Origin of the sequence: Streptomyces sp. NPDC087428, assembly GCF_044744085.1 — a bacterium.
Lineage (GTDB): Bacteria > Actinomycetota > Actinomycetes > Streptomycetales > Streptomycetaceae > Streptomyces.
Window position 1 is genome coordinate 204231 of record NZ_JBIUXR010000011.1, and the last position, 113180, is coordinate 317410.

Below are 113180 nucleotides of genomic sequence, written 5' to 3' on the forward strand. Positions count from 1 at the left end.
GGGGCGGGGGGCCCCCGCGGGCCCGGGGGGGGGGGGGGCCCCCCCCCGGGGGGGGGGGGGGGCGGGGGGGGGGGGGGCGCCGGGGGGGGGGGGGGGGCCCCGGGCCCCCCCCCCCCGCCGCGGCGGGTGTCGACAGTCCCACCCGGGTACAGCCGTCCCGCGGGCGGCTGTGTGTTCGACGTTCCCGCGGACCGTACGATGTCCGCCATGCGAAACCGCCCGATCCCCGGCAGTTCCGGACGTGTCCGGGCCATGAGTCTGCTCGGCGACCCCGTGCTGCACGGCACCTGCGAACCGGTCACGGACTTCGGGCCCTCGCTCGCCCGGCTGGTCGAGGACATGTACGCCACGATGTACGCGGCGCAGGGCGTCGGGCTGGCGGCCAATCAGATCGGCGTACCGCTGCGGGTTTTCGTCTACGACTGCCCCGACGACGAGGACGTCCGGCACCTGGGACACCTCGTCAACCCGACGCTCGTCGAGGCCGACGGCATCACCGTGCGGGGCCCGGAGGGCTGTCTCTCGCTGCCGGGCATCGAGGCCGGAACACCCCGCTTCGACCACGCGGTCGTCGAGGGGGTCACGGTGGAGGGGGAGCCGCTCCGGGTCAGCGGCACCGGCTTCTTCGCCCGCTGCCTCCAGCACGAGTGCGACCACCTCGACGGCACCGTCTACACCGACCGGCTGACCGGGCTGCGCCGGACACGCGCCCTGCGCGCGGCCCGCCGGGCGCCCTGGGGGCGTACCGGCTGACCGGGCGGCGGCGTCGGGGGGATCAGAACCCGGGGCCGCCGGGGCGGTCGCCCGCCGCGGACAGCCTGCCCCACAGCAGATCGGCCAGGCTGCTCACCAACTGGGCCCGTGTGCAGGGGCGTTCGCCCAGCCACCAGTCGCCCGCGGCGTGCATCATGCCGACGATGCCGTGGCCCCATATCCGGGCCATGACCTGACTGTCCGGCCCGAGGTCCACCCGCTCGGCGATGACCGCGGCGAGCTCCTCGCCGAGCCGGCGCAGCAGCGGGGCCGAGTGGCGTCCCACGTCGAAGCCCTGCTCGGGCGAGGGTGCCGCGTCGTCGGACGGATGCATCAGGAACCGGTAGACCTGCGGCCGGGCCTCGATCGCGGCGAGGTAGGTGTCGAGTGTCGCCTCGACCCGGGCGCGGCGTTCGGCGGGGGCGTCGAGCGCCGCCCGCAGTGCGCTGAGCAGTGCGTCGGTGTGCCGCTTGGCCAGGGCGCGGTAGAGGCCGCCCTTGTCGCCGAAGTGCCGGTAGAGGATGGGCTTGGTGATCCCGGCCTCCGCCGCGATGGCGTTCATCGAGGCCCCGGGGCCGTCCCTGAGCACCACGCGGTCGGCGGCCTCGAGCAGCTCGCGGCGGCGGCGCTCGGCCGCGGTCCGCTGGCGCTCGGCCTGTCGTGTGGTCTCCATGCTGTTTCTCCCACCCCTGGCCGTGCTTGTCCGTCCTGCCTGCGCAACGTAACACCCTGCCCAGCGGTGCGCGGATCTGTGGCTGACCGGTTGACAGAGGCTACTTGCCGGTAACAGACTGTTGTTACCGCAAGTAACGAAAAGTTGTTCACGGCAGTACGTGGAGGGGAACATGGCCGAGTTCACGCTCGAGCTCAACGACGACCAGAAGCAGGTCCGTGACTGGCTTCACGGCTTCGCCGCGGATGTGATCCGTCCGGCCGCTTCGGAGTGGGACGAGCGTGAGGAAACGCCCTGGCCCGTCATTCAGGAGGCGGCCAAGGTCGGCATCTACTCCCTGGACTTCTACGCCCAGCAGTTCTTCGACCCGACCGGCCTCGGCATCCCGGTGGCGATGGAGGAGCTGTTCTGGGGTGACGCGGGCATCGCCCTGTCGATCGTCGGCACGGGCCTGGCGGCCGTCGGTGTCCTCGCCAACGGTACCGAGGAGCAGATCGGCACCTGGATACCGCAGATGTACGGCGACGCCAACGATGTGAAGGTCGCCGCCTTCTGCTCCTCCGAGCCCGACGCCGGCTCCGACGTCGCCTCGATGCGCACCCGCGCGGTGTACGACCAGGCCAAGGACGAGTGGGTGCTCAACGGCACCAAGACCTGGGCGACCAATGGCGGCATCGCCAACGTCCACGTCGTGGTCGCGGTCGTTGACGCGGAGCTCGGCTCGAAGGGGCACGCCTCCTTCATCGTGCCGCCGGACACCCCCGGGCTCTCCCAGGGCCAGAAGTTCAAGAAGCACGGCATCCGGGCCTCGCACACCGCCGAGGTCGTCCTGGAGGACGTACGCGTCCCGGGTCACTGCCTGCTCGGCGGCAAGGAGAAGCTCGACCAGCGCCTCGCGCGGGCCCGTGAGCGCGCGGCCTCCGGCGGTGGCGAGCGGGTGAAGAACGCCGCGATGGCCACGTTCGAGGCGTCCCGCCCGGCCGTCGGCGCGATGGCGGTCGGCACCGCCCGTGCCGCGTACGAGGTCGCACTCGACTACGCGAAGACCCGGACCCAGTTCGGCCGCCCGATCATCGACAACCAGGGCATCGCCTTCCAGCTCGCCGACATGCGCACCCGGATCGACGCGGCCCGGCTGCTGGTCTGGCGCGCGTCCTGGATGGCGGCCGCCGGCAAGCCGTTCGAGTCCGCGGAGGGCTCCATGTCCAAGCTGTACGCGAGCGAGACCGCCAAGGAGGTCACCGCGCAGGCCATCCAGATCCTCGGTGGCAACGGCTTCACCCGTGAGTACCCGGTGGAGCGGATGCACCGGGACGCCGCGATCTACACGATCTTCGAGGGTACGAGCGAGATCCAGCGCCTGGTGATCGCCCGCACGCTGTCCGGGATGCCCATCCGCTGACACCCGGTCCCGGCCCGCACGCCCCGGCCCCCGCTCCCGTCGCACCGGCAGGAGCGGGGGCCGGGGCGCTGTCGTGGCAGATGGTGTGCACCTGCCATCCCCCTGTAGATTCCCGGTGAAGATCGTGCCCGGCTGATGGAGGGGACCCACCCATGCCGAAGTTCACCGCGGGGCGTGTCGTGGCCGCTGTCGTCGCCGCGTTCGGGCTCGTCGTCGCGGCGCAGGGCACGGCGTCCGCCGCGCCGAAGACGATCGAGGCGACCTTCGGCGGATACGGCGGTTGGAACCCCGACCCCTACAGCGGCATCCCCGGCGACGCGATCCGCGCCTGCGACACGACCGCGGACGGCTGGGGCATAGAGGTCAAGCTCGACATCGGCCGCGACGGGACCTGGGACCGGACCGTGAGCACGCGCGGTCACAACTCCCCCTACTGCAGCCCGTGGAAGAGCGGCAACATCAAGGAAGGCACGCCTGTGAGCATTCAGGTGGCCAATGTGGACGGCGGGGTCACCTACCCCAAGGGCTCGCTCCTGCTCAGCCACGCCTGAGTGCCGTCGGGCGACCGGCGACGGTTCGGCCGCGGGTCACCCGACAGCTTCCGCTCAGCCGGGGAGCTGGGCCTCGATCGCGGCGACGAGCTCCGGGGACTCCGGCTCGGTGGCGGGACGGAGCCGGGCGACGGGCTCGCCCGCCGGGGAGACCAGGAACTTCTCGAAGTTCCACTTGACGTCACCGGCTTCGCCGTCCGCGTCCGCGAGCTGGGTCAGTTCCGCGTAGAGCGGATGCCGGCCCGCACCGTTGACGTCGGTCTTCTCCAGCAGCGGGAAACTGACCCCGTACGTCGCCGAGCAGAACGCCTGGATCTCCTCCGAACTCCCGGGCTCCTGGCCGGCGAACTGGTTGCACGGCACGCCGAGCACGGTGAACCCCCGGTCCCCGTAAGTCTTCTGGAGCCGCTCCAGGCCGGCGTACTGCGGGGTCAGTCCGCACTTGGAGGCAACGTTCACCAGCAGGACGGCCTGGCCCCGGTAGGCGCCCAGAGTGGTCGGCTCACCGGTCAGGGTGTGCAGCGGGATGTCGTACAGCGTCATGAGGGTCTCCTCGTCAGTGGCTTGCACAACCATTCTTACGCCCGCAGGTCCCCACTTATGCCCACAGGTTCATCGGGACGAAGCCGATCGCACGGCCGTCCGGATCCAGCAGCCTGCCCATCAGCTTGACCGCGCGCAGCGCGACCGCCCGGTCGGCGATCCGCAGATGGGGGAGGGCGGCGGCCAGACGTACCTCCAGGTCCTGGGCATCCACCAGCGACGACACCCAGACCGTCGCGATCAGATTCTGCGGACCGGCCAGGCCGAGGCACTGCCGGATCTCCGGAAGCTTCGCCAACTCCCTTGCCGTGGAGTCCAGATGTTCCGGCGAGACAGTGCCGAAGAAGGTCACGGCGACCGGTGAGCCGGACAGCGAGCGGGCCAGGTCGCAGCGCAGCACCAGCCGGCCCGATTCCAGCAGCCGGTTCAGCCGGCGGCTCGCGGTGTTCACCGAGACGCCCAGGATCTCCGCGAGTTCGCTCAGTGACATCCGCCCGTTCTCGCCGATCGCCGTGACCAGCTCCGCGTATTCGGGCGACTGCTGGGAGCCGCCCAGGGCCGACCGCCGGGACGCGGCCAGTGTCTCCTGCTGGGACCGGTTCAGGCTCGTCAGCCGCCAGACGCTTCCCTCCGTGTAACTGCGGGTGACCAGATGGGCCCGGGTCGCCGTGATGCCGGGGATCGTGCCGAGCCGGTCCACGATGTAGCGCGAGAGCGCGCCGAAGCCGGTGGCCATGGCCGTGATCAGCAGGTCGCGGCCGCCCGCCGCGTGCTCCACGGTCACCGCGTGCGGGTCCGCCGACAGCAGTTCGGCCACCGCGCCCGCCTGTCCCGGCGCGCAGTCGATCTCGATCAGCGCGCCGGCTCCCGAGCCGCCGAACGGATAGGCGGTGACCCAGGCGTGGCCCGTCGCCCGCAGCCGCTCCCAGCGCCGGGCGACGGTCGCGGCGTCGATGTCGAGGGCCTTCGCCAGCTCGGTCCAGGGCGCGCGGGGACTGATCTGCAGCGCGTTGACCAGGGCCAGATCGAGCTCGCTGAGCGAGGGCAGGTTTTCGGTCATCTGAGATCCACATCGGGAAGCGTTATGGGAAAAAGCTGCATTGGATCGTGATTCATGACAGGGAAAAGCGATTGAGGGTCACCTCATGATCGGAGATTAGCATCGCCCTACCTCATCAGATCCAGCCAGTTTCCCGCCCCCGGAGGCGCCCCGTGCAGCAGCCTTTCGCCACCCTCACCGAGGCCGCCTCGGCCCTCCGGTCGGGCGCCGTCGGCAGCCGTGAGCTCGTCGCCGCCGCGCTCGCCGACGCCGACACACTCGATCCGCTGCTCGGCGTGTACGTGACCCGCTTCCCGGAGCAGGCGCTCGCCGCGGCCCGCGCGGCCGACTCCCGCCCGGCCGCGGAACGCGGCCCGCTGCACGGGCTGCCGATCGCCGTGAAGGACAACCTCGCCACCGTCGAGGGCCCGGCCACCGCGCAGAGCCCCGCCCATGACCCGCACTGGTGGCGCGGGCTCGACGCGCCCGCCGTCGCCCGGCTGCGCCGAGCCGGGGCCGTCGTCCTCGGCAAGACGACCATGGCCGAGTACGCCATGGGCCGCCCCGACCCCGACCACCCCTTTCCGGTGCCGCGCAACCCCTGGGACCCCGAGCGGTGGACCGGCGGATCGAGCACCGGCAACGGCGCGGGCATCGCCTCCGGGCTCTTCCTAGGCGCCCTCGGCAGCGACACCTCAGGCAGCGTCCGGCTGCCCGCCGCCCTGTGCGGCACCACCGGCCTGAAGACCACCTTCGGCCTGGTGCCCACCGACGGCTGTCTGCCGCTCAGCCCCTCCCAGGACGTCCTGGGACCGATGGCAGTCAGCGCCCGTGACTGCGGGCTCCTCCTCGGCGCGCTCACCGGGCAGCCCGGCCGTGCGCCCGATCCCACGGGCCTCCGCGGACTGCGTATCGGCGTCCCGTACGGACTCCTCGACACGCCGGGCGTCACCGGTCCGTGCCGCACGGCCTTCCAGGAAGCGCTGCGAACCCTGCGTGAACTCGGTTGCGAGACAAGGGAGTTCGAACTCCCGGAATTCGGTGCACTGCTCGCGGCCAACGCCGTCACCATGCTCGCAGAGGCCTTCTCCGAGCACGGCGAACGCCTCGCCGCCGACTGGGACGGCCACGGGCGGGGCTTTCGCCGGCTGGCCGCGGCGGGCGGACTGATTCCCGCGCACCTCTACCTCCGCGCCCAGCGGACCCGCGACCGGCTCACCGCCGCGCTGCTGGAGCGGATGGACGGCCCCGCCGGGGCCGACCTGATCGCCACCCCGACCTGGCCCGCACCCGCGCGCCCGTACGCCCGGGAGACCGCACCCGGCGACGAGCTCAACCTCACCGCCGTCTGGAACCCCACCGGCTTCCCGGCCCTGGCGCTGCCCATGGGCGCCGACCCGGCCGGACTGCCGCTCTCCCTCCAACTGGCCGGCCGGCCCCGCAGCGAGCACACCCTGCTCCGTGCGGGCGAGGCCTTCCAGTCCGTCACCACCTGGCATCTGCGCCGGGCCGCGCCCGACCCCCGGCACCGGCCCGCCCCGCTCCGCGACCCGGACCGCAACGCGCCGGCCCCCTCCATACCCGGCCCGAGCCACGCCCCGGCCGGCATCGAGGAGGCCCTCGCGGCCGTCGGCATCACCCCGGGCCCGGCCGATCTGGCCGCCGTCGGGGCCGTGGCCCGCGCGCTCCTCGCGGCCGGCCGCCGGCCGGCCGCCTGATCCGCGGGGACCCGCTCGCCTTACCCGCTCCCGCTCTCCGAAGTGCCCTTGCCACGAACCCTTCCTGCCCCACCACCATCCGCCGCGCCCGTGCGCGCGGCCGTGCCCAAGTGGAGATCCCCATGTCGCGTATCCAGCCCACCGCGGGCGCCGGCGCGCCTGGCCTCGGCGGCGCCCGCGTCGCCGCGGTCGTCGGATTCCTGGTCTTCGTCGAACTGACCAGCGGAATCATCCAGGGGATGATGCCGACCCTGCTGCCCGAACTCGGCGCCGTTCTCCACGTCGGAGCGGGCGACCTCAACTGGGTCAACGCCGCACAGCTCCTCGCCGCCGCCGTCTCCGTACCGCTGTTCGGCCGGCTCGGGGACATGTACGGCCACCGGCGGCTGCTGCGCATCGCGGTCCTCTGCCTCGTGGCCGGCTCCGTGCTGGTCGCCTGGTCGCCCTCCTTCGAGGTGCTGCTGGTCGGGCGCGTCCTCCAGGGGCCGCTCGCCGCGCTCCTGCCCCTGGAGATCGGTCTGGTCCGCGACCGCCTCGACGCGGCGGGCGCCCGCAGCGCCATCGCCCTGCTCGTCGGCGCCCTCACCTTCGGTGCCAGCGCCGGAATGGTCATCGCCGGTCTGCTCCGCGAAGTCATCTCCTCGGTGCACGGCGTGCTCTGGATCCCGGCCGTCACGACCGTCCTGTGCGCCGGAGTCGTCTTCTTCCTGGTACCCGAATCGAAGACCCGCGCCCCGGGCCGGGTCGACTGGGCCGGCGCCGGGCTCCTCAGCGTCGGACTCGCCACGCTGCTGCTCGCCATCTCCCAGGGGCCCAAGTGGGGCTGGACCGACGCCTGGACCCTGACGCTGTTCGCGGTCGCCGCCTGCACCCTCGTCCTCTGGGTCCTGGTCGAACTCCGGGTCGCCGAGCCCATCGTCGACATCCGCCTCACCGTGCGACGCACCCTGCTCCCCGTCTACGCGGCCAGCTTCCTGCTCGGCACCGCGCTCTTCGGTGCCCAGACCGCCGCAGTCCTCTTCGTCTCCTCGCCCGCCGACAAGCTCGGCTACGGATTCGGTTACGACGCCCTCGGGATCGCCTGGCTGATGCTGCCCTCCGGTGTGATGGCCTTCGTCGCCTCGCTGTTCGCCTCCCGCCTCTTCCGGCTGATCGGCGGACGCGGCGCCCTCGCGCTCAGCGGGGTCCTCATGGCGGCCGGCTATCTGGTCCTGATCATGGCGCACGACGAACCCTGGCAGTTCGTGCTCGTCAACGCCGTCGTCGGCACGGGCGTCGGCCTTGCCCTCAGCGCCATGCCCGTCCTCATCGTCGACGCCAGCCCGAGCGAGCGCACCGCCATCGCCACCGGCATCTACAACACCGCCAAGACCGTGGGCGGTTCGGTCGCCGGAGCCGTCTTCGCGGCCATCCTCACCGCCATCACCTTCAAGGGGACGAAGATCCCCACGATCGACGCCTACACCACCGTGTGGTGGTGCTGCGCGGGCGTGTCCGTCCTGGTCGCCGTCGCGGCAGCCGTCGTGGCCAGGCCGCGTGCCGCCCTCAACTGACCCGCCACCCGACCGAATCCGCACCCTCCAGGGAAGGAACAGCGCCATGCCCGCGCCCACCACCCCCGTACTCCTGCACAACGGCCTGCTCATCGACGGCACCGGCGCCGAACCCGTCCGCGACGGCGCGGTGCTCATCGAGGACGGACGCGTCCGCTGGGCGGGCCCGTCCGCGGACTGCCCGGAACCCGCGGCGGGGACCCGGCGCGTCGACGTCCGCGGCGGCACGATCCTGCCGGGCTTCATCGACTGCCACGTCCACATGGCCGCGCCCGGCACCGCACTGAGCCATGCCGAGATCGCCACCATGCCGCGCACCCTGCTCACGTTCCTGGCCGCACCCCGGATGCGCGCCACGCTCGAAGCCGGGGTCACCACGGCCCGGGACCTCGGCGGGGCGGACGCCGGACACCGCCGGGCCGTCGAGTCCGGACTGCTCGTCGGCCCCCGGCTCCTGGTGGCTGTCGCCATGCTCAGCCCGACCGGCGGACACGGCGACTTCCGGTCCGGGAACGACGACCGCGCCAACGACAACACCATGGGGCGGCTGGCCGACGGCACCGCCGAGTGCCGCACCGCTGTGCGCGGCGTGCTGCGCCAGGGCGCCGACTGCGTCAAGATCGCCGCGACCGGCGGTGTGTGGAGCCCCACCGACCAGCCCGACGACGACGGATTCCTGGAGGACGAGATCCGCACGATCACGGAGATCGCCGCCGGGCACCGGGGCAAGAAGGTCGCCGCCCACGCCCAGGGCAGGGGCGGCATCCTCAACGCCGTACGGGGCGGGGTCGCCAGCATCGAGCACGGCTACGAGATCGATGACGAGGCCATCGACCTGATGCTGGAGCGCGGCACGTTCCTCGTACCGACGCTCACCACCGCCCACACCGACCCGGACCCGAAGAAGGCGGCGCCCTGGGCGTACGCGAAGAAGAAGCACTGGCAGGAGGTCGCCCGCACGCACATCCCGCACGCCATCGAGCGCGGGGTGCGGATCGCCATGGGCACCGACTGCGGCATCGCCGAGCACGGCACCAACCTGCGCGAGCTGGGCCACCTCGTGGACTGCGGCATGACGCCGATGGGCGCGCTGCGCGCCGGAACGGCGGAGGCCGCCGAGCTCCTCGGCATCGCCCACGAGACCGGAACCCTGGAGCCCGGCAAGCGCGCCGATGTCGTCATAGCCCGCGGCAACCCGCTCGACGACATCCGCGCCCTCGGCGATCCCGCGAACGTCCTCGTGGTGATGAAGGACGGCGTCGTCCACAAGGACCTCGACGGACTCGCCGCCTGAGCCCGCGCCGGCTCAGGCGGAGCCGACCGCCTTGTAGTACAAGGTGGTCGGCTTGAGGACCCCCGCAGGATCGCCGGCGTACTCCGGAATGGAGCCGCACTCGGTCCAGCCCGCGGAGCGGTACAGCCGCTCCGCGGGGCTGCCGCTCTCGGTGTCCAGGACGAGCAGCGTGACGCCGTCCCCGGCCGCCGACCGCTCGACCGCGTCCAGCAGCGACCGGCCCAGGCCCCGGCCCTGCGCCGACGGACGGACCATCAGCTTGGCGACCTCCGCGCGATGGCGGGCGTTCGGCAGCGGCGCCCGGACCAGAGCGATGGTCCCGGCGATCCGCTCACCGTCCCGGGCGATCCAGATCTGCTGGTGGCCGGCCGCCACGGACGCGGCGCGCTCCCGCCACCAGCAGGCGGCCGCACCCCGGTCCATCGGCGCGAGGAACCCCACGGAAGCTCCCGCGTCCACGGTCTCCACCAGGAGTGCGGCCAGCTCATCGGCGTACGTGACCAGTTCGGGTCCGGACACCGGGACGATCTCGGTCATGCGACAGGTCCTTTCACGGCAGAACGATCATCAGTGCGTAACGGACCCTCGCCGGGCCCGGACAGTGGAAACGCGAAGGGCCGCGGAGCCGGAACCGCAGACAGTCGCCGGTGCGGACGGTGTGCACGCTGTCCTCCACGGTGATCTCGACCGTTCCCTCCAGGACCCAGATGTGCTGCTCCAGGCCGGGGACGGGCGGATTCTCGTACGCGATCGAGGCGCCCGCGTCGAGCACCCCCTCGACGACCTCCGCGCGCAGTCCGGCATGAGGCGGCGAGACCGAACGGCGCACGAAGCCGGACTCCTCGTCCCGCCACACCGTCTGGCGCCCGGCGGGCACCAGCTGCGGTGGCTCCGCCTCCACCTCCAGCAGCAGCCGCGACATGGTCCGCCCGTGCACGGTGCACAGTCGGCCGAGCAGGGCGGCGGTCGGGCTCAGCTCGCCGCGCTCCAGCCGCGAGAGCGTGGAGCGGCTCACCCCCGTACGGTGCGCCAGCTCCTCCAGCGACCAGCCGCGCTCGGCGCGGAGTCCGCCCAGCCGTGCCGCGAGCCTGGCATCGACGGTGTCCGGTTCGGCGTTCTCCATCTCTCTCACAAGAGAGATGATATCTCTGTTCCGAGAGGATCCGGTGCGGAGTCCTGTCCGCCCACCTGTCGCGATGCCGGTCCGGTGCTGTCGTGCGACGCTGGGTCCCGGGGGAGGTCCGGCCGGGCCAGTGGGGCCCCGCCGGGTGGTTCTGCTACCCGAGGAGGCCGATATGGCCGGCACCGGAAGCCAACCGCGAGCGGCACACAGCACCGCCGCGGAACCACGACACCCCTTCCTGGCGGGCTGGACCGTCTTCGCCGCGGTTCTGATGATCTTCGGCGGGATCATGGCGATCTTCCAGGGGATCTCGGGCATCGCCAAGGACGACGTCTTCGTCGCCACCCGCAACTACGTCTTCGAGTTCGACCTGACCAGCTGGGGCTGGATCCACCTCGGCCTGGGCATCGTCATCGTCCTCGCCGGCCTCGCGCTGTTCACCGGCGCCGCCTGGGCGCGAGCCGTCGGCATCGTCCTGGCCGGGCTCGGGGCGCTCGCCAACTTCATGTGGCTGCCGCACTATCCGCTGTGGTCCATCGTGCTCATCGCGATCGACGTCTTCATCATCTGGGCGCTCTGCGCGGGACCCCGGAGGGCGGAGGACTTCTGACCGCGCGGCAGGGCGCCCTCGGGGCGCTGCGAACCGGCCGCGGGTCGCCGCACGGGCGCCGGGATCCTGAGAGGATCGGGGGGTGGAGTCCTTCGAAGCGCTGCCCGCGACCGACGCCGAACCGCTGCCCGGTACCACCGCGGCCACCGGCCGCCGTCAGGTGCGCTGCCGGCTGTGCGGGCGTCCGCTGACCGGTACGGCCTCGCGCCGCACCGGTCTCGGGCCCGCCTGCGACGCCAAGCTGCACCCGGCGCCGCCCGACATCCGCACCCGCCGACGCGTGGCCGAGCAGGACCCGCTGCCCGGCACCTGAGCCGTCAGGAGGGCTGCTCGCCCAGCCGCCGGAACAGCCCCTCCTGCACCACGGACACCAGCAGATTCCCGGCGCGGTCGTAGATCCGGCCGCGTGCCAGACCGCGCCCGCCCGTCGCCACCGGCGACTCCTGGTCGTACAGGAACCACTCGTCGGCCCGGAACGGACGGTGAAACCACATCGCGTGGTCCAGCGATGCCATGTCGAAGCCCCGCGGCCCCCACAGCGGCTCCACCGGGATCCGTACCGCGTCCAGCAGGGTCATGTCGCTCGCGTACGTCAGCGCACAGGTGTGGATGAGCGGGTCGTCGCCGAGCGGGCCGACCGCTCGCATCCAGACCGCGCTGCGCGGGTCCGCGTCCCTGATCTCCTCCTGCGTCCAGCGCAGCCGGTCGACGTAGCGGATGTCGAACGGCTGGCGCCGCGCCATCCGCTCCAGCGCCTCGGGAAGCGCGCCGAGATGGTCGCGGACCTCCTCCGCGACCGTCGGCAGCTCCTCCGGGTCCGGGACCACCCGCGCCGGCGGCAGCTGGTGCTCGATGCCCGCCGGCTCCGGCCGGTGGAAGGACGCCGTCAGGTTGAAGATGGTGCGCCCCTGCTGCACGGCCGTCACCCGGCGGGTGGTGAAGGACCTGCCGTCCCTGATCCGCTCGACGTCGTAGACGATCGGCACCCCGGGACGGCCCGGACGCAGGAAGTAGGCGTGCAGCGAATGGACCGGCCGGTCCCCGTCGGTGGTGCGGCCGGCCGCCACCAGCGCCTGCCCGGCCACCTGCCCGCCGAAGACCCGCTGCAGGGACTCCTGCGGGCTGCGGCCGCGGAAGATGTTGACCTCGATCCGCTCCAGGTCGAGCAGGTCGACCAGGCGCTCGGCGGGGTTCGTCATGCTGTTCGTCTCCACTCTCGCGGCGGCGGCGCCGTCGGTACGGACGCCCTCACAACTGGCCCACGGAGGTGACGCGGACCACCGCACGGCCCTCCTCGTCGGACGCGGCGAGATCGACCTCGGCACTGATGCCCCAGTCGTGGTCGCCGTTCGGGTCGGCGAACGTCTGCCGGACCCGCCACAGACCGTGCTCGGCGTCCTCGTCGATCTTCAGCAGCTTCGGCCCGCGGGCGTCCGGACCGGTGCCCAGCTCCTCGTACTCGTCCCAGTACGCGTCCATCGCCTCGCCCCACGCGTCCTCGTCCCAGCCCGAGCCGCCGTCCAGCTCACCGAGGTCGTGGACCCGGTCCAGCGCGGCCAGCTCGACCCGGCGGAACATCGCGTTGCGGACCAGCACCCGGAAGGCGCGGGCGTTGGCCGTGACCGGCTTGACCTCGTCGGCCCGCTCCTGCGCCTGCTCGGCCGTCTCCACCTCGGGATTGGCGAGCTGCTCCCACTCGTCGAGCAGACTGGAGTCGACCTGGCGGACCATCTCGCCGAGCCAGGCGATGAGGTCCTCCAGGTCCTCGGACTTGATGTCGTCCGGGATGGTGTGCTCCAGCGCCTTGTACGCGCCCGCGAGGTACCGCAGCACGATGCCCTCGGTCCGGGCCAGCTCGTAGTTCGAGGTGAACTCGGTGAAGGTCATGGCGCGTTCGTACATGTCGCGGACCACCGTCTTGGGCGACACCGGGTGGTCACCCACCCACGGGTGGCTCTGGCGGTAGACGTCGTACGCGTGCCACAGCAGCTCGCTCAGCGGCTTCGGGTACGTGACGTCCTGGAGGAGCTCCATCCGCTCCTCGTACTCGATGCCGTCGGCCTTCATCTGCCCGACCGCCTCACCGCGCGCCTTGTTCTGCTGGGCGGCGAGGATCTGACGCGGGTCGTCGAGCGTCGACTCCACCACCGAGACCATGTCCAGCGCGTACGAGGGCGAGTCGGCGTCCAGCAGCTCGAACGCGGCGAGCGCGAACGTGGACAGCGGCTGGTTCAGCGCGAAGTTCTGCTGGAGGTCGACGGTGAGCCGTACGATGCGGCCCTCCGCGTCCGGGGTGTCGAGCCGCTCCACCACGCCGCCGTCCAGCAGCGAGCGGTAGATGGCGATCGCCTGGCGGATGTGGCGCAGCTGCGCCCGGCGCGGCTCGTGGTTGTCCTCCAGCAGGTGCCGCATCGCCTCGAAGGCGTTGCCGGGACGTGCGATGACGGACAGCAGCATGGTGTGCGTGACCCGGAAACGGGAGGTCAGCGGCTCCGGGTCGGACTGGATCAGCTTGTCGAACGTGCTCTCCGACCAGGACACGAAGCCCTCGGGTGCCTTCTTGCGGACGACCTTGCGCTTCTTCTTCGGGTCGTCGCCGGCCTTCTTGACCGCCTTCTCGTTCTCGACGACGTGCTCGGGCGCCTGGGCGACGACGAAGCCCGCCGTGTCGAAGCCCGCCCGCCCGGCCCGGCCCGCGATCTGGTGGAACTCACGGGCGCGCAGCGTACGCACCCGGGTGCCGTCGTACTTGGTGAGCGCGGTGAACAGCACCGTGCGGATGGGGACGTTGACGCCGACGCCGAGCGTGTCCGTACCGCAGATCACCTTCAGCAGGCCCGCCTGCGCGAGCTTCTCCACGAGCCGGCGGTACTTCGGCAGCATGCCCGCGTGGTGCACCCCGATGCCGTGCCGCACATAACGGGAGAGGTTCTGGCCGAACTTGGTGGTGAAGCGGAAGTTGCCGATGAGATCGGCGATCTTCTCCTTCTCCTCCTTGGTGCACATGTTGATGCTCATCAGCGACTGCGCCCGCTCGACGGCCGACGCCTGCGTGAAGTGCACGATGTAGACGGGCGACTGCCGGGTGTCCAGGAGCTCGGTGATCGTCTCGGTGATCGGCGTCAGCCGGTACTCGTAGCTGAGCGGGACCGGACGCGTCGCCGAGCGCACCACGGAGGTGGGCCGGCCGGTGCGGCGGGTCAGGTCCTCCTCGAACATCCTGACGTCGCCGAGGGTGGCCGACATCAGGACGAACTGGGCCTGCGGCAGCTCCAGGATCGGGATCTGCCAGGCCCAGCCGCGGTCCTGCTCCGCGTAGAAGTGGAACTCGTCCATCACGACCTGGCCGATGTCCGCGTACTTCCCGTCACGCAGCGCGATGGAGGCCAGCACCTCGGCGGTGCAGCAGATCACCGGGGCGTCGGCGTTGACGGAGGCGTCGCCGGTGAGCATGCCGACGTTCTCCGTGCCGAACATCTTGCACAGGTCGAAGAACTTCTCCGAGACCAGCGCCTTGATCGGCGCGGTGTAGAAGGTGACCTTGTCCTGGGCCAGAGCCGTGAAGTGCGCACCGGCCGCGACCAGGCTCTTTCCGGAGCCGGTGGGGGTGGAAAGGATCACGTTGGCCCCGGAGACCACCTCGATCAGCGCCTCTTCCTGAGCGGGATAGAGGGTGATGCCCTGCGTCTCGGTCCATGACGAGAATGCCTCGAAGAGGGCGTCGGGGTCGTCGGTCGGGGGCAGCTGATCGATTAGGGTCACGCCCCCATCTTGCCTGCCTTCCGCCCGGATGAGGGAACCGGAGGATCGCACGAAGATCACGGACGATACGCTGCCCTCTCAACTCGGCCACACCGCAACGGCGGTGGCCCGAGCCCGGACGCGGCAACACCTGTCAACTCTTTGTCAATAACTGGTCAATACCTACGGGGGCGGAAACAGTCATGATGGGACCGGCACACTCTCTGTCAGGGGCGGCGGCCTGGCTGGGGGTGGGCGCGGCTGCGGCAGCCGCGGGCCACGCCATGCCGTGGCCCGTCCTGGTCGTCGGCGCGCTGATCACCGCGGGCGCCGCGCTGGCACCGGATCTCGACCACAAGTCGGCGACCATCTCGCGCGCCTTCGGGCCGATCTCCCGAGGCCTCTGCGAGATAGTCGACACGCTCTCGCACGCCGTCTACAAGGCCACCAAGATGCGGGGCGACTCGAACCGCAACGGCGGCCACCGGACCCTGACCCACACCTGGCTGTGGGCGGTCCTGATCGGTGCCGGGGCCTCCGCCGCGGCGATCACCGGCGGCCGGTGGGCGGTGCTGGGCATCCTCTTCGTCCACCTGGTGCTGGCTGTCGAGGGGCTGCTGTGGCGGGCCGCCCGGGTGTCCAGTGACGTCCTGGTGTGGCTGCTCGGCGCGACCAGCGCGTGGATCCTCGCGGGCGTCCTGGACAAGCCGGGCAACGGTTCGGACTGGTTCTTCGACGCCCCCGGTCAGGAGTACCTCTGGCTCGGGCTGCCGATCGTGCTGGGCGCTCTCGTCCACGACATCGGCGATGCGCTGACCGTCTCCGGCTGCCCGATCCTCTGGCCGATCCCGGTGGGCCGCAAGCGCTGGTACCCCATCGGCCCGCCGAAGGCGATGCGCTTCCGGGCCGGCAGCTGGGTGGAACTCAAGGTGCTGATGCCGGTGTTCATGGTGCTCGGGGGAGTGGGCGGCGCGGCCGCGATGAACCTCATCTGACGCGCCCGGCACCCGGTTCTACCCGGGTGCCGGGTGCACCAGGCGGCCGTGGGAGATCAGGGAGGCGGCCTGCTTGAGGCGGCGGACCCGGATGCTGACCCCGTAGGAGTCGACGCCGGGCACGGCCGCGAGGCGGGTGGTCAGATAGCGGTAGAAGTCCTCGCTGTCGCGGCAGGTGACGATGGCCATCACGTTGTGGTCGCCGCTCGTGGCACCGGCGAACGCGACCTCCTCGTGCCGGGCGATCTCGTGCCCGGCACGTTCCAGGTGGGCGGGGGCGACGCGCAGCCGGAGCGTCGCGTTGAGGTGGTAGCCGAGGCGCTCGGGCAGCAGGTCGATGTCGTACGAGAGCGTGCCGGACGACTCCAGGGCCTCCAGACGGCGGGCGACCCGGCCCTTGGACCAGCCGGTGAGCCCGGCGAGCTGTGTGTGCGAGGTACGGCCGTCCTCGGCGAGGGCGTCGAGGAGCGGGACGTCCTCGGCGGTCGGGGGGACCAGCGGGCCGGCCGCGGCGGGGGCCGGGCCGCCGGTCAGCCGCTGTTCCTGTTCCGGGGTGAGATGTCCGCCGTAGCCGGTCCACCCGGGCGCGCCGGGGCTGTCGAAGGGGTGAATGAGCAGATCGATGCTCATGTCGAGCACGGCGGCGGACCTGGGCAGCTGCTGGAGCAGCATGTCCTCCCGCTGGGCGGCGAGCGGTGAACGGATGACGCAGATGATCTCCGAGCCGCCGGAGGCGATGCTCGCGTAGGCGATGTCGGGGCGCCGGGTGAGGGCGTCGGCGAGCGGGCCGACCCGGTCGGGGCGGCACCGGATGCGCGCGACCCACTGCGCCTCCCCGTGCACGGCGGGACCGACCAGGCCCACCACGCGCATCACACCGCTGCGGCGCAGCGCGTGATAGCGGCGGGCCGCGGTCTGCTCCGACACCCCGTTCACTTCGCCGATGAGCCGGAACGGAGCGCGCGGCGCGCACTGGAGCGTGCGGAGGATCTGCGTGTCCAGGGCATCGATCACGGGGGAAGTGTGCCATGGAGCACGAGTCCGCAGAGGTTTCCGATCAATTGAAGCAGTCGCTTCGTTGATTCCGCCCGGTGTCACTGATGCTGGCGTGCGGGTCCGTCCGACGAAGGCCCGACATCCCCCGGCCCCGCCTCCCACCCGCGGACCGGTGCTCGGGGCCGTACGGGACACCGACGCGGCCGGGAACCGGCGCTCGGAGCGGACGGAACCCCTGCTGGACATCAATCGCGGCGCGCTGCGCCGCAAAGGAGTGCATCCGTGAACGTCACATCCTCGGCGAGCGGGCCGACCGACCGGCGGGCCGCCACGCTCGCCATGGCCTGCCTGGGCGTATTCGTCGCCTACTTGCCGGTGACCACCGTCTCCGTGAGCCTGCCGGCCATCCAGGCGGCACTGGGCGCGTCGACGGCCCAGCTGTCCTGGGTCCAGGACGCGTTCGTCCTGCCCATGGCCGCGTTCATCCTGACCGCCGGTGTGTTCGGCGAGGTCCACGGGCGCAAGAAGGTGTTCCTGGCGGGCCTGCTGTTCTCCGCCGTCGGCGCCGCCGTCGCGCTGAGCGCCCAGTCGATCCAGATGCTGTGGGCCGGCCAGGCCGTCGCCGGGCTCGGTGCGGCCGCGCTGCTGCCCACCACACTGGCCCTGATCAGCCACGCCGTGCCCGATCACCGGGAGCGCGGCAAGTTCATCGGCCTCTGGGCCACCTCGCTCCTGCTGGCGCTGGCCGTCGGTCCGCTGATCGCCGGGGTCATCCTGGAACACGCCGCCTGGCGGTGGATCTATCTCCTGGTCATTCCCGTCTCGCTGCTCGCGGCGGGGGTCGCCGCGCGGCTGCTGACCGACTCGCGGGCCCCGCACGGGCGGCGGCTGGACTGGCCGGGCCAGATCACCGCCGCGTCGGCGATCACCGCGCTGGTGTACGGCGTGATCGAGGGCGGCGCAGGTTCGTTCACCGACACCCCGGTTCTGGTGGCGCTGCTCATCGCTGTGGCCGGCGCCGTCGCCTTCGTCGTGGCCGAGCGGCGCAGCGACAGCCCGATGCTGGACCTGACGCTGTTCCGCAGCGCGGCGTTCACCGCCACCACGCTCGTCGCGATGATCACCTTCCTGGCGCTGATCGGTTTCTTCTTCCTCCTGAGCCTCTACTTCGGCCTGGTGCAGCAGCTCGACACCCTCCAGGCGGGCTGGCGTCTCCTCATGGTCACCGGGGCCGCCATCGTCGCCGGCGCCCCGGTCGGGCGGCTGATGCACCGCGTGTCCGCCCGCGTCCTGATCACCGCCGGACTGCTCGTCGTCTCCGGTTCACTGCTCTTGCTGACCACCGTCGACGCGGACACGTCCTTCGCCTCCATCGCCTGGCGGCTGGCGCTGCTGGGCCTGGGGATGGGCGGAGTCCTGACCCCGATGACGGCCACCGCGGTCGCCGCCGTGCCTCCCCACCTGGCCGGCATGGCCGCGGCCGGCAACAACACCTTCCGGCAGGTCGGCGGGGCACTCGGCCCGGCCGTCCTGGGGGCCCTCCTCACCGCCCGAGCCCTGGACACCTTCCCCGCGCATCTCGCTGACGCCGGGATCACCGGAGCGGCCGGGCAGAGCATCACCGAGGCCGCCCGAGCGGGTGGTCTCGGCGCGGTCGCCCGGATGAACCTGGGCGCCGGCACCGGTCAGGCCCTCGGAGCGGTGGGCGACGCCTTCCTCGACGGCCTCCGTCTCTGCCTGATCGTCGCCGCCGCCCTCACGCTGCTCGCCGCCCTGGTCTCCGCGACACTCCTGCGCCGCCCGCGCGAGGCGTCCACCGTCGCGGCGGCCTCCTCCAGCGGTGCGCCGGCCCCCGAGCGGGTCCACGCGGGCTGACGGACGGCTGTGGTCCCCCGGCAGCGCACCCGCGCGCCGCCGGGGGACCCCCGCGCCCCGGCCCCGCCCCCCTACCGGCAAACTGTGGTCGAGGGAGAACCACACGGACAAGGAGCACCATGGACGCGCTCTCCACGGCCGCTGCCCCGGCCACCGCCGCGCTGCTGGAGGACTTCTCCCTGGAGATGACGGGCAAGGACGTCCCCCGGCTCGAAGAGGCCCGCGACCGCATCCCGGCCGGCACCCGGATCAACATCACCTTCCTCGGCAACGAGGACCTGGACACGCGGCTCGCCGCGGCCCGCGCCGTCCGTCGGCTCGGATACACCCCGGTCCCGCACATCTCGGCCCGCCGGCTGCGCTCCCGCTCCGAACTGGAAGAACTCCTCGCCGCGCTCCGCTCCGACGGCACCGCCGACAACGTCCTCGTCATCGGTGGGGACCCCGCCACACCCCACGGCCCCTACGACGACGCCCTCGCGCTCATCCGGTCCGGGCTGCTCCAGTCATACGGCGTCCGGCACGTCGGCATCGGCGGCTACCCCGAGGGGCACCCCGCCATCACCGGCCCGGCGCTCTGGTCGGCGATCGAGTACAAGACCGCCGCCCTCGCCCGGCGCGGACTGTCCGGCGATGTCATCACCCAGTTCGGCTTCGACGCGGACCCGGTCCTCGCCTGGGTCGAGGCGCTACGGAAACGGGGCATCGACGCACCGGTGCGCGTCGGGGTCCCCGGCCCCGCCGGGATCAAGCGGCTGATGACGTACGCCGCGCGCTTCGGCGTCGGCACGAGCACGTCCATCGCGAAGAAGTACGGTTTCTCGCTCACCAACCTGATGGGCACGGCGGGCCCCGACCGCTTCATCCGTGCCCTGGCCGACGGCTACGACACCCGCCGCCACGGCGTCCTCAAGCTGCACTTCTACACCTTCGGCGGCATCGGGGCCACGTCGCGGTGGCTCGCCGACTTCCGTACCGGGGCGGGGAACTGACGCGTCGCCCGCCCCCGGCTGCGCCGGTTCAGGGGGAAGGCGGCCGCTCGCCGTGCCACGAGCGCCAGAGCATGGCGTACGCGCCGTCGGCCGCCACCAGATCGTCGTGGGAGCCGAGTTCGGTGATCCGGCCGTCCTCCATCACGGCCACCCGGTCGGCATCGTGCGCCGCGTGCAGACGGTGCGCGATGGCGATGACGGTCCGGCCTTCGAGGACGGCGGCCAGCGCGCGCTCCGTGTGCCGGGCGGTCCTCGGGTCCAGGAGTGCGGTGGCCTCGTCGAGTATCAGGGTGTGCGGATCGGCCAATACCACACGTGCCAGGGCGAGTTGCTGCGCCCTGGCCCCGTCCGGCCGGTGCTCGCCCTGGCCCAGATCGGTGTCCAGGCCGTCCGGCAGCTCATCGGCCCACTCGGCGCCGACGGCGGCGAGTGCCGCGTGCAGTTCGGCGTCGGTGGCGCCGGCCGAGGCGATCCGCAGGTTCTCCCTCACGGTGCCGAGGAACACGTGGTGCTCCTGGGTGACGAGGACGACGTGCCGGCGCAGCACGTCGGGGTCCAGTCCGGCGACCGGGACCCGGCCCACCGTCACCGAGCCGGCCCGCGGCGTGTCCATGCCCGCCAGAAGTCTGCCCAGCGTGGTCTTTCCGGCGCCCGAGGGGCCGACGATCACCAGTCGCTCGCCGGGCCTGACCGTCAGGTCGACACCGTGCAGGACATCGGCCCCGTCGTCGTAGGCGTAGTGGACACCGGCCACGTCGATCCGGTCGCCGTCAGGAGTGACGGAGCCGGGCGAAGGGGACCGCACCTCCGGGCCGAGGCCCTCCACCCTCGCGAAGGAGGCCCTGCTGCTCTGGAGTTCCTCCATCCGCTGGAGGACGGTGTCCAGGGGCTGGGACAGCTGCCGCAGGTACAGGGCCGAGGCGACGACCGCGCCGAGGCTCATCGCGCCGTGGTCGTGCAGCGCGAAGCCGATCAGCAGGACGCCGGCCACCGGGATGACGTAGGAGATGTCCACGGCGGGGAAGAGCACACTGCGCAGGAGGAGGGTCCGGTTCCGGGTGCTCCGGCATCGCTCGATCGCTTCCTGGGACGCGGCGACGCGGCGCTGCCCCAGCCCCAGGGCCTCGACGGTACGGGCGCCGGCGGCGGTGGCCGCGAGCTGTTCGGCGAGGGCCGAGTTGGCGGCTCCCTCGTCGAGGTACGCGGAGAGCGCCCGGCGCAGATACCAGCGGGCGGCGAACCAGATGCCGAGCAGACCCAGCACACCGCACGCGCCGAGCAGCGGATCGAGCACGAAGACCGCTCCGAGGATGAACAGCGCCTGGACCCCGGCGATGAGGACGTCCGGCCCGGCATCCCGGAGGGTGGCGCCGACCGCGGCGACATCGGTGGTGCCCCGGGCCATCAGGTCGCCCGTGCCGGCCCGCTCGACGACCGCGGCGGGCAGCGCGAGTGCCCGCTCCGCGAACTGCTCCCGGATACGCGCCAGAGTCCGCTCGCCGAAGCGGTGCCCGACGTATCCGGCGTACCGGGCCAGCAGCAGCTGAGCCAGTGCGAAGGCGAGGAGTGTGAGCGCCAGGCGGTCCACCGCGGCCACCCCTCCGCCGGCCCTGACCTCGTCGACGATGCGGCCGAGCAGCCACGGGCCGGCGAGTCCGGCCCCGGCGGCGAGCGCGTTGAGGGCGATCATGGCGGCGAAGGCACGGCCGTCCAGGCGGATCAGCCGCAGCGCCGCCCGGCGTACCCGTGACGGGTCGGCGACGGGCAGGGCCCGGTCGGACGCCTGGGGGCCGGCGGTCATCGCATGGCCTCCCGGGCCGGCGGGACGGTGCCTTCGTCCGGGCGGACGGGGCCGTCCCCGTCCGTCCCGCGTGACACCAGGCGGCGGTACCCGGGCAGCCCGGCCAGGAGTTCACGGTGGCTGCCGACGGCCGCGACGGAGCCGTCGACCAGGTAGTACACGGTGTCCGCCCGGTCCAGCAGGAGCGGTGAGGTACTGGTGACGACCGTGGTGCGGCCGGACCGCGCGGCGTGCAGCCGGGCCGCGACGGCCGCCTCTGTGTGTGCGTCGACCGCCGAGGTGGGCTCGACGGCCAGGAGCACCTCGGGATCGGCCAGCAGGGCGCGGACCAGCCGGACGCGCTGCCGTTGCCCGCCGGAGAGGTTGCGGCCCTGCGCGTCGATCCGCGAGTCGAGCCCGTCCGGCAGACCGCGGACGATGTCCTGCGCCACGGCCGTGTGGACGCCGCGCCCGATGGTCTCCTCGTCCCGGTCCAGCGCTCCGGAGACCACCTCGCGCAACGGTCCGGCGAACAGGTCGGCCTCGTTGTCCGCGACCAGGATCCGCCGCCGGATCCGCGTCAGGTCGATCTCGTCGAGGCGTATCCCGTCCCAGGTCGCGGCCGACTCCACGAACCGGCCGAGACGGTCGACCACCGCCGCGGAGTCCGACGGCCGGGCGCTGACGAGTGCGGTCATCCCGCCGGGCACCACCTCGACGCCGGACTCCGGATCATGGAGCGTGGACGGCGCGCCGGGCGCGTCCGAAGTCGCCTCCCCGCCCGCGGAGTCGGGCTCCAGGACCAGGAACCGGATGACCCGGCGGGCGGCGACGAGGCCGCGGCTGAGGTCGTAGCCGCCCTCGATGAAGAACGTGACCGGCACCACCAGCACCGCCGCGTACCCGTAGACCGCGACCAGTTCGCCGACGGTGATGGTCCCCTGAGCCGCCATCCGGGCCGCCAGCCAGGTCACGGCGCCGAGGAACAGGGTGGGCAGGCCGACACCGAGGGCCTGGATCCAGCTGGTCACCGCACCGACGCGGTACCCCTCCGCCCGCAGGGCGCGCGAACCGAGCCGGTAGCGCTCGGCGTACACCTCCTTGCCGCCGATGCCGTTGAGGACGCGCAGGCCCTTGGCCATGTCCTCGAAACGGGCGGCGAGCCCGCCCTGCTGATCCCGGTACGCCGCCTCGACACCCTGCAACCGCCACAGCAGAGGGCCGACCAGCACCACGAGCAGCGGCACCCCCAGCAGCACCACCACGGCGAGCAGCGGTGAGACGGTCAGCAGCAGCACGGCCACGACGACATACGCGAGGACCGCGCCGACCCCGGGACCGGTGATGGTCAAGGTGCCGGCGATCACGGCGACATCGCGGAACCCGATCGTGACGACCTCCCCGGCCGTGACCCGGCGCGGCAGCGCCCCGCCCAGTCGGGTCGCCTGCCTGACCACGACCGCCACGGAACGGAAGACGGCGTCCAGCCGCACCCTGGTCATCGTCCGGTGCCGCATGATGGCCAGCCACGCGTTCAGCACCCCCACACCCAGCAGCGCCGCGACCCAGCCGGCCAGCGCCGGCCACCGCCCCGGCTCCAGCCCGTCGTCGATGGCGCGCGACAGCAGGTACGGCGGCAGCGTCAGACAGACCATCCAGGCACTGCCGAGCAGCGCGCCGGCGGCGATCCGGCGGCCCTGGCTGGTGACCAGCCACCACAGGTACCGCAGCGCGCTGCGACAGTCAGGGGTCCCGGGATCCACATAGGAATCTGCCATGTACCCGACCCTAACGACCCCCGGAGAGCCGGTGGATCCGGGGACCGCCCCACTCCGGTCAGCCGTGCCAGGACCGCCACAGCGCCGCGTACGCGCCGTCCGCCGCCACCAGTTCGTCATGGCTGCCCAGCTCGCTGATCCGGCCCTCCTCGACGACCGCGATCACATCCGCGTCGTGCGCCGTGTGCAGCCGGTGCGCGATGGCCACGACCGTACGGCCGTCCAGCACCCGGGCCAGCGAGCGTTCCAGATGGCGGGCCGCGCGCGGGTCCAGCAGCGAGGTCGCCTCGTCCAGCACCAGCGTGTGCGGATCGGCCAGCACCAGCCGGGCCAGCGCGATCTGCTGCGCCTGCGCGGGCGTGAGCACCACACCGCCCGAGCCGACCTCGCAGTCCAGCCCCTCGTCCAGCGCGGTGGCCCAGCCGTCCGCGTCGACCGCGGCCAGCGACGCCCACAGCTCCGCGTCCCCGGCACCGGCACGGGCCAGCAACAGGTTGTCCCGCAGCGAACCCACGAACACATGGTGCTCCTGGTTGACCAGCGCCACATGCGTACGCACCCGCTCCGCGGTCATCTCCGACAACTGCGCGCCTCCCAAAGACACTTCACCGGTACGTGGGGCGTAGATCCCGGCCAGCAGCCGTCCCAGCGTGGACTTGCCCGCACCGGACGGGCCGACCAGCGCCAGCCTGGTGCCCGGAGCGACGTCGAGCGACACCTTGTGCAGCACGTCCAGACCGGCCCGGTAGCCGAAGTGCACCTCGTCGGCGCGCACATCACGCCCGTCCGGCGCCACCGTCGCGTCGCCCGCGTCCGGCTCGATCTCGCGGACCCCCACGAGACGCGCCAGCGACACCTGGGCGACCTGCAACTCGTCGTACCAGCGCAGGATCAGACCGATCGGGTCGACCATCATCTGCGCGAGCAGCGCACCCGTCGTCAGCTGCCCGACGGTGAGCCACCCCTCGATCACGAACCAGCCCCCGAGCATCAGGACCGCGCCCAGGATCGTCACGTACGTGGCGTTGATGACGGGGAACAGCACGGACCGCAGGAAGAGCGTGTACCGCTCCCAGGCCGTCCACTCCTTGACCCGCTGGTCCGACAGCGCGACCCGGCGCGCACCCAGCCGGTGTGCCTCCACGGTCCGCCCGGCGTCCACCGTCTCCGCGAGCACGGCCGCGACCGCCGCGTAACCGGCGGCCTCCGAGCGGTACGCGGACGGCGCCCGGCGGAAGTACCAGCGGCAGCCGACGATCAGCACCGGCAGCGCGATGAGCACCGAGAGCGCCAGCGGGGGAGCGGTGACGGTGAGCGCGGCCAGGAGCAGCCCCGCCCACACCACACCGATGGCCAGCTGCGGCACGGCCTCGCGCATCGCGTTGGCGAGGCGGTCGATGTCCGTGGTGATCCGGGAGAGCAGATCTCCTGTCCCGGCCCGCTCCAGCACACCCGGCGGCAGCCGGACCGACCGCACGAGGAAGTCCTCGCGCAGATCGGCCAGCATCTCCTCACCGAGCATCGCGCTGCGCAGCCGCATCATCCGGGTGACCACGGTCTGCACGATCAGCGCGACGGCGAACACCGCGGCGGTGCGCTCCAGATGGAGGTTTGTCACCCCGTCGGACAGGTCCTCGACGAGCCCTCCCAGCAGGTACGGTCCGGCGATCGAGGAGACCACCGCGACCGTGTTGAGCAGGGTGACCACGGTGAACGGCCACCGGTGGCGCCGGATCAGTTCCCTGGCGTACGTCCGTACGGTCGTGGGGGTGCCGACCGGCAGGGTGGTGGCCGACTCGGGCGCGGCCGGGTCGTAGGCCGGTGGTGCGACGCCGGTCATGCGCGCTCCTCGATTTCCTCGATGGTGTCGATCGCGTGGATCGCTTCGTCGTTGCGCGGCCGGTCCGGGATCTCGTCATCGGTCTCGCGGGTGACGACGGCCCGGTAACGCGGTTCGCCGCGCAGCAGTTCACGGTGGGTGCCGACGGCCACCACCGTGCCCCGGTGGACCAGCGCCACCCGGTCCGCCAGGTCGAGCAGCAGCGGGGACGAGGCGAAGGCCACCGTCGTACGGTCCTTGCGCAGCGCCTTGATACCCGCGGCGACCCGGGCCTCGGTGTGCGAGTCGACGGCGGACGTCGGCTCGTCGAGCACCAGCGCCTCCGGGTCGGTCACCAGCGACCGGGCCAGGGCCAGGCGTTGGCGCTGGCCACCGGAGAGCGACCGGCCGCGTTCGGTGATCCGGGTGTTCATCGGATCGCCGTCCGCGTCCACGGACGCCTGTGCCAGCGCGTTCAGGACGTCGTCGCACTGCGCGGCGGACAGCGCGTCCCCGGCGGTCACCCGGCCGGACGACGGCACGTCCAGCAGTTCGCGCAGGGTGCCGGAGAGCAGCACCGGGTCCTTGTCCTGGACCAGAACGGCGGTCCGGGCCGCGTCCAGGTCCAGTTCGTCCAGGGGGACACCGCCGAGCAGCACGGACGGCACCTCGTGGTCCGCCGTCCCGTCCTCGGCGGCACCGTCCTTCGTCACCTCCGGCTGGGCGTGGCCGCCGAGCCGGTCCGCGAGCCGCCCGGCCTCGTCCGGATCGCCGCAGACCACCGCGGTGAACAGGCCCTCGGGCGCCATCAGTCCGCTGACCGGGTCGTACAGATCCCCGGTGGGTGAGGCGTCGACCGTCGACGGCCGGGCCACCCGGCTCAGCGAGAGCACCCGGACCGCGCGCTGCGCGGACGGCCGCGAGAAGGAGTACGCCATGGCGATCTCCTCGAAGTGACGCAGCGGGAACAGCAGCAGCGTCGCCGCGCTGTACACCGTCACCAGCTGCCCGACGTCGATCTTCCCGTCGCGGGCCAGCGCGGCCCCGTACGTGACCAGGGAGATCAGCAGGATGCCCGGCAGCAGGACCTGGATCGCGGAGATCAGCGACCACATCCGCGCACTGCGCACGGCTGCCTTGCGGACCTCCTGCGAGGCACGCCGGTAGCGGCCCAGGAACAGTTCCTCGCCGCCGATGCCGCGCAGGACGCGCAGCCCGGCCACGGTGTCCGAGGCCAGTTCGGTGGCCTTGCCCGCCTTCTCGCGCTGGAAGTCGGCGCGGCGGGTGGCGCGCGGGAGCAGCGGCAGGACGCCCAGGGCGAGCAGCGGCATGGCGAGCGCCACGAGCACGCCCAGCGACGGCAGATAGAGGACGAGCCCGGCACAGACGATGACGAGGGCCGCGGCGGCGGCGGCGAAACGGGAGAGCGCCTCGACGAACCAGCCGATCTTCTCCACATCGCCTGTCGACACCGCGACGACCTCGCCCGCGGCGACCCGGCGGGTCAGCGCCGAGCCGAGCTCCGCGGTCTTGCGGGCCAGCAGTTGCTGGATCCGGGCGGCGGCGGTGATCCAGTTGGTGACGGCGGTCCGGTGCAGCATGGTGTCGCCCACGGAGATCAGTACGCCGAGAACCGCGATCAGTCCACCGGCCAGCGCGAGCCGCCCGCCGGACCGGTCGACGACCGCCTGGACGGCGAACCCGACGCCGAGCGGCAGCCCGGCGATGGAGCACTGGTGCAGCAGGCCCCATGACATGGCCTTGAGCTGTCCGCGGATCTGACTGCGGCCGAGCCAGATCAGGAAGCGGGGGCCCGACCGGACGTCGGGATCGCCGGGATCCGAGTACGGAAGATCGCGAATTTGCATGACGTCCCAAAAGGTCGGAAGGAGCTGAGGTCCGCGAGGAACCTCCAGAAGCACGTGGGGAGAAGCGTGTGGGGGACCAAACCGTCCAATCCTCGCGTCCCGCCGGGGGCGCGGCAAACCCTTTTACCTGCCGGGAGAGCGGACGGGGAACGGACCCCGGCCGGCCGAGCGGCAGGCACCGGCGGGTGCGGGAGTAAAGATTCGGCACGCATTCGCCGCGGCCCGCACGGGCTGGCGGGGCCGCACGCCAGGGAGTGCGACCATGGGCGAATGCATATAGCCGGTGCGGTACGAGTGGTGGTCTCGGCGGCCGCCTGCGGTGTCCTGCTCACGACCTTGACGTCGTGCGGCGGTGGATCCGACGCGGAGAAGGGCGACGCGCGGTCGGCCGATGCCGGAAAGCCGAAGGACAAGGACAAGGCGCGGACAACCGACCTGAAGCGCATTCCGGATGTCGGCGACCGGTTGCAGTCGCAGATCCCGGACAACTCCCGTCAGGTCGTCGCCGTCTACGGCGAGGGCAGGAACTCCGCGGACTCCACGGTCGTGCTCTACACCAGAACCGGATCGACCTGGGACAAGGCCGCCGGATGGAAGGCCCACAACGGCAAGAAGGGCTGGGCCACCGACCACCACGAGGACGACAAGCGCAGCCCGGTCGGTGTCTTCAGCCTCACCGACGCGGGCGGTGTGCTGCCCGACCCGGGCGCCCTGCTCCCGTACACGGAGACCGCGTCCATCCAGGCCCCGCACTACTGGGCCAAGTCCCACTGGCACGACTTCGACTACGTCATCGCCATCGACTACAACCGCGTCAAGGGCACCGCTCCCAACGACCCCACACGTCCCGAGGGACAGTCCAAGGGCGGCAGCATCTGGCTGCACATGGACCACGGCAGCGGCACATCGGCCTGTGTGAGCCTGCCGAAGGCCGCCATGGAGAAACTGCTGCGCACCCTCGACCCGAAGCAGCACCCGGTCGTCGTCATGGGCGACCGCGCCGGCCTTCAGACCTGACCGGGACCGGGCCGGGTCGCCCGCTCCAGTTCCATCAGCACCGAGTAGTACGAACGGCCCGTCGCCCGGTCCATGCCGATCTCGCACATCCGGTTGGCGGAGAGATACCTGTCGTACTCCCGGGTGTTCACCTCGGCGGCCTCCTTCGCGGTCGCCGAGGCCGTCAGCTCCTCGTGCAGCATCCCGCGGTCGCCCGCGAACCCGCAGCACGCGGCGTCGTCCGGGATCACCACCTCCCGCGCGCAGGCCTCGGCGACCGCGCGCAGGTGCTCCACATCGCCCAGGTGCTCCATCGAGCAGGTCGGGTGCAGGACCGCGGAACCGGCGCGGCGCAGCACCGTCAGCTCCGGCAGGAGTTCGTCGGCGGCCCAGACGAGGGAGTCGACGACGGTCAGCTCGCGGTGCAACGCCCGGTTGTCCTCGGTCAGATACGGCACCACCTCATGGGCGATGCCCAGCGTGCACGAGGAGGCGTCCACGACGAGCGGCAGCTTTCCGCCCGCTGTCCAGCCCCAGGCCGCCGCCACGATCCGGTTGGCCATCACGGCGTTCGCCGTGTCGTACCCCTTGGAGTGCCAGATCGTCGCGCAGCAGGTCCCGGCGGTGTCCGGCGGGATCCAGACCGGCTTTCCGGCGCGCGCCGACACGGCGACCACGGCCTGCGGCAGGGACGGCGCGTGCTGCCCCTCGGGGCCGGCGAAGATGCGGTTGACGCAGGCTGGGTAGTAGACGGCGCTCGCTCCCGCCCTGGAGGTGCGCGGCAGCTCACGGGCGGCGGCCCCGGGGATCTCCGGCAGCCAGGCGGGCATCAGATCGGGGCGCACGGCCCGGCGGGCGAGACCGGTGACGCCTTCCAGTAGCCGGTCGTCGATCCGGCTCGCCGCCGCGACCGCGAGCCGGGCCGCCGCCTCCACGGCGCGGAAGTTCTTCGCCGTGAGCGCGGCGATCCGTTCCTCGCGCGGGGAGTGCCGCTGATGGCGGAAGTCCTTCATCATGGCGCCGGTGTCGATCCCGACCGGACAGGCGAGTTTGCAGGTGGAGTCGCCCGCGCAGGTGTCGACGGCGTCGTAGCCGTAGGCGTCGAGCAGTCCGGTCTCCACCGGTGATCCGTCCGGCTGCCGCATCATCTCCCGTCGCAGCACGATGCGTTGGCGCGGTGACGTGGTCAGGTCGTGGCTGGGGCAGGTCGGTTCGCAGAACCCGCACTCGATGCACGGGTCGGCCACCGCTTCGACCCGGGGGATGGTCTTGAGGCCGCGCAGGTGGGCCCTGGGGTCGCGGTCCAGGACGATCCGGGGGGCCAGTACCCCGTCGGGGTCGATGATCTGCTTGAGGCGCCACATCAGTTCGGTCGCGCGGGGGCCCCATTCCAGTTCCAGGAAGGGGGCGATGTTGCGGCCGGTGGCGTGTTCCGCCTTGAGGGAGCCGTCGAAGCGTTCCACGGTCATCTTGCAGAAGTCGTCCATGAACGCGGCGTACCGGTCGATGTCGGAGGGCTTCGCCGCGTCGAAGGCGAGCAGGAAGTGCAGGTTGCCGTGGGCGGCGTGGCCCGCGACGGCGGCGTCGAACCCGTGCTCGGCCTGGAGGGTCAGGAGCGCGTCGCAGGCGTCGGCCAGCCGGGAGGGCGGGACGGCGAAATCCTCTGTGATCAGTGTTGTACCGGACGGCCGGGAGCCGCCGACCGCGGTGACGAAGGCCTTGCGGGCCTTCCAGTAGCCGGAGATAGTCCCGGAGTCCCGGGTGAACTCATTGGTCACCGAGGTGACGGGCCGGACCAGCTCCAGCCGGCGGACGACATCGGCCGCCGCCCGCTCGTACGCATCCCGGCCGGCCTCGTCGGGGGCCCGGAACTCCACCAGCAGCGCGGCGGTCGTCTTCGGCAGCCCGGCCCAGTCGGCGGGCACGCCCTGGACGCTGACGGAGGCGCGCAGGGTGTTGCCGTCCATCAGCTCGACGGCGATGGCGCCCGCCTCGTTGAACAGTGGGACGGCGGCCGCCGCCGCGGTGAGGGAGGGGAAGAAGAGCAGTGCGGTGGAGAGGTGGCGGTCCAGCGGCAGGGTGTCGAAGACGACCTCCGAGATGAAGCCGAAGGTGCCCTCCGAGCCGACCATCAGCCCGCGCAGGATCTCCACGGGGGTGGCGCCGTCCAGGAACGCGTCGAGCCGGTAGCCGTTGGTGTTCTTGATCTCGTACTTGGCCCTGATCCGGGCGGTGAGCGCGGCATCGGCCTCGATCTCCGCCTTCAGCGCGAGGAGCCCCGCGCACAGTTCCGGTTCCGCCCGTGCCAGGTCGGCGTCCGCGCCGGGGGCGGCGGTGTCCACCACGGTCCCGCCGGGCAGCACGAAGGTCAGGGAGGACAGGGTGCGGTAGGAGTTGCGCGTGGTGCCCGCGGTCATGCCCGAGGCGTTGTTGGCGACGACTCCGCCGACCGTGCAGGCGATGGCGCTGGCCGGGTCGGGGCCGAGCAGCCTCCCGTACCGGGCGAGCGTGGCGTTGGCCCGCATGACGGTGGTGCCGGGCGAGATGCGGGCCCGCGCGCCGCCGTCCAGGACCTCGATGCCGGCCCAGTGGTGCCGTACGTCGACGAGGATGTCCTCGCCCTGTGCCTGGCCGTTGAGGCTGGTGCCCGCGGCCCGGAAGACGACATCGCGGCCCTTGCCGCGCGCGTACGACAGGATCGCCGAGACGTCGTCGATGTCCTCGGGCACGACGACGACCTGGGGCACGAACCGGTAGGGGCTGGCATCGGAGGCGTACCTCACCAGGTCGGAGATCTTCCACAGCACCTTCCGCGGCCCCAGCAGCGCGGTCAGCTCGCTCCGCAGCGGCTCAGGTGTGCCCGGCGCCCGCTCGTCGGTCACCCGGTCGTGGGTGGGGCTGCGCATCGCGCCGGGGCTCAGGGCTTCCGGCTTCGGCTCCAGCAGCGGCATTCGAGATCCCCTCGGCGGCTCGGCGCGGTGCTTCGCGCCCGGTCAGCAGCGGCGCTCCGGCATTCCGTTGACCAGAGCGGTGAGCAGCCCGCCGAGCACCTCGCGCTGATCGGCGGTCAATGGAGCCAGGATCTCCTCTGCGGCAGCGCGGCGCCCGTTGCGCAGCGACCGGAGGGTGGCGATGCCCTCGTCGGTGATCTCGATCCGGACCACCCGGCGGCTGTCCGGATCGGGGGTCCGGCGCACCCGGCCGCTGGCCTCCAGACCGTCCACCAGCGTGGTCACGGCGCGGGGGACCACGTCGAGGCGCTGCGCGAGATCCGCCATCCGCGGCGGACCGTCGTAGTGGGCGACGGTGCGCAGCAGCCGGAACTGCGCGGGGGTGATGCCGGCCGGCTCCAGCTGACGGCTCTGAATGCGCTGGAGCCTGCGGGTCAGCCGCAGCAGCTGTTCGGCGAGCAGGCCGTCGGGGTCGGGGGAATCCATACGGGGAACAATATCAGGACGTGGTTCATTGTGAGTATAGGTAACAATGAGCTATGCTCCTATCTGCTCGACTGTCACGGACCGAAATCCCGACAGGCCGTCGATCCGGACCGTCGCGGACCGCTGACGCGCATACCGTCGCAGGCGGTCGCAGCCTTCCCTCCCTGTTGCCGCACGCCTGACGAAGGAGCCCATGAAACCCGACGAACCCACGTGGACGCCCCCGCCCAAGGATGCCGAGCAGCCGCCCGCCGAGCTGCGCCGCATCTTCCGCCTCTTCCATCCGTACCGCGGCCGCCTCGCGGTGGTCGGACTGCTCGTCGGCGCCTCGTCGCTGGTGTCGGTCGCCTCCCCGTTCCTGCTCCGCGAAATCCTCGACACCGCCATCCCCCAGGGGCGGACCGGGCTGCTCTCGCTGCTCGCCCTCGGCATGATCCTCACCGCCGTGATGAACAGCGTCTTCGGCGTGCTGCAGACCCTCATCTCCACCACCGTCGGCCAGCGCGTGATGCATGACCTGCGCACCGCGGTCTACACCCAGCTCCAGCGGATGCCGCTGGCCTTCTTCACCAGAACCCGTACGGGCGAGGTCCAGTCCCGGATCGCCAACGACATCGGAGGCATGCAGGCCACCGTCACCTCGACGGCGACCTCGCTGGTCTCCAACCTCACGGCGGTCATCGCCACCGTCGTCGCCATGCTCGCGCTCGACTGGCGGCTCACCGTCGTCTCGCTGCTCCTGCTGCCGGTCTTCGTCTGGATCAGCCGCCGGGTCGGCCGGGAGCGCAAGAAGATCACCACCCAGCGGCAGAAGCAGATGGCCGCCATGGCGGCCACCGTCACCGAATCGCTCTCCGTCAGCGGCATCCTGCTCGGCCGCACCATGGGCCGGTCGGACTCGCTCACCAAGGGCTTCACCGAGGAGTCCGAACGGCTGGTCGACCTCGAAGTGCGCTCCAGCATGGCCGGACGCTGGCGGATGTCGACGATCGGTATCGTCATGGCCGCCATGCCGGCCGTCATCTACTGGGCCGCGGGCATCACCCTGCAGTCCAGCGGACCCGCCGTCTCCATCGGTACGCTCGTCGCTTTCGTCTCGCTCCAGCAGGGCCTGTTCCGGCCCGCCGTGAGCCTGCTCTCCACCGGGGTGCAGATGCAGACGTCCCTCGCGCTCTTCCAGCGGATCTTCGAATACCTCGACCTCACGGTGGACATCACCGAGCCGGAGAACCCGGTCCGGCTGGAGAAGATCCGCGGCGAGATCCGCTTCGAGAACGTCGACTTCAGCTACGACGAGAAGAGCGGCCCCGTCCTCAGCGGCGTCGACGTGGCCGTGCCCGCCGGCGGCAGCCTGGCCGTCGTGGGTCCCACCGGCTCCGGAAAGTCCACCCTCAGCTACCTGGTGCCACGCCTGTACGACGTCTCCGGCGGCCGCGTCACGCTCGACGGCGTCGACGTGCGCGACCTGGACTTCGACACCCTCGCCAGGGCCATCGGGGTGGTCTCCCAGGAGACGTACCTCTTCCACGCCTCCGTCGCCGAGAACCTGCGCTTCGCCAAGCCGGAGGCCACCGACGAGGAGATCGAGGCGGCTGCCCGCGCGGCACAGATCCACGATCACATCGCCTCGCTGCCCGACGGCTACGACACCCTGGTCGGTGAGCGCGGCTACCGCTTCTCGGGCGGGGAGAAGCAGCGCCTGGCCATCGCCCGCACGATCCTGCGCGACCCGCCGGTGCTGATCCTGGACGAGGCGACGAGCGCCCTCGACACCCGTACCGAATTCGCCGTGCAGGAAGCGATCGACGCGCTCTCCGCCGGACGCACCACGCTCACCATCGCCCACCGGCTCTCCACCGTGCGCGACGCGGACCAGATCGTCGTCCTGGACGGCGGTCGGACCGCGGAGCGCGGCAGCCACGAGGAGCTGCTCGACCAGGACGGGCGCTATGCCGCCCTGGTCCGCAGGGACACCCAGCTGGCCCCCGCGACAGGCTGAGCAGCGGGACCGGACGTACTCCATACACGGGAACGAACTTGTTCGCTACGAACGTGTTCGTTATGGTGGGAGTGTGCCCCTCGCCCTTCTGTTGCCGTCGAGGGGGACCGGCTCGCAGTGCACCAGACGTCGCGGCCGGTATTCCCGCACGAGCTGGAGGTACCACCATGAGCACCACGCACCACTACCCCGTCGCGATCATCGGCGCCGGTCTCGGCGGCCTCACGCTCGCCCGCGTCCTGCACGTCAACGGGATCGAGGCGGCCGTCTTCGATCTGGAGGCCGACCGGAACGCCCGCACCCAGGGCGGCATGCTCGACATCCACGAGGACACCGGCCAGGCCGCCCTGCGCGCCGCCGAGTTGCACGAGCGCTTCCGGGAGAGGGTCCACCCCGGCGGCGAGGCCATGCGGGTCCTGGACAAGAGGGCCCGCGTACTGCTCGATCAAGCGGACGACGGTGCGGGCGACCGGCCCGAGATCGACCGCGGAGACCTGCGCGACCTGCTGCTCGACTCACTGCCCGAACACACCGTGCGCTGGGGCAGCAGGATCACCGGTGCCGGGCCGGCCGGCGCCGGACAGCACCGGGTCACGCTCGCCGACGGCACCGCCTTCACGGCGGGACTGCTCGTCGGAGCCGATGGCGCCTGGTCCCGTATCCGTCCGCTGCTCTCCGACGCCGTCCCCTCCTACACCGGCATCTCCTTCGTGGAACTGGACCTCTTCGACGCCGACACCCGGCACCCCGAATGCGCCGAACTCATCGGCGGCGGCATGTTCTTCGCGCTCGGCGACAACCGGGGATTCCTCGGGCACCGCGAATCCGACGGCAGCCTCCACGTCTACGCCGCGCTGCGCGCGGCCGAGGACTGGCTGTCGACGATCGACTTCACCGACGCAGAGGCCTCCAGGGCCGCGCTGACCGGGCACTTCGAGGACTGGGCGCCCGGCCTCCGCCGGCTGATCGCCGACTGCGACGGCCTGCCGGTGCCGCGCCTCATCCACGCACTGCCCGTCGGGCACGAGTGGAAGCGCACCCCGGGCGTCACTCTGCTCGGCGATGCCGCCCACCTGATGTCCCCCTTCGCGGGCGAAGGCGCCAACCTCGCCATGATCGACGGCGCGGACCTGGGCCGGGCGCTGGCCTCTCACCCGGGTGACACCGAAGCCGCCCTGGCCGCCTACGAGGCACCCCTCTTCGAGCGGAGCCGGAAGAGCGCAGAGGAGTCCGCCGAGGGCCTGGAGACGATTTTCAACGACCGCGCGCCGCAGCCGCTCATCGAAATGTTCTCCTCCTTCGTTGCGCAGTGAACGCGGGAAAGCGGTGACCCATGCGCGGGCGGCACACACGACGGCGCCTGATCGAACAACGGTCGGATGAGTCAATCCACGAAGCGACCCCCCGATCTCCTGTTCGCGTGTTCGGCCTCTGTGGTGCGGCGAGGTGGGGCCCCGCACGCGGGGCGCGTGTCGCCGGAGGCGGGGTGCCGGACGGAAGGATCGGTGCGGGATAGCGTGCCCGCATGGTGAACGAGTCCCCGGACACCCCGCCCCGTCGCAAGCTCCGACCGACCCGGCGCGGCCGGCTGGCGCTGCTCGTCGGCGCCGTCCTCGTCCTCGTGGTGGCCGCCGCCGTACTCGTACCGCTGCTGACAAGGGAGAAGACGACCGAGCGGACCCGGTCCCTCGTGATCCCCGAGGGGTGGCGGGCCTCCCAGGTGTACGAGGCCGTGGACAAGGTTCTCGACCAGCCCTCCGGCACCGCGGAGAAGGCCGTCGCCACGGCGGACCTGCCCCTGCCGGCCGCCGCGAAGGGCAACCCCGAGGGCTACCTCTTCCCGGCGACGTACCCCGTCACCTCCGGTACGACCCCGGAGAGCCTGCTGCGCTACATGGTGGACACGGCGGTCAAACGGTTCGGCGCGGACCACATCACGGCCGGCGCGCGGCGCAACGGCGTCACCGTCTACCAGACGGTGACGATTGCCGCCATCGTGCAGGCCGAGGCGGACACCGCACCGGACATGGGCAAGGTGTCCCGGGTCGTCCACAACCGGCTCGCGCGTGACATGCCGCTTCAGATGGACTCCACGCTCAACTACGCGATGAACCGCAGCACCCTGGACACCACCACGGGCGACACGAAGATCGACAGCCCGTACAACAGCTATGAGCGCAAGGGGCTGCCGCCCACACCCATCGGCAATCCGGGAGAGCAGGCGATGGTGGCCGCGATCAGCCCCACCCCGGGCCCCTGGCTCTACTTCGTCACCGTCGCGCCGGGCGACACCCGATTCACCGCCGACTACGCGGAGCAGCAGCGCAACGTCGCGGAGTTCAACCGCAACCGCCGCAGCGCCGGCAACGGCTGAGCACCCGGGCGGCGCCCGACTTCGGCGTGCCACGGCCGCCGCATCCAAACCTCCGGCAGCCTGCCCGCCCCGACCTGCTCAGGCCGCGGCGGCCGTATGTTCCGCAGCCGGCTCCGCCCGGTCCAGCAGCCGTCCGATCGCCCGTGCGGCGGCCCGCCCCGCCCGGTTGGCGCCGATCGTGCTGGCGGACGGTCCGTAGCCGACGAGTTGGACGCGCTCGTCGCGTACCGCCTGTGTCCCCTCCACCCGGATGCCGCCACCGGCTTCGCGCAGTCTCAGCGGGGCGAGGTGGTCGACGGCGGGCCGGAAGCCGGTCGCCCAGAGGATGACATCGGCCTCGACGGTGCGACCGTCGTCCCAGGCGACTCCGGCCGGTGTTATCCGGTCGAACATCGGCAGACGGTCGAGCACCCCCGACGCCCGGGCGCGCCGGACGGCGTCGGTGACCGGCAGCCCGGTCACGCTCACCACGCTCTGCGGCGGCAGCCCGCGCCGCACCCGGTCCGCCACCATCGCGACGGCCGCGCGTCCCTCGTCCGCGCCGAACGGGCCCTCCCGGAAGACCGGCGGCCGGCGCGTCACCCAGTGGGTGTCCGCGGCCACCTCGGCGATCTCCATCAGATGCTGGGTACTGGAGGCCCCGCCGCCCACCACGACCACCCGCTGTCCGGCGAACCCGGCGGGCCCCGGATAGTTCGCCGTGTGCAGCTGACGGCCCCGGAAGGTGTCCTGGCCCGGGTAGCGCGGCCAGAACGGCCGGTCCCAGGTCCCCGTCGCGTTGATCAGGGCCCGCGTCCCGTACGTACCTTCGGAGGTCTCCACGAGCAGCCGCCCGCCGTCTCCCTCGCGCACCGCGCTCACCTCGACCGGCCGGTGCACCCGCAGGCCGAAGGCGCGCTCGTACGCGTCGAAGTACGCGCCGATCACCTCGGAGGAGGGCCTGCTGTCATCGGCACCGGTCAGCTCCATGCCGGGCAGCGCATGCATACCGTGCACCTTGCCGTAGGTCAGTGACGGCCAGCGGAACTGCCAGGCGCCACCGGGGCGCGGGGCGTGGTCGAGCACCACGAAGTCGCGGTCCGGCTCCAGGCCCGTACGGCGCAGATGGTAGGCGCCGGACAGACCCGCCTGTCCGGCGCCGATCACCACGACATCCACTGAGTGCACCCCGGTATTGTTCACGCTTCTACCAACTGTGGCGGGGCCGCGGATCTTCCCGCTGTCCGGCGGAGGGCTCAGCGTCCCCCGGCGAACAGCAGCGGCGCCCCGCCCGGCGCGGAGGCCGGACGGCCGTTCGCCGCGGGCACCGCCGACAGCGGGGACGCCGGGACCGTCGACAGCAGCCCCCGGGCCGCGAGCTCCGGAGTGACTCCCTCACCGAACCAGTACGCCTCCTCCAGATGCGGGTACCCGGAGAGCACGAAGTGCTCCACACCCAGGGAGTGGTACTCCTCGATCCGGTCCGCGACCTCCGCGTGGCTGCCCACCAGCGCGGTGCCCGCACCACCCCGGACCAGGCCGACGCCCGCCCACAGGTTCGGCGCGATCTCCAGCTTGTCGCGGGAGCCTCCGTGCAGCGCCAGCATCCGCTGCTGCCCCACCGACTCGCTCCGTCCCAGCGCCTGCTGGGCCGCGGCGATCGTGTCGGCGTCGAGGTCGCCGAGCAGCCGGTCGGCGGTCGCCCACGCCTCGCGGGACGAGTCGCGCGAGATGGTGTGCAGCCGGATGCCGAAGCGGACGGTACGCCCCTGCTCCTCGGCGAGCCCCCGGATCCAGTCGATCTTCTTCTTCACATCGGCCGGCGGCTCGCCCCAGGTCAGATAGACGTCGGCGTGCTGCGCCGCGACCGGCCCTGCCGCCGCCGACGAGCCGCCGAAGAACACCTCAGGCAACGGGTCAGGCGGCAGCGCCGTCAGCCCGCCCTCCACCTGGTAGTGCTCACCGTCGAAGTCGAACGGCTGACCGCTCCACGCACCCCGCACCACCGACAGGAACTCCGCGGTCCTGGCATAGCGCCGGTCGTGGTCCAGATGGTCGCCGAACCTCCGCTGCTCCGTGGAGTCACCGCCCGTCACGACGTTGAGCAGCAGCCGCCCCCGGGTGATCCGCTGGTACGTCGCGGCCATCTGCGCGGCGAGCACCGGCGAGATCACGCCCGGCCGGAACGCCACCAGGAACTTCAGCCGCTCGGTGTGCTGGGCCAGCGCCACCGTCGTCAGCCAGGCGTCCTCGCACCAGGTCCCGGTCGGCGTCAGTACAGCCTCGAACCCCAGCTGCTCGGCAGCCTTGGCGATCTGCGCCAGGTACTCGATGTCGGGGGCGCGCACCCCGCTGACCGGAGTGATCCGGTCCCGTTTGATCCCGCCGTCGGTGTACGCGTGCCGGTCGACGAGCGTGCGCCCGTCGCCGCCCGTGGGCAGGAACCAGTGCAGGTGGACATTCATGAGGAGGCCTTTCCGTACGAGCGGGGAGTCGTCGAGGACGCGGGGAGGTCGCGGTTGAAGCGGGTGTCGACGTAGTCCTTGAAGACGAAGCGGTGCGGGATGAGCTTCAGATCGGCGAAGGTGTCCGCGATCTCCTGCTCGGAGGCAATAGCGGCCGGATCGATGGCGACGGGGACCCGGGTGCCGTACGTCAGCTTCACCGCGTCCAGCGCCACCTCGTAGGGCAGCCCGGTCTCCTTCGCCCAGACCTTCGCCCACGCCTCGGGGTGCTTGAACACCCAGTTCTGCGCCCGGTCGAGCCGGACCAGCAGATCGCCGATGGCCTTGGCCTTCCCGGGCTCCTTGAGCGCGGCGGGCGAGGCGACCTGGAACCCGAGACCGTTGACGACTCCTTCGCCCGTGGTCAGCACCCGCGCCTTGCCGCCGCGCAGCACCTGCGAGGTGTACGGGTCCCAGATCGCCCAGGCATCGACCTTGCCGCGGCTGAACGCGGCGAGCGCGTCGGCCGGCTGAAGGTATTTCAGCTTCACGTCGGAGACGCTGAGCCCCGCCTTCCTCAGCGAACTGATCAGCTGGAAATGGGCGGAGCTGCCCTGGGCGACAGCGATCGACGCGCCCTTGAGCCGGGCCGGGTCCCGCAGCGGCGAGTCCTTGGGGACCACGATCGCCTCACCTGCCGACGAACCGTGGGTGGCGCCCACCACCACGACCTTGGAGCCGGCGCCGGCGGCGAACACCGGCGGGGTGTTGCCGACCCCGCCGATGTCCACGGCCCCGGCGTTGACCGCCTCGAGAAGAGGTGGGCCGGAGGTGAAGGTGGACCATTTGATGCGGTAGTCGAGGTCGTCCAGCTCACCGGAGGCGCGCAGGATGGCTTCGTAACCGCCCTTCTGGTCACCGATGTCGAGCGTGACGCTGCCCTTGCCGTCGGTGCTGCTCGCCGTGGAGGCGGAGGTCGCGCCGTCGCAGGCGGTGAGCAGCAGGGCGAAGGGCAGCAGCAGCGCGGGCAGGGTACGGCGATTCATGTCGTCTCTCTCCGGTCCGGACGGGGGATGTGCGGGAGCCTCAGGAGGTTGAGGTGGTTTCGGCGGGCGCGGGAGCCGTGTCCACGCCGAGTTCGGTGAGCAGCCGGGTGCGCAGCGCGGCGAACTCCGGGGTGCCGGGATTACGGGGGCGGTCCAGAGCCACCGGGGTCTCGTACGCGATGGCGCCGTCCCGCATCACCAGCGCACGGTCGGCGAGGAGCAGCGCCTCGTCCACGTCGTGCGTGACGAGCAGTACGGCGCAGCCGCGCCGCTGCCAGAGCTCGGCCACCAGTTGCTGGGCCTTGATCCTGGTGAGCGCGTCGAGTGCGCCGAACGGCTCGTCGAGCAGCAGCAGATCGGGCTCGCGGACCAGCGCTCGGGCCAGCGAGGCACGCTGCGCCTCACCGCCCGAGAGCGTCCGGGGCCAGGCGCCGGACCGTTCGGCGAGCCCCACTTCCGCCAACGCCTTCTCGGCCACGGCGCGTTCGGGCTTCCCGGGCAGTCCGAGCAGTACGTTGCGCCAGACCCGCTTCCACGGCATCAGCCGCGGCGCCTGGAACGCGACCGCCCGGTGCCGGGGAACCAGTACCGTCCCCCGGATCTCCCGGTCGAGGCCGGCGAGCACCCGCAGCAGGGTCGACTTCCCGCATCCGCTGCGTCCGAGCAGCACGGTGAACTCCCCGGCACGCAGGGTCAGATCGAGCCCGTCGACGACGGCCCGGCCGTCGAAGGAGCGGGTCAGCCCCTCGACACGTACGGCGGCCTCCGGCAGTGCGTCGGCCGGGGCGGGGGAGCGGGTGATCACTGGCCCGTGAACGTCGGTCGCCATTGCAGCAGCAGCCTTTCCAGAATGCGGACGATGACATCGGCGGCGAGGCCGAGGAAGGCGTAGACCACCAGGCAGACGACGATGACGTCGGTGCGGAAGAACTCCCGGGCCTGGTTCATCAGGAAGCCGATACCGGCATCGGCATTGACCGATTCGCCGAACACCAGCGCCAGCCAGGCGGTCGCCAGCGAGTAGCGCAGCCCCGTCATGGCCCCGGGTAGCGCTCCCGGCAGCACCACATGCCGCACGAGACCCCAGCGTCCGAGCCCCAACGACTGTCCTGCTTCGATGAGTTGGGGATCCACGCCGCGAATGCCCGCGTAGACGTTGAGATACAGATGAAAGGCCACCCCGAGCGCGATCAGCGCCACCTTCGGGGCCTCACCGATTCCCAGCCAGATGATGAACAGGGGGATCAGTCCGACCCAGGGAACGGTGCGCAGCATCTGGACGCTCGCGTCGACCAGATCCTCGCCCAGCCGGGAGAGCCCCGAGACCAGTGCGAGCGCGGTCCCGACGGCGCCCCCGAGCGCCAGCCCCACGGCCACCCGCTGGAGCGAGATGGCCATCGCCGAGGTCAGGGTCCCGTCGGCGATCAGGTCCGATCCCGCGCGGGCGATGGTGCCGGGCGAGGCCAGTACGTCCGGATGCAGCACACCGGTGGCGCTGAACACCTGCCACAGGGCGAGCAGCAGCAGCGGCCCGACGGTGCGCCGGAGCCACCGCGGCACGTTCCGCAGCCGCGCACCGCGGGCGGCGGCCGGAATCACGGGCTCCAGGTCGAGCGGGCGGCGGCCGGCCGAACCCTCCGACGGGCCGGATTTCGGTTTTTGAAGAGATATTCCGGGTGGGGCGAGAGCATGGTCGAGAGTCATGAGGGCTCCACGAGCGGTTCATGGGGAGGGGCGTGCCCCTCCACCCGGGCACGCGACAGCCGCGTCGCACCGGCGGAGGTCGCGGAGGACCCGGCGCGGGCGTCGGACGGGGCCGAGCATGACGGGAGAGGTGGGGCAGGACGCGTACGTCGTCAGGAGCGTGCGGGCGTCCCGCGCCCGGTCACTGACGGGAAATGCGCTGAGAGAACGTCAGCAGCCGCGACAACACGCGGCGGAGGCCACCCGCAGCAGGTCGATGTGACCGCGCGAAGTGAGCAGAGCTGATCGGAACATGGCGCTGAAGGTAGCGATCCCTCAAGGAAACGGTCAATGGTGTCTCGGCACGTGGACGCGCGATCCTGCCGTACGGGCAGGAGAATGAAGCCATGCCCAACGCCTTCACCACCAGCGTCCTGCACATCACCACGGGAACCACGGAGACGGTCACCGATCTGACGGCCGACTGCGAACAGTTCCTCACCCGGGCCGCCGCGGGCCGGGACGGCCTGCTCAACATCTTCGTACCGCACGCGACAGCCGGGATCGCGGTCCTGGAGACCGGCGCGGGCAGCGACGACGACCTCCTCTCCGCCCTGCACACACTGCTCCCCGCCGACGATCGCTGGCAGCACCGCCACGGCAGCCCCGGCCACGGCCGCGACCACGTACTCCCGGCCTTCGTACCGCCGCACGCAACGCTGCCGGTGATCGCGGGGAGGCTGGAGCTGGGGACGTGGCAGTCGGTGTGCCTGGTCGACACGAACGTGGACAACGCGGACCGGCAGGTGCGGCTGAGCTTCCTCGGCTAGTGGGTCGCGTCGGCGGACTGGGCGACGGGACCAGAACTGCCGTCACGGGTGCGCCAGGCCTGTGTGTGATGTGCGCACGGAGATGCCGTCCGAGGAACTGCGGCGGGCGGTGGTCGCGGCCGCAGTTCCTCCGGGCGGGCACCGCGTGACGCGATGCGGTGGACGGGCTTCGGCCAGTCCATGGGACAGGGAACGCCCCCCGCCGCGTCGCGGCCCGACAGGCGATCATAGGTGTCCTGAGCATGACCCTATTGGTCGCGGGGCGGGCTCTCGCGTCGCCGACCTCGTGCTGCCCTCACTGACAGAGGACATCCTGTGTGAGGTAGAGCGGCATCGAGTCCTCCCACTGGCTGTCCGTCAACATCCTGTTGTCCGAGCCGTCGGACTTCATGCTGAAGATCTGGCCGTAGGGCTGGAAGGTGTCGTCGTAGAGTGCGGCTTCCTCGCGGAAGCCGTACATGCCGCTGTTGTAGAGAATGCGGCCGTCGTAGTTCCAGACAGCGTGGCCGTCGTTCGCCCCACTGCTGGTGAGGATCTTCAGGTTGCTTCCGTCGGGCTTGATGGTGCACACGTCGAAGTTGGTGGGGCTGGTCTTGCGGGTGAAGAGGATGAGCTTGCCGTCCGGGGACCAGTCGGGCAAGTTGTCGGACTCGGTGGTCAGGACGGTCGTCGTGCCCGTCTTGAGGTCGAGGACGCGCAGCCCCTTTTCCTCGCCCCATACGCGGTAGACGAGACGGTTGCCGTCCTCCGAGTAGCTCGGGAATCCGGCGTTGGTCGAACCGTCCGTGAGCACCTGGTGCGAGGAGCCGTCACTTGGTACCCGTACCAGGACGGCGTTGCTGGTCGCGCGTGTCTGGAACCATCCGCCCAGCCCGAACGCGATCCATTTGCCGTCGTGCGACCAGGTGGGCCGGAACGCGCCGGCCAGCCCGTGCTGGACCATCACCTGGTCGAGACCCGAGGTGGCGGTGTCGAAGACGACCTTCTGGTCCGACCCGTCCGGGCGCATGGTGACGATCGAGGAGTTGCCGAGCTGCTTGCTGGTGATCGCGAGGCGCCCGTCCTTGGACAGTGCCGGAAACACGTCGCAGAAGCGGTAGTCCCAGTCCGGGTCCCAGCTGTGCAGCGGCTCGTCGAGGGTGCGCGTCGTGTGGTCGAGCTTTTCGTAGATCACCGTCGTTCCGTCGGGCGACCAGACCGGTGACCGCAGGGCCCTCTTGACCGGCAGCTGTGTGCCGCCGGTGTACGCCAGTCCTTCGTCGGCTCCTCCCTTGACGAGATAGCCGATCCCGTTCGCGCTCACGTACTGGGGCGCGACCTTCAGGCTGGGGCCGGTGGTGTGCTCGACGCGTGCGCCGCTTGCGACATCGACAGACACGATCTGGGATTCGACGGTGCCGATGGCCTCCGGCCGGTGCGCGCCCCAGGTTCCCTCGACGGTGATCTCGTAGAAGACGATTCGGGAGCCGTCGGGAGACCACTTCGGCGAACCGAGGCAGTATCCGTCCCGGGTCGCCACCTGGCGGAAGCCGGTTCCGTCGGGTCGGATGATGTAGACGCTCAGCTCCTGGGTGTGCTCCCAGCCGGTGCCGTTGCCGTGACCCCGCCATGTGGTGTTGCGGTCGCTGGAGAAGGCGATCCACTCGCCGTCCGGTGACCAGGACGGGCGGAAGTGGCCGTCGGGGCTCGCGGGATCGCCGGCGAGGGCCGAGGTGCCCGTCAGATTGGTCCGCTTGTTCGTGGCCAGGTCGAGCAGCCAGATGTGTGTCTTGTGGTCCCCGCTCGTGGATACGTAGGCCGCCTTCTTTCCGTCCGGAGAGGGAATGGCCCAGTCGTTCATGGCGGAGTTGACCACCACGGGCTGGATGCCCGATCCGTCCGTCTTGGCGCGGTAGAGGCACGAGTTTCCGTCACCGGTGCGCTCCGATGTGAAGAACACCGACGCGCCGTCGGCGGAGAAGGCGGCGTGGTGATCGAACGCCTTGCTCTGCAGCAGCTCGCGTTCGTTGGAGCCGTCAGCGTTCGCTATGTACAGGGTCGAAGAGGACGGGCCGATTCGGTTCATCAGCATCACGCCCTTCTTGCCGGAGGCTGCTGCCGCCACGGCGAAGGGTTTGGGCAGGAGTGCGACTCCGGCGACGGCCGCGCCGGCCGTGAGGAACGCTCGACGCTTCATGTCAGGTGACATCGCTGTCCGGTCCTTTCGTTGGGGGAGGGCGCGTGACCGCACGGGAGTATCTCCGCGCACGACGTATCCGCCGACTCCGCGGGAGGGCCTCACCGGCTGCGACTCAGCTGGGGCACCCGGTGCCGCTCGACTCGTCAATCCATGCGTCCGTCGCATGGATTGTCGAACAAGTTGGGCGTGAACGTAACACCGAGGAAATCTGATCACAAGAGATCCAGCAGAAACACGGCACTCGATGCGTGCGGCGGTTCAGGGGGCTGCAAATTGTCCGACAACCCTGATCGGCGGTTCCGTGACTCACACGCAGGACCGGCCTTCCGGCGTGCCGAAGTCTCGTGGGAATCCTGGGCTGCGGAGCCGAGGTCTCTCCGCGGCAGCCGTCGGACTCACGATGTTCGCTGTTTCCCGGTCCGTGCGTCGCGCGGCCCGCGCCCAATGAGCGTTCCGGCTGTCATCGGGAGGGCGGCGGCCGCTCCTGTGGCGGCATGGACACCGCCACAGGAGGAGGGGGATCGCCTCAGTGGCGTGCCGTGCGGACACTGACGCAGTCGGGATCGGGGATGTCCACGGCGGTTCCGGTGTTCGTGAGATGCCCGGTTCGCGGGTCAACACGGAAGAGGTTGACCGTTGCGCTCGCCTTGTTCGCGACGAACAGCCACCGTCCTCCCGGATGCAGGCAGAAGCTCCACGGAGTAACGCCCCCGCAGGGCAGGCGCTGGACCTCGGTGAGCAGTCCGGTCCTCGGGTCGGCCGAGAAGACGACCAGAGTATTGTCGCCGCGGTTGGAGGTGTAGACGTGCCGGCCGTCGCCGCTGACGGCCAGTTCGGCCGCGCTGGTGGTGCCGGTGTGGCCCGGGGCGTTCGTTGTCAGGAGCTGGCGGGGCGACAGCGAACCCGTGCGGGCGTCCCACCGCAGCACCTCGATGTCCGCCGTCAGCTCGTTCAGCACATACACCGACCGCTCGTTCGGGTGGAAGGCCAGGCGCCGGGGCCCTGACTCCGGTGCCGTCGCGTAGAAGGCATCGCCCTCGGACAGTCGGTGTGTGGCCCGGTCGTAGCCGCGGATGAACACCCGGTCGGCGCCGAAGTCGGCGACCAGAGCGAACCTGCGGCTCGGGTCGATGACCACGTGGTGCGTGTGCGGGCCGGCCTGGCGTGGGTTGGGCCCTGAACCGGTGTCCTGGACGCTGGAGGCCACCGTGCCCAGTCCGCCGTCCGGCCGGACCGGAACGGTCGCCGCGGAGCCGGTGGCGAAGTCGGCGATCAGGAGGGTGTCCGCGTCCGCGTTGAGTCCGATGTAGGACAGTCCGCCGCTGCCGCCCGGGACCGCCTCCGTCTCGATCTCGCCCGTCTTTCGGAGAGCTCCCGAGGTGTCGTCGATGCGGAAGGTGCGGACGAATCCGCCTGGCTCCGCGCCGGCCACGTAGAGAATCGCGCGGGTCGGGTGCACCGCGACCCAGTTCGAGCTGACCTCCGCCACGGCCCCGAGGGAGTTCATCGTCCCGCGGACGGGATCGAACCGTACGGCATGCACCTGGTTCCGGCCCCAGGTGCCGACGTAGAGCAGATCCTGGCCATGGGGCCGCACCGGTGAGGCGGCGGCTGATGTGCTGGAGAGCAGCGGCACGGCGGTCGCTGTCGATGCCGCGGCGGCTGCCAGAACGGCTCTGCGGGAGGGGCGTTGGGGGTGCGGGGGCTCCTTGCCCCGGGTGACGCCTGCTGAGACGTGCGGAGGTTCGTCCATCGAGGGAACTGTCCTTTCACGTGTCGGGTGAGGATGCGGCTCAGCCCTTGGACTGGGGCCGGCGGCGGGCCGCCAGACCGAGGCGCTTGAGGGCGTAGGAGTCAAGAGCGGTCAGCACGGCGTTGAGGGAGAGCGTCAGGGCGACCAGCACGATGAGCCCGGCGAACTCGGAGGCCGCGTCGAGATTCTGGGCGGCGGTGAACAGTTCATGGCCGACGCCCTCGGAGGAAGCGATGAACTCTCCGCCGATGACGCCGAGGATGGCCAGGGGCCCGCCTGTCTTGAGAGCGGCGAAGAACGGCGCGGCGAGCGTCGGAATCGTCACATAGCCCAGGACGTGGTGCCTGTGGCCGCCCATCACCTGGACGACCTCGACGAGTTCGCGTTCGCGCATCCGCAGGCCGAGATAGATGTTGTAGAACACCACGAACGCGACACCGGTCATCGCGATGGTGATCTTCGACCAGGGGCCGATGCCGAAGAACAGCAGGAACAGTGGGGCGAGTGCGATCTTCGGGATGCCGTTGACGGCCGCGACGAGCGGTTCGAGAACGCGCCCCAGCAGTGGGAAGGAGCCCAGCACCAGGCCCATCACCGTCCCTGCCGCGACGCCGAGACCGAAGCCCGCGAGCACCTCGACGGTGGTCACCCTGATGTCGTTCCATCCGGCGGCGGAGCCGAGCATGTCCGTGAGCGCGTCGTAGACCTCGGTGGGCTTGCTGACGGCGTACTCGGGAACGACAGGACCGCTCATCAACTGCCACAGGACGAGGGCGGCCAGGATCACCAAGATGCGCAGCGCGACGACGGAGCCCGTGCTGTGCCAGCCGGCGCCCGCCTTCCTGGCGGGCCGTCCCGTTGTCTCGGGATCGGGCTTGGCCACGGCTTTGTCGGTGACGGTTGCCATGTTCTACTCCCTTCCGGTTGGGTTCGGCCGTGTCACGGCAGGTACGTGTTGGTCCAGTTGTCGGCGGACACGCTCGCGTCCGGCACAGCGCCTATGCCGTCCTTCACGAAAGCGACGGTCTTCTTCCACCCGGCGGCATCCATCTCGGCGGTTTCGGGCCAGTCCACCTCCGAGACGGCCGCGCTCAGCACGTCGTCGGGCATGCCCGGCAGACTCTCGCGTGCCGCCGCCATGACGGCCTTGTCGTCGGAGGCGTGGGTGTCGAGGTAGGTGGTCGCCTGCTGCACGGCGGTGGCGAAGCCCTTGACCGTGGCGGAGCTGCTCTTCGCGTAGTCCTTCTTCACGACCACGACCTGGCCGTATCCGGCCTGCCCGGCGCCCCACTCGGGAACCTTCTGCGGGTTGGCCACCACGATGCCGTCGCCCTCGTGCTGGACCTGCAGCGGGATCGGCTCCGAGGTGATGAACCAGTCGACCTCGCCCTTGGTGAGGGCGGCCTTGTCGGCGGCCGGGCTCGGCAGCGAGACCCACTTCAGCTTCGACGGGTCCACACCGTGCGCCTTGAGGAAGATTCCTGCTTCGGCCTTGGTGTTCGCGGAGCTGGCGCCGGCTGTCGAGTCGGCCAGTGCCTCGGCCACCTCCGCCGCCGGACTGTCCGCGGTCAGACCGTGCTTCTTGGCGAACGCTGTGCTGACGACGATTCCGAGCGGGTTTCCCCCGCCGTTCGTGGCGACCGAAAGCTCCGGCAGGCCCTTGCTGAGGCCGGCGAGGAAACTGGTCGGGCTGGAGTTGAGGAACTGCACCGAGTTCGACTGGAGTGCCGAGGTGCCTGTTGAAGCGGTGAGGGTCACGTACTTGATCTTGATGTTCTGCTTGTCGAAGTAGCCGGCTTCGTCCGCCAGGCGGATGGACAGGTCGAAGACGTTTCCGCTGACCCCGACCGAGACGGTCGTCTTGCCGTCGGAGCCGACCGACGACGCCCCGTCGTTGCCGCAGGCGGTCAGAAGCGCTGCGCCGGATAGCACGGAGACAGCCAGTGCGAGGGACGAGCGGTTCGTGCGGTGGTTCATGGGAACTCCTTTGTTCACCAGGCTTGCTGGGTGGCGAAGAATCGGATCCAGAAATCGGTGCGTACCGGATCGGAGACGGGGATCGTGCGGAAGTGCGCGCCGATCTCCATGACGGTGGCGGAGTCCGCCGAGAAGGCGGGCCAATGAGGCAGGCCGCTTCCGTTGGGATCGCCCGCGGAGACGAAGTTGGTCCAGTACCCGGCCAGCGTTCGAGCGATCTCGTGGTCCTCCTCGGTCCACGCACCGGTGCCGCCGATGGGGTTGTGGAAGACGTAGTCGATCTCGGAGCCGTGGCCCGCCCGCCTCGGCCCGGCATCCGGTGACGGGGCGCGATGGGTCCAGAAGTAGGAGCGCACGGTGCCGGTGGCGTGGCGTGACCAGTCCGAGCCCCACAGGGAAGTCGAGACCCGGGAGTTGTCGCGTGCCGCGCGGCTGCTCGCCCGCGCGGCCTCATCGTCCGTGCCGGCCGGATACAGCCGCAGGAACTCCTCGGCGAAGGGCCCGAACTTCCGACGGGCCGAGACGACATGCTGTTCGAGCGTCACGTTGACGGGCGGTGAGCCCGGCCTGGCCTTCTGCCGACCGGCGCGCAGAGCGGCGACCAGGGTTTCTGGGACCGCGCCGCTCTCGTCGAGGTTGTTTCCGGTCAGGTAGTCGACATCGTTCTGCAGGCCCTTGGCATAGGTCTCGTCGTAGCCGGCCGGCAGAGCCCACCCGTCCACGACGGGACGGAACAGCGGCGGCCCTGCCGGGCCACCGGTGTCGACGGTCGCGTCGAGCGGGTGGTGTCCGTCGATCAGCTTCCGCCAGTGCAGGTTCCGCAGGTCGCCGGCCGTGTTTGCGCCGTGTGCTCTTGTGTAGCGGTCGCCGGCGCTCTCCGCGTCGGGCCGCAGCCGGTAGGAGGTGGACATGTAGCGGAGTTCGGGATCGCGTGCGTAGCGGGAGTGACTCTGGGCGATCGCGCGATGGAACATGCCCTTGGCGAGTGGAGACATGGCCAGGAAGTTGACCATGCCCGCCCCCGCGGACTGGCCGGCGATGGTGACGCGGGCGGGGTCGCCGCCGAAGCGCGCGATGTTGTCGCGCACCCAGCGCAGGGCGGCGACGCAGTCGAGGAGCCCGTAGTTGCCAGAGGCACCGTGTCCGGACTCCTCGCTCAGTTCCGGTGTGGCGAGGAAGCCGAAGGCGCCGAGGCGGTAGTTGAAGGTGAGTACGACGAGGCCGTTGCGCGCGAGGTTCTCACCGTTGTAGCGGGGGTGGGCTCCCGTGCCCTCGCGGTATCCACCCCCGTAGATCCACACGAGGACGGGGCGGAGCTCAGCGGTGGAGGGCGCGCCCGTCCAGATGTTCAGACTCAGGCAGTCCTCGCTCAGAGGCACATCGACGCCGGTCGCTGCCGCGTCGGTCGGCGCCTGCGGGCACATGGGGCCGAACCGGTCGGCACGCCGGACGCCTTCCCAGCGTGCGGGCGGCCGGGGCGGCCGCCACCGCAGGTCGCCGACCGGCGGGGCGGCGTACGGGATGCCTCGGAAGACGGTGACGGCCCGGTCCCGGCACGGTATGCCCTCGACGGGCCCCGATTCGGTGTCAACCGTATGGCGCATGGGGTACTTTCCGCCCCCGTGAGCGGTCAGACGACCGGTGGCATCGGGGACTTGTCCAGCAGCAACGCCTTGCGGGCGGAGCCGACGTGATGGCGCATCGCCGCGACCGCCGCATTGGGGTTGCGCGTGACGATGGCGAGGAAGATGGTCTGGTGCTCCTCGATCGACCCGGATCGCGGATGCTGAGCGGAGAGGTTGCGGTACTGACGCATCACCAGGGGGTAGAGCAGCGTGTCGTAGGCGCGGGCCAGGGTTGTCTGGTGCGCTGCCAGTTTGACCTGCTGATGGAAACTGCGGTTGCCACGCGAGTAGGCGTCCTGATCGCCGCGTGACTGTGACTCCTCCATCTCCTGGAGGGTGCTGCGCAGCTTCTCGACCTCCTCGGCCGTGGCCCGTTCCGCCGCTTTGCCGGCGAGTGCCGATTCCAGGATCTCGCGGGCCTCCAGGATGTCCGCTGCCTCCTCGACCGAGAAGCTCCTGGTGCGCACCCCCCGGTTGACCTCGCCGGTGACGTAGCCCTCCTGCGTCAGCCGCGCCAGCGCGGTGCGCATCGTGCTCCGTGACACGTCGAACATCCGCGTGAGGTCCGCCTCGGTGAGCCGTGTGCCGGGGTCGATGCTCCCCGACAGCAACAAGGAGCGCAGCCCCTCGTAGGCGTGGCTGTAGCGGGTGCCCGAGGCTTTCGCTCCGGATTCGGCACCGACGCTTTCGCTGTCCACTTCGGCCGCCTTCCTCTTGCGTAGAAGTGAGAACTGAGGCCGGAACAGTAGCCGATGGCATGGCAGGTCAGCTTCCGTACTAGGCCAGGAACGGGTACAGACGGCGGGCCGTACCCGCGAAGATCTCCTGCTGGACCCGCTCCGGCAGCCCGCCCAGGACTTCCCGGGCGAGGGCGAGGAGCTCCGGCAGCGACTGCTCGGCCGCGGGGCAGTTCGAGCCCCAGACGATCCGCTCGGCGCCGAACGTGTCGAGGACCGGTCCGAGGAACTCTCCGGCTCGCTCTCCGGCGTCCCGCAGCCGCTCGAGGTTGCGGTGGGTGAGCTTGAGGTGCAGGCCGGGGTGGTCCCCCAGTTTCGCGACTTCGGCGCCGGCACGGGCGGGCGAGGAGGCGATGTCGGGGTAGCCGATGTGATCGAGGACCACCTTCACGCCCGGGAACCGTTCCAGGAGCTCAACGAGTTGCCCGGTGGCCGGTCCGAGACGCATCTGGAGGCAGACCGGCAGATCCAGCTCTCCGGCCTGCTCCCAGAAGGGAAACGTCTCCGGGGCAACGAACCACTCGCCCTGCGTGGGCACGGTGCTGCCGCTGGTGAACAGCCGGACACCGGCCAGGCCCCCTTCACCGACCGCGGCCTTGAGGCTCGTGGCAGCGTCCGGTCGCAGCGGGTCGACGGTGCCGACGGCGACGAAGCGCTGCGGCCATCGCCGGCTGCTGTCGAGGACGTAGGAGTTGTCGTAGCCGTAGTTCGTGGTGGCCTGGACCAGGACGGCCTGGCCGATGCCGGTCTCCTCCATGCGGCTGACCATGCCCTCCGCGGTCACCGGCCTGGTTGCCGCCCACTGGGACTGCTTGCCCCCGATCGGAGCCTTCGGGTACCTGGCCGGGTCCTCGGAAATGATGTGGCAGTGTGCGTCGACGACGTCCACGTGGTGCTCCCCTTGTCTTCTGTCTTCGGTGTGTTCTGTGCGGGCCGGCTCAGGCGTCCGGGTAGTCGCCCGCAGCGAACAGCGTCTGCGGGGCGGCGGAGAAATCCGCGTCGAGCAGGCCCTGGTCCCTGGCGAACCGCACCATCGCGTTCAGGCTGGGCTCGTTGGCCTCGATGCCGTAGGGGACGGGGTCGCCACCGATCGCGCGCCCCTGACGGGCCAGCCGGGGCACCGCCGACCACTCGGGCCGGGCGGCGAGGTGCAGGCGCTTGCTCTCCGCGAAGGCGGCGTACAGCCTGGTCGGCAGGCCGGGGTCACGCTCCACGAGCTCGGAGCGCACCGAGATCAGTGAGTGCAGCGGGTAGACGCCGGTGCGCAGAAAGTGGTCCACGGCGAGCGTGCCGGCCTCGGGGAAGAGCGGGTAGGGGCCGTCGTCACCGGCGGTCTCGGGCTCTGCCGTAGCCGTCCACCCGGCCTTGGGCGCGCCCGCCCGTCCCGTCCCTGCGTTCCCGGTCAGTGCGGCATCGATCTCTCCGGCGCGCAGCAGCTCGCCCAGCGAGCGGCCGTCGGTGACACGCTCGACGTTGGAGGGGACCCGGCCCTCGATGTGGTCGTCGTCGTCCACCACCCAGGTGATCTTGTCGATGTCCACCCCGTACTGGTCGCGCAGCACACCACGCACCCACACTCCTGTGCTCACGGAGTAGGCGCGGACGCCGACCCGGCGTCCTTCCAGATCCTTCGGCACCCGGATGCCGGAGTGGGCCGCGCACTGTACGTCGCCGTGGTGGAAGCGCCTGTTGAGGAACACCGGCACCGCGGTCAGCGGGATGCCTTCCTGGCGTGCCATCAGATAGGAGACCGGTGCCAGTTCGCACACGTCGAACTCGAGGTCCCGGATCATGCGCCGGTAGGCGCCGATGACCGGCTTGACCTGTACGGGCTCGACCAGGAACCCGTCTGTCCCGGTGTCGCCGTCCAGCAGCGGCTGCGCGTGGGGGAAGTCCCCGAGAACTACCGTGAGCTTGTCCATACCCTGTCCTTTGCTGTTTCTGATTCTGTTCCGGCAGTCCGTGCCTGGGCGTTCAGCCGCCGAGCCGTGCCGGTGTCACGCCGAGTGCCGCGCAGGACCGCTCGACGAGCTCGTCGTAGTCCACCGCCCGCGGAATCACGTCCTGCTCCAGCGCGTAGACGGCGGCCTTGGTGAACGCCGCGCGCAGTCCTTCGAAGCCCACGGGGTGCAGGGCGACCGGCCCGCCCGCCTCGTTGGCCGTGAGTACTGAACACATCGCGTCGTATGCGGCGAGGACGGCTTCGGGGTGTTCCGCCGCGGCGGCTTCGGACACGCCGACCACATGGTTGACCGGGATGAACCCCTGCTCCTTCGACCACTGTTCGGCGACGTCGTGGGCGTTGCCGACGGCGGTGCGGATGCGATCGTCGGCGGGCAGTTCGTTGCCCATGATCCCGAAGTCGACCCGGCCCTCCAGGAAGTCCGCCGGCAGCCCGGCACCCCGCGGAGCCCTCCGCACCCAGGACGGGTCCTCGGCCCCCTCGACGTGATGGCCCTCGTACGTCGTCCAGTCGGCCTTGCGCAGGTCGACGCCGTACTGCTCGGTGAGGAAGCCGCGCATCCACACACCGGTGGTCTGGCTCCAGGCGCGCACTCCGACGCTGCGCCCCTCCACGTCGGCGACCGACAGCTTGCCGAGGGTCACCAGGGTCTGGTGCTGGTGGCGTCCGAGGGTGGTGACGGGGAGCAGCAGAACCGGCCTGCCATGGGCAACGGCCTGTAGAACGGTCACGATCGCCAGTTCGCACAGGTCCACGTCCGACTCGTTCACAAAGCCTCGGGAGGCCTTGTGCACCGGCTTGATGCCGACCCGCTCCGGCTCCGAACCCGTTTCGCGGGCCGCCGACAGCGCGGCTGCCGCGAGATCATCACGGCCGAGCACCAACTTCATCTTCTTCTCCTTGCTCACAGGAACGGGGGAGCGCTTCAGGACCGCCGGCCGGTGTGCGCCGCCCGTGGCCCGTGGTGCCGCTCGTGGTGCTGGCGCAGCAGGTCGACGCCGAAGTCGTTGCCGTTGGGGGTGCGGACGATGGTGTGGATGTGCCGCCGCGAGGGGTAGTCGTTGTCGAAGAGCACGCCGGCCATGTGCTCGAACTCGACGAGGATCACCGGGCTGTGGAAGCGGTAGTAGAACGTGCCGTCCGGGTCCCCGGCCCAGCCGAAGCGGGTGTCGCCCCCGTGGGCCAGCACCTCCTGCATGCGCACCCGGGCGTGGTGGTCGTTGGCCCGGTTTACGTACAGGCCCAGGAGCCGGAGCGCGGTGTCCCGTTGGCCGGTAGACATGTCAGCGATCCGCAGCCCCTGGTAGTCGAGCTCCCAGTTGTCCCGGAAGGCACCGACGAAGAGTTCCTTGGGCATCGCGTCCGCGATGACGGCCCGCTCCCGTTGCCGGCCGTCGAGCTGGGTGAACAGCTCGTGGCCGAGTGCCTCCTCGCCCCGGAAGGCCACGGTTCCGGCGTACTTCCCGGTCCCGGCGACCACCGGCTCGGCGCCGAGGAAGGTGGGGGTGAGGACCATCTGGTCCCCGACGAACACGCAGTTGATGTTGACGTGGTGTCCGTCGAGCTGCCAGCCCCACGGGCCGCCGTTCTCCGGCTCGCCGTAGAGGGAGAACCAGTACAGCCACTCGTTGAGCCCGTCCGTGTTGTCGCTCATCTCACCGATGGTGAGATTGAGGCGCATCAGGTCGACCATCTGGCTGTAGCCGTCCGCGCTGAGGCCGGCCCGGATGACGGCCAGGGCCCGCTCGCGTCCCGCGTCGTCGAAGTCCTCCAGCAACAGGCCGTGGCGCAGGAAGTACCGGGCGCCGTTGTTCCAGTGGCGCCAGCTCACGTCGTCCATCGGGAACCGGCCTTCGGCCAGTTCCTCCTCCGTCAGGCCCGCCAGGTAGTCTTCCGCCGCCAGGTACACCTTGCTGACGTCCGCGCCGGTGTCGCGCAGCGGGAACAGTCCCGGCTCCGTACCGTCCGACGTGGCCACACCCCGGAAGGGCTCTTCGGCCGCCTTCACCCGCCAGGCGACCTTTTCAAGCAGGTCGGGCGTCCAGACCTCCGGCCTGCGCGTGGGCGGGTTGCCCCGCTTGCGCAGCCCTACTGGTTTTCCCACCACTGCTCCTCCTCTCGATGTCCTTCAACGGTGCGCCGCCGGGCGGCTCACCTCTGCCGATCGCCTTCTCACCTGTCGAGGAAGGCGGTCTTCTCCTCGATCGCCCCGACATCGACCGGTTCCCTGATGAGGCCCTGCTCCAGGGCGTACCGTCCGGCGATCTCCAGGCAGGCGGCCAGGGACGCGCTCCACCCGGCTGTGACCGCGCGCCCGGCGGGTGAGTCGTCCCGCTCGCCCGCGGTGTCCGCGATCGCCTTGTTCAGGGCACGGTAGAAATTGAGCACGGAGTCCGGACGGGTGCGCAGGACGTCGTCGCGAACCACCAGCAGGTGGTTGGCAGGGACCGTCCCGTGTCGCTCGGTCCATGCCAGCCCGGCGCTCTCGGCATCCTCGACCAGCGGGACCAGCCCCGCGCCCTGCCCGCCGATCGCCTTCGGGCCGAGCACCGCCGCGCTCACGTCGCGGGAGCGCAGCAGGTCCACGACCCGCTCGGCCCCGGACCGCTCCACGTACGGAGGGTTGACGTACTGGGCGACGTGGACGTCCTCGGTGGTCACCCAGGTGACGTCCGAGGACATGACCCCGTACTCCTCCTGCATCCAGCCGCGCACCCACAATCCGGTGGTCTGGCCGTATGCGCGGACGCCCACGCGTCGGCCGACGAGGTCCCCGGGGCCGATCTCGGGGTCCTGCGGCAGGCGGGTCAGGGAACGGTGGTGGGTGCTCCCCACCAGCACGGCCGGCAGCAGAGTCAACGGGACGCCGGCGTCCCGTGCCTGGAGGTAGGTGGCCATCGGCAACTCGCAGATGTCGTAGGCCAGGTCACGGACCATCCGGGCGAAGGCCGGGGGCAGCGGGGAGGACTCCAGGTACTGGCAGCCCACCCCCTCCACCGCAACGGTCCCGTCCTTCAGCGGCCGGGTGTGCGGGTAGTCGCCCAGCAGTACGGTCAACGGTGCCGTGGGGTGCGTCTCGCTCATGCGGCTCACACGTCCTCGCCGTACTGGATACGGCGGTACGGGGTGCTCAGCACCTCGCGAGTGATCCGTACGTCGATCACAGTGGGCCGCGGGTCCCGCACGTACTCCGCCAGTGCGTCGCGCAGCTCCTGCGCGGTACGGACCGTGGCCCCGCCACCGCCGAGCGCTTGGGCGACCGCGCCCAGTTCCGGCGTGGAAATGGTCGCCAGCTCCGGGTCGAGCCCCTTCGCCTTCGCCTTGTGGTACTCGGCGCCCAGGCCCTGGTCGTTCATCACGACGACCAGCAGCGGGATGTCGTACCGGCACGCCGTCTCGAACTCCGACAGGTGCATGATGAAGCTCGCGTCGCCCTCCACCACGAAACCGGGCTTGTTGCCCTTCGCGACCATCTGGCCCATGGCTATCAGCGGGGCCTGGCCGATGGCACCGAACATGCCGTAGTTGGAGAGCACGTCACGGGAGCGCTGGAAGAGCATGGTGCCGAAGTCGGTCTGGTGTCCGCTTCCCAGGACGAGACCGATCTCGCCCGGGAGTTCGTGGTCGAGGATCCAGATCGCCTCGCGCGGGTCGAGCCGGCCGGGCTCCCGCACGTACTCCGGCTGCTGGAGCCTGCCGGTCAGGTGCTGCCGGACCTGGTCGGTGTGGTACCCCTCCAGCCTGACCGAACGCTCCTGAAGCACCCGGGCCAGCTCGCTGAGAGCGGTGACCGCGTCGGCTTGCAGATAGCAGTCCGCCCCCTTGCCGTTTCCCATGACCAGGTGCGGGGCGGTGTCGATCTGGATGTACTTGGCCTCGGGATAGAGGTAGCCGCTCTCGATGGTGTAGTGGTTCAGGCTGGCGCCCACCGCGATCACGCAGTCGGCTTCCTGCAGCAGCTCCATGGACAGTTTGTCGCCGAACAGGCCCGAAAGGCCGACGTGGAAGTCGGTGCGGTCGCACAGCCAGTTCTTCGCCTGCAGGGTGGTGGCCAGCAGGCCGCCGGTCTGCTCCTGCAGAGCCAGGATCTCCTCGCCGGAGTCCGCCTTGCGCGCGCCCCGCCCGGCGATGATCACCACGCGCTTGGCGTCCTGGATCAGGTCGCAGGCGGCCTGGACCTTGGACGGGTCGGGCAGCAGCCGGGACTTCTCGATCAGGGCGGTCGACGGAACGTAGTTCTCGTCGTAGTCGTCCATGTCGGCGACCTGGACGTCGAACGGCGCGCTGATCATGACCGGCCTGGACTTGGTCCGTGCCAGGTAGAAGGCGTCCCGCACGGCCTCCTGGGCGTTCTCGGGGCGGGTCACCTGGATGAACTCGCACTCGATCGCGGCGGCGAAGCGTCGCTGGTCGAGGTACTGGGTGGCGCCCTCGTCGCCCAGCGGGGTCTCCCCGCAGAAGGCGACCAGAGGAGTGCCCGCCCGGCTCGCGCAGAGCATCGAGGTGGCGAGCTGCGAGACACCGGGGCCACTGGTCGTGGTGACGACGCCCGGCTGTCCGGCACCACGGGCCCAGCCGTCCGCCATGCCGAGGCCGGAACCTTCGTGCCGTACCTCGTACAGCCGCACCCCGCGGTCGGCGAGCGCGGCCATCCAGTGCATGTTGGCGTCGCCCATCATGCCGAAGACGTCGCTGGTGCCTTCCTTGACGAACGCCTCGGCGATTGCTTCGTAGACCTTCACTTCTGGGACTCCTTCAGGTTCGCCGCGGCCGTCGCCCGCGCTTTCAGGACGCCGTCGAGCCGTGAGAAGACCCGGAGTGCGTTGCCTCCGTAGACCGCCTGCCGGTCGGTGTCGCTCAGGCTGTCGATGGAGTCGAGGGTGTACTTGGTGTCGTCGAACCGACGCCCGGTCTCCGGGTCCACGCTGCGAACGGCGCCGATCATCTCCGAGGCGAACAGGATGTTCTCGGTGGGGATGATGTCCAGCAGCAGTTCCATGCCGCGCTTGTGGTACACGCAGGTGTCGAAGTAGACGTTGCGCAGGATCGATTCCTCCAGCGGCGGCCGGCCGCGGTCCTGCATCATTCCGCGGTAGCGGCCCCAGTGGTACGGGACGGCGCCGCCGCCGTGCGGCAGGATCAGCTTCAGCGTCGGGAAGTCCTTGAACAGCTCCGACTCGCACAGCTGCATGAATGCCGCGGTGTCACCGGCGAGGTAGTGGGCACAGGTGCCCTGCATCGCCGGGTTCCTCGACATCGCGACGTGGACCATCGCGGGGACATCGAGCTCGACCATCTTCTCGTAGAGCGGGTAGTAGACCCGGTCCGTCAGCGGCGGCGCCTGGTAGTACCCGTCCGACGGGTCCGGGTTGAGAAGACAGCCGACGAAGCCCAGTTCCCCGACACAGCGTTCCAGCTCGCTGACCGAGTTGCTCACCGAGGCAGGCAGCGCGTCGCCAGGCGACTGAGGGAGCTGGCACACGCCCACGAACCGCTCGGGGAAGAGACCGCAGACGCGGGCGATCAGGTCGTTGCTGACCCGGGACCAGTCGAGGCTGGTCCGCTCGTCGCCGTAGTGGTGGGCCATCTTGCCCGCCCCGGGCGAGAAGACCGTCAGGTCGGTGCCGCGTTCCGTCTGAAGCCTGAGCTGCCCGTTCTCGATGGCGGTGCGGATCTCGTCGTCGCCGATGTGCAGCTCGTCGGGCGCGACCCGGGCGCCGGATTCCGCGAACGCCTTGATCTGCTTCTCACGCCACTTCCCCAGCGCGGGAGGCGCCGTGGTGAAGTGGCCATGACTATCGATGATCATGAATGACTCCGAAACTCGCGGTGCTGTGGTGACGTGGTGTGCTGCCCGGCGGATACGCCGGTCAGCCGCGGCCGGTCAGCTCCCGGGCCTTGTGCAGACCGGGGTAGGTACGCACCGGCGCCGACATCAGGAAGCGGTAGCCGTCGTCGAGCACCTGCTTGACGTTGCCGGCGGTGACGTGCGGATGGCCCACGGCGACTCCGCGCGCACCGCAGATATCGAGGATCCGCCGCTTGCACTCCAGGACGCGGGGGTGTTCGTACTGGCGGGGAAAGCCGAGTTCCTGGCTCATGTCGCCCTCGCCGATCAGGATCAGCCCGATACCCGGCACCTGGTCGAGGATGTCCGGCAGGTTCTTGATCCCGAGCTGGTCCTCGATCATGAGGCCCACCAGGATCTCCCCCTCCGGGGCGAGCGGCCACACGTCGGCCCTGGCGTAGTACTCGATGTTCGAGATGCCCCAGTAGCGCGTCGCCGCGTGCGGACCGTCCCCGCGCAGGCCGGCCGGCTCGTACCGGGGAGCGTCGGGCAACCGCGGGTAGCGGCAGGCGGCGACGGCGTTGCGTGCCTCCTCCACCGTGGAGATGTGCGGCCAGATGATGCCGAACGCACCGAGGTCGAGCGCCTGCTTGGCGTGCCACTGCGCCTTCTCCGCGCCATTGGCGGGGATGCGCACGAGCGGTGTGACGTCCGGCGCGAGGCTGTCCGCCTCAAAGACCCTGCGCCTGCTCAGCAGGTACTGGAAGCTGTCTTTGAGCGCGTTGATGTCCCAGGGTTTGTGCTCCATCTCGAACACCACGGCGTCGTAGTCCGAGTTGCTCAGCTCGATCGCCGAGGTCGGATCGGCCGCGGAGAAGGTCGCGAAGACGTGCTGACCCGCGGCCAGGGCGCCGATCACTCTGTTCAGCCTGGATGGTGTCATCGCCGGCTTCCTTGGTCGAGTACGTCAGCGGAGCTGCTCTCCGGACGCTGCGTCGCTTGTCCCGCGTGCCCGGACCGGCGCTTTGCCCACCACGCCCGCAGGCGCGCGAACAGGCCGGTCCGCCGGGGTTGAGCGGAGTGTGAACCGTCCGATGCTGTGGCGAGTGGCTCAACGGGCGTGGCGGCCAGCGGCTCGGCAGGAGCAGCGGCGCACCTCTGGACCAGTTGATCGGTGAACTCCTTCGTCATTCTGGAGACCACCATCCCCGCGCCCGACTCGATCAGTTTGGCGAGTTTGCCGTTGAGTTTGATCTCCCCGTCGCAGAAGACCCGCGAGGCACCGGGCGTATCCCCTTCGACGACCCGGAAAGTGGCGCCGGCGCTGAAGCGGGTGGCGCCCTGCCCGTCGGCACCGCGGGCCGCAAGACGTCCTTCATGTGTCGTCTCGTCCAGGTCCAGAGAGACCCGGGCCGCGAACTTGACCCGGAGACCGCCGAATCTGATGGCCAGGGTGCCGTCAAAAGACCCGTCGTCGTGCGACGGGCCGAGCTCGGCGCCGCCGATGCAGGACACGACGGCAGAGGGATCGGAGATGATCTCCCAGACCCGTTCGGGCGGACTCGGAACGGCGATCTCTTCCGTGATCGATATCAAAGCTGTGAACCTCACTCGGCGGCAGGCGTGACGTCAGACGGACAGAGGGCGTGACGGCACGACCGGCATGGTGGCTTGGAGCTCCGGGCATCGGGCCGGGGGTGTGTCACCGGCCCGCCGGATTCGGCTGTGGCGGCTTGGCCGCGTTACGCGGCGGCCTTCCGCTCAGCGGCGAACAGACCCCAGAGGTCGTTGTAGAGCTCCGAGAACTCGGGCGACTCGACAAGTGAACCGATCTGGCGCGGACGTTCGAAGGGGACCTTGATGACACGGCGGATGGTGCCGGGGCCCTTGGACATCACGATGACCTCGTCGGCCAGGTAGATGGCCTCGTTGAGGTCGTGCGTGACGAAGATCAGAGTCCCGTTCTGCTCCCGCCAGATGTTGAGCAGTTCCTGCTGGAGCTCGAGTCGGGTGATGGCGTCGAGCGGCCCGAACGGCTCGTCCATCAGGACGATGGACGGGTTGTAGATCAACGCCCGCGCTATCGCGCAGCGTTTCTGCATGCCGCCCGACAGCTCCCGGGGGAAGTGATGCTCGAAGCCGGTCAGGCCGACGAGCTCGATCCAGTGGGCGACGCGCTCCTCGCGTTCCTCCTTGGGAACCTTGCGGAACTTCAGGGCCAGGCCGATGTTGGACCGGACGCTCAGCCAGGGCAGCAGGTGGGACTGCTGAGTCACGTACGCCGCATCGGAGTTGACGCCGTCGACCGGTTCGCCGGCGTAGTGGACCTGCCCCTGCGTGGGAGTGAGGAGTCCGGCGGCCAGGTTGAGGATGGTGCTCTTTCCACACCCGCTGGGCCCGATCACGGCCACGACCTTGCCGCGATCGATTTTGAAGGACACGTCTTCGATGGCCGGTCGGTGCGTTCCGGGAAACTCCAGCGTGACGTGGTCCAGACGGAGTGCCTCCGCATGGGAGTTGCGCTGTGTGGTCGACATATCTGTCTCCTCGGCCTCGTCCTCGCAGGAGTTGAAGCGGGGCCGTGCGCTCGCGCCTGTGGCGGCGTTCGTGGGTGGCGGTGCTGTGACAGTGGTGCGCCTGATGCACGCGAACGGGCATCCAGGCGGGGATCGGGTTCCTCTGCTGTTCAGTTATCGACGACGCCAGCGCCGTCGGATTGTCTGACAACCGATGAGGGGAAGCTAACACCGCCACCCGGGCCGCACAAGAAGTGCGCAGGGAGAAGCTTCCATTCACAGGAATCTCCGGTTACCCGCTGGGAAACTGTCCGACAAACGCTCTTCATCGGCGGGTGCTGCGGATCAGTCACGCGGGGCGCTGAGGTGGGAGCGGGGGTGGCGCCCCGCGGGGCGCCACCCCCGCTCGGGAGGGCGAGGCCCCGGTCGACCCGCATCGAGAGGCCCGCCGCCGGGCCGGCGCACGTGCGCACTCCCTGGTGTGAGCGCCCTTGTGGCGGCGCGCGGATGCGCGACCCTCGCCACTCACGGGTGTGTCCGCTTGCGCCGGAAACGCGATTCAGGTCGTCCGACAAAGACGATCCGTCCTGTAGCCTCCCCGCCCGGCCCCGGGGTGCCCCTGTGAGTGCCTCAGGTGTCTGGAGGGGGCGTCGGGACCCGGGGTGCCTGCTGTCGCCCTCCAGGTCGGATGCACATGGATCGGCCAACTCCCGTGGGAATGCTTCTTTCGGACTCCTTGAAGCACGGCACTGCTGCTGTTAGATTCCCACGCACAACTTGTCGGACAATCGGTCGCCAGGTCGGGATGGCTGACCGATACAGGGAGAATGTTCTGACCTCGCCTGAGGGCATCCCTGGCGCCGGTGCGCCCTGCTTACTGAGGCTCTGTGGGTTTCCCGGGAAGGCGGGCCGGGCTCTTCGTCGGCGTGGAGAGTCCGGCCCGCTCGGGTGCCGTTCCGGTTCACACCCCCAGGATGCGGGAGAGCCCGTAGTCGAAGCGCTCGTCGAAGGAGGTGTCCTCGAACTGCGCGGCGGCCCGGGACAGTGAGGGGTATTCGCCCGAGTCCAGCCGTCGTGCGAACGCCGGTCCCATCGCGTCAGGAAGTGCCTGTTCCTCCTGGGTCAGCCCCAGGGTGAAGTAGACCAGGCTCCAGCCGGTCCAGACCGCCTCGCGTTCCGCCAGCCCGCCCGCCAGCAGTGCCTCGGTCATCACGTCGGCGAAGCGGAGTGTTGCGGGTTCGGCGGCGTACGTACCGGCCACGATCCTGGCCCCGTCCCGGTGGGCCAGCAGGGCGCGGCGGTAGCGGTGGAACAGCTCGCGGACCCGTGGTTCCCAGGGCTCGGGCAGCCCCTCCACCGGCGCCCCGGCCACGATCGCGTCCGCCATCAACTCCAGCAGCCGCGCTTTCGTTTTCGCGTGCCAGAGCACTGTGTTCATCCGTACGCCGAGCCGGTCCGCGATACCGCGGATCGAGAGCCCGTCCGCGCCTTTCTCGTCCAGCAGTTCCAGGGCCGCCCGCACCACTGTTCCGGGGTCGAGCGGGGTCCGGGCGAGATCCTCTGCTTGCTTCTTGGTCACCGACCTAGTCTACTGGGCGCATCAAGCCTTGGTCACCGACCAAGACACTCTTGAGGGGCTGTCATGAAGCACGAGCACGTAGTCATCGCAGGAGGCGGCCCCACCGGGCTGTGGCTGGCCGCCGAACTGCGGCTGGGCGGGGCGTCCGTCACCGTCCTGGAAACCCGCCGCGAGCGGGATCCCCACTCCAAGGCCCTCACCATCCACCCGCGCACACTGGAGGTCCTGGCCACCCGGGACGCGCTGGAGCCCTTCCTCGCGGAGGGGCGGCGCATCCCCAGCGGCCACTTCGGCGGGCTCGACGACCGGATGGACTTCGGGGCCCTCGACACCCCCTACCCCTTCACGCTCGCCCTGCCGCAGGCCCGCACCGAGGAGCTGCTGGAGGGGCACGCGATTGCGGCCGGAGCCGAAATCCGTCGCGGGCACCAAGTGACCGGACTCACCCAGGACGAGGACGGGGTGAGCGTCGACGCGACCGGCCCCGACGGCCCGTACACACTGCGCGCCGCTTACGTCGTCGGCTGCGACGGAACCCGAAGCACCGTGCGCGAAGCGGCGGGCATCGACTTCCCCGGCAACGATGCCACCACCTGGGGCTTCCTGGGCGACGTCGTCCTGGACAACCCGCCGCGGGGAGCGGTGTCCGCCGTGTCGGGCCCGACGGGCGGCGTCATGGTGGTCCCGATGCCGGGCGGCACTCACCGGATCGTCGGGGGTGACCCGGACGGCACCGGTACCGGGTACCCCGGCGAACTCACCCTCGACGGGCTGCGCGCCAAGGTGACCCGGATCGCCGGGACCGACTTCGGCATGCGTGACCCGAGCTGGCTCTCCCGGTTCGGCAACGCCACCCGCCAGGCCGCCGAGTACCGCAGGGGCCGCGTCCTCCTCGCCGGCGACGCGGCGCACATGCACTACCCGGCCGGAGGTGTGGGCCTCAACGTCGGCGTGCAGGACGCCATGAACCTCGGCTGGAAACTGGCCGCCACAGTGGCAGGCGCCGCCCCCGCCGGACTCCTGGACAGCTACCACACCGAACGCCACCCGGTCGGCGCCGACCTGCTGCTCAGCACCCGCGCCCAGACGGCACTGATGAACGCCTACTCGGCGGAGGGTCAGGACCTGCGCGCGCTGCTGAGTCAACTCATCGCCACCGTACCGGAGTTCTCCCGAAGCCTGGCCGAACGGCTCTCCGCGCTTGCCGTCACCTACCCGGCCCCCGCACACCACCACCCCCTGACCGGACACCGCGCACCCAACCTCGAACTCTCCGACAGCACGGACCTCTTCACACTGCTCCGGACCGGCCGCCACGTCCTGCTGTACTTCGCCGGCACCCCGGCACCGCCGTCCTCCACCCCTCACGTCATCACGCACACAGCGCACCGGCCCGACCCGCGCCCCGCCTGGTCCACCGTGCGTGCCGCGCTCATCCGCCCCGACGGCCATGTCGCCTGGGCGAGCGAACAGCCCGATGCCGAAGTCCTGCGGGCCGAGGCACACGCGGCGGCATCCGCCACTCACCGCTGACCAGGAGGCCATCGATGTCCACGGCCACCCGGCCGTCGGCAGCCGGACCGGGGTGAAAGGGTCGCTGCGAAACACTGCCGTCAACCACGCGTCAAGGGTCGGGCGTTCGGGATCAAGGGTCTGTTAACGGACACCTCCCGCCCCGCGGGAGCGGGCATAGCGTCACGGGTATGACCCGGCCGGCCAGGAGTCCTGGGCGAGCCACCCGTCTCCACGAGGAGTGCCATGAACGACAACCAGTGCGCCGAGGACCCCGACCCCCTTCATTCGGACCGGACCGGAGCCTTGTTCCTTCCGGTCCGGCAGGGGGCCATGGGCTCCAGCGCACGCCTCTTCCGCACGCCCCTCGGTGTCCGTACCGCAGTCGCCTTCACCAGTGAGCGGCACCTGACGCGCACCCTCGGGGAGCGGCAGGCGTGGATCCGGCTCTCCGAGCCGGCGGTGCGCGCGCTCGTCGCGCCCCTGGGAGTCGTCGGCCTCACCGTCGACCCGCTGATGACCGCCCCCGGGCCCGGCGGCCGTGCGGCCGGCGAACCGCGGCGGGAGCGCCGTCCGGCGCGGGACTTGCGGACGGTCGACGCGCTGAGCGCGAGCGGCACACCGTCACTGATTCCTGCATCGACCTCTTGACCGGCTGGGGGAACAACATGAACACGACGCTGCCTGCCCTGTCGGCTCCGACTTCGGTACCGACGATGCCGCACGCGGCCCCGGTGCCGGTCCCGGTGACGCCGGGCAACGCCGCAGCCCTGTCCGTCTGGCCCGCTTCCGCGCGGCTCACCTCCCACGGCGATGTCGCGGTCGGAGGGGTGTCGCTCGTCGAGGCGGCCGAACGGTTCGGGACCCCGGTCTACCTCTTCGACGAGGGTGAGGTGCGGGAACGCTGCCGCACCTACGTGCGGGCCTTCCCGGACACGGACGTCGTCTACGCGGCGAAGGCATTCCTCTGCCGCGCCCTCCTGCACTGGGTACGGGAGGAGGGCCTCGGCCTGGACGTCTGCTCGGCAGGTGAGCTGGAGTTCGCCGTCACCAACGGCTTTCCGCCCGCCCGCATCGTGCTGCACGGCAACGCCAAGAGCCCGGACGACCTGAGCGCCGCACTCCGTCTCGGGGTCGGAAGGATCGTCATCGACAGCGCGTGGGAGATCGCCCGGCTGGCCGCGCTCGTCCCGGACGGCGCCCGGCAGAAGGTGCTGGTCCGCGTGATCCCCGGCGTCAGCGCGGGCGGCCACGCGGCGATCCGCACCGGCATGGACGACCAGAAGTTCGGGCTCTCCCTCAACGACGGCAGCGCCCAGCACGCCATCGCCCGGATCCTCGACCAGCCGCACCTCGAACTGGCCGGTCTGCACTGCCACATCGGCTCGCAGATCACCACGGTCAAGCCCTACCTGACCGCGCTCCGACGCATGGTGGGGCTGCTGGCCCAGGTCCACCGACAGCACGGAGTCGTGCTGCCCGAGCTGGACATGGGAGGCGGGCACGCCGTCGCCTACCGGCCCGGCGAGGACTCCCTCGACATTCCGTCCCTCGGTGACCGCATCCGCCGCGAACTGGCCACGAGCTGCGCCGCCGCCGGCATCCCCGTGCCCCGTCTCACCGTCGAGCCCGGCCGCGCCCTGGTGGGACCCGCAGGCGTGGCGCTCTACCGGGTACTGGCCGTCAAACGGACCGGCGACCGCGTCTTCGTGGCCGTGGACGGCGGGATGAGCGACAACCCGCGGCCCGCGCTGTACGGCGCCCGCTACGCGCCCCGCCTCATCGGCCGCCGCTCGACGGCCGAACCCTGCACGGCGACCGTCGTCGGCCGGCACTGCGAGGCGGGTGACGTACTCGCCGCCGATGCGGCACTGCCGGGCGACGTCCACCCGGGAGACCTGGTGGCCATCCCGGTCGCGGGCGCCTACCACCTCTCCATGGCGTCCAGTTACAACGCGGTCGGGCGCCCGCCCGTGGCCGCCGTCCACGAAGGCCGCGCCCGGCTGCTCATACGCCGCGAGTCCCTCGCCGACATCAACGGCCGCGACATCGGACTGTGAACCGTCCGGGACCGGTCGAGCCCCGGCTTGCGGACCGTCTTGACCTGCGGCACCTATCAGGCCTGCGAGACGACCGAGCAGCCAACGCCGTGGACACGGACGGGCAGGGGAACCTCACCCGGCCCGAGCCAGGGTGCGTGAGACCGGATCCACGTGCCCCTCACGCGTGGGTCCGCTCGCGCCGGCACTATCCGGCGTCGCGCCGCCGGCGCGCGCGCTCGAACTCAGCGGCATCCGGCATCCAGGAGCCGTGGTGTCCGAGTGCGGCGCAGCCGCCCCGGACGAAGGCGCTCACCAGGTTCCGGTACCCGCCGATCCCGTCGACCAGGCTGTACTCGACCCGGTACTCCGGATCCGACCCGCCGCCCTCGGCCTCGTGCACGGTCGTGATCCGGGCGATGGAGTCCGCGTAGAAGTGGAGCTGGATCCCTTCGCCCCTCTCCTCGTCCTCGATGGTGAACACTTCGTTGTCCGCGGCGGAGCGATCGCCGACGAACTCCCAGAACTCCGCGGTGGCAGTGCGGGGACTGTCCGGGAGCCACTTCTTCTCGACGCCCTTGTCGTCGGTGAACGACAAGGGCGTCTTCCTCGCACCCCCGCCGAAGCGGGCGCGGTCGCCGGCCGTCTCCGCGTCATCATCCATGGGCGTGCTCCTGGACCGGTCCGCGGCCTCCGAGCACACCAGGAAGCTCACAGTACGTACCGCCTCATCAGCGAGCCCAGGGTGTGCACGACGTACGGCCGCGTCGACCGTCGTAGCCATCCGATCCCAGTCACGTTTGTCCGTGGCGCGCTTCCCCCGCCGCGGATCGCGGCCGATCCGCATCCCGGCACATGCCTGCTCCGCGGTGGCGATCACACCCATGACCTCGGGCAGCAGCGCGGGGTCGACGGCGTCGGAGATCCGCCTCGGCACCGTCGCGCCGTGCAGGTACTGGCCCGTGTACATCAGAAGCGCGGCGTCGAGGGGACCGAGTACCGTGCCGCGCTCGGCGCGACGGCGGTTCGCGTGGTACTCCTGAGCTCGTTTCCCGTTGGGCGTCTCCGTCGCCGCGCGCATCGCCGCGCAGACCTGACCGCGCCCGAGCAGATCGATGTCAGCCCCATGGGCTATGAGGCGACCCCTGTCCCAGCGGATGCGCTGGAAGAGCGCGTCGACGTCCGCGGGCGCGGCGAGGAGGACCGGGTCCAGGAGCGCGGTGGCAGCGTCCTCGTCGAGCCGGCCCCGGGTTCCGGCGGCGTCGCACAACGGAAGGACCGCACTCCAGAGCAGCAGGTGTCTGGCCAGGTCCTCCCGGATCACCGCAAGATGGGCTTCCCCGATCGAGAACGTGAACGTGCGAGGCGCATGGTTGGCGTCGGCCCCGGCACCGAGCATCAGCTTCAGCTCACCGTCCTCGCGGATCACGTTCGGGATCCAGCCGCTCCGGCGCGTGAAAACGATGTCTCTCATGGACTCATTCTTCAGCATGCCGACATCGGCCAGGCAGTCGCCGCCGAAGGCGACCGTGAGTGCCACATCCGGCCGCGTCCTGCCGGGATCGTGCACCGCCCGCGGCTTGCGTCAGGGCGTCAGAGCCGCAGATATCGCGGTATCCAGGCCCGGCGTGCGGACCGTTTCCACCAGCGGCACGGCCCCGGCCTGCGAGACCACTCCACGACCGCTGCCCTCGACGCGGACACGCGGGTACGACCCGATACGCTTCCGCACCCGGGAAGTGCCTTCTCCCGTAACGAACAGGACCTTCGATGGCCTGTCGTCCCCGCTCACCCCGGCCCGCCCCTCACACAGGAACCGCGAACCTCGAACATGCTCAGCTACTGGCTCGCGACCGTGCGCCGCAGCGCGGTGTCCACCGTCCTGATTGCCGTCATCGTCAGCGGTGCGATGGCCGGTGTACTCATATCGCAGGACACGAGCGCCTGGGCGGGCTCGCTGCTCCGGGGGACGCTCTCCGGCCTTGCGGCGGGAGCCGTCCTCGCCGTCGCGATCGCCACGTCGAACACGTGGCACGCCCGACGCGCGGCCGCACGGCAGGGGCTGCCGCTGACGGCCGAGGCCGCGTTTGTGCCGTGCACCGCCGAGATCCGAGTCCCGGTGCCCACCGGCACGACTCCCTATCAGCTCACCGACAGCGTGCTGTACGCCCTCAAGAAGGTTCCGGCTCCCCGGATCGACGAGGTCGAGGAGTTCACGCACGGCAAGCTCACCGTTGTCTGTGGGCGTTCCTCCGGCAGCCCGGTGCGGCTGCGCATCTCGATCGTGACAGACCGGAACATCGCGACGGTGACGATGGACTCCCGCCCCGTGACCACCTGGAAGCGACTGGACGGCGGCGCAAGCTGGAGTGTCCTCACGGCTTTCGAGCCGCATGTGAGCAAGGCCGTCCGGCCGCTCGGGTCCGACCCGGGAGGATCCTGCGCCGCGGACCGAGGGTGGTGAAACCGAGTGCCCGTGGGTGTCTGCCGATCAGTACAGCTGCCCTTGCGTGGCAGTGACAGGGTGCCCCCGGCCCCTCAGGAGCGCCAGGTTCAGGCGGCCGAGCCGGTGAAGCCGGGCCGCGCCCCGGCGGGCCCGCCCACGACCGTGAGCAAGTCCACGACGAAGATCAGTGTCGAGCCCGCCGGGATCAGCGCAGAGGGTGACTGCTTGCCGTAACCGAGACGCGGCGGAACGATGATCTCGCGCCGCCCGCCCACCTTCATTCCCCTCACTCCCCGGTCCAAGCCCTTGATGACCCTGCCACCGCCCACGGCGAACTTGAACGGACTGTCCCGCTCCCAGGAGGAGTCGAACTCCCTTCCTGACGCGACCGTGACCCCGACATAGTGAACCTGGACGACTCTGCCCGGCTGCGCCTCGGGCCCGTCCCCGACCACGAGGTCCCGGATCGTCAACTCGGTAGGCGTGTCGCCCTCCGGAACCTCAACTCCGGGCTTCGTCAGTTCGCTCATCACGGTCCCATCGCTCGCCACCGGAATCCGCCGCACGGGCCGACCGGACACATGGACATTCCATGCGGCAGACGATCACGCTACCGGCAATGCACATGCACCCGTGTCCGCAGCCGCCCGAGCGGCCATGCCACCCGTGTCGCGGTTTCCCCAGTGGCCAAAGGCCAAGACATCTACGCCTCCGAGCCGCGGCTCTGCGGAAACGGGATGCTGTGCGCGCGCATGTGTCAGGCGGCATCCGGGACAAGAGCGGGGACAGTGCCCGTGTCCTCCGCGAGCGCGGCCTTCGGCGGTACCCCGATGCCGAGCTTCTCGAGGATCTTCTTCTCGATCTCGTTGGTGAGGTCGGGGTTGTCCTTGAGGAAGGTGCGGGCGTTCTCCTTGCCCTGGCCGAGCTGGTCGCCCTCGTACGTGTACCAGGCGCCGGCCTTGCGCACGAAGCCGTTGTCCACGCCCATGTCGATCAGGCCGCCCTCACGGCTGATCCCCTGGCCGTAGAGGATGTCGAACTCCGCCTGTTTGAAGGGCGGCGCGACCTTGTTCTTGACGACCTTGACGCGGGTGCGGTTGCCGATCGCGTCGGTCCCGTCCTTCAGCGTCTCGATACGCCGGATGTCGAGGCGCACCGAAGCGTAGAACTTCAGTGCCCGGCCACCGGTCGTGGTCTCCGGCGAGCCGAACATCACACCGATCTTCTCGCGCAGCTGGTTGATGAAGATCGCCGTTGTCCTCGTCTGGCTGAGCGCGCTGGTGATCTTGCGGAGCGCCTGGCTCATCAGACGGGCCTGCAGGCCCATGTGGGAGTCACCCATGGCGCCCTCGATCTCGGCACGTGGCACCAGGGCCGCGACGGAGTCGATCACGATCAAGTCGATCGCGCCGGAGCGGATCAGGATGTCGACGATCTCCAGCGCCTGTTCACCGTTGTCCGGCTGGGACAGGATGAGGTTGTCGGTGTCGACACCGAGCTTTTTGGCGTACTCCGGGTCCAGAGCGTGCTCGGCGTCGATGAACGCCACCGTGCCGCCGGCTTTCTGTGCGTTCGCCACGGCGTGCAGGGTCAGCGTCGTCTTACCGGAGGACTCCGGCCCGTACACCTCCACCACGCGGCCGCGCGGCAGACCGCCCACACCGAGCGCCACGTCCAGTGCGGTCGACCCGGTAGGGATCACCTCGATGGGCTCGTTGGGCCGCTCGCCGAGGCGCATGACCGCGCCCTTGCCGAACTTCCGCTCGATCTGCGCGAGCGCGGTGTCCAGCGCCTTCTCGTGGTCGGTTCCTGCCATGAGCTTCACCCGGTCCGATTGAGTGGCCCGCCGCACGTCGGAGAACGTGGGCGTCTGCTGCCGACAACGGACTGCCGGAGATCCAAAAACGAACATCCGATCGATTTACGTGTCCAGTGAAAGGTACCAAACGGAGGGAAGCGGGACGGGTCGCGCGCGGCCGGTGGCACCCGGGGCCTCGGCGTCTCCCCGCTCAGCGAGGACCGCGCTTCGCACGTTCGGCTTCGACCAGCTCCTCCATGAGCTTCTCCGGGTCCACCCTGTACTCGGTGTCATCGAGGGCGTCGTAGTCGTGGGTACTCAGCGGTAGGCCGAGCTCGGCGAGTCCGGCGGCGAGTTGTGTGAACGCGATTCGCTCGTCGGGCTCATCCTGGTAACTTGCCTGCTCGGCAGCGGACGCCTCGGTCAGGGTGAGGCCGACCAGGCTCCAGAAGGTGAACTCGGTGTCCAGCTCTATGAGGTGCCAGGCACGGTCCGCGGGTTCGTCGGGGTGCAGCCAGTAGCCGATCCACCCCTTTCCGCCCTTCGCCACGAGCTTGACGTACTTGGCCATCTCCGCGGCTGCGGCGTTGACGGCCTGCAACTCCGGGTCTGCGAGTTCCTTCTCGCTCAGATAGCTGGTGTCCAGGAGCGGGTGGCTCTCTCCCGCTTCGAAGAATTCGAGGTGGAGAAGGCGGGCGAAGTCGGTGCGGCCTTCCCACTGCGCCACCAGGAGCACGCGCAGATCGTCGGGTACCGGACGGCCGTCCAGTCGCGCGCGGGAGAACTCAGTGAGCCGCTCGTCGTACATGCGCCCTCTCCAGGGTCGAGGCAAGATCCTCACCTCAACGTAACAGCGGTGTCTGACAAGAGGCCGAGTACGCCGGAGACTGCCGAACACGCCCGTGATTCGGGCGCGGAACAAGTCCTGGGACGTGAACGAGCCCGTTGCGCCGGATGCTCCCGCTCCGGCCGAAGGGGAGCGCCGTGAGTCCAGCCACTGCTCCGCATGACCACACGGGCACCCTATGATTGGCCTTATGAGTCGCTGGACGGATTTGGCCGGGAAAGCGTCCGGGGAGGACTACGCCGCACGATTCGCGGCCCTGGCCCGTAGTGGCAAGAACGTGCACGGTGAGGCGCGGTTCTGTGCGGCCCTCGTACCTGTCGGAGCGCGGGTGCTGGACGCCGGGTGCGGTACCGGGCGGGTCATGATCCGGCTCGCGGAACTCGGGTACGACTGCGTCGGGGTGGATCTTGACGCGTCGATGCTGGCGGTGGCGCGCGAGCAGTCGCCCGGACTGCCCTGGTTCCAGGTCGATCTGGCCGAGTTCGAACCGGCCCAGCTCGGCATTGCGGGAGGCTTCGACCTCGTCGTCGCTGCGGGCAACATCTTCCCGTTGCTCGCCCCTGGTACCGAGACGACGGTGGTGGAGCACCTGTCCGCGGCCCTGCGCCCCGGTGGCCTGCTCGTCGCCGGCTTCGGCCTGGACGAAGCCCACCTGCCGGTGCCGCCCCACCTCACGCTGTCGGACTACGACGACTGCTGCGCCGCTGCCGGCCTGACCCTCGTCGACCGCTTCGCCACCTGGGACGCCGACCCTTACGACGGCGGCGGCTATGCCGTCAGCGTCCACCGTCGGTGAGGGCGTACCGGAGGTCCTGACCACCTCGTCCACCAGGCAGGCCGGGGGAGGGCCGACTCCGCACGGTCCGTGGGCGGCTCCCTTTCGGCAACCGGTTTCCGTGGCGGTCATCCCCCGATGGTGCCGGCACGGTGGGTGACAGCTGGGATTGTTCTGCTCGTACGGGTGGCAGCCGCGGATGCGGCTCGGTCCTCTTCCGGCAAGTCAGTCCGGGTCAGCGGCCCTTGCGTACCCGGGCCGCCGCGCGTGCTTCAGCCGTCTTGCGCGCGTCGGCCGTTCTGCGGGACTCCTTGGGGCGGCCCGGACGAGTGCCCATGCCACGGAAAGCGACGTTGCCGCTGCCCTTGCCTTCGATGGGCGGGCGCTTCGCCCCGGTGATGGCGGTCAGCTTCTCCTCGCCGGAGCGCACCTGGGTGACCGTCGGCCGGATCCGGGCGTCGGTCATGATCCGGTTCACGTCTCGCCGCTGGTTCGGGGTGACCAGCGTGACCACGTTCCCGGACTCCCCGGCACGAGCCGTACGCCCACCACGGTGCAGGTAGTCCTTCGCGTCGGCCGGCGGATCGACGTTGACGACGAGGTCGAGCGCCTCGATGTGAATGCCGCGCGCCGCGACGTTGGTGGCTACCAGCACGGTGATCTCGCCGTCCTTGAACTGCGCGAGCGTGTGCGTGCGCTGCGGCTGCGACTTCCCGCTGTGCAGGGCGCCGGCCCGTACGCCGCTGGCCCGCAGGTGCCGGGTGAACTGGTCCACACCGGCCTTGGTGTCCAGGAACATCAGGACCCGGCCGTCCCGCGCGGCGATCTCGGTCGCGGTCGCGTACTTGTCGGCGGGGTGGATGTTCAGCACATGGTGTTCCATCGTGGCGACCGAGCCCGCCACCCGGTCGAGCGAGGCGACCACCGGCTCATGCAGGTAGTCGCGCACCAACTGGTCGACGTTGCGGTCGAGCGTGGCCGAGAACAGGAGCCGCTGCCCGTCGGGGCGGACCTGGTCCAGGATTTCCGAGACCTGCGGCAGGAACCCCAGGTCGCACATCTGGTCCGCCTCGTCCAGCACGGTGATCCGCACCTGCTGCAGATCGCAGAACCGGCGCGATACCAGGTCGGCGAGGCGTCCCGGCGTCGCGACGACCACTTCGGCGCCGGTCCGCAGCAGCGCCGCCTGCCGGTTGATCGCCAGCCCGCCGACCACCGTCGCCAGCCGTACGTTCAGCGCCTGCGCGTACGGGGCCAGCGCGTCGCTCACCTGCTGCGCGAGCTCCCGGGTCGGCACCAGGACGAGTGCGAGCGGCCGCTTCGGCTCCGCCTGCATACCTGCCGTCCGAGCCAGCAGCGCGAGTCCGAAGGCAAGCGTCTTGCCGGAGCCGGTTCGCGCGCGGCCGAGGACATCACGGCCGGCCAGCGCATTGGGCAGGGTCGCCGCCTGGATCGGGAAGGGCTCTGTCACGCCGAGGCCGGTCATCGTCACCATAAGGTGCGGCGGCAGTCCGAGTGCGTCGAAGGACTCGACCGGCGGCAGGCCAGGGGCAGCCGTCTGCGGCGGTGTGAGTTCGCCCTTCGGGGCCGGCGGCTTCGCGTTCATCGGGCACCTTCCTCGGTCTGGCGCCCGGAACGCGCCGGGGCCCGTACCCCACGGCACGGGCCCCAACATTCTCGAAGCGTGCCCTCAGTTTACCAGCGAGGGTTCGGACCCTGGGCCTCGCTGCCGGCCTTCTCCTCGCGCAGCGAGGAGAAGGCCGGCAGCGCCTTCGTTCACCGTCCCCGCCGCGGTCCGACCTCCACGGAGAGGTCGTTGTCGAACGTGTAGTACGGACGCGCCGATACCCCGCCGAACACCGTGGCCGGGTAGACGAAGACCGTCTTGCGGTCCGCGATGTCGTCCAGCAGCCGGGCCACCCGGATCCGCGGTGCGCCGGTGACGGGGTGGACGTACACGTCCCAGACCACCGGCGCCTTCCCCGCTCCCGGCCCTCCGCCGTCCGTCACGAGCTCCCCGTAGTCGACGGTGAACGAGAAGTCCTGGTCGCCCTGCGCCCGGAGCGCGATCTGCCGTACGGCGGTGTCCTGCCCCCGTCGGCGCAGCGACACCGCCGCGCCGTCGCCCAGCCGGGCGCCGAACAGCCGCGCCGTCACGGTCATCGAGCCACCCGCGAGGACGATCCGGCCGGCCTCCGCGTGCATGGCCCGCCACCAGGCCCGTACGGCGAGCCGGCCGTCCTTGGTGGCGTACGGGATCCGGACCGCCACCGGCGCTGTCCGGCCGTCGCCCCCGCCGGACACCAGCGCGCGCAGATCACGCAGACCGGGCAGCAGCGGTGTGCGCTCCTCGCCCGGCACGCCCACGACGTAGGCGTCCCAGCGGCCTTCCTCAAGAGCCGGAGCCGCCTCCAGTACGGCCCGCCACTGGTCCTGCCCCGCGGGCTCCAGCTCGACGTAGCGGCCGCTCTCCTCCGGCTCCCCCTTCTTCGGGCGCGGCTGAAGCAGCAGCCGGGGACGGGCCGAGGCGGGCAGCGGCAGCCGTACGCGTACGACCAACCGCCCCTCCTCCTCCACCGTCATCTCCCCGCGGGGCTGCTCCACCGGGCCGCTCAAGCCGACGCGGTCACTGCCGCTCATCGCCGCGCCTTCCGTGCGACCCGCACGACATTGCCGGCCGCGACGAGCATGGTGTCCCTGGCCGCGTAGCCGCCGCTCACCAAGGCATGGTCCGTCCCGTGCGCCGGCCGGTCGTCACTCCGGGCCGTCAGGAGTTCCTCGAACAACCGCTCGGCCTGGGCCACGACGGGGGCGGGGGCGTAACGCCGCGAGTTCTCCAGCGCGGTGCGCCCCATGCGCCGACGCAGTTCGTCGTCGCCCACGAGGTCCAGCAGGGCGCCGGCCAGCGCGTCCCGGTCTCCGACGGGAACCAGCCGGCCGTCCTCACCGGGGGCGATGATCTCGCCGGGGCCGTACGCACAGTCGGTGCTCACGACCGGCAGCCCACAGCGCATCGCCTCGACGATGGTCATGCCGAAGGGCTCGAAATCCGATGTCGCCGCCCCGATCGAGCCCTTGACCCACTCGGCTTCCATCGGGGTCACCGGGCCCATCAGGAAGACGTTGTTGTACAGCCCCAACCGGTCGATGAGCCCACGCAGCCGCTCCTGTTCCTCGCCCTTGCCGTAAATGCGCAACTGCCAGTCGGGATACTCCGCGGCGACCGCGGCGAAGGCCTCGATCAGCAGGTCGAACCGCTTCACCGGCACCAGCCGTCCGGCGGCGACCACGACCCGCTCACGGCCGTCCGCCGGCGGGAGGGCCGGGGCCGGGACACTGTTGGGCAGCGCCTGCACCCGCACGCCGGGCAGCCGCATCTTGCGCCGGTAGACGGCGGCGTCGGCCTCCGTGACGGGCGTGATCGCGTCCAGGCGCGGATAGACCCGGCGCAGCGCGTTGCGCAGCCGCGGCGGGTGGTTGTCGAGCGTGAGGTGTTCCTGTCCGACCCGCACGGTCCGCGCGGGGGCCTGGAGAGCCAGGTGGACGTTGAGGCCGGGGCGGGTACCCACGACGACATCGGCGTCGATCGACGCCAGCGCCTCGCCGATGCGCTCATCGGTGAGCGCACTGTACTCGCGGTAGCGGTATTCGGACGAGGGGAAGATCTTCGCCGGTGTCAGGTGCCGCGGGTCGTTCTGTTCGTGCCGCAGGTCCACCAGGGGCCGCAGCCGCACGCGCGGATCGGGTGTGAGGCGGGGCTGTTCCCGGTTCCGGAGAGCCGAGATGATCTCCACATCGTGCCGATCGGCCAGTGCTCGGGCCAAGTTGAACGTAGTAGCGATCGTCCCTCCTATTCCATATGCGTTGTGTAAAAGGAAAGAGATCTTCATGCCGTACATGACAGTCGGCGGCTACGGATGGTTGCCTGCGCCCCACGGCCGCAGGGACGAGCCTGCGGACGCGGGGCGAGAGGGGTACTACTCCGTGCCGGGCCACTCGTACACGGTCGACTCCACCGACAGGTCCCGTACGCCCTTGAGACGGACATCCGTCGGGGGCTCGACCTCGAAGCGGTGCACGGGGTCGTTCACCAGGCGGAGGGTCGGCTCACCGGCGCCCTTCTCCAGGTGTGAGGCGATCACGAGCGTGTAGTTCTCGCCCTCGGACCAGGCACGGACGAACTCCGTCCGCGTCAGGGTCAACTCGCCCGGGACAGCACGTCCGTGGGCCTTGATCTCGTAATAGCGTCCGGTCGAGTCGTAGGCGTCGGCGCCCATCCCCGACGCGCCCCGCTGGTCGTCCAGCTCGACACCCTGGTCCTGGAGGATCCGGCGGAGCGCCTGGATGACGAGCTCCTCCTTGTGGTGGTCGGCGTAGCCGAGCGGTGAGGCCTGGTTGCGCGGCGGGGCCCCTCCGGTCCTGGGCCGGGGGAGTGGGATCCCGGGCCGGCGGGGCGAGGACCCCGGTGTCCCCGGCGTACGGGCAGGGGCGCCGCCCGGTGCGGACGGGGTTCCCGTGCGGGTGACCTTGCCGGGCGGTACGTCGAAGTGGACCGCGTCCACCAGGGGGCGGGCGACCGGCGTGTGCTGCGGGCCGGGCCCGGTGCCGGACCCGGTCACGGTCCCGGGGCTTCCCGGCGCGGGAGCTGAACCGTTGCGGGGGCCCGGGACGGTGCCGGTCGGGCCGGCGGGGGCAGCCGTGCCCGTGCTCGTGCCTCGCGGAGGGGCCGGCTTCCCGGTCGGCATCGGCCCGGCGGGAGCCCGTTGTGCGCGCCGGTGCAGTTCCTCGGCGAGCCGCTGCCGCTCCTCGCGGTCCCGCTGGCCTGCCGATGTGAGCGCGGTTCCGGCCCCCGCCTCCACGAGGCCTTCCTCCCAGACGTCCCGCCAGCCGTGGCCCACCCGCGACCGCTCTTGCGCGAAGTGGGCGGCGATGGCCGCGCCCGCGCCCGTCTTGGTGGTCAGCGCCGTGTGCGAGCGCAGGAACAGCGTGTTGCGGTCGCGGTCGATCTGCGCGTCGACGGGGAGCTCGATGAGCTCGTACGTCTCTCCCGGATCGAGGCGGATCCGCAGGCCAGGGAGCAGCCGGACCTCCAGGCCCGCCAGCCAGGTCCAGCCGGTGAAGGCCTCGGCCGTCCCGGGCTCGTCGCGCACCAGAAGGTCCTGGAGCGCGGCGACTCCCCGCCGGAAGTCCTCCGTGAGGCTCGCGTCGACCGGGTGGTCCAGGGCGGCGCCCGCAGCCCCGTCCACGTCTCCGCCCCCGTCCACACCTCCGGTCCCGTACGTGACCTGGGCGCCCGCGACATCCAGGGGCGTGACGCGCAGCCGCCCGAACAGCGACGCGAACTGCTGCACGTTCCCTCCCGGCCTCCACAGCGGCAGCCGGTCCGTCAGGACCCGCTCAACCCCGGAGTCGGCCACGGCGAACACCGATCGGCCCTTGCCCTTGACCCAGCCGGCCGTGGTCCACAGCGGCAGACTCCTCAGCCTGCTCTGGAGCCCCGGCGACATCGGCTTGTCGTCGCGGGAGATCACGTCCCGCAGGCGGCGCAGAGCCTCCAGCATGACCCTTTCGCGCTCGGCGTCGGGGGCCGCACCCGTCCCGGAGATCTCCTTCAGCACCTCGATGAGGTCATCGAGCCCGGGTTCGGGGATGCCCAGTACCTGCCACAGCGGGTCGACGTCCGCCCCGGTCAGGGTGAAGGGACGGAAGCCTCGCAGGATCGCAGGTCCCCGGAAGCACTCGCCGGTCCGCAGCCAGCCCTGGTCGGTCAGGACGAGTTCCTCGTACCGGAACTCCTGGCGGATCTGCTTCTCCACCGCCGTCTGGGTCGCCTCTCCCGAACGGTGAGTCAGACTCCGTGCCAGGGATTGATAGACCAGCAGCGCCTCCGCCCTCAGGCTGTCCGGCACACCGGCATCGGTAGGGGCATCGGCACCGGGATGGACATCGGTGTCGGTATCTGCGGTGTCGTCGGCCTGACGGTTCCGGAGTTCACGCAGCCGTTCCATCAGGCGCGGGACATCGGGATCACCGCAGACACCGAGCGTGGTGAGGGTCTCCGTGCGGGTGGCCAGGGCTCTGTGGATCGCCGGGTGCAGATATCCGGGATCCTCCGGTCCGTACAAGGCCTCCGTATCCGGTGTGCGCAGGGTGAGTTCGGTCGGCGGGCGGAGGCGGCCCCGGCTGTCCTCCAGCCAGGCGGTCTCCCGGAGCCGCCACACCCAGATGGCCGCCGTCTCTCCCATGACGTTCCACTTGTAGTGGCCCTTGGCCATCGGGACGACGGACTGCTCGGAACTGGCCAGCGGTGTGGTGAGGGTGCGCAGCAGGGCGGCTGTGCGGCGTCGTCGCTCGGTCACGTCCTGCTCGGCCGCGATGTTCTTGACCACGGCGACGAGGTCGTTGCTGGTCAGGTCGTCCAGGGTGTGGTCGGCTCCCTTGGACATCATCTCCATCCGCCGGTCCATGACGGACCACCCGCAGTTCCGTGCGAGGCCGTGACGGAGATCGCCCGGGTACGTCTTGGTGTAGCCCGGGTAATAGGCCTCGTGCGCCGGAGTGAGCCGGGGAGCGTCCGCCACGCCCAGCAGTCGCAGGAAGGCCGTCTGGCTCAGACCGCCTGCCTGGGCGGCGGAGAGCAGTGATCGCGCGTAGGAGCGGCGCACCCAGATGAGACCGGGAGTCCTGCGTGCCGCGACCTCGAACCGGTCTCCGTCAGCGGTCTCCAACGCCTGCGGGATATAGGCGGCGTTGGGCTTCACACGATGGGACTGCTCGGTCCCGTCCTTGTCGTAGGCGAAGCCGTTGAGGAGGACGGCCTGTCCGATGCCCGGACCGAGCGGGTCGCGAAGCTTCTTGGGCATCTCGCCGAGCGCCCGCTGCAGGGCGACAAGCCGGGCGGCCTCCGACGCCTCGTCGCCGTCGGGAAGCTGCCCGCCGGCTCTTCCGCGCCGGGCGACGATCTTCAGTACGGCTGCCGTGTCTTCGCGGCGCACCACGCAGTTCCGCCGTTGCAGCCATGCGGTGACGGTCTTCGCCCAGGCGTTGTCCTCCGCGTAGGCGGGATGCAGATCCATGACCGCGCCCAGTACGTCCAAGGGGCCGGTGGCCTCGCCGGACGCGTCGGCGAACACGTTCTCCGAGGGCTGCGGCCGAAGCCGGTGGCCATCGGCGGTGACCAGGCAACGCCGGCCTGCGAGCACGGACTCGTGGCCCGCGTCGAGTGCGACCGCGGCGAGCCGTACGAGCCGCGGGACCTCCTGCCACCCGTCGTCGGAGAACAGGCTGAGCGCGTCCACTACCCGCACCTCGGCGCACAGATCCGCGCTACCCGCCGCACGCCAGTCCGCAAGGACCTTCCGCCAGCGGCCCCCGCTGTCGCGGACGGCGGCAGGCAAGGCGTACGGGGCTTTGCCCAGGCGGGCGATGTCGGTGTCGTCGAGGACCCCCGACAGCGCCGCCTCCTCGACCGCGAAATCGGCAAGCGGTGCCTCTGGGCCACCCTCCGCGACCGGGAAGGCCAGCTCGGCGGCGAGCAACTGTCTTGCGCGAGCGAGCAGTTCGGTGCGGATCCGGTCCTGGAGCAGGTTGGCCGGCGCGGAGCCCGACGGGCGGGGGAGCGGAATGAGGTGCCACGCTGTGTGATCCACCCTCTCCAGGACGTCGCGCACGCAGGCGGCCCACAGGTCGGCGATCACGGGGACGAGCTGCGTGTTGAGGCGGCTGCCGGCGAAGCCCTCGCGGCTGGCGACGGGGTCGAACTGGGTGTGGACGCGGGCCGCCACGTCCAGCGGGGCGACGGGCAGACCGGCGTGGACGCTGCCGCTCGCCCCGCGCTCCAGGGGGAGCGCGATGCCCACGGGCACGACGGAACCCAGCGCCTTGTGGCTCCGTTCCCAGTCGGGGTGCGGTGCCACCTGCGCCGTGTACACACGCCACAGCGCTCCATCGGTCGCTCGGGCGTGCTGCACGGTCACCTGGTGATCGACGCCCTCGATCAGAAGCCGACGCCGTGTCACGTCCTGCCAGGACAGGGTCAGTACGGTGCTGTGCTCGCCCGCCGTCACCTCGAGGCTGCGGAGGTGACGCAGAAAGAGCAGGGAAGCGTCGTTCCAGTCCTCGAACCATTCAAGGAGCTGGGCCGCGGTCAGCGTGCCGGGGGCCAGCGGGATGCGGAAGACGGTCCACTCGGGTCCGGAGATCCCGTGGGGGAGTTCCGGCGGCGCCGCGGGTTCGAGATCGGTGCCGGAGAAGCGCACGTGGAAGGGGTGGCAGTGCACCTCCCACACCGTGGTGAGGGCCCTGAGCGTGGACAGTCCGATGCCGAACCGGCCGGTGGCTTCGGCGTCGGCCGTCTTGCCGGTGAGCCAGGGCATGCCGAGCGGGAGGACATCGGTCAGGCGCAGCCCGGCTCCGTCGTGGGCGACCAGAACGTCGTCGGACCGCAGCATGATGCGGAGCTGTCGGGCTCCCGCGTCGTCGGAGTTCTGGACGAACTCGGAGAGGACCTGAAGCCGGTCGGTCGAGAGTGTCTTGGCGCCGTGCAGCGCGCCCTCGGCCATCTTGCGGTGGACCCCGCGGCCGCCGCGCAGCCCTTGGTCGAGGAGCCCGACGGCGCGTGCCGCTTCTTCCGGGGTCGTCACCTCTATTTCCGTAGCCGCGTCCGGATCTTCCAGAAGTGTGTGTACCGCCGCCGCGAGAGCGTCCACGCCCGTATCCCTCCCCTTTGGTGCCTTGTGATGTCGACCAGCCTGGGGTCCGGGACGGTTCCCGCTGATCGGGCAGTCGTGATCCAGCCATGTGTGCGAGGTGCCGTGGGGTGCGGTGCGGTTCGGCTGAACGATGCCGGTACCGCAGGTGCACGCGGTGGGCTGGATGGCGTCGCGCCCCGGCAGGGGGGTGAATGCGGCGGAAACTGATTCCGGTCGCCCTTCGGTTGTCAGACCGGCCTGGTAGGGCGCCTCGGCGGACCGGAACGCCCAGAGCGCTTCGTGCCGGCGGTGCTGCCGCCGAGGGCAGTCCTGAGCCGATGCGCGTCACCAGCGCTGTGATGGACGGTCTGATCGTTGCGGCGCTGCGCCGGCGCCTGGACCGCCGGGACCGGCTGTGGCGGGAAGCAATTGACGCTGTGGCCTCACCCGCCGAGAAGCTCCTGGCCCTCTTCGACGCGGTCTCCATCTGTCGGGGCCGGTACACCCCGGGCCGCGGGTGCGCCTTCCTCGCGACCGGCACCGAACTGCCCGGCCTCGACCACCCCGTCCAGGCCGTGATCACGGCAGAGTCCACGCTCCTCCTCACCAGGCTGAACCGGCTGGCGAGGACCGTCGCCACCGACGATCCCGCCACCCAGACCGATGACGTACTGCTCGTGTACGACGAAGCCATGGCCGGCCGGCGGCGAGGCGAGGAGGGCAAGGTGATGCACCGGGGGACGGCCTACGCACCGCCGTCGTCATCGCGCAGGGAATGAATCATGCTCCGCAGGATCCGGAACGCGCCCGACTGCTCGGTCTCGGTCATACCGGCCAGCATTCTGACCTCGATGGACCGCACCGCTACGGTCGCCTTCTCCAGGCTCCGTCGGCCGCGAGGTGTGAGCCGCGCGGGAAGAGCCTTCCCGACGGGCGCCTCCGCGGGCCTGGTCACGTAGCCCTCCCGTTCCAGGTTCTGGAGCAGCACGTTCATCGACTGCCGTGTCACGAACGCGCCACGCGCGAGCTCGGAGTTCGACAAGCCCGGCCGTTGAGCCAGCAGTTCGAGGCAGGAGTAGTGCGTCACGCTCATCCCGAGTGGCCGCAGCACCTCCTCCATGGCCGAGCGCAAGGCGCTCGAAGCCTCTTTCAGCAGGTAGCCCAGTGATTTGTCCAGGTCGACGCCGGCGCCGTTTTGACTCATGTCAGCATTCTGACATACGTTGGTCTGTGTCAGGAATCTGACACGAAGAGAAGGAGCACCATCATGCCCGCCACCGGCCCCGACTTCATTTCGCTCCAGGTGCGCGACCTGGACGCCTCGCAGGCGTTCTACGAGCAGTACCTCGGCCTCGTCCGTTCGCAGGCCGGACCTCCGCACGCCGTTGTCTTCGAGACGAAGCCGATCGCGTTCGCACTCCGCGGCGTCGTTCCCGGCACCGATCTCGCATCCGTTGCCCAGCCCGGCATCGGTGTCGCGATCTGGCTCCACGCCACAGACGTCCAGGCCATCCACGATGCTCTCGTCGCAGACGGTCGCCCCATCGTCTCCGCACCCATTGACGGCCCCTTCGGCCGGACCTTCACCTTCGCCGACCCCGACGGCTACCAAGTCACCCTCCACGACCGCGCCTGACACGCCCCACACCACCGGACGATCACCGGTCCCCGAAGGTCGCAGTTTGCGCCCGAGGTGCGAGAATCCGGGCGACATTCACGCTGTTCGGGTTGCGGGCAAGCCTGGCGTCGAGACGCGACCGCGGCAGCCGCGCGCCGAGGGGTATGCCGTCGTGCGCCGAAGTGTGCCCGGCTGGACCGGTCAACGGTCTTGAAAGGATGATGCGTCCGTGCGGGTGTGGGTCACCCCTTCGTAGGGGCTGCTTTGTTGAGGGGGATCTCATGGAGAAGGGCACGGAGCGGGAGCGCGGCGCGGAGGCGGCACCGAACGCGTACGAGCGGGTCCTCGCGGAGGATCGCCGGGTAGTCCGGGAGATGCTGCGCTCCAGCCGGGGCGGGGCGCACGGCGGTCTGGTGGTGACGGCCGTGGTGCTCGGTGCGGTCGGGGCCTTGGACGGCCCCAAGTGGCCGTTGATCATCGGCGGCGTGTGCGCGGTCTGGTTCGCGCTGGCCCTGGTCGTTGTCCGCCGACGCGGCGGACGGGGCTGGAAGGCGATCGAGCGTGCCTACATCGCGACCTTCGGCTGGGCCCAGTGGCTGTGACCTGACCGGTGCCGGGCCCGGCAGCCACTCGTACACGCGGCTGTCCCGACACAGGTCGGGAGCATCCCGACCTGCCGGACCGGAGATCTTGTTCGGGCGAAGGGCCGCTCGCGAGAGGCGCGTGGCGTCGCCGCCACCACCGGTAAGACCTGTCCCGTGGATCCTGCCGGCTTGTCCCTGCGACTTGCGTGCGACATCCAGGGACTGCCGGCCTACTTGTGGTCACGGAGGAAGGCCGGGATGTCGGCTCGGGCCGGGTAGTCGGGCAGCGGTGCGGGCCTGTCCTGGAGGAATGCGGTGATGACGGCTGCCGCGCGTTGGTCGTTGTCGCCCAGGCCGTTCCACATGTGGTGGCCGACGCCGGGCATGTACTGGGTGCGCTGGATGGCGGGGTTGTCCGCGAGGACGGTTGTCTGCCACTGCCGGACCTGGGAGGAGCACTCGGCGATCATCAGCATCGCGGGTGTCCGGGAATTCCTCAGCTGGGGGACGATGGAGGGGGAGTCCTTGATCGTTTGCTGGATGCGGAGGCTGGCGGCGGCGCTGAAGGAGAAGTTCCGCTCCGTGTCCTCGACCGGGATGCGGAGCGCGTCCCGCGCGCAGTAGGCGGACGCGGTGTCGCTGCCGAGATCGGCGGCGGTGAAGGCGTTGTCGCCTTCCGCCTGTCCGACCAGCCCGTTGTCCGGGCTGAGCAGTCCGAGCCGCATGAGGCCGAAGGCGACCGCGTACCGCGGGACGCGGGTGGAGCGTGGTCCGGTCATGGCCGGCGCGTTGTCGCGGGCCGATGGTCGACCCTTCTGCCCGGCCATCCGGGCGGTGGGGCCGTCCATCGGGCCCGGCTCGGCGATGACCGCCCGGCGCAGTTGGCCGGCGATGGCCGGGTCGGCCAGCGCGCGGGTGAGTACGACCGCGCCCGAGGAGAAACCCAGTACGTCGGCGCGGCCCTTGCCGAGTTCGCTGACGAAGGCGCCGAGGTCACGGACGGACCGGGTGATCGAGTACTGGTTCATGGGCAGCAGGTCGCTGCGTCCACCGCCGGCCTGTTCGTAGGCGTACACGTCGTAGCCCTGTCCCGCGAGCCGTTGCAGGAAGCGGTGGTCGAGCACCGAGATGCCGCGCACCGGGCCGCCGTTGAGGTAGACGAGCGGGACGCGTTGCCGGGGGCTGCCGCCGGCGGGCGGGTAGTGGTAGACCGCGACCCGGCTGCCGGTGGACAGGCGCCAGTGCTCGGTGGTCACGAATGACAGGGCGGGCGGGCTGTGACGCGTTGTGGGGACGGTGGGGACGCACACCGACAGGGTCAGGGCCGCCGCGACGAGGACGGGCAGGAACGGGACCGTCCGTCCCCGCCAGGAGCGGCCGCGGCCTCGCCACATCGCCGCGACAACCGCGATCCCGACAGCTGCGGACCACGCGGCTAAGCCCGACCCCGCACCATCGGTGGCGACGATCAGCGCCACGAAGACGACGACCAGCCCCACCACCGCGGCGGCGCCCGCCAGCAGGCGTCCGACGAGGCGCAAGGGACGTATGACGGACGGTGGCATGAAGAGCTCCCCAGGGTTTTGGAACGCTGTTTTGAAACGATGTTATCAGCATGGGTAAACTGCTTTTCATGGGAAGGCCGAGAACGAACGACGCCGCCGTCAGAGAACGGCTCGTCGCCTGCGCGACCGAGATGTTCGCCACCCGCCCCCGGGAGTCGGTCACGGTCCGCGCGCTGGCCGCCGCCGCCGGAACGTCGACGGCGGCGGTGTACACGTTGTTCCAGGGGAAGGACGGGCTGATCCGCGAGGTGCGCGACCAGGCGGTAGCGGGCCTGTTCCAGGAGCTGACGGCCGTTCCCGGCTCGGAGGCCGCCCTGAAGGATCTGTACGCGTTGGCCGTGGCGTATCGCCAGTGGGGACGCGAACACCGCCACCTGTACGCGGTGTTGTTCGGGGGCGCACAGTCCTTCGTACCGTCGGCCCGGGTCGGCGACCGGGACCCGGTGCGACCGCTTGTCGCGGCGATCGACCGTGCCGTGGCGGACCGGATCCTCGCGGGCGACACCACACTGATCGCCGTCTCGTTGTGGGTCGCCCTGCACGGGCTCGTGACCCTCGAACTCGCCGGCGGCCTCGACGGCACCGCAGCCGAGACCGCGTTCCGGTCAACGATTGAGGCCGTACTGCGCGGCTGGGCAACCCCCGCCGCCTTCCCCGGCCTTCGGCGCCCGGACCCGGCGCCGTGAGAGCGGTTGATCCGTAGCCGCACGAACACGGCCGGCAGGGCACCCGAGTCGCGCTCTACGCGGCCACCGGCTCCGTAGCCGCACGAACACGGCCGGCAGGGGGCCGGGCCTGGAGACTTCAGGCCGAAGCGGCCCAGCCACTCGCCGACGGGGCGGCGGGCGCTCCCGGTGCGGTACGGGGGCCGCGACCCACGGCCGTCTCCGCGGCTGCGGCCGGTTCGAGGCGGGATCCCATGTCCGGCCGGTCGCCGGTCGACTGCGTGGACTCGCCCGCCTCTGTTGCACCCTTCCGCCACTTCACCGAAGAGAAACGGCTTGCAGCCACACGAATTCCCGATCTACGGTGCTGCGCATGGGTTCCCTGTGATATTCTCCGTGCGGCCGCGTTGAGCTTGAGGCTTGGCTCCGCCGTCGCGCGTTCTCATCCGTGCTTCCGCCCCCCGTGATGACGTCTGTTCGGCGTGCCGTGGGGTGCTTCTGGCGTGCGGATGCGTCCATCCACCCGCGCCGATCGGCCCGGCCGAGAACAGGGGGGCTCCATGTCCACCGCACAGCTATCTCTTCAGAACGTCACCCGCCGCTACGACGACCATGTCGTGCTGGACGACGTGTCCTTCAGCATCAAGCCGGGCGAGCGGGTCGGGGTCATCGGCGACAACGGAGCGGGAAAATCCACCCTGTTGCGACTGATCGCCGGGCAGGACCGGTCCGACAACGGTGAACTGACCGTGATCGCACCAGGCGGCTCGGGGTTTCTGGCCCAGTCGTTGGCCCTGCCTCCCGACGCCACCGTCCAGGTCGCAGTGGATATCGCTCTTGCCGACCTCCGTGAACTCGAAGCGCGGATGCACCACGCCGAAGCCGGACTCACCGGCTTGGCGGGGGCAGAGCTCACCGCCGCGCTGGACACCTACGCCTACGTGGTCGCCCAGTACGAGGCGCGCGCCGGCTACGAAGCCGATGCCCGGGTGGACATCGCCCTGCACGGGCTCGGCCTGCCGGGTCTGGCTCGGGATCGGCCCCTGGGCACGCTGTCGGGCGGTGAGCGTTCAAGGCTGGCGCTGGCCGCGACCTTGGCGTCCCGGCCGGAGCTGTTGCTGCTGGACGAGCCGACCAACGATCTGGACGACCAGGCGGTGGGCTGGCTGGAGGCACACCTGCGGGCGCATCGCGGCACGGTGCTCGCGGTCACCCATGACCGGGTGTTCCTGGAACGGGTCACCACCGCGATCCTGGAGGTCGGCGAGGGCAAGGTGACGCGGCACGGCGACGGCTACAACGGCTACCTTGCCGCCAAGGCCGCTGAGCGGCGGCGCCGTCTGCAGGGGTACGCCGACTGGTGCACGGAGCTGGCCCGCAACCAGAAGCTGGCCGCCACGAACGGGGCACGGTTGGAGGCGATCCCTCGCAAGGCGCCGTTCGCCGTGTTCGGCCACGGCGGCTTCCGTGCCCGCGGCCGTGGTCACGGGGCGATGGTCCGTATCCGCAACGCGAAGGAGCGTGTCGAACGGCTGACGGGCGATCCTGTCGCGCCGCCGCCCGAACCACTGGTGTTCGCCGCCCGGATGACCACCGCCGACGCCCAGACGTCGCAGGCCGTGGCGGAACTCACCGGCATCCGTGTCGAGGGCCGGCTGCACGTACCTTCGCTGCGGATCGGCGGCGAGGAGCGGCTGTTGGTCACTGGGCCCAACGGGGCCGGCAAGACAACGCTCATGCGGGTGCTGGCCGGTGAGCTGCGGCCCGATGAGGGGACGGTGCGCACGCGGGGCCGAGTCGGGCACTTGAGACAGGAGGAGACCCCGTGGCCGCCCGGCCTGACAGTCCCACAGGCGTTCGCCCACGGCCGAGGGGGAGACCTGGACGAGCGTATCGACCAGTTGTTGTCCCTCGGCCTGTTCAGCCCTGCCGACCTGCTCCTGAAAGTGAGTGAACTGTCCTATGGACAAAGGCGCCGGATCGAACTGGCACGCCTTGTCAGCGAACCCGTCGACCTGTTGCTGCTGGACGAGCCCACCAACCACCTCGCCCCCGTCCTGGTCGAAGAACTGGAAGAAGCTCTGGTCCGCTACCAAGGCGCGGTCGTCGTCGTCACCCACGACCGCCGCATGCGAACCCGCTTCACCGGCAGGCACGTGGAACTGAACGCCGGCCACGTCGCACACTTCCAGGAGACCGCAGCGGGCTGAGGCCCCCCAGCGCGTCCTCACCGACACGCTGGGGCAGATCCCTGTGCCGGGACCATGCGTACCCCTCGACGGCAGATCACTTCTCGATCATCGAGGATCAGGCGGCAGAAACCGCCGCGCGCCTCCGGCGCCGACTCGATTCACTCGATGGCCATTCCAGCGGGCATTCCGATATGTGGAGCAGCCGAATGCATGACACGTAAATGTGGTCGGCCGTCATGGGCTCAGTCATGGGGGCATAGCCCCAACAGGCAAGTCAAGACTTACCTTTGGGGAGCCTCGTCCGTATGGTATGGCTCGAATCGAAGGAGCTTCTTGTTGTCGAAAAGGATTGACTCTTCTGTGCGTGCGGTTGAATCGGAGCAGGAGTATGTGTCCTCGTTGTACGAGTTGCTCACCGAGCGGCTTTCCGAGGCGCGAGCACACAGAGCGAGTGTGCTGAAGGCCCCGGCTGACAGTGCCGGTGAGACATACGAGAGGGAAATCGCCGCCGACCGTCTGGCCAAGGAAATACGCCGGCTGGAGGGCGCCGAAAAGGGGCTGGTCTTCGGACGCGTCGACTGGACGGACGGCACCGCACTGCGCATCGGACGGATCGGACTGCACACGGAGGAGGACGACCTTCCGCTGCTCGTGGACTGGCGCGCGAACGCGGCGCGGCCCTTCTACGAGGCGACACCGGTCCACCCGATGGGCCTGCGGCGCCGCAGACATCTGCGCATCGAGGACCGCACCGTCATCTCGGTGAGCGACGAACTGCTCGACGGGACCGCCCCGACCCACGAGGACAGCGTGGGGGACGGCCCGCTGACCGAGGCCCTGTCGGCCAGGCGCACGGGCAAGATGCACGCTGCCGTCGCGACGCTGCAGGCCGAGCAGGACGAGATCGTCCGCTCCCCCCACCGAGGGGTGACCGTGGTGCAGGGTGGCCCCGGCACCGGCAAGACGGTCGTCGCCCTGCACCGGGCGGCCTACGTTTTGTACGCCTTTCCGCGCGCCGCGGAAGAGGGAGTCCTGGTGGTGGGCCCGAACGCCCGGTTCCTCGACTACATCTCCCAGGTCCTGCCCTCACTGGGAGAGAACGACGTGGTTCTGGCGACATGCCAGGAACTGGCCGGAGTGTCCACGGAGGCGACGGACCCCGTCGGCACGGCACGCCTCAAGGGTGGCTCCGGCCTCGCCGACGCCCTGGCCGGCCTGCTGCGCGTCCATCAAGCCCCTGCCGGTGACTTCGCCGTGCGGGTCGGTCAGGAAGTGGTTCACCTGTCCGAGAAGGAAGTGGCCACGGCACGCGACGCCGCCCTGGCGGCCGCACCGGGGCACAACCCCGCGCGCCAGGTGTTCAAGGAGCTCCTGGCCGATGCCGTCACCGATGCGATGCAGCGGGACATGGGCGACATACTGGATCAGATCGACGCCGATGCCGAGAAAATGACGGGCCTGAACCTTGACCGGTTCACGGGAGCCGCCCAGCGCCGTACCGAGGGCGCGGCCGACCCGGATCCGGCCCACGAGCTGGACCTGGACGCCATCCGGGCCGACCTTGTCGAGGACGCCGGCGTTGACCGGGCGGTCGAGGCGCTGTGGCCGCGGCTCCTGCCGGGCGGCCTCGTGGAAGAGCTCCTGACGAACGCCGACGCTCTCGCCGAGCACCTGCCCGGCGTGACCGAGCAGGAGCGGTCCCTGTTGCTGCGAGGTCCGGACGACCCCTGGACCGGCGCCGATGTCCCGCTGCTGGACGAGGCGGCGAGCCTGGTAGAGGGTCCCCCCGAGCGGACGTACGGACACGTCGTCGTCGACGAGGCGCAGGAACTGACCGCCATGCAGTGGCGGATGATCGTCCGCCGTTGCCCGGCAAGAGCGATGACGCTGGTGGGCGACTTCGCCCAGGCAGGCCCGGTCGCGACAGCACGCGACTGGCGGGAAGCGCTGAGCCCCCACGTCGGACAGCGGTTCAAACTGCACAACCTGACCGTCAGTTACCGCACCACGCAGGAGATCCTGGAGGGCGTCCGGGATCTGCTCACGCGGATCGCTCCGGACCAGAAGCCCACCCGGTCACTGCGAAGCGGTGAGAGCCCTCGCTCCGTGACCACATCTCAGGACGGCTCGGTCACCGCCGTCGTCCAGGAACTCCGTGCGCAGAGCGCCGCGCACCCGGACGAGCTTCTGGGGGTGATCTGCGCGGACACGAGGGTGAGCGAGCTGACGGCCCGGGGCATCGGGCGCCACGCACGCATCGTGCCGGCGTCCGAAGCGCGTGGCCTGGAATTCGACGGGGTCGTCGTCATGAACCCCGAGGAGATCATCACGGCCCGCCCTGGCGGGGAGAGAGACCTGTACGTAGCCCTGACCCGGGCCACCAAGCGCCTCTGCTCCGTTACCGTCCGGCCCGCCTGACGACTCCGCGCCCGTGTTGCACCGAGGACGCATCCGGCGGTCACAGCAGCCGGTTGACGAGCCCGTCGACGTAGTCCGGGGTGAGTTCCATACCGAACAGGACGCGGATGTACATCGGGGCGAGGATGTGGTCCAGCACGTCGAGCGCGGCGGGGGCGCTCTCGCCGCGTTCGCCGGCACGGTCGAGCATGGACTGCAATTGCCGGGTGCGTTCGTCGCGGATGCTGTCACGTGCCTGCCGGCCTTGCTGGCCGGTGCTGGTGAGGGCGACGGCGAGGCGCACGAGTGCCAGGCCGTCGGGTCCGGTGATCTCGCGGGCGACGTTGGCCGCATAGGCGTGCAGGTCACCGGCGACGCTTCCGGTGTCGGGCATGGGTGCCGCCGCGGTGGCTCCAGGTGTGGCCACACCTCCTTCACCCAGCCGGCGACGGCTGCCTCGTCGCGCTCGACGGCACGACGGGCCGGAACCTGATGGCTCCAGCCACGGCGCCGCAGCATCTGGGAGATCCCCGACAGCGTCATGGACTTGTGGAACCGTCGGCCGATCAACGTCTAGTGCTGCTCCGCGGAAGTTCGGGGGGGGGGGGGTACCGGGTGTGATCAGCCGGTCTTGAGCGGGCTGCCGTCGTAGGTCCACTTGTACGGCTTCGCGGTTTCGTTGCGGCTGATGACGTAAGTGTCCAGCTTGTCGATGAGGTCGTCGCGGCTGGAGAAGTCACCGTGCCGTAGCACGCGGCGGGTCAGGACGGAGAAGAACAGCTCAACTTGGTTGAGCCAGGAGGCGTGCGGCGGAGTCCAGTGCACGGTCCAGTGCGGATGTGCGGCCAGCCACTTCTTGGTGTGCTTCGCGGTGTGCGAGGAACCGTTGTCCAGGACGGCGTGAATGTCCTGGCCTGGGGCGATGGCCGCGTCGAGTTGGTCGAGGAAGGCGGTGAAGGTCACCGCGTCGTTGCGGGCGATGATCTCGGTCAGGACCTCGCCGGTGCGCACGTCCAAGGCCGCGACCAGGGAGACGGTACCGTGGCGGCGGTACTCGAACTCCTCGCGAGCGGGCTCGCCCGGCCCGGCGGGACGGCCGGGGTGGCGCCTGGAGCGGGCGGCGATCGCGGTCTTCTCGTCGATGGACAGCACCACCGCTCTTTCGGGCAGATCGCGGTACAGGTCGCACACGTCCGCGACACGGTCCCAGAAGTCGGGGGTGTCGCGGCGAGTGAGCCAGCCGCGGACCCGGTGCGGCTTGAGTTCCAAGTCGGCAAGGATTCGGCCAACTTGGGAGGCCGAGATGTTGGCGAAGACGGTGCCAGCAACCTGGGCGGCGATCGTGCGGTGCGACCAGGTCGTCTCCGGGTGCGGGGGCGCACTGGTGGCAGCGGCCACGACCGCCACCCTCACCAGGGGCCCGTAGGTCCTGGGCCGACCGGAGCGAGCGGCGTCCTTCAGCCCTTCCAGGCCCTCGGCCGCGAACCGTCCGCGCCACTTGCGGACCGTGTTCACGCTGACCGCCAGATCCCGCGCGATGGCCCCGTTGCTCAGGCCGTCAGCCGTCGCGAGCACGATCCGCGCCCGCAGCACTGCCCGCACCTGTCCTTTCAATGAGACCGCGGTACGGATCAGACACTCGCGCACCGTCTCCTCCAACTCCACCACGACCGCCTCGTTCATCCCCGCCGCGCCCTCGCCCGCCCCGGCCAAAGTGGTGATCATGGAGTACGCGGTAATGGGGGACCCTGCAGGATGGACCCGTGCCGAAGAGTTCGCGAGTCCATGCAGGACCACCCGCGCCACCTTCTGAACGCTTGCGCCAAGGAGCGCTGGCCCCAGTGTGCCCGCGTCCAGGTGCACTTCCGCCCCGGATTCACCTACGTGGCGGGCAAGTTGCCGGGCGAGGAGGAATCGCTGCCGCTGTGCCGCCTGCGCTTCACGGGCGTCCAGCACACCTGGGGCTTCGCCCGCTACCTCACCAGCCGCGGCAAGTACGAGGACAACGTCCTGCCCACCAGACTACCCTGACCATCGGATCCTCCCGGTTCGCGCTGGACGCTGTCAACCGTAAGTCCAGTACGCCCGGTTCGACTACCAGGCAGTCGAACGGCCCGCAGGAATCGTGAGGCTCATGGGGGAACAGGAACGGATCTGGCGAGCACTGTGGCGAATTGAGAGAGTTCCGAGGCCGATCTCGTTAGCCTTCGGGGCCTGACGTCGCGAGCGCGACAACGGGGAGGGAATGACGACCATGTCTGATCTGATCGGGAACCTCGCTGGAGAAGGTGGCAGGGTTTTGGTCGGCGCGCTGGCTGCGGGGCTGGTGGACGCCGTGAAGAAGATCCCCACGCTTTGGCGGCGTGAGGGAACGGCCGCCGAGGAACGGATGGAAGTCGAACTGCATCGTTCTGCCGGCGAACTGGCAGCCTCCCAGGAGGGCGATTCCGGTGAGGTGAGGGCTCGGACGGCGATTGTCTGGGAGACTCGGCTGCGCGATCTGCTGGCCACGTACCCTGAGGCCGGTGCGGAGCTGACTGAGATCCTCGCCGAGATGCAACGGGAGCACTCGATACGGCCGAGCGCCGTCCAGCACGTCACCGCCAGTGGCCGACAGTCCCAGGCACAGGGCGTGATTGGCGGCAGCATCTACAACTACGGTTCCACTCGGCTGGACTCTCCGGCGGGGCACGCTCAGGACAAGGACGACGTCGACCCAGGGGACCGCGACAACGGACAGTCGGCATGACTGACCAGACTCCGGCGGGCGGTTCGGCGCGGGCCAGCATCGTCCAGAATGTCTACGCGTTCGGCGGCTTCGCCTATGGTGCGATCAACGCCGATGTCCACGTCCACGGCGACGGTCGTCCCGTGTATCTTCTGGAAGAACACACGCCCGCAACCGGCGATGCTGACCCCGCATGGACTGAACAGCCCAGTCGGCTACTCAACGCCCGCAATGCCGTTGTGCCGTTCACCGGCAGGGAGACCGAGCTGGGCGAATTACGGGACTGGCGCGGTGACGGAAGCGATGTCGGCTGGGCGGTGCGCTGGCTGCACGGTCCGGGGGGACGTGGCAAGACCCGCCTTGCCGATCACTTTGCCGCGACCTCCGCCCGGGAGGGATGGAAGGCGGTCGTCGTACGCCACGGAGGTGTCGTGGCGCCCGAGTCCCAGGGAAGCCATGACGCGGACCCCGGAGACCTCAAGGGGCTGCTGATCCTCGTGGACTACGCGGACCGCTGGCCTCTGAAGGACCTGACCTGGTTGTTCGCGAATAGCGCCTTCTCCACGGCGCAGGGCAGACGCACACCGGTACGGGTACTGTTGCTGGCGCGGACCGTGGACGCGTGGCCTGCGGTCGAGTCAATGCTCGGCGACCGCGCTGCCACCTCGGTCCGGGAACTGGAAGCACTGACCGATGAACTCCGCGTACGAAAACACGCGTTCACAGTCGCGCGGGCGCGGTTCAGCGACCTGTACGACCGCCACGACGCCCGTGCGGCCGTCCCACCCGTCCCCTTGGTCCTTCCCGACCTGGGCCTGACACTCTCGCTGCATGTCGCCGCCTTGGTCGCCGTAGATGCGCATGTGCATGGTCGCAGGGCGCCTGAGGATATGCCCGGGCTTTCGGTGTACCTCCTGGAGCGGGAGCGCGAGTACTGGACCCGTCTGTACGAGAACCGCGTGGCAGGGCTGGACTTTCACACCTCACCGGGCGACATGGCAAGCGTCGTGTTCGTCGCCGCGCTCACCGGGGCCGTACCGTGGGAGGGCGCTGCGGCCGCGCTGGAGCGCGCCCGGGTGGCAGCCTCACCTGAGACACTTCGTTCCTTGCTGCGCGATCACTCGCGCTGCTATCCGGCACTCGACCCCGAGACCGTGCTGGAACCGCCGTATCCCGACCGGCTGGCAGAGGACTTCGTGGCTCTCATGGTCCCCGGCCACGGCATCGCGGGCTTCCGTGCGGACGCATGGGCCACCGGAATCCCAAAGACCCTGCTGTCCTCGCCCGACACCGCTGCTTGCGGCCCTCGCGCCCTCCCGGTGCTGGCCGCGGCCGCCGACCGCTGGCCGCATCTGGCCGAGAGGATCCTCTACCCGTTGCTGCAGGAAGCCCCCGACCTTGCCGTCGACGCGGGCGGCGCCGCCCTGGCAGCGATTGCCGGGATCCACGACATCGCTCCCGCGCTCCTCGGCACTCTGAGGAACGCACTCGAAGCGAGGGTGGGTACGGAGCGGCACATTGCGCTGGACGTCGGGTTCGCAGCGATCGCCGTACGGCTCGCCGAGCTCGCCCCGTCCGGTGCCTCCGAGGCCGAACTGGCGCGTCTGTACGGCTCTGCGAGTACCAGGCTCGGGCACGCTGGGCGGTGGGCGGAAGCCATCGAGTTCTCGGAGAAGGCGGAGCGACACGGCAGGCGCCGATCGTTGACGGATAGGAGTGTGGTCTATCCGGAGAACGCACAGCACGTGAGGGTTCTGCGGCAAGCGGGACGCGGGAGAGAGGCTTCCTCCAAGGCGCTGGACGTCATCAATCGACTGCTTCTCGAGTCGGAGCTGTATCCCGATCGGCACCAGCCCGAATTAGCGATGGCTTCCGCCAATCACGCAGAACTGCTGCGGGAGAGCGGCAGGCCGGCCGAAGCGGTCGAGCATTCCCTGCGTGCCGTGGACATCTACAGCAAGCTGGCCGTCGCCGATCCCAACACCCATCGGCACGCGCTCGCCACTTCGCTGGGCACGCTCGCGAAGGCACTGGCGGAGGCCGGGAAACACGGTGAGGCCCTGGAATTCTCGGCGCATGCGGTTCGACTGGGCAACGAGCTGGTCGGGCTGAACCGGCCCGCCCATATCCCCGAACTCGCTGCGCTCCTGGACAGTCACGCGCAGCGCCTGGCGGAGTCCGGCAGGCACGGTGAGGCGCTTGAATTCTCCACACAAGCGGTCGAATTCTACGAGGAATCGGCAAGAGCCAACCCACATGCCCACAGGCTCGGCCTGGCATCGTCGTTGACAGGCCGCGCGGAACGTTTGGCGGAGGCCGGGAGATGTGAAGAGGCGCTGGAATTCTCCGCGCGTGCGGTTCAACTGCTCGGTGAACTGGGCGAGTCCGACATGGAGATCCACCAGCACGACCTGGCCAGGACGCTGCTCGTCCGCTCCGGCATCCTGTGGCGCGAGGGACAGCGGGCGGAGGCGCTGGACTGCTCCCGCCGTGCGACGGATCTCTGTGCCGCTCTGGCCCGCGGCTACCTGCGTTCCGGCGCGCCCGACGTGTTGCTGGGCGCGAGTGCCCTCGGGTGGACATACGCCCGCACCGACCTGTTGGCCCTGGCGCGGGCGCTCGCGAGTCATGCGAACTTGCTGGCCCTGGCCGGAGTGCAATCCGAGGCTCTCGACGCGTCCAGCCGGGCCGTCGAGCACGGCGACAGGCTGCACACCGCAGAGCCCGACACCTATCTGCCTGATCTGGCCAGAGCGAGCGTGACCTTCGCGAGCGTCCGGATCGAGCTGGGCACGGAACCGAACCAGGCGCTGTCCGCCGCCGACAGAGCCTTCCGCGCGTTTCAGGAGCTCTCCGTCGCTGAACCCGAGGCGTTCGGTGCAGACCTGGACGCTGCCGCCGGGAAGCTGTCGGATGCGCTGGACGCACTCGGCCGTACCGACGACGCCGAACGCATTCGCCGTGATCCGGCCCTGGAGCCCCGTACGGATCCCGATGCCAGCCGACCGTCCTCGGCTCAAGCGCCGGAAAACCTGCGCATAGCCGTTCTGAAAATGAATCAGCGCATGGCGGAGCGGTCCGGTGACCGTGCGCGCGCGGCGAAGGCGTGGGACGAGCTCGGCAGCGCGCTCGAAAGCATGGGGCGGGTCGACGAATCCATCGAGGCCTACGAACAGGCCGTCGTCGCCTATAGGGAAACGCAACATCTACGCCGTGCCGCCATCGTGCTGACCCGGCTCGCCGGCTTCCTCTGGGAAGCGGGCCGGTACGAGGAAGCCATCGAGGTGAGCGAGCGGGCCGTCGCTGACAACCGGGAGACCGGGGACCGACAGGCCGAGGCCACGGCCCTCTTCGTACTCGGCCTCGCCTACGAGAAGACAGGGCGCCACGAGGAGGCCGTCACCGTTCATAGCCAGAAGGCCGCCATCAATCGCGAACAGGGAGACCGGGTGGGCGAAGCCGCAGCCTTAAGCAACGTGGGCCACGCGCTGATGAACCTCGGCCGGTTCGAGGAGTCCGTCGAACCAAGCCGCCGTGCCGCCGAGCTCCTGCACGGTACCGACAACCTCCTGAACCAAGGCATCGCGCTGGAGGACGTGGGCAGTGCCCTGCTGAAGACAGGACGCGCCGCGGAGGCCGTCCCGGTCTTCGAGCAGGCGGCATCCGTCTTTGAGGAGGATGGAAACCGCCATTGCCAGGGCTGTGCGCTGAAAGATCTCGGCCACGCTCTGGTGACGACCGGGCGGTTCGAGGAAGCCGTTCCCGCCAGTCAGCAGGCGGTCGCGCTGCTGCACGAGGTGGGCGATCGCCCTCGTGAGAGCGCGGCGCTACTCGATCTCAGTCGTGCTCTCCAGGAGACGGGGCGTCTCCAGGACGCGGTCGCCGCCGCTCGGGCAGTCGATGAGATCGCCCGCGCCCTCGGCGACCGAGGAGCGGAAATCCAGGTCCTCCACCTTCTCGGAGGCATATTCCTGACCACAGAGCAGTTCGAAGAGTTCATCCCGGTGGGGCAGCGGTCCGCCGTCTTTCGGCGGGAACTCGGTGACCGCCAGGGAGAAGGCGTGGTGCTCTGCTGTCTCGGAGACGCCCTCATGGTCGTAGGGCGCTTCGAGGAAGCCAGCCACGCCCTGCTGCAGGCCGCTGCGATCTTTCGGGACATCGGCGATCGGGAAAAAGAGGCATGGGCGCTGAGCCAGCTACCCGGCCGCGGGGAGGGCGACGGCAAGCGGTGATCCTTCCCTGATTCTGGGCGCCGGTCACTGTGCCTGGTAGGCCAGGCGGCCCGACGGTCAGTGTTTACGGTCCCCTCGCACCGTAACCGCCGCTCCGGCCCCAACTCCCGAACCGGACCGGTGAGGTTCAGGCGCATTGTATGCCGTACGTCCGCGCTGGAGGTTGCCAACTTCACCTCCGGCATGCCCGGTTCGACGATCCGCCGCCCGGTCGGATCGTTGAACGCCGACTGATCTGCGTGGAACCGGAGGGCCACCCGGCTCGCCTCATCCGGCGCCAACTCCACTCGCTGGTAACGGATCAGGCGTACGTCGGGGCGGATCACGGAGGCCACCGGGTCGTGCAGGTACAGCTGGGAGACCTCCGTGCCCTCGCGGTCGCCGGTGCTACGGACGGTCAGGGCCACGTCATACGAGCCGTCCGTGCCGATGTCCGTCTCCGGGAGCTCGCTCGGGAGGTCCTCCACGCAAACGTTGTGTACGAGCGCCCGTGCCCGGACGCGTACAGCAGCGTCGGATCCAGGTTGCTGAGCTCGCCCGCCAGCCCCAGCGGCGGCTGGAGATACGTCCACGGCTGGTCGCCGGGTACGCGCGGCTCGCTCACCGGCAGGCGGCCCGATGGGTTGACGCGGCCCGACGGTACTCATCAACCGAAGACGCCCTGGACTGCGCCCGCGGCTTCTACCTCGGCGACCCGACGCCCTGATCAATACCCCTCCACGAACCTCCGCGGAGCAGCACTAGATCCGGGCGAGCGTCCACCGCTGGTCCGGCCGGCCGTGAGCAACCGGTCCCTTGGCCAACTCCTCCTCGAGTAACGCGAACAGTCGGTCATTCAGCTTCGGACGGGACACCGGGCCGCGGGAACGGACCGCGTCCTGGCCGGCCTCCCGCCAGGACCGCCGCCACCGTTGAACCGACCGGACGCTGACCCGTAACTCCTTCGCGATCTCCGTACTGCCACGTCCGTCTGCAAACATGGCGACCGCTTCCATCCGGACCCGCTCGCGGAACGCTTGCCTCTCCGCGGTCAGACCCCCACCCTGCGGATACCTCATACCTCCGGCATACCGCGACGATCACCAACCGTCAGTCCCTACGACAAGACGACTTCAAGGTCAGTAACGCACTGGCGACAGCGCTGCCGATCGTTCCTGTCGCTCCGATCACAAGTACCTTCGTGCCACCGATCATGTCAGGGCCGGAAGCTGCCTCTTGATCAGTCTCGGAGCAGGTGGAGCGAAGCCGGTGAGGTGCGTGGCGCCGTGGCGATAGCTGAGTATCTTGCCGAAGCCGTGGATGTGACCGGCGGCCGCGTCCCGTGCCGGGCATCGGGCCTCGGGCGTCGGGCCAGGATCTCCTTCAGACCGGCGCGCCTTCGCGGGCGTGGATCTATGCTGCGGCCACCGTCTCATCGTCAGTTCCCACCACGCACGATGACCAACGGTGGCCGCACCCGTTTGCGCACCGGCCCGGAAGCAGCCGCCCGACCAAGAAGGCTGATCATGATCGCAACTGTCCTTGCCGTCATCGGGACACTCCTCGGATCGATCGTCACCGGCACGTTCCAGCACCTGGCAGCCGGCCGAGCCGAGCGTGCAACCGCTGCTGAGCAGTTGCGCCGCGACCGGCTCGACGCGGTGACCACACTCGCCTCCGCCGGCTCCGATCACCGTCGGGCCCTGTGGATGCGTGGGGAGGCCCGGCTGCGTGGCGCCGGCGCCGTCGAGTTGGAAGAACTGCGAGCCAGGTCCCACATCACCCGCTCCGCCATCACCCACCCCCTGGTCGCGCTGCGGCTCCTCGTGCCCCACCCGGCTGTCCACGCCACCGCACAGGCGATGGTCGTCGCCACCTACGACATGGTCGATGCCGCCACGAGTGTCGAGGAGCTCACCGCGGCGCAGGACACCGCACGGGCCGCGCACGACCGCTTCATCGACGCTGCCGCCGCCTACTTCATCGCGAACACCTGACAGCGCCTGTGTCCAGCTGCCCGAGGCGACTTGGCCCTATGCCGATGGCAAGCAGGCGTGAAGGACGCGATCCACAGCTGGAGTACGTCGGCGATCCGCTCTACGGCATCCGCGGAGTGCTGCGCACCGGCGACGGCCTGCTCACCGGCCGCCAACACGCCTGACGTGGCTCCCTGTCCGGCGGCGTCCCTACGACGCGGTGTCATGCGGCATCGCCGTGTGGGAGTTGATCAGGTCCTTGGCGATGGCGCGGGCTTCGTCCACGGCGTTGCTGACGGTGCCCAGTGCCTGGGTCGTGGTGGCGCCCTCGAAAAGAAGCAGCAGCTGATTGACCAGCCGGGCGGGTGCGGGATGTCCGGTGGCTCGGGCGAGTGTGGTGACGCGGGCGCGAAGTGCCTGCTTGTGGTCGGTGACGACAGCGCGAGCCGGATGGCCGGGCGCGGTGAGTTCTGCGGCGGCGTTGGCGAAGGAGCAGCCGCGGAAGCGCGGGTCTCCGTGCCATAGACGCAGGGCATCGAAGACGGCGAGGAGTCGGGCGTCGGGGTCGTCGCCGGCGGCGCTGATGCACTCTTCCATCGTGGCCCGCCACCTGGTGTCGCGAGCTTGGAGGTATGCCGCTACGAGGGCGTCCTTCCCGCCGAAGTGCCGGTAGAAGGTCATGCGGGCCACCTGGGCCGCTTCGATGACGGCATCCACGCCTGTGGCGTTGATCCCGTGGGCGTAGAACAGCTGGTCGGCGGCGTCCAGAAGGCGACTGCGGGCCGAGCGCGCATCGATGGTCACGTTGTCCACGCCGACTATGATACCAATCGTTCTACATAGGAGAGTGACCGTTCTACCTCTTGGAGGTGAGGGTATGGCGACGCCATCGTCGATGGTGATACGCCCGTGGGGACTGACCGCCTCGGGGCTGGCCCTGATCGCGGTCTGCTACGGCCTCGCACGCTTCGCTTACGGGCTGTTCCTGCCCGCGTTCAAGGACACCTTCCACTTCGGCGGCACTCTGTCCGGGGTGATCGCCGGCGGCAGCTTCGCGGCGTACTGCGTCACCGTCGTTGCCGCGGCCGCGGCCGTCGCACGCTTCGGGCCGCGCCCAGTGGCTGCTGCCGCCGGAGTGACCGCAGCGGCGGGTATGGCGCTGGTCGCCGCTGCGACAGACGCGGGCATGCTGGCCATGGGCGTGCTGATAGCAGGAGCCAGCACCGGAGTGGCATCCCCGCCATTGGCCGAGGCGATAGGGCGCTGGGGTCCGCGTCACCATCACGACCGCGCCCAGGCCATCGTCAACGCCGGTCCCGCCGTCGGCATCGTGGCTTCCGGCTTCGTGGCGCTCTCGGCCCTTGGGCACTGGCGCCTCGCATGGGCGGCCTTCGCCGTAGTGGCTGTCGCGGTGACGTGTTGGGTCACCCTGTTGCTGCCGGGCCGAAGTGCCTCCGGTGCGGACACCCACGCCGTGCGTCCGCTCGGCGCACTGACAGCTGTGGCGCGTGACCGCAGGTCCTGGGCGGCGCTGGGCGCGGCAGCACTGTTCGGAGCGGCGAGCTCGGCCACCTGGAACTTCGGCCGTGAGCACGTCATGAACGCCGGAGGGATGAGTGCCACTGTTTCCGTGCTGCTATGGGTGGTCCTGGGCGCGGCTGAACTCGTCGGCCTGTCCGCCGGCGACCTGATCGCACGCCACGGACTCCGTCGCGTCTGGACCATCGCCCTCGCCCTGCTGGGCACAGCGAGCGCCGTGATCGGACTACTGCCCGGCCACCTCGTTGCCGCTTTCGCCGGGATCGCGGTCTTCGGGGCCGCGTACGTCACGCTCACCACCGTGATCTTCTTCTGGATCACCCGCATGCACCCCGAGACCACGGCTGCCGCGGTCGCACTGGGCTTCCTCATGATCTCTGCGGGACAGGCCGTGGCTTCCCCCGTCGTCGGCGCACTCGCCGACCACATGGGCGCCGCGTTCTCATTTCTTGCGTGCGCGGCGATCGGCGTCGTCGGTGCGAGAGCGGTGCGGCCACGAACAGGCGCCTGAGCCGCGGTCCTCTGGGTCTCAGCGGGCGGTGCGCCAGCGCACGGGTACTCCTTTCGTCGCCCGAACGTGTGGCGGTGCGGCATCCCGTCCGGTACGAGTGCGGGAGATCATCGACGCGCTGCTCTGCCAGGGGCGGACCGGGTCACCGGTGTACCGGGCGATGACCGCGGTGTTGCTGCGGCGGTTGACCCCGAGGTGGTCGAGCGTGTCGAGCACATCCGTCCAGGGGGCCACCGCACGGTCGGCGGGTACGAGTGCGTCGCCGTGGCCGGGCAGGTCCAGAGCGATGGCCCGCACGCCCGCGCCGTCGAGCATGGAGGCGGCTGTCATGTCCGTTCTCCTTCGTTCGCTGTGGTGGCCCGGTCGGTCAGGGCCGGGTCGTGTTCCGGCAGCCGGCCGAGCAGGACCAGGGCGTCGGCGTCGGTACTGCCGGGCTCCGCGCCGTAAACGGACAGGTGCTGTCCGGGGGCGCTGGTGACGGCGAGCGCCTCGAAGTGCAGGCGCAGCTCACCCACCCGTGGGTGCCGGAAGTGTTTGTCGTCGTGCGTGCGGGGGCGGACCTCGTAGCGCGCCCACAGGCACGTGAACGCGGGACTGGCGCACGCTCAGTTCGCCGACGATCCGCTCGATCCGCCCGTCCTGCGGGAACTGCGAGGAGGACGCCCGCAGGTTGCCCACCGCGATACGCGCCGCCTGCTCCCAGTCGGCGTGGAACTCGCGTGCGAAGGGATCAAGGAAGATCATCCGCAGTAGGTTGTCGTACCGGGCGAAACCGCGGTACAGCTCACGCGCCATCGCGTGGCCGCCAGTACGTCCTGCGCCGCCCCGACCACGAAGGCCGGCACATCACGCATGCCCTCCATCAGCCGCAGCAGCTCCGGAGCAACGGCCGTCGAGGCAGCCGCCGTCCCGAAGACGGACAGGCCCAACCGGAAGAGATGTGCGGCCGCCGCGTCGTCCAGCCGCAGTGCCCCGGCGATCGCCCTCAGTACCTGCTCGGACGGGTGCCGCTCGCGGCCCTGCGCCAGCCGGATGTAGTAGTCCGTGCTCATCCCGGCCAGCAGCGCCACTTCATCACGCCGCAGCCCTGGCACCCGCCGGGACCCGTCAGCTGGCACGTGGCCGACGTGCTGTTCAGCCTCGACGCCGCCGCTGACCGCCGTGAGTCAGCTGCTGTTGCTGTTGCGGGTGCGAGGTGCCTGGTACTGGGCGGCGGTGACGTGTTCCAGCCAGGTCGTCTCGGGGCGGTCGTCGTCCGGTGCGGTCGCGTCCCACAGGGCGAGGTGCTGCATGAAGCGGTCCTCGGTGGCGCCGTGCCAGTGCTCCTCGCCGGGCGGGCAGGTGACGGTCTCGCCCGGATCGGCGGCGTACACGGTGCCGTCGCGCGTGCCGATCAGGGCAATACCGGCGACGACGTGGAGGGTCTGGCCGACGGCGTGACGGTGCCAGGCGGTGCGGGCGCCGGGGGCGAAGCGCACCATGTTGGCGCGGATACGGGAAGGCTCCCGGCCGGCGTGGATGACGTCGAACCAGACGTCTCCGTTGAACCAGTTCTCGGGGCCCTTGCCGGTGGGCTGCGGCTTGACGAATTCCATGACGTGCTCCTTGGTGCGGATCCGGTGCCCGGGGATAACGGACGTCAGGCGGCGTCGGCGTGGGCGAGGTCGCTGCCCAGGGTGCGGGAGGCGGTCGCCTGCCGGGTGATCTCCTGTCCCTTGGCTTCGGCGGTGGGAATGGCGTCATCGCCGGCGACGAACCTCAGCGGCGGCTCGTCCAGGCCGGTGACCTCCAACAGGGCGTCGGCGAGCTTGACCGGATCGCCGGCCTGCTGACCGTTCATTGACTGCCACATCGCCCTGGTGGTCCTGGTGCGCTCGGCGTAGTCGTCGATCGAGAGCTCCGCCCAGCTGGTCGAGGCGTCCACGAGCAGTTCGGTGCGGAAGAAGCCGGGCTCGACGATGGTGGTGCGGATACCGAAAGGCTCGACGTCGTGGCGGAGGGACTCCATCCAGCCCTCGACGCCGAACTTGGAGGCGGCGTAGGCGACGCAGAACTCCTGGCCGACCAGCCCGGCGATCGAGGAGATCGTGACGATGTGCCCGGAGCGCTGAGCGCGCATGACGGGCAGGACGGCGCGGGTGACGTTCATGGGCCCGAACAGGTTCGTCTCGATCTGGGCCCGCATCTGGGCGTCCGAGATCTCCTCGAAGTAGCCGGCCTGGAAGGCGGCGGCGTTGTTGATCAGTACGTCGATGCGGCCGAACCGGGTGACGGCGGCGTCGACCGCCACCTGAGCCGCGTCGGTGCTGGTGATGTCCAGCGCGGTGACCAGCAGGTCGTCCTGCTCGCCGCCGAGCGCCCGAAGGACCGTCCCGGGGCGGCGGCCGGTGGCGACGACCTGGTGGCCGGCGGCCAGGGCGCGGCGGGCGATGTCGGTGCCCAGGCCGCGGCCGGCACCGGTAACGAGGATGACCTTGCTCATGAGAAGTGGGGCTCCCGCGTAGAAGGAAGAAGAGGGCTCAGTGGCTCCGGGGGAGGCGTCGCCGATGGCGTTCCGCGGCACTGCGGGTTCCGTTTCCGGCACGATGCGCACGATGCTCTTTCCTCCCGATTCCCTGCCCGGCGTCATTCCAGGTTCGCACTTGTGCGCGCGACCGTGCAGAGGAGAATCTGTTCCTGGGAAAGAACATCCTGGGAAGAATCCTTCCCCCTCACCGCCGGCGCTTCCGCTGCCACACTGGGGGTATGAGTCCGACACCGCACCTGAACGAGCTGGGTGAGTTCCTCAAGGCCCGCCGAGCCGAGCTGAGCCCCCGTGCCGTGGGGCTGCCCAGCAGCGCGAGCCCGCGCCGGGTCGCCGGGCTGCGCCGGGAAGAGGTCGCCCACCTCGCGTCGATCTCCACGGACTACTACACACGCCTGGAGCAGGGGCGGCTGCCCCCCTCCGCGCCGGTGCTGGAGTCCGTGGCCCAGGCCCTGCATCTGGACGACGACCAGCGACGCTACCTGTTCGGCCTGGCCGGGAAAGAGACCGCGAAGCCGCGCCGCAGGGCCCGGCAGAAGGTCCAGCCGCAGCTGCGCAGGGTCCTGGACGACCTCACCTCCACGCCCGCCGTCGTGATGGGGCGCCGGATGGACGTCATCGCCTGGAATCCGCTCGCAGCGGCCCTCGTCACCGATTTCGCCGCCGTCCCGGAAAAGCACCGCAATTACGTGCGCATTCTTTTCACCGACCCGGCGATGCGCACCCTGTACGCGGACTGGAAAGGCGTTGCCCGTACCGCGGTCGCGCAATTGCGCATGGAGGCGGCGAAGTATCCCGACGACCCCCGTCTGACCGCTCTGGTCGGCGAGTTGTGCGTTCAGGACGAGGACTTCCGCCAATGGTGGGCCGCGCACCACGTCGCCGCTCTCAGCGTGGGGACGAAGGTCCTCAGCCACCCGGTCGCCGGCGAACTCACCCTCGACTGGGACACCCTGACCGCCAGCACCGACCCCGACCAGCAGCTCGTCGTATGGACCGCCGAAGTCGGCTCCCCCACCCACGACGGCCTGCGCATCCTCGCCTCCTGGGCCGCCGACCAGCACCGGACCACCGCGTGACCCGCCGGATGAGTGCCACGCCCGGCCATGTGATGAGTCCTGCGGCGGCCGACGACCGGCGGGTCGTAGTGTCGAAACCCGCTCCCGAGGAGGACTTCCGATGCGCAGCGTGACTTACTCGATGGGCGTCTCCCTCGACGGCTACATCGTCGGGCCGGACGGCGACTTCCAATGGACGGCGCCCGACGAGGAGATCTTCCGCTTCGTCACAGACGAGATCCGGGAGATCGGCGTCCACCTGCTGGGACGACGGCTGTACGAGACGATGCTGTACTGGGAGACCGCGGACCAGGACCCGTCGCTCGACGACTCGATGCGTGAGTGGGCCGCGATCTGGAACCCGCTCCCCAAGGTGGTGTTCTCCACCACGCTGTCGACGGTGCAGGGCAATGCCCGACTGGCCTCCGGCAGCCTGGCGGAGGAGATCGAGCGGTTGCGAGCCGAGCCGGACGTGGGCGACATCGCGATCGGCGGCGCGGCTCTCGCCGCCGAGGCAGCCGCGCTGGGTCTGATCGACGAGTACCGGGCCAGGGTCTACCCGGTACTGGTGGGCGGCGGTATTCCCTTCTTCCCCCAGCACGAGCGCCGGGTGGACCTCGAACTCGTCGAGACCCGCACCATCGGCTCAGGAGTCGTCTACCTGCGCCACCGCGTGGCGCGCCCGTCCCCGCTTCAGCGGTAGCCGACGGTCCCCACCGCGGGGGCTTCACAGCCTGGTGCAGCCCGTCGCGGTCCTCCGGCGGAGCCGCACCACGTACTGCACGGGAGCAGCCCCGGGCTCCTTGTTCGTCACCCGCTTTGCTCTCCCGCACTGCCCTGCGGCTAGTTTGTGTCCAGGACAGGCACGCAGGCCCGTGGCGGCAGAGGCGCACGGGGGACAGGAGGTCGGGAAGAGTGTCGCTGCGCGGAGGTGATCCGGTCGAGATCGGCGGTTATCCGCTTGAGGCTCGGCTCGGCTCGGGTGGCATGGGCACGGTCTTTCTGGCCCGTACGAGTTCGGGGCGGCCTGTCGCGATCAAGCTGATCCACCAGCAGTACGCGGGGGACGACGAGTTCCGCATTCGCTTCCGGCAGGAGGTGGCGGCCGCGCGGCGGGTGAGCGGCGCGTTCACCGCCGCCGTGGTCGACGCCGCCCCCGAGGCCGAGCAGCCGTGGATGGCGACGACCTATATCGAGGGGCACACGCTCGCCCAGCGCATCGCCATGAAGGGCCCGCTGAACGGAGCGGAGCTGAGGCGGCTCGCCATCGGGCTGGCCGAGGCGCTGCGCGACATCCACCGGGTGGGGGTCGTCCACCGTGACCTGAAGCCCTCGAACGTCGTGCTCTCGCCCGAGGGCCCACGCGTCATCGACTTCGGTATTTCGCGTGCCGTGGACCAGCAGACGCTGACGATGACGGGGCGGGTCATCGGTACGCCGCCCTTCATGTCGCCGGAGCAGTTGCAGGCGCCGCGTGGTGTGGGGCCGCGGTCCGATGTCTTCTCGCTGGGGACGCTGCTGGTGTACTCGGCGACCGGCCACGGGCCCTTCGACGCGGACAGCCCGTACATGACGGCGTATCAGGTGGTGCACGAGGAACCGTCGCTGGGCGCCGTGCCGGTGGCTCTGCGGGCTGTCGTCGAATCGTGCCTGGACAAGGAGCCCGAGGGGCGCCCCTCGGCGGACGAACTCCTCGTCCTGCTGCGGGACCTGCCGGCCGACCTCGGTGGGACCGAAGCGAACGGGGCCGGCACCGGCCGCACCCGCGACATGATCACCCAGCATCACCTCTCGACGCGCGCCACCCCGGCGCCGAACGCCCCGGCCACCTCCCCGGACGGTCCCGGTACGGGGAGCACCGGCACCCCCGTCGGCCGCCGTCTGCGTCGCCGATGGCGTCCCGTGCTCGCGGCCGCCGTCGCGGTGGCGGCGATCGGCGGGGGCGTCGCCGTGCTCCAGGCCGGCGGCCTCGGCGGGAACGGCGGCGGGACCGTCAGCGCCGACAAGGGCAGCAGTGTCGCGGCGCCGGGCGCCACGCTTCCGGCCGGCTTCCGGCCGTGGCGCAAGACCGTGCCGGGCGGTCGCGCGGACATCCCCGACGAACTGCGCTGCGTCGCGCGCGGCGACGCGATTTTCTGCGGGGGCGGCGGTGTAGTCGCGACCCGGATCAGGGCCACGGACGGCTCTCGGGTGTGGACGGCGAAGAGTCCGGGCGTCCCCGTCCAGGGCTCGCACCTGGTGGGCGCCACCGACGACACGGTGCTCGGATACCGCTTCGCCGCCCAGGACGCCCCGCAGGGCCCTCCCAGCGAGGTGGTGGCCATCGACGCGAACAACGGCCGTGAGCTGTGGTCCGTGCCGTCCGGCGCCCAGTCGACAGCCGTCACGGGGCGGAGTCAGGACGCCGTCGTGCTCGGCTCCACCGTTGTGACGGTCGACGCCTCCGACTCCCGCTTCGAGGCCCGTGACGCGCACAGCGGCGACCTCACCTGGACGACGCCGTTCCCCGGGGGCACGCTGTGCGCCCCCGTTCCGTTGGGCCCACAGCTCCTCGCGATGTGCGCGACGCACGCGGAGGTGGACGGCTCAGAGGTGCGCCACTCCACCCTGTACACGCTCGACCGCGTCTCGGGGAAGCTGGGCAGGCCCCTCGCGGTCGACGGCCCCGCCGTGCCGACAGGCGTCGCCGACGGCAGGCTCGTCCTCCTCCATGAGCACATGGAGGGCACGGCGTCGACCGGCTACGACGGGGTGGCGCGGGTCGACCCGGCCGCGCGGAAGGTCACGTACTCCCGACTGGCCAAGACGTACACGGGGACGCCCGGCATGGCGGACGGCACCGTCTACGTGAGCAGCCAGACCGGTCTCGTCACGGCGCTCGACCCCGCGACCGGCAGGAAGCAGTGGTCGCGGCAGATGGGCGTGGAGGGTGCGTCGGGTCCCGTCGAGGGAGCCGGTGCGCTGTATTTCAGCTCGGCCACCGGCCGGGTGGTCGCGCTGTCGCCGCGTGACGGCAAAACCCTGTGGACGACGGACCCGCAGGCCGATGGCCTGACGGGCGAGCAGGGCGCCAGCCCGCGCGTGACCGTCGCGGGGCGTGCGGTCATCGTGGCCGCGGACAACAACACCCTCTTCGCCTTCGACACGCAGAAGCCGCCGAAGTCGGGCTGACCCAGACGGCACCCGCCCACCGCCCGCCCCCCGACTGACACTTGGCGCACGGCCGGCGGTGGCGGGGCGGAGCGTCGGCCCTGGCCGGTGCCCGGCAGGGGCACGTGATCCGTACGGTCGAACGATGTGATCACTCGATCGTGAGTTTTTCCGCTTTCGGGCCGGGTATGGCGCGATGCTCGGATGGACGGCGTGCGACCGGCGCCGTCTGGATGTACACCGGGCGGGGGACACGGCATGACGCGGGAAGCGGAACAGCGCAGGGGCCCGGACGGCCAGGCGGTACTGCTGATGGCAGGGCTGGCCGATCTGGCCGTGAGCACGCTGGGCTCTGCCCTGGGGACGGTGCGGGGACTGCTGCGTCGCTCGGACGCCGCGGAGCTGGTCGCGGAGGCCGAGCGCGACCTCACGGCACGCGGGCGTCTGGTGCTCGACCGGTACGCGGCCGTCCCGCCGGCCCACCTGGAGACCCTGGCCCGGCGCGCCCTGGACCGGCAGGCAGGCCGGTGACGTCCGACCGGTGGGAGCAGGCCGCGTTCAAGACCCGCGTCGACGGGACACTGCACCGCTTCGTCGCCCAGGAGGCGGACCGCTTCGCGGAGATTGACCCGCTTCTGGCCCCGGTGGCCGAGCAACTCGAAGCGGTGGTCGCGGACGGCAAACGGCTGCGGGCGGCGTTCTGCTACTGGGGCTGGCGCGCGGTGGGGCAGCCGGACAACGACGCACTGGTGCGGGCGGCGGCCTCCCTGGAACTCGTCCATGCCGCAGCGGTCGTCCACGACGACCTCATCGACGACAGCCCGTTGCGGCACGGGCGGCCCACCGCGCACATCGCCCTGCGCGGTGCCGTACGCCGACGCCCGCGCGCCGACGCTGCCGCCAGGTCGCTGGCGATGCTGGTGGGAGACCTGCTGATGGCGCTGGCCGGGCAGCTCTTCACCGAGAGCGGGCTGCCCGCCGCGTATCTGGCCCGAGCCCGCCCGTTGTGGTCGGTGATGGCCCGCGAGCTGATCGCGGGCGAGTGCCTGGAGATCCTGCGCACCGGAGCCGGTCCGGACACCGCGGCGTCGCTGAAGGTCATCCGCTACAAGACAGCCAAGTACACCGTCGAGCAGCCCCTGCTCATCGGCGGGGCTCTGGCAGGGGCCGGGACGCGCCTGAGCGAGGGCTACCGCGCGTACGGGCTGCCGCTGGGCGAAGCATTCCAGCTGCGGGACGACCTGCTCGGCCTGTTCGGCGACCCGGAACTGACCGGAAAGGCCAACGCCGACGATGTGCGCGGACACCGGCCCACGGCCTTGCTGGCAGAGACCTGGCGCCTCGCCGACGACGACGAGCGGGAACGGCTGCGTGACCTCGTCGGCCGGCGCAACCCGGGCGCGCAGGAGGTGGAGGCGGTCCGCGCGGTGATGCGCAGGCTCGGGGCGCCCGCCCGCATCGAGGGCATGATCAACGCACGGGTCGAGGAAGCGCTCGGCGCCCTCGACGAGTTGAACGTGCCGCCGCCCGCCGCCGCTGCCCTGACCGCACTGACGCAGTCGGCGGCGCTCCGCCTGTCCTGACGCTCCTACCTGGGTGGCGCACACCCGTGGCTCCCTCCGCCGCCGGCGCTCCCGCCGGCCGTGGACGATTCCGTGGAAAGCAAGGAACCCCGCCATGACCTGTACCGAGGCATCGATGGACGCCCTGCGCCGGGGCGGTGACGAACTCGCCGACGCCACCGTCGCCGCACTCTTCGAACGCGGTGAGGTGGGCACGTTCAACACCCTGATGCGCTACGTCTCCACCGCCGGTGCCCCGCTGCCGGACGGGCTGCCCGACGTCGCACGCGAGTACCTCGAGGCCACCCGTGTCCCACCGGCCTGGGTGGACTGGGAGGAGATGGAGAAGGCCCGGCTGTTCTTCATCGACAACAACGTGCACATCTCCACCGCACTGTCCTTCGCCTCCATGCCCGCCTGCTACGTCGTCCCGCATGTGGCGAAGCTGCTGTCGGCCAGTCACGGGCTGAAGTACCCCTCCAAACGGATGGCGGAGACCGGGCAGTTCACCGTCTACCTGATGCAGCCCGACGCCTTCGAGGCCGGCAGCCGCTTCATCCCGGCAGCCCAGAAGGTCCGCCTCCTGCACGCCTCCATCCGCCACCACCTCACACGCGAGGACCGGTGGGACACCGAGGCACTCGGAACGCCGATCTGTCAGGAGGACATGATCGGCGGGCAGATGTTCTTCTCGCTGCTCGTGCTGGACAGCCTGCACCGCCTGGGCATCCACATGTCGGTGGAGGGCGCGGAAGCGTACTACTACGCCTGGCGCGTCGTCGGTGCCATGCTCGGCATCGACCAGGACGCCGTCCCCGAGACCCTGGACGAGGCCCGCCAGTTCCTCGACCTGTACATGGTCCGGCACATGGGGCCTTCCGAGGAGGGCGCGGTCCTGACCGGGCAGCTCATCGACCTCTACGAGGAGGTGGTGCCCGGGACCCTGCTCGATCCGATCGTCTCCGCTCTCATCCGCTACCTCGTCGGAGACACCTGCGCCGACTGGCTCGCGGTGCCCCGCACGCCGTGGAGCACCGTCGTCAAGACGCTCCCGCACCTCCTCGGCCTGCTGGAGACCATCGAGGACCGCTCCCCGCTCGGCGCCTGGGCGCTGGACCGCCTCGGCCACCTCACCTCCGTCCTCGAACTGTCCTCCCTCACCCGCGGACGCGTCATGCACTACGCCATCCCGGAACAGCTCAAGAAGGACTACGGAGTCTCCGGCACGGTGCCCCGCACCCGCCGGTGGACCCCGCCGCCCGCCACGGTCGGTTGATGACCGACGCGCTCGCGCTCGGCGATACCTTCGGGCCAGGGGAAGCGGTCGTGTAACTCGACCCGGAAGCGGGACAACAGGCGGAACGCCTCACCTGTGGACGTCGACGGGAATCTCATAGGCGGCAGCGGCCGTTCTCTCGTGCTTCGTTCATCGGCATCTCGAAGCGTGGAGAACGGCCGCGTCGCGTTTCTCCCGGATCCGGGAGATATCAGCAGGTCTAGAGACCTGCGAGGTTAAACATCAAGCTGCGGGCAGGTGGAGGGGCTTCAAAGTAGGCGCTGTGCGAAGCCCCCGGCATCCGATGTGAATCAGCCGCAGTGGGAGGCTCCCCCTGAGCTGCCATAGGCAGTCGCGCCATTCCAGGTATCCGCGCCGTTGGCCTGGATACACCTGCCGGCAGCTGAGACCGAAACCGGCCCTGCGTAATTCAAGTAATTGCCGACATCCTGCTTAAACGATTGGGTGGTGCATGTACTGCCCGGACTCGTCTGGGCGCACACGTAAAGGAATACTCCCATTTCCTTTGAACTTCCGTTGCCTCCAGCAGAGTTGGCGACGGTTACGGCGCAGTTCTTCCCCGTTCCTGAGTCGTAGTACAGGTAGATGGTTGCATATTGCGACCCACTGCTGGTCTTGACCGGATAGGAATCGATCTGGTTGCCGGAGCACCCGTATCCGGCGGCACTGGCCGCGGGCGCACCGAGAACGCCGATTCCGAGAATTACTGCTATCGACGCCAGAATGGCGGCAATCTTTCTTTTCATGCTTCCTCCCCTAAATTATCAACGCGAAGATATCAGTCGGTCATTTACGTGTCAACGTTTTGACAAGCGTATTTGCGGACCCTGCCCGATCGTTCGCGGTTGCCGCCATTGTCTGATTTGTTCACCGTCCGTGCGGGGGCTATTCGCCGGTTTCTCGTGATTGTGACGCTCCGTCAACCGGGTGGTACGTGACCGGCGTGCGGCCTGAAGGCTACGAATTCGGTGTCGACACGCAAACTTTCCAAATGTGTCTGTCCGCGACGCCAAAGACAAGAAACGCAGCGCACGGGGCCGGACTCCGGTTCATACACTTCACGGGAGTAGAAGCCGGTGCTGACGCCGGGTTGGTTGACCAGCAGGAGCTGGACCGCGAGCGGGAAGCCGCGTATCTCACGCCACGTCCTCATGCGCCACGACCTCCTGAACGCCCAGTCCTGGCAGGCCACTTGTGCGTACGATGCCGTTCTCGCCGCCGATACCGGTCCACGGGTCGCGGGCGAGCAGCAGATGTCCGTCGAGGTCGGTCCAGCGGGCCCGGCCGGCCAGGTGCACGGCCGGCGCGAGGCCGAGGGTGCTGGCGGTGAGGCAGCCCAGCATCAGTTCCGTTCCGCTGCCGTCGACCGCCGCCGCGATGCGCAGGGCGGCACGCACCCCGCCGCACTTGGCGAGCTTCACGTTGACGCCCTGGACGCGTCCGGCCAGCCGGCGTACGTCCTCCAGGCCGACGGCGTCCTCGTCGGCGATGACCGGCAGCGGCGAGCGTTCCGCCAGCGCGCCCAGTGCCTCGGGGTCGCCGGGCGCGAGGGGCTGTTCCACTGCCTCGACACCGAGGCCGGCGAACCGGGGCAGCAGGGCCTCCGCCTGAGCCGTCGTCCAGGCGCCGTTGGGGTCCAGCAGGATGCGGGCCCGGGGAGCGATGTCGCGGATGACGCGCACCCGCTCCACATCGTCCTCCGGGTCGGTGCTGCCCGCCTTGACCTTGATGACCTCGAAGCCGCACACCGCGAGACGGCGGGCCTGAGCCGCCGCGTCCATGAGGGAGGTGATGCCGATGGTGCGGGCGGTGGCGGCGATCGGAGAACCCCCGGCACCGAGCAGACGGTGGACGGGGCTGTCCGCCCGTTTTCCGGCGAGATCGAGCAGCGCGGCCTCGACGGCGGCGGTCACGGCCGGGGGAGTGCCGGCGCCGGCCAGCTCACCCGCCCACAGCGCCTCCAGGGCGCTCTCGGGATCGGGGAAGCGGACGAGGTCCCTGCCGACGGCGGTGAGCAGGCGCCCCAGCGTCGCGGTGTCGAGCCGGTAGAAGACGCTGGTGACAGCCTCGCCGTGGCCGACGGCGCCGTCGTGTTCGACGGCCAGCCACAGGGCGTCGCGGGCGGACATGGTGGAGCGGGAGATGCGCAGCGGCTCGGTGAGTTCGAGCCGCACGGTGCGCAGGCCGGTCTTCACGGCTTCCTTTCCGGGCGGGGTGCGGCCTTCAGCGGGTCGGAGACGCGGGTGCAGCGCGTCCAGCCCGTCGCCTCGGCCGCTCGGGCGTGCGGGATCTGGACGGGGCGGGTGGCCGCCGTGGCGGGGTCGAGGCCGTGGGCCGTGGTGAAGCCGTCGTCGTAGACCGTGCCGAGGTAGCGGTGCGGGCCGTCCGGGAAGACGGTGGCGACAGCGGCGCCGGGGTGGACGCGGGCGGCCCACGCGGCGACGCGTGCGGCGGCCCCGGTGCTCCAGCCGCCGCTGACGAAACTGCCGCGGGCCAGCCGGCGGCAGCTGTCCACGGCCTCGGCGGGGCCGACCCAGTGGACCTCGTCGAAGGCGTCGTAGGCGACGTTGCGCGGGTGGATGCTGCTGCCCAGTCCGCGCATCAGCCTCGGCCGGGCGGGCTGGCCGAAGATGGTGGAACCGGTCGCGTCGACCCCGATCAGCCGCAGTGCGGGCCAGTGCCGGCGCAGCGGACCGATGATGCCGGCGCTGTGGCCGCCGGTGCCGACGCTGCACACCAGGACGTCCAGGTGGTCGAGGCGGGCGATGAGTTCGGTGGCCAGCGAGGCGTAACCGGCCTTGCTGTCGGGGTTGTTGTACTGGTCGGGCCAGTACGCTCCGGGCAGGACGGCGAGCAGTTCCCGTACCCGGTCCAGCCGCGCGGCCTGCCAGCCGCCCCGGGGCGCCGGACGGTCCACGATCTCCAGCCGTACCCCGTGAGCCCGTAGCAACTGCCGCATCGAAGGCTCCAGTTCGCTGTCACCGACCAGGGTGACGGGGTGGCCGAGGGCCTGCCCCGCGAAGGCGAGTCCGATGCCGAGCGTCCCTGAGGTGGACTCCACCACCGGTGCGCCGGGCGGCAGTTCGCCGCGTTCGTGGGCGCCCAGCAGCATCGACACGGCGGCCCGCGCCTTCATGCCGCCCGCCGCGAGGCCTTCGAGCTTGGCCCAGAAGCCGGGGTGCGGGCCGGGCAGATCGGTGGTGACGCGGACCAGCGGGGTGCGGCCGAGCAGGGTGAGCAGTTCCGGGCGGGCCGTGGGGCGTACCGCTGTCGTGGTCATCGGCCGTCCTGCGGAAGCGGACCGTAGCGGTGCACGGTGCCGGGGCCGCCGTCGAGCCAGAAGAAGGGATACGGCTCGGCGCACACCGCGCTCACTCCGCGGCCCAGGAACCGGGGCAGGACGGCGCTGCCGGTCTGGGCGAACATCACCAACTGCTTCCCGTGCGCAGAAGCGTGCTGCCGCAGTGGCTCGAAGGCCCCGTTGCCCA

Annotated in this window: 98 protein-coding genes and 4 pseudogenes (1 of these 102 only partly in view); 38 read left to right on the top strand and 64 right to left on the bottom strand. The window is 70.4% G+C overall.

Annotated features, from left to right (window positions below; translation table 11 throughout):
* Positions 1–198 precede the first annotated feature (198 nt).
* Positions 199–753: a peptide deformylase gene (gene def, locus ACIO3R_RS24565; RefSeq protein WP_385041933.1), complete on the top strand. Its 555-nt coding sequence runs from the start codon at positions 199–201 to the stop codon at positions 751–753.
* Positions 754–775: 22 nt separating this feature from the next.
* Here def and ACIO3R_RS24570 read toward each other — a convergent pair whose 3' ends face one another.
* Positions 776–1426, bottom strand: coding sequence for a TetR family transcriptional regulator (locus ACIO3R_RS24570; protein WP_385041931.1), 651 nt, complete (start codon positions 1424–1426; stop codon positions 776–778).
* Positions 1427–1598: 172 nt separating this feature from the next.
* Between ACIO3R_RS24570 and ACIO3R_RS24575 the strand changes: the two genes are divergently transcribed.
* On the top strand, positions 1599–2828 hold the full coding sequence (locus ACIO3R_RS24575) for an acyl-CoA dehydrogenase family protein (protein ID WP_385041929.1): 1230 nt from the start codon (positions 1599–1601) through the stop codon (positions 2826–2828).
* Positions 2829–2980: 152 nt separating this feature from the next.
* Complete coding sequence (locus ACIO3R_RS24580) at positions 2981–3379, top strand: hypothetical protein (RefSeq protein WP_385038784.1); 399 nt, start codon at positions 2981–2983, stop codon at positions 3377–3379.
* A 54-nt stretch (positions 3380–3433) separates the two neighbouring features.
* On the opposite strand, the gene ACIO3R_RS24585 is transcribed toward ACIO3R_RS24580, so the two are convergent.
* Entirely contained in the window at positions 3434–3922 is a 489-nt protein-coding gene (locus tag ACIO3R_RS24585; RefSeq protein WP_363023754.1) for a glutathione peroxidase, read from the bottom strand.
* A 55-nt stretch (positions 3923–3977) separates the two neighbouring features.
* Positions 3978–4982, bottom strand: coding sequence for an Lrp/AsnC family transcriptional regulator (locus ACIO3R_RS24590; RefSeq protein WP_402108680.1), 1005 nt, complete (start codon positions 4980–4982; stop codon positions 3978–3980).
* 152 nt (positions 4983–5134) lie between these two features.
* Between ACIO3R_RS24590 and ACIO3R_RS24595 the strand changes: the two genes are divergently transcribed.
* From ACIO3R_RS24595 to ACIO3R_RS24605, 3 genes are all read left to right on the top strand, one after another.
* The gene (locus ACIO3R_RS24595; RefSeq protein ID WP_402108683.1) at positions 5135–6679 is read left to right on the top strand and encodes an amidase; all 1545 of its coding nucleotides are present in this window, start codon (positions 5135–5137) and stop codon (positions 6677–6679) included.
* Between the two features lie 122 nt (positions 6680–6801).
* Positions 6802–8232, top strand: a complete 1431-nt coding sequence (locus ACIO3R_RS24600; protein ID WP_402108685.1) for an MFS transporter — start codon at positions 6802–6804, stop codon at positions 8230–8232.
* Between the two features lie 46 nt (positions 8233–8278).
* Complete coding sequence (locus tag ACIO3R_RS24605) at positions 8279–9526, top strand: amidohydrolase family protein (RefSeq protein ID WP_385347290.1); 1248 nt, start codon at positions 8279–8281, stop codon at positions 9524–9526.
* A 12-nt stretch (positions 9527–9538) separates the two neighbouring features.
* Here the strand turns inward: ACIO3R_RS24605 and ACIO3R_RS24610 are convergent, their stop codons facing one another.
* Together ACIO3R_RS24610 and ACIO3R_RS24615 are read right to left on the bottom strand one after the other, a co-directional pair.
* On the bottom strand, positions 9539–10063 hold the full coding sequence (locus ACIO3R_RS24610) for a GNAT family N-acetyltransferase (RefSeq protein WP_402108688.1): 525 nt from the start codon (positions 10061–10063) through the stop codon (positions 9539–9541).
* Between the two features lie 13 nt (positions 10064–10076).
* A complete protein-coding gene (locus ACIO3R_RS24615; protein ID WP_385038787.1) occupies positions 10077–10649 on the bottom strand; it encodes a helix-turn-helix domain-containing protein in 573 nt (190 codons plus the stop codon).
* A gap of 172 nt (positions 10650–10821) precedes the next feature.
* On the opposite strand from ACIO3R_RS24615, the gene ACIO3R_RS24620 reads away from it, so the two are divergent.
* The gene (locus ACIO3R_RS24620; protein WP_385038768.1) at positions 10822–11259 is read left to right on the top strand and encodes a hypothetical protein; all 438 of its coding nucleotides are present in this window, start codon (positions 10822–10824) and stop codon (positions 11257–11259) included.
* Between the two features lie 82 nt (positions 11260–11341).
* Complete coding sequence (locus tag ACIO3R_RS24625) at positions 11342–11572, top strand: DUF6011 domain-containing protein (protein WP_385038765.1); 231 nt, start codon at positions 11342–11344, stop codon at positions 11570–11572.
* Positions 11573–11576: 4 nt separating this feature from the next.
* Here ACIO3R_RS24625 and ACIO3R_RS24630 read toward each other — a convergent pair whose 3' ends face one another.
* Together ACIO3R_RS24630 and ACIO3R_RS24635 are read right to left on the bottom strand one after the other, a co-directional pair.
* Positions 11577–12458: an acyl-CoA thioesterase gene (locus tag ACIO3R_RS24630; protein WP_385038762.1), complete on the bottom strand. Its 882-nt coding sequence runs from the start codon at positions 12456–12458 to the stop codon at positions 11577–11579.
* Between the two features lie 49 nt (positions 12459–12507).
* The gene (locus ACIO3R_RS24635) at positions 12508–15021 is read right to left on the bottom strand and encodes a DEAD/DEAH box helicase (RefSeq protein WP_402108692.1); all 2514 of its coding nucleotides are present in this window, start codon (positions 15019–15021) and stop codon (positions 12508–12510) included.
* Positions 15022–15203: 182 nt separating this feature from the next.
* Here ACIO3R_RS24635 and ACIO3R_RS24640 point away from each other — a divergent pair, with 182 nt between their 5' ends.
* Entirely contained in the window at positions 15204–15995 is a 792-nt protein-coding gene (locus ACIO3R_RS24640) for a metal-dependent hydrolase (RefSeq protein WP_385038756.1), read from the top strand.
* A gap of 18 nt (positions 15996–16013) precedes the next feature.
* On the opposite strand, the gene ACIO3R_RS24645 is transcribed toward ACIO3R_RS24640, so the two are convergent.
* Positions 16014–17009, bottom strand: a complete 996-nt coding sequence (locus ACIO3R_RS24645) for an Lrp/AsnC family transcriptional regulator (protein ID WP_402108695.1) — start codon at positions 17007–17009, stop codon at positions 16014–16016.
* Between the two features lie 264 nt (positions 17010–17273).
* Between ACIO3R_RS24645 and ACIO3R_RS24650 the strand changes: the two genes are divergently transcribed.
* The gene (locus ACIO3R_RS24650; RefSeq protein WP_402108696.1) at positions 17274–18866 is read left to right on the top strand and encodes a DHA2 family efflux MFS transporter permease subunit; all 1593 of its coding nucleotides are present in this window, start codon (positions 17274–17276) and stop codon (positions 18864–18866) included.
* 119 nt (positions 18867–18985) lie between these two features.
* Positions 18986–19858 (top strand): methylenetetrahydrofolate reductase, encoded by an 873-nt coding sequence (locus tag ACIO3R_RS24655; protein ID WP_402108699.1) that lies wholly within the window; start codon positions 18986–18988, stop codon positions 19856–19858.
* Between the two features lie 28 nt (positions 19859–19886).
* On the opposite strand, the gene ACIO3R_RS24660 is transcribed toward ACIO3R_RS24655, so the two are convergent.
* Genes ACIO3R_RS24660 through ACIO3R_RS24675 form a run of 4 tightly spaced genes read right to left on the bottom strand, consistent with a single transcriptional unit; the run spans position 19887 to position 27103 of the window.
* On the bottom strand, positions 19887–21659 hold the full coding sequence (locus tag ACIO3R_RS24660) for an ABC transporter ATP-binding protein (protein ID WP_402108702.1): 1773 nt from the start codon (positions 21657–21659) through the stop codon (positions 19887–19889).
* Positions 21656–23416 carry an ABC transporter transmembrane domain-containing protein gene (locus ACIO3R_RS24665; protein WP_402108704.1) on the bottom strand — a complete coding sequence of 587 codons (1761 nt, stop codon included), beginning with the start codon at positions 23414–23416 and terminating at the stop codon, positions 21656–21658. Before ACIO3R_RS24665 ends, ACIO3R_RS24660 begins: the two co-directional genes overlap by 4 nt.
* A gap of 58 nt (positions 23417–23474) precedes the next feature.
* Positions 23475–25256, bottom strand: a complete 1782-nt coding sequence (locus ACIO3R_RS24670; protein ID WP_385037214.1) for an ABC transporter ATP-binding protein — start codon at positions 25254–25256, stop codon at positions 23475–23477.
* The gene (locus ACIO3R_RS24675; protein WP_385037212.1) at positions 25253–27103 is read right to left on the bottom strand and encodes an ABC transporter transmembrane domain-containing protein; all 1851 of its coding nucleotides are present in this window, start codon (positions 27101–27103) and stop codon (positions 25253–25255) included. The genes ACIO3R_RS24670 and ACIO3R_RS24675 overlap by 4 nt, the downstream gene beginning before the upstream one ends.
* Before the next feature lie 270 nt (positions 27104–27373).
* On the opposite strand from ACIO3R_RS24675, the gene ACIO3R_RS24680 reads away from it, so the two are divergent.
* Positions 27374–28120, top strand: coding sequence for a hypothetical protein (locus ACIO3R_RS24680; protein WP_385037209.1), 747 nt, complete (start codon positions 27374–27376; stop codon positions 28118–28120).
* On the opposite strand, the gene ACIO3R_RS24685 is transcribed toward ACIO3R_RS24680, so the two are convergent.
* Both ACIO3R_RS24685 and ACIO3R_RS24690 read right to left on the bottom strand, forming a co-directional pair.
* On the bottom strand, positions 28111–31050 hold the full coding sequence (locus ACIO3R_RS24685; protein ID WP_402108707.1) for an FAD-binding and (Fe-S)-binding domain-containing protein: 2940 nt from the start codon (positions 31048–31050) through the stop codon (positions 28111–28113). The genes ACIO3R_RS24680 and ACIO3R_RS24685 overlap by 10 nt on opposite strands.
* Before the next feature lie 42 nt (positions 31051–31092).
* Entirely contained in the window at positions 31093–31536 is a 444-nt protein-coding gene (locus ACIO3R_RS24690; protein ID WP_385026770.1) for a MarR family winged helix-turn-helix transcriptional regulator, read from the bottom strand.
* A gap of 193 nt (positions 31537–31729) precedes the next feature.
* Here ACIO3R_RS24690 and ACIO3R_RS24695 point away from each other — a divergent pair, with 193 nt between their 5' ends.
* The 3 genes from ACIO3R_RS24695 to mltG all read left to right on the top strand — a co-directional run bounded on the left by ACIO3R_RS24695 (position 31730) and on the right by mltG (position 35909).
* Positions 31730–33535 (top strand): ABC transporter ATP-binding protein, encoded by a 1806-nt coding sequence (locus ACIO3R_RS24695; RefSeq protein WP_385026773.1) that lies wholly within the window; start codon positions 31730–31732, stop codon positions 33533–33535.
* A gap of 167 nt (positions 33536–33702) precedes the next feature.
* On the top strand, positions 33703–34848 hold the full coding sequence (locus ACIO3R_RS24700) for an FAD-dependent oxidoreductase (RefSeq protein ID WP_402108711.1): 1146 nt from the start codon (positions 33703–33705) through the stop codon (positions 34846–34848).
* A gap of 212 nt (positions 34849–35060) precedes the next feature.
* Entirely contained in the window at positions 35061–35909 is an 849-nt protein-coding gene (gene mltG / locus ACIO3R_RS24705) for an endolytic transglycosylase MltG (RefSeq protein WP_385026779.1), read from the top strand.
* Between the two features lie 78 nt (positions 35910–35987).
* Here mltG and ACIO3R_RS24710 read toward each other — a convergent pair whose 3' ends face one another.
* From ACIO3R_RS24710 to ACIO3R_RS24735, 6 genes are all read right to left on the bottom strand, one after another.
* Positions 35988–37076: an NAD(P)-binding domain-containing protein gene (locus tag ACIO3R_RS24710; RefSeq protein WP_402108714.1), complete on the bottom strand. Its 1089-nt coding sequence runs from the start codon at positions 37074–37076 to the stop codon at positions 35988–35990.
* A 68-nt stretch (positions 37077–37144) separates the two neighbouring features.
* Entirely contained in the window at positions 37145–38353 is a 1209-nt protein-coding gene (locus tag ACIO3R_RS24715; protein ID WP_385026782.1) for an LLM class flavin-dependent oxidoreductase, read from the bottom strand.
* Positions 38350–39378 (bottom strand): ABC transporter substrate-binding protein, encoded by a 1029-nt coding sequence (locus tag ACIO3R_RS24720; RefSeq protein WP_402108716.1) that lies wholly within the window; start codon positions 39376–39378, stop codon positions 38350–38352. The genes ACIO3R_RS24715 and ACIO3R_RS24720 overlap by 4 nt, the downstream gene beginning before the upstream one ends.
* A gap of 40 nt (positions 39379–39418) precedes the next feature.
* Positions 39419–40207: an ABC transporter ATP-binding protein gene (locus ACIO3R_RS24725; protein ID WP_402108718.1), complete on the bottom strand. Its 789-nt coding sequence runs from the start codon at positions 40205–40207 to the stop codon at positions 39419–39421.
* The gene (locus ACIO3R_RS24730) at positions 40180–41082 is read right to left on the bottom strand and encodes an ABC transporter permease (RefSeq protein WP_385026791.1); all 903 of its coding nucleotides are present in this window, start codon (positions 41080–41082) and stop codon (positions 40180–40182) included. Before ACIO3R_RS24730 ends, ACIO3R_RS24725 begins: the two co-directional genes overlap by 28 nt.
* 210 nt (positions 41083–41292) lie before the next feature.
* A complete protein-coding gene (locus tag ACIO3R_RS24735) occupies positions 41293–41376 on the bottom strand; it encodes a putative leader peptide (protein WP_311307964.1) in 84 nt (27 codons plus the stop codon).
* A gap of 92 nt (positions 41377–41468) precedes the next feature.
* Here ACIO3R_RS24735 and ACIO3R_RS24740 point away from each other — a divergent pair, with 92 nt between their 5' ends.
* A complete protein-coding gene (locus tag ACIO3R_RS24740) occupies positions 41469–41891 on the top strand; it encodes a YjbQ family protein (protein WP_402108721.1) in 423 nt (140 codons plus the stop codon).
* A 295-nt stretch (positions 41892–42186) separates the two neighbouring features.
* Here the strand turns inward: ACIO3R_RS24740 and ACIO3R_RS24745 are convergent, their stop codons facing one another.
* The 17 genes from ACIO3R_RS24745 to ACIO3R_RS24825 form a co-directional block, all read right to left on the bottom strand.
* The gene (locus tag ACIO3R_RS24745) at positions 42187–44067 is read right to left on the bottom strand and encodes a TolB family protein (RefSeq protein ID WP_385026798.1); all 1881 of its coding nucleotides are present in this window, start codon (positions 44065–44067) and stop codon (positions 42187–42189) included.
* A 529-nt stretch (positions 44068–44596) separates the two neighbouring features.
* Positions 44597–45823 (bottom strand): lactonase family protein, encoded by a 1227-nt coding sequence (locus tag ACIO3R_RS24750; protein WP_402108725.1) that lies wholly within the window; start codon positions 45821–45823, stop codon positions 44597–44599.
* Between the two features lie 40 nt (positions 45824–45863).
* On the bottom strand, positions 45864–46730 hold the full coding sequence (locus ACIO3R_RS24755) for an ABC transporter permease (protein WP_402108727.1): 867 nt from the start codon (positions 46728–46730) through the stop codon (positions 45864–45866).
* A 32-nt stretch (positions 46731–46762) separates the two neighbouring features.
* Entirely contained in the window at positions 46763–47800 is a 1038-nt protein-coding gene (locus tag ACIO3R_RS24760; protein ID WP_402108729.1) for an ABC transporter substrate-binding protein, read from the bottom strand.
* 14 nt (positions 47801–47814) lie between these two features.
* On the bottom strand, positions 47815–49404 hold the full coding sequence (locus ACIO3R_RS24765) for a carboxylesterase/lipase family protein (RefSeq protein ID WP_402108731.1): 1590 nt from the start codon (positions 49402–49404) through the stop codon (positions 47815–47817).
* 26 nt (positions 49405–49430) lie between these two features.
* On the bottom strand, positions 49431–50123 hold the full coding sequence (locus ACIO3R_RS24770; protein ID WP_385026813.1) for a GntR family transcriptional regulator: 693 nt from the start codon (positions 50121–50123) through the stop codon (positions 49431–49433).
* 79 nt (positions 50124–50202) lie between these two features.
* Positions 50203–51051 (bottom strand): amidohydrolase family protein, encoded by an 849-nt coding sequence (locus ACIO3R_RS24775; RefSeq protein WP_385026816.1) that lies wholly within the window; start codon positions 51049–51051, stop codon positions 50203–50205.
* Positions 51052–51100: 49 nt separating this feature from the next.
* A complete protein-coding gene (locus ACIO3R_RS24780; RefSeq protein ID WP_402108734.1) occupies positions 51101–52084 on the bottom strand; it encodes an ABC transporter substrate-binding protein in 984 nt (327 codons plus the stop codon).
* A gap of 52 nt (positions 52085–52136) precedes the next feature.
* Positions 52137–53015 carry a hypothetical protein gene (locus ACIO3R_RS24785; RefSeq protein WP_402108737.1) on the bottom strand — a complete coding sequence of 293 codons (879 nt, stop codon included), beginning with the start codon at positions 53013–53015 and terminating at the stop codon, positions 52137–52139.
* Positions 53016–53050: 35 nt separating this feature from the next.
* Complete coding sequence (locus ACIO3R_RS24790; RefSeq protein ID WP_402108739.1) at positions 53051–54229, bottom strand: DUF3500 domain-containing protein; 1179 nt, start codon at positions 54227–54229, stop codon at positions 53051–53053.
* 68 nt (positions 54230–54297) lie between these two features.
* The gene (locus tag ACIO3R_RS24795) at positions 54298–55209 is read right to left on the bottom strand and encodes a hypothetical protein (protein WP_402108741.1); all 912 of its coding nucleotides are present in this window, start codon (positions 55207–55209) and stop codon (positions 54298–54300) included.
* A gap of 5 nt (positions 55210–55214) precedes the next feature.
* Positions 55215–56867, bottom strand: a complete 1653-nt coding sequence (locus tag ACIO3R_RS24800) for a thiamine pyrophosphate-binding protein (protein ID WP_385026831.1) — start codon at positions 56865–56867, stop codon at positions 55215–55217.
* Positions 56864–57934, bottom strand: a complete 1071-nt coding sequence (locus ACIO3R_RS24805; RefSeq protein WP_402108744.1) for an amidohydrolase family protein — start codon at positions 57932–57934, stop codon at positions 56864–56866. The genes ACIO3R_RS24800 and ACIO3R_RS24805 overlap by 4 nt, the downstream gene beginning before the upstream one ends.
* Before the next feature lie 61 nt (positions 57935–57995).
* A complete protein-coding gene (locus tag ACIO3R_RS24810; protein ID WP_385026837.1) occupies positions 57996–58856 on the bottom strand; it encodes an HpcH/HpaI aldolase/citrate lyase family protein in 861 nt (286 codons plus the stop codon).
* Positions 58853–59524, bottom strand: a complete 672-nt coding sequence (locus ACIO3R_RS24815) for an SRPBCC domain-containing protein (protein WP_402108747.1) — start codon at positions 59522–59524, stop codon at positions 58853–58855. Before ACIO3R_RS24815 ends, ACIO3R_RS24810 begins: the two co-directional genes overlap by 4 nt.
* Before the next feature lie 131 nt (positions 59525–59655).
* A complete protein-coding gene (locus ACIO3R_RS24820) occupies positions 59656–60450 on the bottom strand; it encodes an ABC transporter ATP-binding protein (protein ID WP_385026843.1) in 795 nt (264 codons plus the stop codon).
* A gap of 940 nt (positions 60451–61390) precedes the next feature.
* On the bottom strand, positions 61391–62008 hold the full coding sequence (locus tag ACIO3R_RS24825) for a TetR/AcrR family transcriptional regulator C-terminal domain-containing protein (RefSeq protein ID WP_385026846.1): 618 nt from the start codon (positions 62006–62008) through the stop codon (positions 61391–61393).
* Positions 62009–62071: 63 nt separating this feature from the next.
* Between ACIO3R_RS24825 and ACIO3R_RS24830 the strand changes: the two genes are divergently transcribed.
* The 3 genes from ACIO3R_RS24830 to lysA all read left to right on the top strand — a co-directional run bounded on the left by ACIO3R_RS24830 (position 62072) and on the right by lysA (position 65580).
* Positions 62072–63541: an FAD-dependent monooxygenase gene (locus ACIO3R_RS24830; protein WP_402108752.1), complete on the top strand. Its 1470-nt coding sequence runs from the start codon at positions 62072–62074 to the stop codon at positions 63539–63541.
* A 225-nt stretch (positions 63542–63766) separates the two neighbouring features.
* Positions 63767–64171, top strand: coding sequence for an SAV_915 family protein (locus ACIO3R_RS24835; RefSeq protein WP_385026851.1), 405 nt, complete (start codon positions 63767–63769; stop codon positions 64169–64171).
* Between the two features lie 65 nt (positions 64172–64236).
* Positions 64237–65580 carry a diaminopimelate decarboxylase gene (gene lysA, locus ACIO3R_RS24840; protein WP_402108881.1) on the top strand — a complete coding sequence of 448 codons (1344 nt, stop codon included), beginning with the start codon at positions 64237–64239 and terminating at the stop codon, positions 65578–65580.
* Between the two features lie 187 nt (positions 65581–65767).
* On the opposite strand, the gene ACIO3R_RS24845 is transcribed toward lysA, so the two are convergent.
* Complete coding sequence (locus tag ACIO3R_RS24845; RefSeq protein ID WP_402108882.1) at positions 65768–67033, bottom strand: DUF6357 family protein; 1266 nt, start codon at positions 67031–67033, stop codon at positions 65768–65770.
* A 3-nt stretch (positions 67034–67036) separates the two neighbouring features.
* Positions 67037–67291, bottom strand: a pseudogene (locus ACIO3R_RS24850) (IS1380 family transposase); the annotation flags it as partial.
* A gap of 99 nt (positions 67292–67390) precedes the next feature.
* Between ACIO3R_RS24850 and ACIO3R_RS24855 the strand changes: the two are divergent.
* On the top strand, positions 67391–68023 hold the full coding sequence (locus ACIO3R_RS24855; protein ID WP_402108754.1) for a hypothetical protein: 633 nt from the start codon (positions 67391–67393) through the stop codon (positions 68021–68023).
* A gap of 89 nt (positions 68024–68112) precedes the next feature.
* Here the strand turns inward: ACIO3R_RS24855 and ACIO3R_RS24860 are convergent, their stop codons facing one another.
* The 3 genes from ACIO3R_RS24860 to ACIO3R_RS24870 form a co-directional block, all read right to left on the bottom strand.
* Positions 68113–68535 carry an FKBP-type peptidyl-prolyl cis-trans isomerase gene (locus ACIO3R_RS24860; RefSeq protein ID WP_385026857.1) on the bottom strand — a complete coding sequence of 141 codons (423 nt, stop codon included), beginning with the start codon at positions 68533–68535 and terminating at the stop codon, positions 68113–68115.
* Positions 68536–68762: 227 nt separating this feature from the next.
* Positions 68763–69821 (bottom strand): recombinase RecA, encoded by a 1059-nt coding sequence (gene recA / locus ACIO3R_RS24865; RefSeq protein WP_385026860.1) that lies wholly within the window; start codon positions 69819–69821, stop codon positions 68763–68765.
* Positions 69822–70014: 193 nt separating this feature from the next.
* Entirely contained in the window at positions 70015–70611 is a 597-nt protein-coding gene (locus ACIO3R_RS24870; protein WP_385026863.1) for a hypothetical protein, read from the bottom strand.
* Positions 70612–70840: 229 nt separating this feature from the next.
* On the opposite strand from ACIO3R_RS24870, the gene ACIO3R_RS24875 reads away from it, so the two are divergent.
* Positions 70841–71446, top strand: a complete 606-nt coding sequence (locus ACIO3R_RS24875) for a class I SAM-dependent methyltransferase (RefSeq protein WP_402108759.1) — start codon at positions 70841–70843, stop codon at positions 71444–71446.
* 214 nt (positions 71447–71660) lie between these two features.
* Here ACIO3R_RS24875 and ACIO3R_RS24880 read toward each other — a convergent pair whose 3' ends face one another.
* The 4 genes from ACIO3R_RS24880 to ACIO3R_RS24895 form a co-directional block, all read right to left on the bottom strand.
* Positions 71661–73031 carry a DEAD/DEAH box helicase gene (locus ACIO3R_RS24880; RefSeq protein ID WP_402108762.1) on the bottom strand — a complete coding sequence of 457 codons (1371 nt, stop codon included), beginning with the start codon at positions 73029–73031 and terminating at the stop codon, positions 71661–71663.
* 170 nt (positions 73032–73201) lie between these two features.
* Positions 73202–74065 (bottom strand): hypothetical protein, encoded by an 864-nt coding sequence (locus tag ACIO3R_RS24885; protein ID WP_385026872.1) that lies wholly within the window; start codon positions 74063–74065, stop codon positions 73202–73204.
* Entirely contained in the window at positions 74062–75315 is a 1254-nt protein-coding gene (locus ACIO3R_RS24890) for a glycosyltransferase family 4 protein (protein ID WP_385026875.1), read from the bottom strand. Before ACIO3R_RS24890 ends, ACIO3R_RS24885 begins: the two co-directional genes overlap by 4 nt.
* Before the next feature lie 87 nt (positions 75316–75402).
* Positions 75403–80067, bottom strand: a complete 4665-nt coding sequence (locus ACIO3R_RS24895) for a sacsin N-terminal ATP-binding-like domain-containing protein (protein ID WP_402108765.1) — start codon at positions 80065–80067, stop codon at positions 75403–75405.
* Between the two features lie 386 nt (positions 80068–80453).
* Here ACIO3R_RS24895 and ACIO3R_RS24900 point away from each other — a divergent pair, with 386 nt between their 5' ends.
* Positions 80454–80894, top strand: coding sequence for a hypothetical protein (locus ACIO3R_RS24900; protein ID WP_402108768.1), 441 nt, complete (start codon positions 80454–80456; stop codon positions 80892–80894).
* Here ACIO3R_RS24900 and ACIO3R_RS24905 read toward each other — a convergent pair.
* Positions 80861–81319, bottom strand: a complete 459-nt coding sequence (locus ACIO3R_RS24905; RefSeq protein ID WP_385026884.1) for a MarR family winged helix-turn-helix transcriptional regulator — start codon at positions 81317–81319, stop codon at positions 80861–80863. The two genes, ACIO3R_RS24900 and ACIO3R_RS24905, sit on opposite strands and share 34 nt — an antisense overlap.
* A 63-nt stretch (positions 81320–81382) precedes the next feature.
* Between ACIO3R_RS24905 and ACIO3R_RS24910 the strand changes: the two genes are divergently transcribed.
* Both ACIO3R_RS24910 and ACIO3R_RS24915 read left to right on the top strand, forming a co-directional pair.
* Positions 81383–81751 carry a VOC family protein gene (locus ACIO3R_RS24910; protein WP_402108772.1) on the top strand — a complete coding sequence of 123 codons (369 nt, stop codon included), beginning with the start codon at positions 81383–81385 and terminating at the stop codon, positions 81749–81751.
* 263 nt (positions 81752–82014) lie between these two features.
* Entirely contained in the window at positions 82015–82335 is a 321-nt protein-coding gene (locus tag ACIO3R_RS24915; protein ID WP_385026890.1) for a hypothetical protein, read from the top strand.
* A gap of 212 nt (positions 82336–82547) precedes the next feature.
* On the opposite strand, the gene ACIO3R_RS24920 is transcribed toward ACIO3R_RS24915, so the two are convergent.
* Complete coding sequence (locus ACIO3R_RS24920; protein ID WP_402108775.1) at positions 82548–83882, bottom strand: alpha/beta hydrolase; 1335 nt, start codon at positions 83880–83882, stop codon at positions 82548–82550.
* 68 nt (positions 83883–83950) lie between these two features.
* Between ACIO3R_RS24920 and ACIO3R_RS24925 the strand changes: the two genes are divergently transcribed.
* From ACIO3R_RS24925 to ACIO3R_RS24935, 3 genes are all read left to right on the top strand, one after another.
* Entirely contained in the window at positions 83951–84568 is a 618-nt protein-coding gene (locus tag ACIO3R_RS24925; RefSeq protein WP_402108777.1) for a TetR/AcrR family transcriptional regulator, read from the top strand.
* 539 nt (positions 84569–85107) lie between these two features.
* Positions 85108–86757 (top strand): TlrC/CarA/OleB/SrmB family ABC-F type ribosomal protection protein, encoded by a 1650-nt coding sequence (locus ACIO3R_RS24930; protein WP_402108780.1) that lies wholly within the window; start codon positions 85108–85110, stop codon positions 86755–86757.
* Positions 86758–87129: 372 nt separating this feature from the next.
* The gene (locus ACIO3R_RS24935) at positions 87130–89157 is read left to right on the top strand and encodes a HelD family protein (RefSeq protein ID WP_402108884.1); all 2028 of its coding nucleotides are present in this window, start codon (positions 87130–87132) and stop codon (positions 89155–89157) included.
* 40 nt (positions 89158–89197) lie between these two features.
* Here ACIO3R_RS24935 and ACIO3R_RS24940 read toward each other — a convergent pair.
* The 3 genes and pseudogenes from ACIO3R_RS24940 to ACIO3R_RS24950 form a co-directional block, all read right to left on the bottom strand.
* Positions 89198–89542: pseudogene (locus tag ACIO3R_RS24940) on the bottom strand (TetR-like C-terminal domain-containing protein); the annotation flags it as partial.
* A pseudogene (locus ACIO3R_RS24945) lies at positions 89524–89709 on the bottom strand (winged helix-turn-helix domain-containing protein); the annotation flags it as partial. The pseudogenes ACIO3R_RS24940 and ACIO3R_RS24945, both read right to left, overlap by 19 nt.
* A 48-nt stretch (positions 89710–89757) precedes the next feature.
* On the bottom strand, positions 89758–90861 hold the full coding sequence (locus ACIO3R_RS24950) for an IS630 family transposase (RefSeq protein ID WP_402108782.1): 1104 nt from the start codon (positions 90859–90861) through the stop codon (positions 89758–89760).
* 60 nt (positions 90862–90921) lie between these two features.
* Between ACIO3R_RS24950 and ACIO3R_RS24955 the strand changes: the two genes are divergently transcribed.
* The 3 genes from ACIO3R_RS24955 to ACIO3R_RS24965 all read left to right on the top strand — a co-directional run bounded on the left by ACIO3R_RS24955 (position 90922) and on the right by ACIO3R_RS24965 (position 96096).
* Complete coding sequence (locus tag ACIO3R_RS24955) at positions 90922–91167, top strand: hypothetical protein (protein WP_402108785.1); 246 nt, start codon at positions 90922–90924, stop codon at positions 91165–91167.
* Positions 91168–91390: 223 nt separating this feature from the next.
* Positions 91391–91885, top strand: coding sequence for a hypothetical protein (locus tag ACIO3R_RS24960; RefSeq protein WP_402108788.1), 495 nt, complete (start codon positions 91391–91393; stop codon positions 91883–91885).
* On the top strand, positions 91882–96096 hold the full coding sequence (locus ACIO3R_RS24965) for a tetratricopeptide repeat protein (protein ID WP_402108791.1): 4215 nt from the start codon (positions 91882–91884) through the stop codon (positions 96094–96096). The genes ACIO3R_RS24960 and ACIO3R_RS24965 overlap by 4 nt, the downstream gene beginning before the upstream one ends.
* A 62-nt stretch (positions 96097–96158) precedes the next feature.
* Here ACIO3R_RS24965 and ACIO3R_RS24970 read toward each other — a convergent pair.
* Both ACIO3R_RS24970 and ACIO3R_RS24975 read right to left on the bottom strand, forming a co-directional pair.
* Positions 96159–96739: pseudogene (locus tag ACIO3R_RS24970) on the bottom strand (fibronectin type III-like domain-contianing protein); the annotation flags it as partial.
* 97 nt (positions 96740–96836) lie between these two features.
* Entirely contained in the window at positions 96837–97154 is a 318-nt protein-coding gene (locus tag ACIO3R_RS24975) for a helix-turn-helix domain-containing protein (RefSeq protein ID WP_402108793.1), read from the bottom strand.
* Between the two features lie 447 nt (positions 97155–97601).
* Here ACIO3R_RS24975 and ACIO3R_RS24980 point away from each other — a divergent pair, with 447 nt between their 5' ends.
* The gene (locus tag ACIO3R_RS24980) at positions 97602–98072 is read left to right on the top strand and encodes a hypothetical protein (protein WP_385347392.1); all 471 of its coding nucleotides are present in this window, start codon (positions 97602–97604) and stop codon (positions 98070–98072) included.
* Between the two features lie 189 nt (positions 98073–98261).
* Here the strand turns inward: ACIO3R_RS24980 and ACIO3R_RS24985 are convergent, their stop codons facing one another.
* The gene (locus ACIO3R_RS24985) at positions 98262–98864 is read right to left on the bottom strand and encodes a TetR/AcrR family transcriptional regulator (protein ID WP_402108796.1); all 603 of its coding nucleotides are present in this window, start codon (positions 98862–98864) and stop codon (positions 98262–98264) included.
* Between the two features lie 64 nt (positions 98865–98928).
* On the opposite strand from ACIO3R_RS24985, the gene ACIO3R_RS24990 reads away from it, so the two are divergent.
* Entirely contained in the window at positions 98929–100101 is a 1173-nt protein-coding gene (locus tag ACIO3R_RS24990; RefSeq protein WP_402108797.1) for an MFS transporter, read from the top strand.
* 18 nt (positions 100102–100119) lie between these two features.
* On the opposite strand, the gene ACIO3R_RS24995 is transcribed toward ACIO3R_RS24990, so the two are convergent.
* From ACIO3R_RS24995 to ACIO3R_RS25020, 6 genes are read right to left on the bottom strand one after another with little or no spacing between them, the layout of a single operon-like run.
* Positions 100120–100431, bottom strand: a complete 312-nt coding sequence (locus ACIO3R_RS24995; protein ID WP_402108800.1) for a hypothetical protein — start codon at positions 100429–100431, stop codon at positions 100120–100122.
* Entirely contained in the window at positions 100428–100616 is a 189-nt protein-coding gene (locus tag ACIO3R_RS25000; protein ID WP_402108802.1) for a hypothetical protein, read from the bottom strand. Before ACIO3R_RS25000 ends, ACIO3R_RS24995 begins: the two co-directional genes overlap by 4 nt.
* Positions 100609–100845, bottom strand: a complete 237-nt coding sequence (locus ACIO3R_RS25005) for a hypothetical protein (RefSeq protein ID WP_402108805.1) — start codon at positions 100843–100845, stop codon at positions 100609–100611. The genes ACIO3R_RS25000 and ACIO3R_RS25005 overlap by 8 nt, the downstream gene beginning before the upstream one ends.
* Positions 100842–101219 carry a helix-turn-helix domain-containing protein gene (locus ACIO3R_RS25010; RefSeq protein ID WP_385026917.1) on the bottom strand — a complete coding sequence of 126 codons (378 nt, stop codon included), beginning with the start codon at positions 101217–101219 and terminating at the stop codon, positions 100842–100844. Before ACIO3R_RS25010 ends, ACIO3R_RS25005 begins: the two co-directional genes overlap by 4 nt.
* Positions 101220–101267: 48 nt before the next feature.
* Positions 101268–101696 carry a cupin domain-containing protein gene (locus ACIO3R_RS25015; protein ID WP_385026920.1) on the bottom strand — a complete coding sequence of 143 codons (429 nt, stop codon included), beginning with the start codon at positions 101694–101696 and terminating at the stop codon, positions 101268–101270.
* Positions 101697–101740: 44 nt separating this feature from the next.
* Positions 101741–102583, bottom strand: coding sequence for an SDR family oxidoreductase (locus ACIO3R_RS25020; RefSeq protein WP_402108808.1), 843 nt, complete (start codon positions 102581–102583; stop codon positions 101741–101743).
* 263 nt (positions 102584–102846) lie between these two features.
* On the opposite strand from ACIO3R_RS25020, the gene ACIO3R_RS25025 reads away from it, so the two are divergent.
* The 6 genes from ACIO3R_RS25025 to ACIO3R_RS25050 all read left to right on the top strand — a co-directional run bounded on the left by ACIO3R_RS25025 (position 102847) and on the right by ACIO3R_RS25050 (position 109671).
* On the top strand, positions 102847–103704 hold the full coding sequence (locus ACIO3R_RS25025; RefSeq protein WP_402108810.1) for a helix-turn-helix domain-containing protein: 858 nt from the start codon (positions 102847–102849) through the stop codon (positions 103702–103704).
* Between the two features lie 100 nt (positions 103705–103804).
* Complete coding sequence (locus ACIO3R_RS25030) at positions 103805–104386, top strand: dihydrofolate reductase family protein (protein WP_402108813.1); 582 nt, start codon at positions 103805–103807, stop codon at positions 104384–104386.
* 212 nt (positions 104387–104598) lie between these two features.
* Positions 104599–106854 carry a protein kinase gene (locus ACIO3R_RS25035; protein WP_402108814.1) on the top strand — a complete coding sequence of 752 codons (2256 nt, stop codon included), beginning with the start codon at positions 104599–104601 and terminating at the stop codon, positions 106852–106854.
* Positions 106855–107091: 237 nt separating this feature from the next.
* Positions 107092–107364: a polyprenyl synthetase gene (locus ACIO3R_RS25040; protein WP_385026935.1), complete on the top strand. Its 273-nt coding sequence runs from the start codon at positions 107092–107094 to the stop codon at positions 107362–107364.
* Positions 107361–108416, top strand: a complete 1056-nt coding sequence (locus ACIO3R_RS25045) for a polyprenyl synthetase family protein (protein ID WP_402108817.1) — start codon at positions 107361–107363, stop codon at positions 108414–108416. The genes ACIO3R_RS25040 and ACIO3R_RS25045 overlap by 4 nt, the downstream gene beginning before the upstream one ends.
* A 94-nt stretch (positions 108417–108510) precedes the next feature.
* A complete protein-coding gene (locus tag ACIO3R_RS25050; protein ID WP_402108819.1) occupies positions 108511–109671 on the top strand; it encodes an oxygenase MpaB family protein in 1161 nt (386 codons plus the stop codon).
* Positions 109672–109982: 311 nt separating this feature from the next.
* Here the strand turns inward: ACIO3R_RS25050 and ACIO3R_RS25055 are convergent, their stop codons facing one another.
* The 4 genes from ACIO3R_RS25055 to ACIO3R_RS25070 form a co-directional block, all read right to left on the bottom strand.
* The gene (locus ACIO3R_RS25055; RefSeq protein WP_385026944.1) at positions 109983–110438 is read right to left on the bottom strand and encodes a hypothetical protein; all 456 of its coding nucleotides are present in this window, start codon (positions 110436–110438) and stop codon (positions 109983–109985) included.
* 390 nt (positions 110439–110828) lie between these two features.
* Complete coding sequence (locus ACIO3R_RS25060; protein ID WP_402108821.1) at positions 110829–111887, bottom strand: dipeptide epimerase; 1059 nt, start codon at positions 111885–111887, stop codon at positions 110829–110831.
* Positions 111884–112972: a PLP-dependent cysteine synthase family protein gene (locus tag ACIO3R_RS25065; protein ID WP_385026950.1), complete on the bottom strand. Its 1089-nt coding sequence runs from the start codon at positions 112970–112972 to the stop codon at positions 111884–111886. Before ACIO3R_RS25065 ends, ACIO3R_RS25060 begins: the two co-directional genes overlap by 4 nt.
* On the bottom strand, positions 112969–113180 hold the end of the coding sequence (locus ACIO3R_RS25070) for a Rossmann-like domain-containing protein (protein WP_402108825.1). The gene runs 640 nt beyond the window's last position; the window shows 212 of its 852 coding nt (coding positions 641–852); the start codon falls outside the window, past its right edge; it ends in the stop codon at positions 112969–112971. The genes ACIO3R_RS25065 and ACIO3R_RS25070 overlap by 4 nt, the downstream gene beginning before the upstream one ends.

What these genes read in the sequence shown, in the direction of transcription:
- def (WP_385041933.1), top strand. Translation starts at nt 199, where the DNA reads ATGTCCGCCATGCGAAACCGCCCGATCCCCGGCAGTTCCGGACGTGTC.
- ACIO3R_RS24570 (WP_385041931.1), bottom strand. Translation starts at nt 1,426, where the DNA reads ATGGAGACCACACGACAGGCCGAGCGCCAGCGGACCGCGGCCGAGCGC.
- ACIO3R_RS24575 (WP_385041929.1), top strand. Translation starts at nt 1,599, where the DNA reads ATGGCCGAGTTCACGCTCGAGCTCAACGACGACCAGAAGCAGGTCCGT.
- ACIO3R_RS24580 (WP_385038784.1), top strand. Translation starts at nt 2,981, where the DNA reads ATGCCGAAGTTCACCGCGGGGCGTGTCGTGGCCGCTGTCGTCGCCGCG.
- ACIO3R_RS24585 (WP_363023754.1), bottom strand. Translation starts at nt 3,922, where the DNA reads ATGACGCTGTACGACATCCCGCTGCACACCCTGACCGGTGAGCCGACC.
- ACIO3R_RS24590 (WP_402108680.1), bottom strand. Translation starts at nt 4,982, where the DNA reads ATGACCGAAAACCTGCCCTCGCTCAGCGAGCTCGATCTGGCCCTGGTC.
- ACIO3R_RS24600 (WP_402108685.1), top strand. Translation starts at nt 6,802, where the DNA reads ATGTCGCGTATCCAGCCCACCGCGGGCGCCGGCGCGCCTGGCCTCGGC.
- ACIO3R_RS24605 (WP_385347290.1), top strand. Translation starts at nt 8,279, where the DNA reads ATGCCCGCGCCCACCACCCCCGTACTCCTGCACAACGGCCTGCTCATC.
- ACIO3R_RS24610 (WP_402108688.1), bottom strand. Translation starts at nt 10,063, where the DNA reads ATGACCGAGATCGTCCCGGTGTCCGGACCCGAACTGGTCACGTACGCC.
- ACIO3R_RS24615 (WP_385038787.1), bottom strand. Translation starts at nt 10,649, where the DNA reads ATGGAGAACGCCGAACCGGACACCGTCGATGCCAGGCTCGCGGCACGG.
- ACIO3R_RS24620 (WP_385038768.1), top strand. Translation starts at nt 10,822, where the DNA reads ATGGCCGGCACCGGAAGCCAACCGCGAGCGGCACACAGCACCGCCGCG.
- ACIO3R_RS24630 (WP_385038762.1), bottom strand. Translation starts at nt 12,458, where the DNA reads ATGACGAACCCCGCCGAGCGCCTGGTCGACCTGCTCGACCTGGAGCGG.
- ACIO3R_RS24640 (WP_385038756.1), top strand. Translation starts at nt 15,204, where the DNA reads ATGATGGGACCGGCACACTCTCTGTCAGGGGCGGCGGCCTGGCTGGGG.
- ACIO3R_RS24655 (WP_402108699.1), top strand. Translation starts at nt 18,986, where the DNA reads ATGGACGCGCTCTCCACGGCCGCTGCCCCGGCCACCGCCGCGCTGCTG.
- ACIO3R_RS24660 (WP_402108702.1), bottom strand. Translation starts at nt 21,659, where the DNA reads ATGACCGCCGGCCCCCAGGCGTCCGACCGGGCCCTGCCCGTCGCCGAC.
- ACIO3R_RS24665 (WP_402108704.1), bottom strand. Translation starts at nt 23,416, where the DNA reads ATGGCAGATTCCTATGTGGATCCCGGGACCCCTGACTGTCGCAGCGCG.
- ACIO3R_RS24670 (WP_385037214.1), bottom strand. Translation starts at nt 25,256, where the DNA reads ATGACCGGCGTCGCACCACCGGCCTACGACCCGGCCGCGCCCGAGTCG.
- ACIO3R_RS24675 (WP_385037212.1), bottom strand. Translation starts at nt 27,103, where the DNA reads ATGCAAATTCGCGATCTTCCGTACTCGGATCCCGGCGATCCCGACGTC.
- ACIO3R_RS24680 (WP_385037209.1), top strand. Translation starts at nt 27,374, where the DNA reads ATGCATATAGCCGGTGCGGTACGAGTGGTGGTCTCGGCGGCCGCCTGC.
- ACIO3R_RS24685 (WP_402108707.1), bottom strand. Translation starts at nt 31,050, where the DNA reads ATGCCGCTGCTGGAGCCGAAGCCGGAAGCCCTGAGCCCCGGCGCGATG.
- ACIO3R_RS24690 (WP_385026770.1), bottom strand. Translation starts at nt 31,536, where the DNA reads ATGGATTCCCCCGACCCCGACGGCCTGCTCGCCGAACAGCTGCTGCGG.
- ACIO3R_RS24695 (WP_385026773.1), top strand. Translation starts at nt 31,730, where the DNA reads ATGAAACCCGACGAACCCACGTGGACGCCCCCGCCCAAGGATGCCGAG.
- ACIO3R_RS24700 (WP_402108711.1), top strand. Translation starts at nt 33,703, where the DNA reads ATGAGCACCACGCACCACTACCCCGTCGCGATCATCGGCGCCGGTCTC.
- mltG (WP_385026779.1), top strand. Translation starts at nt 35,061, where the DNA reads ATGGTGAACGAGTCCCCGGACACCCCGCCCCGTCGCAAGCTCCGACCG.
- ACIO3R_RS24715 (WP_385026782.1), bottom strand. Translation starts at nt 38,353, where the DNA reads ATGAATGTCCACCTGCACTGGTTCCTGCCCACGGGCGGCGACGGGCGC.
- ACIO3R_RS24720 (WP_402108716.1), bottom strand. Translation starts at nt 39,378, where the DNA reads ATGAATCGCCGTACCCTGCCCGCGCTGCTGCTGCCCTTCGCCCTGCTG.
- ACIO3R_RS24725 (WP_402108718.1), bottom strand. Translation starts at nt 40,207, where the DNA reads ATGGCGACCGACGTTCACGGGCCAGTGATCACCCGCTCCCCCGCCCCG.
- ACIO3R_RS24730 (WP_385026791.1), bottom strand. Translation starts at nt 41,082, where the DNA reads ATGACTCTCGACCATGCTCTCGCCCCACCCGGAATATCTCTTCAAAAA.
- ACIO3R_RS24735 (WP_311307964.1), bottom strand. Translation starts at nt 41,376, where the DNA reads ATGTTCCGATCAGCTCTGCTCACTTCGCGCGGTCACATCGACCTGCTG.
- ACIO3R_RS24740 (WP_402108721.1), top strand. Translation starts at nt 41,469, where the DNA reads ATGCCCAACGCCTTCACCACCAGCGTCCTGCACATCACCACGGGAACC.
- ACIO3R_RS24745 (WP_385026798.1), bottom strand. Translation starts at nt 44,067, where the DNA reads ATGAAGCGTCGAGCGTTCCTCACGGCCGGCGCGGCCGTCGCCGGAGTC.
- ACIO3R_RS24750 (WP_402108725.1), bottom strand. Translation starts at nt 45,823, where the DNA reads ATGGACGAACCTCCGCACGTCTCAGCAGGCGTCACCCGGGGCAAGGAG.
- ACIO3R_RS24755 (WP_402108727.1), bottom strand. Translation starts at nt 46,730, where the DNA reads ATGGCAACCGTCACCGACAAAGCCGTGGCCAAGCCCGATCCCGAGACA.
- ACIO3R_RS24760 (WP_402108729.1), bottom strand. Translation starts at nt 47,800, where the DNA reads ATGAACCACCGCACGAACCGCTCGTCCCTCGCACTGGCTGTCTCCGTG.
- ACIO3R_RS24765 (WP_402108731.1), bottom strand. Translation starts at nt 49,404, where the DNA reads ATGCGCCATACGGTTGACACCGAATCGGGGCCCGTCGAGGGCATACCG.
- ACIO3R_RS24780 (WP_402108734.1), bottom strand. Translation starts at nt 52,084, where the DNA reads ATGGACAAGCTCACGGTAGTTCTCGGGGACTTCCCCCACGCGCAGCCG.
- ACIO3R_RS24785 (WP_402108737.1), bottom strand. Translation starts at nt 53,015, where the DNA reads ATGAAGTTGGTGCTCGGCCGTGATGATCTCGCGGCAGCCGCGCTGTCG.
- ACIO3R_RS24795 (WP_402108741.1), bottom strand. Translation starts at nt 55,209, where the DNA reads ATGAGCGAGACGCACCCCACGGCACCGTTGACCGTACTGCTGGGCGAC.
- ACIO3R_RS24805 (WP_402108744.1), bottom strand. Translation starts at nt 57,934, where the DNA reads ATGATCATCGATAGTCATGGCCACTTCACCACGGCGCCTCCCGCGCTG.
- ACIO3R_RS24810 (WP_385026837.1), bottom strand. Translation starts at nt 58,856, where the DNA reads ATGACACCATCCAGGCTGAACAGAGTGATCGGCGCCCTGGCCGCGGGT.
- ACIO3R_RS24820 (WP_385026843.1), bottom strand. Translation starts at nt 60,450, where the DNA reads ATGTCGACCACACAGCGCAACTCCCATGCGGAGGCACTCCGTCTGGAC.
- ACIO3R_RS24830 (WP_402108752.1), top strand. Translation starts at nt 62,072, where the DNA reads ATGAAGCACGAGCACGTAGTCATCGCAGGAGGCGGCCCCACCGGGCTG.
- ACIO3R_RS24835 (WP_385026851.1), top strand. Translation starts at nt 63,767, where the DNA reads ATGAACGACAACCAGTGCGCCGAGGACCCCGACCCCCTTCATTCGGAC.
- lysA (WP_402108881.1), top strand. Translation starts at nt 64,237, where the DNA reads ATGCCGCACGCGGCCCCGGTGCCGGTCCCGGTGACGCCGGGCAACGCC.
- ACIO3R_RS24845 (WP_402108882.1), bottom strand. Translation starts at nt 67,033, where the DNA reads ATGAGAGACATCGTTTTCACGCGCCGGAGCGGCTGGATCCCGAACGTG.
- ACIO3R_RS24855 (WP_402108754.1), top strand. Translation starts at nt 67,391, where the DNA reads ATGCTCAGCTACTGGCTCGCGACCGTGCGCCGCAGCGCGGTGTCCACC.
- ACIO3R_RS24860 (WP_385026857.1), bottom strand. Translation starts at nt 68,535, where the DNA reads ATGAGCGAACTGACGAAGCCCGGAGTTGAGGTTCCGGAGGGCGACACG.
- recA (WP_385026860.1), bottom strand. Translation starts at nt 69,821, where the DNA reads ATGGCAGGAACCGACCACGAGAAGGCGCTGGACACCGCGCTCGCGCAG.
- ACIO3R_RS24870 (WP_385026863.1), bottom strand. Translation starts at nt 70,611, where the DNA reads ATGTACGACGAGCGGCTCACTGAGTTCTCCCGCGCGCGACTGGACGGC.
- ACIO3R_RS24875 (WP_402108759.1), top strand. Translation starts at nt 70,841, where the DNA reads ATGAGTCGCTGGACGGATTTGGCCGGGAAAGCGTCCGGGGAGGACTAC.
- ACIO3R_RS24880 (WP_402108762.1), bottom strand. Translation starts at nt 73,031, where the DNA reads ATGAACGCGAAGCCGCCGGCCCCGAAGGGCGAACTCACACCGCCGCAG.
- ACIO3R_RS24885 (WP_385026872.1), bottom strand. Translation starts at nt 74,065, where the DNA reads ATGAGCGGCAGTGACCGCGTCGGCTTGAGCGGCCCGGTGGAGCAGCCC.
- ACIO3R_RS24890 (WP_385026875.1), bottom strand. Translation starts at nt 75,315, where the DNA reads ATGAAGATCTCTTTCCTTTTACACAACGCATATGGAATAGGAGGGACG.
- ACIO3R_RS24900 (WP_402108768.1), top strand. Translation starts at nt 80,454, where the DNA reads ATGCGCGTCACCAGCGCTGTGATGGACGGTCTGATCGTTGCGGCGCTG.
- ACIO3R_RS24905 (WP_385026884.1), bottom strand. Translation starts at nt 81,319, where the DNA reads ATGAGTCAAAACGGCGCCGGCGTCGACCTGGACAAATCACTGGGCTAC.
- ACIO3R_RS24910 (WP_402108772.1), top strand. Translation starts at nt 81,383, where the DNA reads ATGCCCGCCACCGGCCCCGACTTCATTTCGCTCCAGGTGCGCGACCTG.
- ACIO3R_RS24915 (WP_385026890.1), top strand. Translation starts at nt 82,015, where the DNA reads ATGGAGAAGGGCACGGAGCGGGAGCGCGGCGCGGAGGCGGCACCGAAC.
- ACIO3R_RS24920 (WP_402108775.1), bottom strand. Translation starts at nt 83,882, where the DNA reads ATGCCACCGTCCGTCATACGTCCCTTGCGCCTCGTCGGACGCCTGCTG.
- ACIO3R_RS24925 (WP_402108777.1), top strand. Translation starts at nt 83,951, where the DNA reads ATGGGAAGGCCGAGAACGAACGACGCCGCCGTCAGAGAACGGCTCGTC.
- ACIO3R_RS24930 (WP_402108780.1), top strand. Translation starts at nt 85,108, where the DNA reads ATGTCCACCGCACAGCTATCTCTTCAGAACGTCACCCGCCGCTACGAC.
- ACIO3R_RS24950 (WP_402108782.1), bottom strand. Translation starts at nt 90,861, where the DNA reads ATGATCACCACTTTGGCCGGGGCGGGCGAGGGCGCGGCGGGGATGAAC.
- ACIO3R_RS24955 (WP_402108785.1), top strand. Translation starts at nt 90,922, where the DNA reads ATGCAGGACCACCCGCGCCACCTTCTGAACGCTTGCGCCAAGGAGCGC.
- ACIO3R_RS24960 (WP_402108788.1), top strand. Translation starts at nt 91,391, where the DNA reads ATGTCTGATCTGATCGGGAACCTCGCTGGAGAAGGTGGCAGGGTTTTG.
- ACIO3R_RS24965 (WP_402108791.1), top strand. Translation starts at nt 91,882, where the DNA reads ATGACTGACCAGACTCCGGCGGGCGGTTCGGCGCGGGCCAGCATCGTC.
- ACIO3R_RS24975 (WP_402108793.1), bottom strand. Translation starts at nt 97,154, where the DNA reads ATGAGGTATCCGCAGGGTGGGGGTCTGACCGCGGAGAGGCAAGCGTTC.
- ACIO3R_RS24980 (WP_385347392.1), top strand. Translation starts at nt 97,602, where the DNA reads ATGATCGCAACTGTCCTTGCCGTCATCGGGACACTCCTCGGATCGATC.
- ACIO3R_RS24990 (WP_402108797.1), top strand. Translation starts at nt 98,929, where the DNA reads ATGGCGACGCCATCGTCGATGGTGATACGCCCGTGGGGACTGACCGCC.
- ACIO3R_RS24995 (WP_402108800.1), bottom strand. Translation starts at nt 100,431, where the DNA reads ATGACAGCCGCCTCCATGCTCGACGGCGCGGGCGTGCGGGCCATCGCT.
- ACIO3R_RS25005 (WP_402108805.1), bottom strand. Translation starts at nt 100,845, where the DNA reads ATGATCTTCCTTGATCCCTTCGCACGCGAGTTCCACGCCGACTGGGAG.
- ACIO3R_RS25015 (WP_385026920.1), bottom strand. Translation starts at nt 101,696, where the DNA reads ATGGAATTCGTCAAGCCGCAGCCCACCGGCAAGGGCCCCGAGAACTGG.
- ACIO3R_RS25020 (WP_402108808.1), bottom strand. Translation starts at nt 102,583, where the DNA reads ATGAGCAAGGTCATCCTCGTTACCGGTGCCGGCCGCGGCCTGGGCACC.
- ACIO3R_RS25025 (WP_402108810.1), top strand. Translation starts at nt 102,847, where the DNA reads ATGAGTCCGACACCGCACCTGAACGAGCTGGGTGAGTTCCTCAAGGCC.
- ACIO3R_RS25030 (WP_402108813.1), top strand. Translation starts at nt 103,805, where the DNA reads ATGCGCAGCGTGACTTACTCGATGGGCGTCTCCCTCGACGGCTACATC.
- ACIO3R_RS25040 (WP_385026935.1), top strand. Translation starts at nt 107,092, where the DNA reads ATGACGCGGGAAGCGGAACAGCGCAGGGGCCCGGACGGCCAGGCGGTA.
- ACIO3R_RS25050 (WP_402108819.1), top strand. Translation starts at nt 108,511, where the DNA reads ATGACCTGTACCGAGGCATCGATGGACGCCCTGCGCCGGGGCGGTGAC.
- ACIO3R_RS25055 (WP_385026944.1), bottom strand. Translation starts at nt 110,438, where the DNA reads ATGAAAAGAAAGATTGCCGCCATTCTGGCGTCGATAGCAGTAATTCTC.
- ACIO3R_RS25065 (WP_385026950.1), bottom strand. Translation starts at nt 112,972, where the DNA reads ATGACCACGACAGCGGTACGCCCCACGGCCCGCCCGGAACTGCTCACC.